Below are 114,327 nucleotides of genomic sequence, written 5' to 3' on the forward strand. Positions count from 1 at the left end.
GAAGAGCGCCGACGGCAAGGGCGTCACCAAGGGCGACGCCATCGTCGACCGCCTCACCCTCTCCCTCCCCGACGCCTCCGCCGCCACCCAGGTCTACGAGGGCGAGTTGGCCTGGCTGGACGGTGGGGCACGGCCCGTCTACAAACTGCCCGAGGACACCGGGGTCCCCGCCACCGGCTCGGGCGCGGTCCGGCTCGCGAAGGACCAGAGCGCCACGTTCTGGGTCTACTCGGCGGCCGACCGTGAGGCCACTCTCGCGGTCGACACCCTCGACGGCGCGGGGGCCCGGCTCTCGGTGAACGGACACGACGTGCTGCGCCTGGCCAAGGGCAGGCGCCAGGTGGCGGTCTCCCTCTCGGGCGGCGTCAACAAGGTGACGGTGACCGGCGGTTCGTACGTGACGCTCGTCGACCGGCTCACGGTCACGCCCACGGAGGGCAACCTCACGGCGCGTACGTACGAGGCGCAGGACGCCACCCTCGCCGGCTCGGCCTCGCTCGCCCCGCTGTCCCTGGCCACCGGCGGCACCGCCGTCACCGGCATCGGCGGCGACCCGGGCAACGGCAACACGGCCACGTTCACCGTCTCCGCCGACCGGGACGGGCTGTACGCGCTGCGGATCCGCTACTCCAACCCCGAGCAGTCCCCGGCCACCCACTACAACCCGGACCCGCTCGCCCGACACGCCGACATCACCGTCAACGGCGGCGACACGCGGCGCGTCGGCTTCCCGCACAGCTTCCACCAGAACAACTTCTGGGAGCTGACCGTCCCGGTCCAGCTGAAGGAGGGGCAGAACACCATCGCCTTCCGCTCCGAGGAACTGCCGAACTTCGACGGCACCACCTACGCCTCGGACACCTTCCCGGGGGTGCTGCTCCGCTCCCGCTCCGCACCGCTGATCGACCGGATCGTCGTAGCGCCGTACGCACGGCCGGTGCGATGAGGTAGCCCGGCACACGAAAACAGGCGCCCGGATCCGTCACAGCCGACGGATCCGGGCGCCATGGTGCGCTACGGGGACTTCACCGGTGCGCGGGCCGCCAAGGCCTCCAGGAGGAGGTCGACCGCCTGCTCGAAGGAGCTGTCCCTCATCGTGTGCAGCTCGTGGCGGACGGTCGTCAGGGCGGGGTACGACGTGTGGTCCAGCCCCTGGTACACCTCGCTCCACGCCCGGAGGTCGGACTCGCGCTGACCGCGCGGGAGTGCCTGGAACGCGGCGTCCATGGCGGCGTGGCTGAGCACGGTGTCGATGAAGGTCAGGTACAGCCGGGTCGCGTCGGCGGGGCCGAAGCCCGCGGAGAGCATGAGGCCGATCCCGGTCTCCACGGCGCGGATCTCGTTCTCGCGCCGGGTCACCCGGTACGAGGCGAAGGCGGCCGCGCGGGGATGGGCGAGGTATCCGGCGCGCACCCGCCGGGCCATCTCGCGCAGCGAGGCCACCCAGTCGTCCGTGGGGACGAAGCCCGCCATGGCGTCTCCGATGATGCGGTCCGCGATGGCGAGCACCAGGTCGTCGGTGTCGTGGAAGTAGCGGTAGAGGGCGGTCGGGTCGCAGCCGAGGGCGGTGCCCAGCCGCCGTACGCTCAGCGCCTCGGGGCCGTGCTCGCCGATCAGCCGCAGCGCGGTCGCCACGATCAGCTCCTCCGACAGCAGGATGCCCGAACGGGTCGGACGGCGGCGCCGGCGCTCTTGCGGGACACGTGTGGTCATTGCTCCGGACTCCTGTCGGTCGGGACCGCGTACCGGAAGTGAAGGGGCCCGCCCGCGTTATGTCAACAGCATTGACGCAATACGAACGCCCGGTGTTCCATCACAGTCCCGCGCGGCTCTTCCCCCGTCTGACTCGCCCCCCTCCCACGAGGAGCCCTCCATGTCCTCCAGGTCCACCACGCCCTTGCGCCGCTCGCTCGGTGTCCTGGACGGCGTCGCCATCGCCGCCTCCAGTACCGCCGCCACCACCAGCATCGGGATCGGCATGGGCACGATCGCCACGATCGTGGGTCTGCAGGCCCCCGCGCTGCTGCTCCTCGCGTTCCTGCCGGTGCTCGGCATCGCCACCGCCTACGCCCGCCTCAACCGCTCCGAACCCAACTGCGGCAACGGCTACACCTGGGTCGGCAAGACGCTCGGCCCGTGGCCCGGCTTCCTGACCGGATGGGTGACGCTGGTCGGTTCGGTCGTCTTCTGCGCCTACACCAGCGCGGTCATGGGCTCGGTCGTCCTGATCTTCGTCAACAAGGCAGGCCTGCACACCCTCGCGGGTGTCGCCCTGGATCCGTCGTCCACCGGCGTCAGTACGGCCGTGGGGCTGCTGCTCCTGGTCGGTCTGACCGCGCTCGCCGTCACCGGGACGCGCACCACGACCCGGTTCCAGTTCGCGCTGCTCGTCTTCGAGTACGCCGTGCTGCTGGGCTTCTGCGGCTGGGCCCTCGTCACCGGTGACCAGGGCTTCTCCCTGTCCTGGTTCAACCCCTTCGCGATCTCCGACGGCACCGCCTTCGCGCAGGGCCTGGTGCTCGCGGTGTTCTTCTTCTGGGGCTGGGACGCGGCGTTCAGCGTCACCGAGGAGACCAGGCGGCCGGACGACGCGGCCCGTGGCGGTCTGATCGCGCTGTTCGCGATGCTCGGTCTGTTCCTCTTCGCCTCGGTCGCCTTCCAGCGGGAGATGAGCCTGACCGAGCTCGTCCGCAACGGGCCGCAGGCGCTGCCGTACCTCGGGCAGAAGCTGGCCGCCGAGCCCTGGGCCACGCTGCCGCTGGTCGCCCTGATGTGCTCGGCCGCGGCCTCCGTGCAGTCCACGCTGATCCCCACCGCGCGCGGGCTGCTCGCGATGGGCCGGGACCGGACCATGGGGCCGGTGTGGACCCGGGTGCACCCGCGGTACGGCACTCCCGCCGCCGGAACGGTCGTGGTGCTGTCCATCGCCACCGTGATAGCCCTGCTGGCCGTCGCCATCCCCCGGCTGAGCGACATGCTGCTGGCCGCCGTCAACGCGATCGGGCTGCTCGTCGCCCTCTACTACGGCCTCACCGCGCTCGCGTGTGCCGTGCGTTTCCGCTCCGCGCTCCGCGAGGGGGCGAGGTCCGCGCTGTTCGCCGTGTGGGTGCCCGCCGTGTCCAGTCTGGTGCTGCTCGGCCTCGGCTGCTATCTCGGATACTCGTATCTGACCATGAGCGACCACTTCGAACTGAGCCCGGACAACGGGTGGTTCATGTTCTCCCTGCCAGCCTTCATCGTCCTCGCCGGCCTCGGTATGGCCGCGGTCGCCAAGTACGTCCGCCGTTCGCCGTACTTCACCACCGGGCGGGGCACCGACGCCGAGGCCCTCACGCTGCCCATGGACGGCGCGGCGGTCTGAGACCCGTCGCCCGTCCCCATCCACCACCTGTCTCCAGGGAGTTCGTCCCCCATGTCGCAGTTCCAGGCCACGGGTCCCGCCGATCTCGTCCTCGCCGGCGGGCCCGTCCACACCGTCGATCCCGCGCGCAGCCGGGCCACCGCCGTGGCCGTGCGCGGCGGGCGGATCACCGCCGTGGGCCATGACGAGGTGCACGCGCTGATCGGTCCCGGTACCGAGGTCGTCGACCTCGCCGGGAAGCTGCTGCTGCCGGGCTTCCAGGACGCCCATGTGCACCCGCAGGGCGCGGGCCTGGAACTCGGCCTGTGCCATCTCGCCGACACCGTCGACCCCGCCGAGTATCTGCGGCGGATCCGGCGGTACGCCGACCGGAACCCGGACGTCGAGTGGATCACCGGCGGCGGCTGGTCCCTGGAGGCCTTCCCCGGTGGCGCCCCGACCGCCGCGGCCCTCGACGCGATCGTCCCCGACCGGCCCGTCTTCCTGCCCAACCGGGACCATCACGGCGCCTGGGTCAACAGCCGGGCGCTGGAGCGGGCCGGCATCGACGCCCGTACCCCCGACCCCGCCGACGGCCGGATCGAACGCGACGCCGACGGCAACCCGACCGGGATGCTCCAGGAGGGCGCCGTCCATCTCGTGGGCCGGCTGGTGCCCGAGCCGAGTCCCGAGGAACAGCTGGCCGCCCTGCTGCGGGCCCAGGCCGTACTGCACTCCCACGGGGTCACCGCCTGGCAGGACGCCATCGTCGGCGCGTACGCCAACATGACCGACCCGGCACCCACGTACCGCGAGGCCCACGACCGGGGGCTCCTCACCGCGCGGGTCGTGGGCGCGCTGTGGTGGGAGCGGGAGCGCGGCGCCGAGCAGATCCCCGAACTCGCCGCGCGCCGCGAGGAGTTGAACTTCGGGCGGTTCCGCGCCGGCACGGTGAAGATCATGCAGGACGGCATCGCGGAGAACCACACCGCCGCGATGCTCGACCCGTATCTCACCGGCTGCGGCTGCGCCTCCGCCACCAGCGGCATCAGTTTCGTCGACCCCGGCGACCTGAAGAAGTACGTCACCGAACTCGACGCACTGGGCTTCCAGGTCCACTTCCACGCCCTCGGGGACCGAGCGGTGCGCGAGGCGCTCGACGCCGTGGAGGCCGCCCGCACCGCGAACGGGCACCGCGACACCCGCCACCACCTGGCGCATCTCCAGGTCGTGCATCCGGACGACGTACGGCGTTTCCGTCCCCTCGGCGCGACCGCGAACCTGCAGATGCTGTGGGCCGCCCACGAGCCGCAGATGGACGAGCTGACCCTGCCGTTCCTGGGCCCCGAACGCGGCGCCCGGCAGTACCCGTTCGGCGATCTGCTGCGCGCGGGGGCGACGCTCGCCGCGGGCAGCGACTGGCCGGTCAGCAGCCCCGACCCGCTGCGGGCCGTCCATGTCGCGGTGAACCGGGTCTCCCCCGACGCCCCCGAGGGCACCCCCGAGTTCCTGCCCGGGCAGCGCCTGGACCTCGGCACCGCCCTCGCCGCGTACACGGCGGGCAGCGCGTACGTGAACCACCTCGACGCCGTCACCGGCAGCATCGCCGTCGGCAAGGCGGCCGACCTGGTCGTCCTCGACCGGGACCCGTTCACGGGCCCGCCCGAGGAGATCGCGCACACCCGGGTCCTGCAGACCTTCGTGGACGGGAAGCGGGTCCACGCGGCCCCCGACGCCTGACCCGGCTCAGACACAGGCTCTCAGGGCACCGGGGCCGGTTCGCGGGACGGGATCCAGCGCAGATGGACGCTCTGGTCGGCGGGGTCGGAGCGCAGCAGCGACAGCCGGGGGCGTACGGCGTCGGTGCGGGAGGTCGGCGGCTTGCGGCGGCCCGCCGCGAACGGCGGCGGCCACTCGGCGCCAGGCCCCCGGTACTCCTGCTCGGCCGCCGCGTGCAGCGTCCAGTGCGGGTCGTAGAGGTGGGTGCGTCCTACGGCGCACAGGTCGGCGCGGCCCGCGAGCAGGATGGAGTTGACGTCGTCGTAGGAGGCGATGGCGCCGACCGCGATGACGGCCGTACCGGTGGCCGCGGCGACCTCGTGCCGGATGCGGTCGGCGAACGGGGTCTGGTAGGAGCGGCCGAAGGCGGGCCGCTCGTCCTTGGTGACCTGGCCGGAGGAGACGTCGATGGCGTCCGCGCCGTGCGCGATGAAGGCGCGGGCGATCTCCACGGCGTCGTGCTCGGTGTTGCCGTCGGGCACCCAGTCGCTGGCGGAGACGCGCACGATCACCGGGCGCCCGGCCGGCCATACGGCGCGCACGGCGTCGAAGACCTCCAGCGGGAAGCGCAGCCGGTTCTCCAGCGGGCCGCCGTAGGCGTCGGTGCGCCGGTTGGCGACCGGGGAGAGGAAGGAGGACAGCAAGTAGCCGTGGGCGCAATGGAGTTCGAGCAGGTCGAAGTCCGCTTGGGCTCCTCGGCGGGCGGCTTCGACGAAGTCCGCGACGATCCGGTCCAGGTCGGTTCGGGTGAGCTCGCGCGGCACCGGGGAGCCCTCGCCGTACGGCAGCGGGGACGGGCCGACGGTCTCCCAGTTGCCCTCGGGCAGCGGGTCGTCCATGCCCTCCCACATCAGCCGGGTCGAGCCCTTGCGGCCGGAGTGGCCGAGCTGGAGGCCGATCCGGGCGGTGCTGCGCTCGTGGACGAACGACACGATCCGCGCCCAGGAGTCGCGCTGTTCGTCGTTCCACAGGCCGGTGCAGCCGGGGGTGATACGGGCCTCGGGCGAGACGCAGACCATCTCCGTCATCACCAGACCGGCCCCGCCCATCGCCTTGGAGCCGAGGTGGACGAGGTGGAAGTCGCCCGGCACGCCGTCCACGGCGGAGTACATGTCCATCGGGGACACGACGACCCGGTTCTTCAGCTCCAACTGCCCGATCCGGTACGGCTGGAACATCGCCGGTGCCGTGCCGTCCAGGCCCTGTGCCCCGGCGAAGGCGGCGTCGACCCGGTCGGCGAACTCCTCGTCGCGGGTGCGGAGGTTGTCGTAGGTGATGCGGCGGGAGCGGGTGAGGAGGTTGAAGCAGAACTGGGTCGGCTCCTGGTGGACGTACATGCCGATGTTCTCGAACCACTCCAGCGAGGCCTGCGCGGCCCGCTGGGTGGACTCGACGACGGGGCGCCGCTCGGTCTCGTACGCCGTCAACGCGGCCTCGGTGTCCGGGTGTTCGTGCAGACATGCGGCGAGGGCGAGGGCGTCCTCCATGGCGAGCTTGGTGCCCGAGCCGATGGAGAAGTGCGCGGTGTGGGCGGCGTCGCCGATCAGCACCAGATTGCCGTCGTGCCAGCGCTCGTTGCGCACGGTCGTGAAGTTCAGCCACTTGGAGTTGTTGGCGAACACCTGGTGGCCGTCGAGCGCGTCGGCGAACAACTCCCGGACGCGGGCGACCGACGCGTCGTCGGAGACGCCCGGCGGGAACACGACGTCCTCGGTGGCGTCGAAGCCGGCCCGCCGCCAGACGTCCTCGTGCATCTCGACGATGAACGTGGAGCCGGTGTCGGAGTAGGGGTAGCCGTGGACCTGCATGACACCCCATTCCGTCTGCTCGACGAAGAACTGGAAGGCCTCGAAGACCCGGTCCGTGCCGAGCCACATGTATCGGTTGGGGCGGCGGTCCAGGGAGGGCCGGAAGACGTCCGCGTGGGCGGCACGTACGGCGGAGTTGACGCCGTCGGCGCCCACCACCAGGTCGTACGAGGCGCGCAGCCGCGCGGTGTCGGGGGCGGGCGTCGAGAAGTGGAGGGTGACGCCGAGGGCGCGGCAGCGCTCCTGGAGGAGGCGGAGGAGCTCCTTGCGGCTCATGGCGGCGAAGCCCTGGCCGCCGACGGTGTGGCTCTCGCCCCGGTAGTGGATGTCGATGTCGGTCCAGCGGGCGAAGCGGCGGGCCATGGCCTCGGCGATGTCAGTGTCGGCGTTCTCGATGCCGCCGAGGGTCTCGTCGGAGAAGACGACGCCGAACCCGAAGGTGTCGTCGGGGGCGTTGCGTTCCCAGACGGTGATGTCGTGGGCGGGGTCGAGCTGTTTCATCAGGGCCGCGAGGTAGAGACCTCCCGGGCCACCGCCGATGATCGCGATTTTCAAGGGAGTTCCTCTCACTGCTCGGCCACCTGCTCGGCCGCCTGCTCGGCCGTCTGTTCGGCTTCGATGATCCTGCGGAGGGCGAACCGCTGGAGTTTGCCGCTGGTGTTGCGCGGCAGCGCGTCATGGAAGCGCACGTCACGGGGGTACTTGTAGGGCGCCAGGACCTGCTTGACGTGGTCCTGGATCTCCTTGGCCTTCGCCGTGTCACCGGCGACGCCGTCCCGCAGCACGACGAACGCGCAGACGACGGAGCCGCGTTCGGGGTCGGGGCGGGGGACGACGGCGGACTCGACGACGTCCGGGTGGGTGTCGATGGCGGCCTCGACCTCGGGGCCGCCGATGTTGTAGCCGGAGGAGACGATCATGCTGTCGCTGCGGGCGTGGTAGTGGAAGTAGCCGTCCTCGTCCCGGTGGAAGATGTCCCCGGTGATGTTCCAGGCCGCCGTCGAGCCGGCCAGGACGTAGTCCCGCTGGCGGAGGTCGTCGAGGTAGCGGCAGCCGACGGGGCCGATGACACCGAGTCTGCCGGGCTCGCCGGGGCCGAGTTCCGTGCCGTCCACGTCCAGGACGGCGGCGCGGTAGCCGGGGACCGGCCGGCCCGTGGCGCCGGGGCGGATGTCGTCGCCGGCGGCGGAGATGAAGATGTGCAGCAGTTCGGTGGCGCCGATGCCGTCGACGACCTTCAGTCCGATGCGGGCGTGCAGGTCGTCCCAGGTGGAGCGGGGGATGTGCTCGCCCGCCGAGACACCGATCCGAAGGCCCGTCAGCCGGGACTCGGCCGCCCCGCGCAGGATGGCCCGGTAGGCGGTGGGCGCCGTCGCGAGGACGGTGACGCCGTGTTCCCGCACGAGGTCGGCGAGTTGGAGCGGGGTGGCGGCCTCGGTGAGCAGGGCGCAGGCGCCGGCCCGCAGCGGGAAGACGACCAGCATGCCGAGGCCGAAGGTGAAGGCCAGGGGCGCGGTGCAGGCGACCAGGTCGTCCGGGACAAGGCCGAGGGTGTGGCGGCCGAAGGTGTTGTCGATGGACAGGATGTCCCGGTGGAAGTGCATGGTGATCTTGGGGACGCCGGTGCTGCCGGACGTCGGTCCGAGCAGCGCCACGTCGTCGGCGGCCGTGTCGATATTCGTGAACTCGCCGGATTTGGCTGCGGCCCGCGCGACCAGGTCCCCGGCGCCGGTGCCGCCGTACTCCACGACGGTCAGCGACGGCAGCACGGAGTCGCGCAGGGTGTGCACGTCCTCGGCGAACCGGTGGTCGACCAGGGCGATCGAGGGCCGGGTGCGTTCGGCGACCGGGGTGAGTTCACGGACGCGCAGGGCGGCCATGGTGGTGACCAGGACCCCGCCGGCCTTGAGGACGGCGAGCCAACACACCACCGTCCAGGGGTTGTTGGGTGAGCGGAGCAGGACGCGTCCGCCCGGTATCAGGCCGAGGTCCTCGGTGAGGACCTGGGCTACCTGGTTGGCGCGGGTACGCAGGTCGCCGTACGTCCACACGTCTCCGGCCGGGGTGCGCAGGGCCGGGCGGTCGGGGCCGTACCGCGCGACGGGGGCGTCGATCAGCTCGGTCGCCGCGTTGAGCCGGTCCGGGTAGTCGAGTTCCGGCGTGGTGAACTCGATCGTCGGCCACAGGTGCGCGGGCGGCAGATGGTCCCGTGTGAAGGTGTCGACGTGCGCCGAGGGCGAGAGACCGGGACGTCCGGAAGAGGGAGGGGGGAAGGGAGAGGGGAAGGGAGGGGGGAAGGGAGGAGTCAACGGGACGTGTCCTTCCGGGATCCCGCCCGGTGAGGGGGCGGGTCAGGCGGGGCGGATCATGCCCTCCTGGACCACGGTGGCCAGGTGGCGGTGGTCGCGCGTGAAGAAGCGGCCCGTGCCGAGGCCGCGGCCCGCGTCGGCGGCGGCCGCTTCCTGGACGTAGAGGAGCCAGTCGCCCATCGGTGCCGGGCGGTGGAACCACATGGCGTGGTCGAGGCTCGCGGTGACCAGCCCGGGCTCGGACCAGGGCAGGTCGAGGACCCGCAGGACGGGTTCGAGGATCGTGTAGTCGCAGACGTAAGCCAGGGCGGCCAGGTCCCGCTGGGCGTCGGTGAGTCCGTCGACGGGGCGGAGCGGGTCGTACGGCTTGATCCAGACGGCCTGGTGCGGCAGCCGGTCGCCTTCGACGGTGAGGTAGACCGGGCCCGGGACGTGCCGCATGTCGAAGCCGCGGCCGCCGGACCAGTAGGCCCTGACCTCCTCGGACAGGGGTGCGTCGGCGTGTTGGGCGAGGTACTCGGCCGAGGTGGGCAGGTCCCCGGGACCGGGCACGTCCTCGGCGAGTGTGGCGTGGAAGGCCGAACCGGCCTCGCCCGCCGCGAAGCCTGCGAGGCAGACGTAGAGCGGTTTGCCGTTCTGGTAGCCGCGCACCTGGCGGGTGCTGTAGCCGCGGCCGTCGCGCAGCAGCTCCACCTCGTAGCGGACCTCGGCGCCGATGTCGGCCGGACGCAGGAAGTAACTGTGCGTCGAGTGCAGGGACTTGCCGTCGGTCACCGAGCGCATGGCGGCCGCCGCCGCCTGGGCGACCAGGTCGCCGCCGTAGGCCTTGGGCCAGGGGCAGGGCTGGGTGACGGCGGTGAAGGCGAGGTCGAAGTGCTCGGGCTCGGCGGGCTTCAGGGTGACGGCGGCGGTGAAGACGGCCGAGGTCGGTGCCGGGCCCGTCATCGGTCCAGCCAGTCGCGCAGTTCGGCGTCGGCGACGTCGGGCAGGTTGACGACGATGTTTTCCGGGGTGCGGGTCGTCATCCAGGTCAGGGGCTTGGTGCGGGAGAGGTTGCACTCGACGTGCGGCATGAAGGGCGGCACGAAGACCCAGTCGCCCTCCTCCATGTCGACGTAGTCCTCGAACTTCTCGCCGAAGTAGATCCGCGCCCGGCCGGACAGGACGTAGCCGCCGGTCTCGGCCTCCCCGTGGTGGTGGGAGACGGAGCGGTAGCCGGGCTCGTTGCTGACCTTTCCGAACCACAGGCGGGTGGCGGGGGTGTGCCGGCTGCTCACGCCCGAGACACGGACGGCGCCGCCCGAGTCGGCGGTGTTCGCGTCCTCCAGGCCACCGCGGGTGACGACGGGGGCGACGATGCCGCTGGGCAGGCGGTACATCGAGTTGTCGCCCTCCAGCCGGTACTTGCTCAGGTCGGGCTCCATGGCTTTCGGCTCCGTTCGGTGGGGGCGGGCGGGGCGGTCGGGCGGTCGGGCGGTCGGGCGGTCGGGTCCGGGATCCAATGTCTCGTATTTTTCACCGCCGTCAATTAAAGTCAATACGTCGGTCCGTTCGTGGACCAGGCAGCACCCCACGCCGGTGTCCCACGCCGGCACGCGACGCTCCGGAGGCCGTATGCCCCCCGTCCCCGTGAACCCGGGCTCCCTGCCGAAGCCCAGCGGCTACTCGCACGGCACGCTGGCGGGAAACACGCTGTACCTGGGCGGACAGACCGCGCTCGACGCCGATATGAAGATCGTTGCGGGCGGTGTCGTGGAACAGTTCCGGCAGGCGTTCGGCAATCTGCTCACCACCCTGCGGGCGGCGGGCGGCGAGCCCGAGGACCTGGTCAGCGTGACGCTGTACCTCACCGACATCCCCGACTACCAGGCGCACGGCAAGGAGATCGGCAAGGTCTGGCGCGAGCTCGCCGGGCCGGTGTACCCGGCGATGGCCGGCATCGGCTGCACCGCGCTGTGGCAGCCCGAGGCCGTGATCGAGATCCTCGGGGTGGCCGTCATCCCGGACGACCGACTCGTGGCTCCGCACGCGTAGGCGGCCGACCGCACTCGGCATGGTGGACGACATCGCCCTGGGGGCAGGGGAACACGAGTCCCGCCGAGCCCCGGCGGGGGAACGCGAGTCCCGTCACGCCCCGCTCATCCTCACGCGGTGAGGTCTCTACGCCCGCGACGGGCACACCTGGCTCTCGGTCGCGTCACTGATCGGCCTGATGTACGGCCCGTCAGAGGGTGAGCAGTTCCTCGTGGAAGCCGCCGAAACCCCGTGCGCGGTCGACGAGATGGATCTCCAGGATCCAGTGGCAGCTGCGGCCCGCCTTGTCGGTGCGGCGCAGTGGGGTGTCGTTGGCGGGGGTGATGTACGACTCGACGTCGGCGCCGTCGATCCACTCGTGCGGGAACTCGCCGACCAGATGCCCGGCGTGCCAGCCGCCCAGCTCCCAGCCGGCCTCGGCGGCGAGCCGCTCGACCTCGGCGTACAGCCGCTTGCCGGTGATGTCGGGGTCGCCCTCGAAGAACCGGCGGCCGGCCGCGAAGACCTTCGGCAGGTCGTCGCGCAGCCGGTGCCTGACCGGGTCGTCGCCGAGGACGAAGGTCCGGCCGAAGTCCGCCTCGTACTCCTCGAAGATCGGCCCGAAGTCGGCGAACACGATGTCGTCCGCGCCGATCACCCGGTCCGGCGGGTTCTCCTTGTACGGCATCAGCGTGTTCGGGCCCGAGCGCACGATCCGCTTGTGCCAGTGCCGGGTCGTGCCGAACAGTTCGTTCGCCAGGTCCCGGATCCGGTCGCTGACCGCCCGCTCCCCCTGGCCCGGCGCGACGAGCCCGCGCTCCTCGATCTCCGCGAACAGCCGAACGGCCTTCGCCTGGGCCTCCAGCAGCCGGGCGGCGCGTGTGACTTCGTCATCCGTCATACCCGGGAGCGTACAAGTCCCGAGATCACGGCACGTACGCTCCCTGGCGCCGGTCGAGGGCGGCTCGGGTCATGAGGCCGGCCAGGGCCGAGCGGGACGGTACGGACGTCTTGCGGTAGATGGCCGACAGATGGGTCTCGACGGTACGGCGGCTGAGGAACAGCTTGGTGGCGATGGCCTGGTTGCTCAGTCCTTCGGCGACGAGTTCGGCTATCTGCCGTTCCCGTGGGGTGAGTTGGTCGAGTTCGGTGGGGGCGGGCGGGGGTTCCTCGGTGTGGGGGCGCACCAGCGAGGCCAGGTCGGACAGGAGGCGGGCGCCGCCGTCGTCGGCGAGGCGGCGGGCCCGTTCCCAGAGCGCGGTGGCGCGCGGACCGTCGCCCGTGGCCTGTGCCTGGGTGGAGGCCAGCAGCAGGGAGTAGGCCTCCCAGAGCGTGGCGCCGGAAGGCGCGTAGGCCTGGGCGGCGCTCTCGAAGAGGCGGGCGGCCGCGCGGGGGTCGCCGTGGTGCTGGGCGAGGGCGGCCCGGGCGCGCAGTGCCGCCCCGCGCTGGCCGTTCAGCCCGATGCGGTCGGCCTCTACGGCGGCCCGGGCGGCCCAGTGCTCGGCCTGTTCGGTGTCGCCGGTGGCGAGGGCGGTGGCGACGAGCGTGTCCAGCTGGCCGGGGCGGGTGGAGGGCTGGAGGCCGAGGAGTTCGGGCCCGCCGGCCCTCAGGATGGCGTCCTGGGCCCGGTGCGGGTCGCCGCTCACCAGGGATGTGTGGCCGAGCACACAGCCGGCCAGGGACGCCCACCAGTGGCGGCTGGTGCCGGCGGCGGTCACGGCCTCCTCGGCGGTCGCGAGGGCCAGGGTGTCGCCCAGCGGGCGGCCGAGGAGGAGGATCAGCGCCTTGAAGCTCAGGGTGAAGGCGAGCAGATCGCTGCTGCCGACGGCGCGTGCGACGGATTCCGCCTCCTCGGCCGCGTCCAGGGCGGAGGGCAGCCGGCACGTGGTGAGGTGCACGAAGCCCCGGGCGGTGAGCAGGTGGGGCAGGACGTGGACCTGGCCGCCGCGCCGGGCGATGTCCAGTCCGCGGTCGGCGTGGCGTTCGGCGTCGGCGTAGCGTTCGAGGAGGCCTTCCGCCCAGGCCAGCCAGACGAGCGCCTCGGACAGTCCGGTGAGGTCGGGGTCGGTCAGTCCGTCCGCGAGTGCGGCGGCGGAGTCGGCGAGCCGGCGTGCCGCGGCCGTTTCCCCTTCGTAGGCCTCGCCCAGCGACGCGAGCGCCAGCGCGCCCAGCTCGCCCATGAGGTCGCCGTGGGAACGGGCCACGGCGCGCGTCCGCTCGATGTCGTCGCGGACGGCCGGGTAGGAGACGGTGTTGAGGGCGGCCATGCCCAGCGCGAGTCCGAGGGAGACCGCCTGGCGGGGCTCGGGGCCGGGGTCACGGGTCAGTTCCCGCTGGAGCAGGGCCGTGGCCTCCGGGGAGTGCCCGAGGTGCCGCTCCATCATGGCGCACAGCGCCGTCGCGTCCCCGCGCAACGCCGCGTCGTCGGGCCCGGACCGGCTGATCAGGGCGTGGAGCAGGTCGCGGCTCTCGCGCAGGCTGCCGCCGACCCCGAGGGCCCGGGCACGGGCCAGGGTCAGCTCGCCCCGCCGGCCGGTGTAGGCGGGTGTGTCCGGCATGAGCCGCAGGACGACGTCCAGCAGCTGGGCGGCGGTCGCGGGTGCCGTGTGGGCGAACTGGGCGGCCGCCTCCGTCAGTACGGCCGCCGACACCGGGTTCCACCCCGTCAGCGAGCGCTCGACGTGGTGGGCGCGCTCGGCGGCGGAGGCGCCGGTGCGCGCCAGTTCCTCCGCCACGGCTCGGTGGAGCCCGGCGCGGCGCGGCGCGGCGGTGTTCTCGTAGACGAGGGCCCGCAGCAGGGGGTGCCGCAGGGTCCAGCGGCCGTCGGTCCCCCTGCGCAGCAGATCGCGCCGCATGGCCGCGCCGGTGTGGGCGTCGAGCTCGTCCGCCGTGGGGTTTCCGGTCGCCAGACGCAGCAGCGAGGGTGTGGCGTGGTCCCCGAGGACCGCCACCGCCTCGACGGTTCGGCGCTCCGCCCCCGTCAGCGCGGTCAGTTCGTCCAGGAGCAGCGAGGCCAGTCCGCTCGGCACCCCGGAGCCGGAGATCCGGTGGGCAGCGGCAGGGGCGGTGGGCGAGGAACCGCCGTGCCGGTGGGCGTGCAGCAGGCATCGCAGGTAGAGCGGGTTGCCCTCGGCGGCCGTGTAGATCTTCCGCGCGTCGTCCGGTGCCAGGTCGGGGGCGAGCGTCTCGATCGCCTCCCGTTCCGGCAGCGGGCCCAGCGCCGTGCGCAGTACCGCTCCGCTGTCGGCGCCCCGGGTCAGGGCGGCGGCGAGCGGGTGCGGGGTCTGTCGTTCCCGGCGGGCGACGGCCAGAACCACCCGGCCGCGCACCGGATGCCGGATCAGCTGGTCGAGCAGTTCCAGGGACGCGGGGTCCGCCCAGTGCAGATCGTCCAGCGCCATCATCAGACCGCCGTGCTCCGCGAGCCCGGTCAGTACGTCCGCGACGGCGCGGTAGAGGCCGAAGCGGTCACGGCCGTGGACGCGCACCCCCGGGTCGGGCACCGCCGGGTCGCGCACCCCGTACAGCACGGGTGCCGCCGCCCCCGGTACGGCGTCGGAGGCGAGGAAGGCGGGATCGGCGTCGGCGAAGGCGTCCGTGAACGGCTGGAACGGGGTGTGCCGTTCGTACTCGGTGGCCCTGCCGCTCAGCACGGTCAGCCCGGACCGCCGTGCCCGTGCGCGCAGTTCGCCCAGCAGCCGGCTCTTGCCCATGCCGGCGTCCGCGGTGATGTCGATCACGGCGGGAACGCCGTCCCGCCCGAGGTCGCCGATCACCGCGTCGAGCAGCGCGAGTTCCCCGGCCCTGCCGATCAGCCGTGTCGCCGTCGCCGTCTCGTCCCACTCCGGCACCGATGTGTCTCCGTCCGTCCGTGTCGTACCTCTTGCGGTCATCATGCCCCGGCTGGGCGTTCGACCAGGTGGAAGCCCGCTGCAACCGTTTTCGCCGTAACTGCCGTCCCCCCTGCGGAGCCCGGGTGATCGTCGCCCGGGCCCACCCGGAAGCGGAGGACTGTGGATGCTCGCCCTGCTCGTGGTGCGACTGACGGGACTGGACGCGGGAACCCGGCTCGCGGTTCCCGCGGTGCTCTTCCCCTACGGCGCCGCGCTGAGCGTCCTGCTGCTGGTGGCCGTGCTCGCCGTGCCCGCGCTGCGCTCACGGTGGACGGTTGCCGTGGTCGCGCTGCTGGCGGTCGCGCAGGTCGCCGTACTGGTGCCACGGTTCCTGCCGGACCAGCGGCAGGTCCCTGCCGGAGCGGCCGAGTTGCGGGTGGCCACGCTCAACGCCCGTGTCGGTGGGGTGGATCCGCGGGCGGTACTGCGGCTGGTGCGGAGCGAGCGGATCGACGTACTGGCCGTGCAGGAGCTGACGCGGGCCGGGATCGCCGCCTTCGCCGAGGCGGGGCTGGGCAGGCTGCTGCCCCATCAGGAACTCCACCCCGAGAACGACTCCTCGATCTACTCGCGGCTCCCGCTGACCCGTGCCGACCCGCTGGACGCCGGCACCACGTGGCCGCAGACCGCGGCGGAGGTGACCGTGGGCGGCCGGGCCGTCCGGCTGGTGGCCGTCCACACGTACTACCCGCTCGGTGACGCCGACCGCTGGACACGGGACTTCACCGCACTCACCTCCGTCGCCCGGGACAGCGGCCCGGACACCGTCTTCCTGGGGGACTTCAACGCCTCCCTCGATCACGCGCCGATGCGCTCCCTGCTCGCGGCGGGGCTCATGGACACGCACGCCGAGCTCGGCCGGGGCTGGGCCCGTACCTGGCCCGCCGGCCGGACCCTCGTGCCGCCCCTGGTCCAGCTCGACCACGTCCTGCACGGCCCGGGCCTGACGGACGTCTCCGTCGGCGAACGGACCCTGCCGCGCACGGACCACCGCGCGGTGGTCGCCGTGCTGGCGGTACGCCCCGGTCCGGTCCTGGCCCGTTGACGCCTCGCGCCGGTCAGAGCCTGTGTCATATCCCCGGCCGGATCAGCGCGCGGCGTCATGGGGGCCCCTCCCGCGCGAGCGAAGCCGAGCGTGGGGGAGGAGCCACGTGGGCGGTTCGGCAACGCGGCTGGGGGCACCTCCCACGCCCTCAAGGCAGTGGGGGTGGGGGTACCCCCTCTGGGGCAGCGTGCCAGGCGTCGCGCGCCCGGCCGGGGATATGACACAGGCTCTCAGGGGTGGTAGGCGTCCCAACCCGGCGAACCACCCGTCGCACCCGTGGGGGTGGGTGAGGGGCTGCCGCCGCCCGTCCTGTCCGCGGCACAGGCGGCGGGGTCGCTCGGCGGAAGCAGTCGGTACGCGCCGATCCGCGCCGTCCGGAACGGTACGTTCGTGTCCGCCGCGTCCGCCCCATCCGCCGTGTCGGTCAAGTCCGGTGCAGTGTCCGGCAGTTCGGCTGTGGTCAGCGGCGCGCCGACGTACGCAGCCACCAGCACCCCGGCGCAGACGCCGTCCTGGTCGGCGGGAAGGCCCGTGGGGAAGCCGACGGTGCGGGTCCTGCCGCCGTCCGTGTCGATCCGGGAGCGCAGGACGGACGACAGCCCGGTTTCCTTCGAGAAGGTCCAGAACTCGATCTGCACCGCGAGCGGTTGGCACAGCGGGCGGGCGTCCCCGGTGCGCGGCGCGCGGACGACGACCGACGCGTCCGCGTACGACGGGCCCGCCCCGTCGGCCGTCCCGCGGAAGGTCACCGCGGTCCTCAGCCACGCGGCCCGTTCCCGTTCCGACCACCGGCCGTCGGCGCGGCAGCCGCCGGTCCGCGCGTCCGCGGACGCCTGGGAGCAGCCGGCCGCGAGCAGCGCGAGTGCCGCGGCGCACGCCGTCCGGGCGGTGGTGTGGCGGAGGCGGGTCGGGGTCGTGTGCATGGTCTCCCTCGATCAGAGAACGGGCGGGCCGCATGGCTCGGGCGGTGTGCAGTCTGGTGGGGTCCCGCCGGACGTCGGGGGTGCCGAAGGCCCGCTGTGTCCGTTGCGTGATCAAGGAGGCGGCCGGGTGAACAGCGGAGGCCACGCAGTCCGTCTCGTACCAAAGGTCCCACAGGGCTCCCTGGGAGACGGTTTGCCGATCTCCCGACCCCTTTTCGGCGATTCGTAGCCGAATTCGCCAAACGGTTGAGCGGTTGTCGTCCGCTCTTCACGATTTCCCTGTCAAGTGCCCGACGGCCAGGCCTCGGGCGCCCCCCGCTGCAGAAGCGAGTCGAGCATGGTGCGTGTCCGTGCGTCTCTGTCCCAGCTGCCCGCCTATGTCCCGGGCCGCAAACTGCCCGGGGCCGTCGTGCTGGCCAGCAACGAGTCCCCGCACGGCCTGCTGCCGGGGGTGGCGGCGACCCTCGCGGAGGCCGCCGGTGGTGTGTCGCGGTATCCGGACCTGCACGCCTCCTCCCTCGTCGAGGCCCTGGCCGCGCACCACGGGGTGGAGCCGGACCGGATCGCGGTGGGCGCGGGGTCCTCCGAGGTGTGCGGGCAGTTGCTGCACACGGTCGTCGGGCCGGGCGACGAGGTCGTCTTCGGCTGGCGGTCGTTCGAGGCGTACCCGATCCTCACCGCCGTCGCGGGCGGCACGGCGGTACGGGTGCCGTTGCGGAAGCACGCCCTCGACCTCGACGCGATGGCCGAGGCGATCACCGCGCGGACCCGGCTGGTGTTCGTGTGCAACCCGAACAACCCGACCTCCACGGCGGTCGGCGCGCGGGCGCTGACCGAGTTCGCGGACCGGGTGCCGGGGGACGTGCTGATCGTCGTCGACGAGGCGTACCGGGAGTACGCCGATCCGGCGCGGGTCCCCGACGGTCTCGCCCTGCTCGGCGACCGGCCGAACGTGGCGGTGCTGCGGACCTTCTCGAAGGCGTACGGCCTGGCGGGCCTGCGTGTCGGTTACTGCGTGGCGCCGCCCGGGATCGCCGCGCACGTACGGCGGACGCAGGTGCCGTTCAGTGTCAGCGCGCTCGCCCAGCAGGCCGCGGTCGTGGCGCTCGGCGAGCGCGCGGAGGTCGCCAGGCGGGCCGCCCTCACGGTCGCCGAACGCGACCGGGTCACCGCCCGGCTGCGGGAGCTGGGCCATGACGTGCCCGACTCCCAGTCCAACTTCGTGTGGCTGCCGCTCGGCGGGGACAGCGGGGACTTCGCCCTGCACTGCGCGGACGGCAAGGTCATCGTCCGCCCGTTCCTCGGCGAGGGCGTGCGGGTGACGATCGGGCTGCCGGAGGAGAACGACGCCCTGCTCGCGCTCGCGGCGAGCTGGAGAGGCTGACGGCCATGCGCCCCGGTCCCTACGAACGGCACCGCGAGCTGCTGCACGGCATGGTCCGCGCGCTCGCCGCCGGTGAGTGCCGTCGCCCCTTCACGGAGGCGACAGGCCAGGACGCGGCCGACGCGGGCATGCGGTCGACCCGCACCGCGGGGAAGGTGTTCCACTCGCTGCTGGGGCGGCCCTTCGAGCTGGGGCAGCCCGGCGAAGCGGGCCGTGTGCGCACGGAGTCGTCTCCGTACGGCGTCGGGCCGGCCGTGTCCTATCCGCGCTGCGAGCCGGCGGAGCTGGTCGCGGCGGCCGGACGGGCGGCGGCCGGCTGGCGGGCCGCCGGGCCGTACCAGCGGGCCGGGCTCGCGGTGGAGATCCTGCGCAGGCTCAACACCCGCAGCCACGAACTGGCCCTCGCGGTGCACCACACGACCGGCCAGACCCTCCAGGCCGCCTTGCGCGCCGGCGGGCCGCGCGCCCAGGACCGGGCCCTGGAGGCGGTGGCCCGGGCCTTCGCCGAGTCGGAGCGCGTCCCGGCGGATCTGCGCTGGGAGAGCGTCGTACGGGGCGGTCGGCCGCGTGCGCTGCGGGGCACCTGCACGCTGGCGCCGCGCGGGGTGTCGCTGCTCGTCGGCTGTCCCGACTTCCCCCTCTGGAACGGCTGGCCGGGCCTGTTCGCGAGCCTGGTGACCGGCAACCCGGTGATCGTGGCCCCGCATCCGCGCTCGGTGCTGCCGCTGGCGATCACGGTGCGGGTGGCCCGGCAGGTGCTGGCGGAGGCCGGGCACTCCCCGGACCTCGTGACACTGGCGGTGGCGGAGCCGGAGCGGCGGGTGCACCGGCGGCTGGCCACGGACCCGGCGGTGCGCATCGTCGACTTCACCGGCTCCGGGCGCTTCGCGGACTGGCTGGAGCAGCACGCCCGCCAGGCGGTGGTGTTCGCCGACCGGACGGGGCTGAACACCGTGCTCGTGGACTCCACCGACGACTACCGGGGCCTGGTGCGGGGGCTCGCCCTGGCCGCGTGCCTGTGTCACGGCTCGGTGCGCACCACACCGCAGAACATCCTCGTCCCGGAGCGGGGCTTCGCCACCGACGAGGGGCACAGGACGCTGCGGGACCTCGGGGCCGACCTCGGTGACGCCGTGGACCGGCTGCTCGGGCACCCCGCCCGGGCGGCACGGGTGCTGGGGGCGATCACCGGCGACGAGGTGCGCGCGGCCGTGGCGGAGGCCGCGCGCTGCGGTCCGGTGCTGCACGCCTCCGCCCCCGTGGCCCACCCGGACCATCCGCGGGCCGAGCTGCGCGGCCCGCTGCTGGTGCGGCTGCGTGCCTCGGACGAGCGGGTCTACACGCGCGAGTGGCCCGGGCCCGTCACCTTCCTGGTGGGCACCGAGTCGACCTCGCACGGTCTGGACCTCCTGCGCCGCACGGTGGGCCGCCACGGGGCGCTGTACGCCTCGGTGCACTCCACCGATCCGCTGGTGCTGGCGGCTGCCGAGACGGCGGCGCTGGACGCGGGGGTGCATCTGGTGGAGAACCTCGACGACCTGCCCGCCGACCCGTCCTCGGCCTTCGCCGACCTGCCGGGCTCGGGCGCCGCCGACTTCGTCACCGGGCGGTTCCGGGTGGTGCGCGCCCGCCGGCACGCACCGCCGCCGGAGCCCGCCCGGACCACGGCCACGGCCCCGGCCCCGGCCCGCCTCGACGTCGCCGCCGAGCTGGTCAACGTATGACAGTGGTCAGTCCGTCCAGGTGGCGCCGCGCCCCCGCACCTCGTCGAAGACCAGCCAGGTGCGGGTGGAGCGCACCCCCGGCACGGCGTGGACGCTCTCCAGCACGACCTTGCGCAGGGCCAGGTTGTCCGGCGCGCGCACCAGCACCAGCACGTCGAAGTCGCCGGTGACCAGGGCGACATGCTCGACGTAGGGGATCGCGCGCAGGGCGCGGGAGATGTCCCGCCAGGCGTTCTGCTCGATGCTCAGCGTGACGTAGGCGCTCGTGCCGAGGCCGGCCCGCTGGGCGTTGAGCTGCGCGGTGAAGCCGGTGATGACGTCCTCGGCGACGAGCCGGCCGATCCGGGTGTAGGCGTTGGCCCGGGAGATGTGCACCTGCTCGGCGAGTGCCCGCACCGAGATCCGGCCGTCCTCCAGAAGGCGGCTCAGGATCTGGCGGTCGATGTCGTCGAGCGGGACGGCAGTTCGTCCGGCGACCGCCACCGGCAGCGAGGTTTCCTCGGACACATTGCCCTCCCAGGCGCTTTCATCCGGCAGTTCATCGCCGGTTCTGCCGAGCCATTGAACACATATTCCGCGATGTCCACCATTCTCCTGTCAAGTGTCCAGAGAAAGCGAGTGCCCTCCATGTCCGTGAAGAGCCTCCGCCAGACGGTCCAGGGCCTTCTGCCGTCGCTGACGCCGGTGCGGTTCGTGACCGAGGACGGCACCCCCGTCGCCAGGCCGCCGGCCGGCTACACCGAGCCGCCGGTCGAGACCCTGCGCGAGGCCTGGCGGCGGATGGTCCTGGGCCGCCGGTTCGACACCCAGGCGACCGCCCTGACCAAGCAGGGCCGCCTCGCCGTCTACCCGTCCAGCCGCGGCCAGGAGGCCTGCCAGGTCGGCGCGGTGCTCGCGCTGCGCCCGGACGACTGGCTGTTCCCGACGTACCGCGACTCGGTCGCCCTGGTGACCCGTGGCATCGACCCCGTCGAGGTGCTGACCCTGCTGCGCGGCGACTGGCACTGCGGCTACGACCCCGCCGCCACCCGGGTCGCCCCGCAGTGCACCCCGCTGGCCACCCAGGTGCTGCACGCGACCGGCATGGCCGAGTCCCTGCGCCGCAAGGGCGAGGACGGGGTGGCGATGGCGCTGATCGGCGACGGCGCCACCAGCGAGGGCGACTTCCACGAGGCGCTCAACTTCGCCGCCGTGTTCCGCGCGCCGGTCGTGTTCTTCGTGCAGAACAACAAGTACGCGATCTCGGTGCCGCTGGCCCGGCAGACCGCGGCGCCCGCCCTGGCGTACAAGGGCATCGGTTACGGGGTGCGCTCCGAGCAGGTCGACGGCAACGACCCGGTAGCGGTCCTCGCGGTGCTGGCCTCGGCCGTCGAGCACGCCCGCGCCGGGAACGGCCCCGTCCTCGTCGAGGCGCACACCTACCGCATGGACGCGCACACCAACGCCGACGACGCCACCCGCTACAGGGCGGACGACGAGGTCGAGCGGTGGCGGGCCGCCGACCCCGTCGAGCGGCTGGAGACGTATCTGCGCTCGCGCGGCGCGCTCACCGACGCCGACGTGGCGGCGCTGCGGGACGAGGCCGAGGAGCTGGCGGCGCGGCTGCGGGACGGCATGAACGCGGACTCCGTGCTCGACCCGCTGGAGCTGTTCGACCACGTCTACGCCGAGCCCACCCCGCAACTTCGAGAGCAGCGCGCCCAGTTGGCGGCGGAGCTCGCCGCAACCACCCAGGCCCAGGAGGACTGACGACGATGGCCAAGGTCACGATGGCGCAGGCGCTCAACACCGCCCTGCGCGACGCGCTGCGCGAGGACGAACGGGTCCTCGTCTTCGGGGAGGACGTCGGCCCGCTCGGCGGTGTCTTCCGCATCACCGACGGGCTGACCCGCGACTTCGGCGAGGAGCGCTGCTTCGACACGCCGCTGGCGGAGGCCGGCATCGTCGGGCTGGCGGTCGGCATGGCGATGGGCGGGTTCCGGCCGGTGGTGGAGATGCAGTTCGACGCCTTCGCGTACCCGGCGTTCGAGCAGATCGCCTCGCATGTCGCGAAGACGCGCAACCGCACCCGGGGCCGGATCGGTCTGCCGATGGTGATCCGGGTGCCCTACGCGGGCGGAATCGGCGGGGTGGAGCACCACTGCGACTCCAGCGAGGCGTACTACGCGCACACGCCCGGCCTGAAGGTGGTCACCCCGGCCACCGCCGAGGACGCGTACTGGCTGCTGCGGGACGCGATCGCCGACCCCGATCCGGTGGTCTTCCTGGAGCCGAAGAAGCTGTACTGGTCGCGCGAGGACACCGATCCGGAGGCGCCTCGCGGGGCGCTGCCGTTCGGGCGGGCGGCGATCCGGCGGGCGGGCCGGGACGCCACGCTCGTCGCCTACGGTCCGTCGGTCCCGGTGGCCCTGGCCGCGGCGGAGGCCGCCGCCGAGGACGGCGTCGAGCTGGAGGTCGTGGACCTGCGCACGCTGGTGCCCTTCGACGACGGGACCGTCGCGGAGTCGGTGCGCAGGACCGGGCGCTGTGTGGTCGTCCAGGAGGCGCAGGGCTTCGCCGGGGTCGGCGCGGAGATCGCCGCTCGCGTGCAGGAGCGCTGCTTCCACTCGCTCGCCGCGCCCGTGCTGCGGGTGGCCGGCTTCGACATCCCGTATCCGCCGCCGAAGCTGGAGCACGCGCATCTGCCGGGCGTCGACCGGATCCTGGACGCGGTCGACCGTCTCCAGTTCACCGACGAGCCCGACATCCGGCACCTGCCGAAGGGAGCGGTCGCATGACCACGGCAACGCCGACCGAGCAGTTGTTCCGGCTGCCCGACCTCGGCGAAGGGCTGACGGACGCGGAGATCGTCGAGTGGAAGGTGGCCGTCGGCGACACCGTCACGATCGACCAGGTCGTGGTCGAGGTGGAGACCGCCAAGGCCGCGGTGGAGGTGCCGGTGCCGTACGCGGGAACGGTGCTGCGGCTGCACGCGGACGCGGGCACCGCGCTGGGGGTGGGGGAACCGCTGATCACGGTGGGAGCGGCGGCACCCGTGGCGGAGCCCGCCGTCGTGGACACCGCCGCCGAGCGGTACCGCGAGGAGGAGCAGGCCGGGTCCGGCAACGTTCTGATCGGTTACGGCACCGGGCACGAACCGGCGCCACGCCGTCGCCGCCGACGGGCCGCGGCCACGCCGGAGACGCCCGCACCCGCACCGGTCGCCGAGCCGCACGCTCCCCGCGTCATCTCGCCCCTCGTGCGGCGGCTGGCCCGCGACCACGGCATTGACCTCACCGCGCTGGCGCCGACGGGTCCCGCCGGGGTCGTCCTGCGGCGGGACGTCGAACGGGCCCTCGCCGAGAGCGTGCCGGAAACCACCCCGGACGCCTCCCCGGACGCCTCCCCGGACGCCTCCCCGGGCATCTCTTCGGACATCTCTTCGGGCGGGCCCGTCCGCATCCCGCTCCGGGGCGTCCGCAAGGCCGTCGCCGACAAGCTCTCGCGCAGCCGTGCCGAGATACCCGACGCCACCACCTGGGTCGACGTGGACGCCACCGGACTGCTCCAGGCCAAGAAGGCGCTGGAGGCCGCCGAACCCGGCCGCCGCGTCGGCCTGTTGGCCCTGCTCGCCCGGATCTGTGTCGCCGGGCTGCGCCGCCATCCCGAGCTCAACTCGGCGGTGGACACCGGACGTCGGGAGATCCTGCGGTACGACGAGGTCCACCTGGGCTTCGCCGCGCAGACGGACCGCGGCCTGGTCGTCCCGGTCGTACGTGACGCCCACCGACTGACGACGGTCCAACTCGCCGCAGAACTGGCCCGGTTGACCGAGCTGGCCCGAACCGGGAGCCTGCCGCCCGACCGGCTGACCGGGGGCACCTTCACGCTCAACAACTACGGCGTGTTCGGCGTCGACGGCTCCACGCCGATCATCAACCACCCGGAGGCGGCGCTCCTCGGCGTGGGCCGGATCGTCGACAAACCCTGGGTGGTGGACGGCGAGTTGACCGTCCGCAAGGTCACGCAGCTGTCGCTCAGCTTCGACCACCGGGTCTGCGACGGCGGCACGGCGGGCGGCTTCCTGCGGTTCGTGGCCGACTGCGTGGAACGCCCGGCGATCCTCCTCGCCGACGTCTGACCCGAACCGTCTCCCCGTCCCGGGGCGCACCGCACCCATCTACCGACCGAACGTTCGGCCTGGAGTTCTCATGTTCCCCGATCAGCATCCCGACTTCTTCGCCCGCCACGCCGACCTGCTCCAGCAGGCGGTGGCGCGCACCACCGACCGCGGCCACTGGACGCCGTACCCGGAGATCCCGAGCGCCTCCGTGTACGGCGCCGGAGCTCCCGAGGCGGGGGAGGCGGCCTTCCGCGCCCTCCTCGACCGGCCCTTCCCGCTCGACGGCCACCCCACCACCGGTACCGTCCCGGCAGCGGAGGAGTCGCCGTACGGCTTCCCTCTCGGTGTCGGCTATCCGCAGCTGGCGCCCGAGGCCGCGGTGGCCACGGCCAAGTCGGCCGCCCGCGCCTGGCGTTCGGCGAGCCCCGACGTCCGGGCCGGTGTGGCGGCCGAGATCCTGGCCCGGCTGAACGCGGCGAGCTTCGAGATCGCGCACGCCGTCCAGCACACCACCGGCCAGCCCTTCGTGATGGCCTTCCAGGCGGGCGGACCGCACGCTCAGGACCGCGGTCTCGAGGCGGTGGCGTACGCGTGGGAGGCGCAGCGCCGCCATCCGGCCGGCGCGCGCTGGAGCAAGCCACGGCGCCGGGGCGGACCGCTCGTGATGGACAAGACGTACACACCGGTCGGGCGCGGGGTGTCCGTGCTCGTCGCCTGCAACACCTTCCCCACCTGGAACGGCTACCCGGGACTCTTCGCGAGCCTGGTCACCGGCAACCCGGTGATCGTCAAGCCGCACCGGCGGGCCGTGCTGCCGCTGGCGATCACCGTGCGGATCGCTCGGGAGGTGCTGGCGGAGGCCGGTTTCGACCCGGACGTGGTGCTGCTGGCCGCCTCACGCGCCGAGGAGCGCACCGCTCCCGCGCTGGCCACCCACCCCGACGTGCGGATCGTGGACTTCACCGGCTCCAGCGACTTCGGCGACTGGCTGGAGGCCAACTGCCGCCAGGCCGTCGTGCACACGGAGAAGGCGGGGCTCAACACGGTCGTCGTGGACTCCACGGACGACTACGCGGGACTGCTGCGCAACCTCGCCTTCTCACTGGCGCTCTACAGCGGGCAGATGTGCACCACCCCGCAGAACATCCTGGTGCCCCGTGACGGCTTCCCGACGGACCGAGGACCGCGTACGGCCGACGAGTTCGCCGCCGATCTGGGCCGTGCGCTGGACGAACTGCTGGGCGACCCGGCCCGGGCCGCCGCCACCCTCGGCGCGATCGTCAACAGCGGGGTCCTCGCACGGCTGACGGAGGCCGCCGCCCTGGGCCGCACCGCCCGTCCCTCGCGCGAAGTGACCCACCCCGACCATCCGGACGCCGTCGTACGCACCCCGCTGATCGCCCGTCTCGACGCGGAGGCCGACGAGAAGACCTACACGAGCGAGTGGTTCGGGCCGGTCTCCTTCGTCATCGCCACCGACGACACCGCGCACTCGCTGCGCGTCCTGCACGACACCGTACGGCACCACGGCGCGCTCACCGCCTGCGTGTACGCGACCGGCGAGGACGTCCTGGCCGCCGCGCGGGAGACCGCCCTGGAGGCGGGAGTGCATCTGTCGGAGAACCTGACCGGGGACGTGTACCCCAACCAGTCGGCCGCCTTCAGCGACTTCCACGGCACGTCGGCCAACCCGGCGGCCAACGCCACCCTGACCGACCCGGCGTTCGTCACCGGCCGTTTCTCGGTCCTCCAGTCCCGCCGGCACGCCCCCGCCGAGGAGCAGGCCCATGCCTGACGTGTATCTGATCGACGGGGCCCGCACCCCGCAGGGCCGCTACGGCGGTGCGCTGGCCGCCGTACGGCCCGACGACCTGGCCGCGCTCGTCGTCGGTGAGGCCGTACGCCGGGCCGGGATCCCGGGCGAGGCCGTGGACGAGGTGATCCTGGGTGCCGCGAACCAGGCCGGCGAGGACAACCGGGACGTGGCGCGGATGGCCGTACTCCTGGCCGGGCTGCCGCACACCGTGCCCGGGTACACCGTCAACCGGCTGTGCGCGTCCGGGCTGACGGCGGTCGCGTCCGCCGCGCAGGCCGTCAGGGCCGGTGAGGCGCAGCTCGTCGTGGCGGGCGGGGTCGAGTCGATGACCCGCGCGCCCTGGGTGATGGCCAAGCCGGGCACACCCTGGGCGCGGCCGGGCGAGGTCCACGACACCTCGCTGGGCTGGAGGTTCACCAACCCGCGCTTCCCCTCCGCGACCACGCTGTCGATGGGCGAGACCGCGGAGGAGGTCGCCGCCCTGGACGGCATCACCCGGCTGGAGGCGGACTCCTTCGCCCTGCGCAGCCACCGGCGCGCGGTCGCCGCCCGGCAGGCGGGCCGCTTCTCGGCGGAGATCGTCCCGGTGCCGGTGGCGGACGGGGAGGTGACCGAGGACGAGGGACCGCGCCCGACGACCACACTGGAGAGGCTGGGCGGGCTGCGCCCGGTCTTCCGCAAGGGAGGGATCGTCACCGCGGGCAACTCCTCACCCCTGTCCGACGGGGCCGCCGCCCTGGTGGTGGCGGGCGCGGCGGCGGTGGAGCGGTACGGGCTGACTCCCCGGGCCCGGGTGGTCACCGCCGCCTCGGCCGGGGTGGAACCGCACCTCATGGGGCTCGGTCCGGTACCGGCCACCGCCCTGGCGTTGGAGCGGGCCGGCTGGACGGTCGACGACCTCGACGCGATCGAGCTCAACGAGGCGTTCGCCGCCCAGGCCCTGGCGGTCGTACGGCGGCTGAAGCTCGACCCGGACCGGGTCAACGCCGACGGCGGCGCCATCGCCCTCGGCCATCCCCTGGGCTGCTCCGGCACCCGCGTCCTGCTCACCCTGCTGGGCCGGCTGGAACGGGAGGGCGGCCGACGGGGCCTGGCGACCCTGTGCGTCGGGGTGGGGCAGGGCGTGGCGATGCTCGTGGAGCGCGTATGAGCCCGTACGAGACGCTCACCGTCGAGGAGCGGGTGGACCGGGTGGTGGTCACCCTGTGCCGGCCCGACGCCCAAAACGCCATCAGCGGCCGCATGGTCGCCGAACTGCACCGGGTGTGCGAGGAGTTGGAGCGCGCCCCGAAGGTGCTGCTGCTCACCGGGCACGGCGGGGTCTTCGCGGGCGGTGCCGACATCGCGGAGCTGCGGCGGCGCGGCCGGGAGGAGGCCCTCCAGGGCATCAACAGCCGGCTGTTCGAGCGGGTGCGCCGGCTGCCCCTGCCGACGGTGGCCGCCGTGCCGGGGTGGGCGCTGGGCGGCGGCGCCGAGCTGGCGTACGCCTGTGACCTCAGGATCGCCGGTCCTGACGCGGTCTTCGGCAACCCCGAGCCGGGCCTCGGCATCCTCGCCGCCGCCGGGGCCTGCTGGCGGCTGCGCGAGCTGGTGGGCGAGTCGGTGGCCAAGCAGGTGCTGCTCGCCGGACGCACCCTCGACGCGCGGGCGGCGCTCGGCTGCGGGCTGGTCCTGGACGTCGTACCGCAGGACCGGCTGCTCGACGAGGCGCACGCGCTGCTCGACCGGATGGCCCGCTCCTCGGCGCTCGCGCTGCGGCTCACCAAACTCGTCACCGACGCCTCGGGGGCGCATCCCGTGGCCGACGACCTCGCTCAGGCGGTGCTCTTCGAGAGCCCGGACAAACAGGAGCGCATGACGCGGTTCCTGGAGAAGAAGGGAGGCCGGGCATGACCTCGGCTCCGACCCCGCCCTCGGTGGTGGGGGTGATCGGCGGCGGCCGGATGGGCGCCGGTGTCGCCCAGTCGTTCGCGGCGGCCGGTGCGCGGGTGGTCGTCGTGGAACGCGACGGCACCACGGCGGCGGCCGCTCTGGAGCGGATCGCGCGGGGCCTGCGGACGGCGGCCGAGCGCGGCACGCTCGGCGACGCGCCGGACCTCGACGTGCCCGACCGGGTCACGGTCGTGTCCTCGGTCGCCGAACTGCCCCACGACTGCGACCTGGTCGTCGAGGCGGTCCCCGAGGACGCCGCCCTGAAGGCGGAGGTGCTGGCCGCCGCCGAGCAGGCGGTGCACGACGGTTGTGTGCTGGCCAGCAACACCAGCTCCCTGTCGGTCACCGAGCTCGCGGCGGTCCTGAAGCACCCCGGGCGTTTCCTGGGGATGCACTTCTTCAACCCCGTTCCCGTCTCGGCCCTCGTCGAACTGGTCCTGGCTCCCGGCACCGGCGCGGACACTCTCGGCGCGGCGATCCGCTGGACGCACGCCCTCGGCAAGCAGGACGTCGTCGTGCAGGACTCCCCCGGGTTCGCCAGCAGCCGGCTGGGGCTCGCCCTCGGTCTGGAGGCGATCCGCATGGTCGAGGAGGGCGTCGCCGACCCGGAGGCCATCGACACGGCCATGCGCCTCGGCTACCGGCATCCGATGGGGCCGCTGCGCCTGACCGACGTGGTGGGCCTCGACGTGCGGCTCGCCATCGCCGAGCACCTGCACGCCACGCTCGGCGAACGCTTCGCGCCGCCCCAGCTGCTCCGGGACAAGGTCGCCCGCGGCGAACTGGGCCGCAAGAGCGGTCAGGGCTTCCACCGCTGGTGAACGACGACCGACCGCCCCCTCCCGATGACGACAGGACACGACTTTCCATGACGGACCCCACCACGGCACCGCCCGGGCCCCACGACCCCGAGGCCGCCTTCGAGGACACCATCGCCCGCGATCAGCGCATCGAGCCCCGCGACTGGATGCCGGACGCCTACCGGGCCACGCTGGTGCGGCAGATCGCCCAGCACGCCCACTCCGAGGTCATCGGCATGCAGCCGGAGGGCGAGTGGATCACCCGGGCGCCCTCGCTGCGCCGCAAGGCGATCCTGTTCGCCAAGGTGCAGGACGAGGCCGGACACGGGCTGTACCTCTACTCGGCGGCCGAGACGCTCGGCGCCGACCGCACCGAGCTCACCGAGCGGCTGGTCGACGGCCGCCAGAAGTACTCCTCGATCTTCAACTACCCGACCCGCAGCTTCGCCGATGTCGGGGTGATCGGCTGGTTCGTGGACGGGGCGGCCATCTGCAACCAGGTGCCGCTGTGCCGGACGTCGTACGGGCCGTACGGGCGCGCGATGGTCCGCGTCTGCAAGGAGGAGTCGTTCCACCAGCGGCAGGGCTACGAGCTGCTGATGACGATGATGCGCGGCACCGGCGAGCAGCGGGCGATGGTGCAGGACGCGGTCGACCGCTGGTGGTGGCCGTCCCTGATGATGTTCGGCCCGCCCGACGACGACTCCCCCAACTCGGCGCGGTCCATGGCCTGGAGGATCAAGCGCCACTCCAACGACGCGCTGCGGCAGCGGTTCGTCGACATGACCGTCCCGCAGGCCGAGCGGCTGGGCGTCACCCTGCCCGACCCGGAGCTGCGGTGGAACGAGGAGCGCGGCCACCACGACTTCGGCACCCCCGACTGGGACGAGCTGAAGCGGGTCGTCGCGGGCGACGGCCCCTGCAACGCCGAGCGGATCGCCCGCCGCCGGGCCGCCCACGAGGAGGGCGCCTGGGTGCGCGAGGCCGCGGCGGCGCACGCCGCGAGACGGGCGTCCAGGGTGCGGGAAGGGGTGGCGGCATGACCTCCGAGCAGCGGGGATGGCCGTTGTACGAGGTGTTCGTGCGCGGCAGGCGCGGGCTGAACCACGTCCATGTCGGCTCGCTGAGGGCCGCCGACGACGAGATGGCCCTGCTCCACGCCCGCGACCTGTACACCCGGCGCAACGAGGGCGTGAGCATCTGGGCCGTGCGCTCGGACACGATCGCCGCGTCCGCGCCCGACGAGAAGGCCCCCTTCTTCGCCCCCAGCGCCGACAAGGTCTACCGGCACCCCACCTTCTACGACATCCCCGACGACGTCCCCCACATCTAGGACCTGGCGACACCGAGGAGCAGTGCATGACCGAAGAGGACCTGTACGTCGACGGGGACAGCGCGCGCTGGGCGTTCGGCACCGGCTTCAGCGACCCTCTGCACGGGGTCGACCAGGCGGTGCCCGACGGGGTCGCGGGCGGTCTGGCGGCCTGCTGTCTGGCGCTCGGCGACGACGCCCTGGTGACCGCGCAGCGGCTGGCCGAGTGGTGCACCCGCGCCCCCGAGCTGGAGGAGGAGCTGGCGCTGGCCAACATCGGCCTCGACCTCCTCGGGCAGGCCCGGCTGCTGTACGCGAGGGCGTCCCGTGCCGACGGCACGGGACGCGGTGAGGACGCGTACGCGTACTTCCGCGACCCGGTGGACTTCCGCAACGTACGCCTCGCCGAACTGCCGGGCGGGGACTTCGCGTTCACCGTCCTACGGCTGCTGGTGCTGTCCGTGTGGCGGCTGGCCGTGTGCGAGGCGCTCACCGCCGCGCCCGATCCGATGCTGGCCGCGATCGCCGCGAAGAGCGTCAAGGAGCTGGCCTACCACCGCCGTTACGCCGCGGAGTGGACGGTACGGCTCGGTGACGGCACCCCCGAGTCCGCCCGCCGGATGCGGGACGCGCTGGACACGCTCGACCCCTGGCTGGAGGAGCTGCTGACGGACCGCACGGCCGAGCGCTTCGGCGCGTCCTCGGCCGCCGTCGCCGAACGGACCCGGCGGGACCTGGGGCAGGTGCTGACCGAGGCCGGGCTGGTCCGGTCCGACGAGCGGCCCAGCGCGGTCCCGGGCTTCGGCAGGAACGGCGAACACACCCCCCACCTGGCACCGCTGCTCACCGAACTGCAGAGCGTGGCCCGCGCCCATCCGGACGCGCGGTGGTGACCCATCGGAGCCCATCTCCACCTCAAGGACCTGCCATGACCCTCCCCGCCTCCCCACCGCCCTCCGTGCGGCCCCGCCGTCGGCCGGCCTTCCACGCCCTGCGGGTGTCCGCCGTGGAGCCGCTGTGCGCCGACGCCGCCGCGCTCACCCTGGACGTCCCCGACCGGCTGGCCGAGGAGTTCGCGTTCCGGCCCGGTCAGTGCCTCACCGTGCGCCGCGAGATCGACGGGCGTGACGAGCGGCGCTCGTACTCGATCTGCTCCCCGGCCGGGACGGCACCGCGCATCGGTGTGCGGGTCGTACCGGGCGGGCTGTTCTCCTCCTGGCTCGTGCACGGCGTGCGCCCCGGGGACACCCTCCAGGTGATGGCCCCGGCCGGTGCCTTCACCCCGGACCCGGACCCGACCGGCGGCTTCGGCCACCAGGTGCTGGTCGCCGCCGGCTCCGGCATCACCCCGATGCTGTCCATCGCCGCGTCCGTCCTCGCCGCCGACGAGGAGGCGCGCGTGACACTCCTCTACGGCAACCGGCGCACCGGCACGGTGATGTTCGCCGACGAACTCGCCGACCTGAAGGACCGGTACCCGGCGCGTTTCCACCTCGCGCACATCCTGTCCCGGGAGCCGCGCGAGGCCGAGCTCCTGTCGGGCCGCCTGGACACCGGACGGCTCACCGCCCTGCTGGACGCCCTCCTCGACGTCCGCGAGGTCTCCGACTGGTGGCTGTGCGGCCCGCACGGCATGGTGCGCGACGCCCGGGCTCTCCTCGCCGGCCTCGGCGTCGACGCGGACCGTGTCCACCAGGAACTGTTCCACGCGGAGGAGGAGTTGCCCACCACTCCCGTCCCCGATCGCGCCGACTCCCTCGGCAAAGGCCCGTCGAGTCGGGTCACCGTCCTCCTCGACGGCCGCGCCACCACCTTCACCGCCCCACGCCATCGCACCGTCCTCGACGCGGCCCAACAAGCGCGTCCCGACCTCCCGTTCGCCTGCAAGGGCGGCGTCTGCGGCACCTGCCGCGCCCGTGTCACCACCGGCACCGCCGACATGCGCCGCAACTACGCCCTGGAACCCCAGGAGGTCGAGGCGGGCTACGTCCTGACCTGCCAGACCTACGCCACGTCCGCCGACCTCACCGTCGACTTCGACAGTTGAGGCCCGGGCCCCGCGGCGCGGTCACAGGCCGAGGTGCTGGAGGGTGCGGGCGGTGTGGCCCCGCAGGGACCGGGACCAGCCCGGGACGCTGCCGGGGACTTCGGTGGCGTCGGCGTGGACGAGGATCGTCAGGGCCTCGTCCGGCAGGGCCGTCGGGGGGCGGCGGGCCATCGCCACGGCCGCCGTCAGACGGACCGTCGGGTCCGGGGACTCCAGGCACGCGGTCAGGGCGGCGAGTTCGCCGGGCGTGAGGGGGCCGGGGAGGTGGGCCAGGGCGAGGTTGGCGGACGCCCTGGCGGCTCTGAGGTCGTGGGGGACGGTGGTGAGCGCCTCCGGCAGGCCGGCCAGGTGCGGGTACCAGACGGCCAGGGCGGCGGCGCGGGCCGCCACGGCGGGATCGGGGTCGTGCAGCCGGCGGAGGACGGACGCGGTGTGGCGTTCCACCGCGTGGTAGGCGTCGGCGGCCCAGCGCAGGGCCACGGCGTCGGCCACGTCGGCGATGGACTCGGTGTCCGGGTCGTCCTCCTCGAACAGGACGCGGATCACGGCCTGTTCGTCCGCCGGGCCGATCCGGTCGGCCTCGGCGAAGGCCCGTGCGGGGTCGAAGGGGAGCAGGTCGTCGGTCAGGTCGCCGACGGCCACGGAGTGCAGGAGGTGGAGGACGGTGGCACGGTCCGGTGTTCCGGGAGTGTCGAGGAGGGTGACCAGGGGTGCGACGACGTGTGCGCTCGCGGGCCAGCGGGTGCCCTGGTGGTACACGTTGCCGGTGAGGGCCGACACGGCCGCGTGGCGGACCGCCGGATCGGGGTCGGCCAGCGCGGTCAGCTGCCCGGGTACTTCCGTCGCCCGGCCGTAGGCGTGATGGAGGCGGCTCCAGTCGGTCGGGGGCGGGATGCTCACGAGGCCGGAGCCTACGCGACGCCTCAGGTGACGGGCAGTCCGTAGGCGCGGTCGAAGTGCTGGGCCACGAGGTGTCCGGCCCCGTCGCAGGAGAGCTGCCAGTCGTTCACGCCGGTCTCGCGGCCGTCGGTGAAGTTCCACAGCAGACGGCCGGTCGCGGTGTCGATGGCGTAGAAGCCGTCCTTGTTCTCGTAGGCCGGGACGTAGACGGCGTGGGCGCCGACCGCGATGGGGCTGTCGACGTTGAGGCGGGGCGTCTCGCAGAACCAGCGCCGCTTGCCGTTCGCCGCGTTGAACGCGTGGACGCCGTACGGTTCGGTGCCGGTGGCGTAGACCGTGTTGCCGCCCGCTCCGAGGGAGGCGAACATGCCTCGCTCGGCCTTGGCCTGCCAGCGCAGCTTTCCGTCGGCCAGGTTCAGGGCGATGAACTCGGAGCCGATGGCGAACACGGTCTGGCCGAGCGCCGCCAGCCCCGGCCGCAGGTCGTAGCCGACCGGGTGGCGCCAGACCAGGCTGCCGCCGTCGCGGGTGTCACGGGCCGCGATGTTGCGCAGTCCGTCGGCGTAGACGAAGTGGCGGGAGGTGATGACGGGCTGCAGAGGTACGCCGACGTCCTCCGGGTCGATCGGGATGACGAGGGCCTGGCGTGCCCTGAGGTCGACGCCGAAGACCGTGCTGGTGGAGGTCGCCACGCCCTGCTCCCCCGACCGGCGCTGGAGGCTGGCGCCGAGCACCGAGACGGCGTATCCGTCGTAGCTGCCGAGCAGTTGGTCGAACTGGTAGTCCTCGCCGAAGTCGAGCGTGAACTTCTCGGCGCCGGTCGCGGGGTCGACGCCGATCAGGGTCGCCCCCGTGCCGCCGAGCGCGACGGCCGCGCCGTACGTCAGCATGACGGGCGTGGGCGAGAGGCTGATGCCCTGGTAGACCCACTTGGGCTGGGAGCCGTTCGCGAGGTCGAGGCAGATCATCGTGCCGGGGCGGGTCTTGAGCAGGGCCGTGCCGTTCTGGAAGACGGCCGGGGCCTGCAGCAGCGGGCCGCCCCGGTAGACCCAGGTCGGTTCGGGGGCCGGACCGGCGGGGCCCACCCCCTGTCCTCCCGTCTTTCTCCGAGCGGCCACGACGGCCGCGCCCCCGATGAGCGTCGTGCCGGTGGCCGCCGCCGCGGTGAGGACCGTGCGCCGGGAGAGCCGGGAGCGTGCGCGGGCGCCTCGGGAACCTCGGGCACGGTGGTGGGCGGGCGCGGCGGAACGTTCCAGCACTGGGCCGTCCGCTCCGCCTCGTGGCCCCGCCTGCACCGAGTCGAACGCCGTTCCCCGCCTCGGCGACTCCAGCGTTTCCTGCGGTTCGTGTGCGAGGACGCAGGGTTCCGCTTCGGGCGGCTCGGTGGCGAGCCCTCCGACACCGGAGCCCTCGGCCCCACGCGCGTCGCGGACACCGTCCAGGTCCGCCCCGGCAGCCCCGGAGGCCCCGGCGCCGTAGGCACCGGCCGCGCCGCTCCCGCGCGGGCACCCGGTGACGCCCGTCCCCCCGGCTCCGCCCTGCTCACCGGTGACTGCGGTCTCGTAGGCCGACCACCCCACCGTCGCATAGGCCGACCGGCCCCGACCGGCCGCGTACGACTGCGGCTCGGATACGTCGGCGGAGCCGGTCGGTGCCGTGTCCGGCAGGCCGTCGGGCCTTCCCCTGCCCCGCGCGAGGTCCGTCGCGGCGGCCCGGCGCTCCGCGAGCGCGGCGGCCGCCCGGCGCGCGGCGATCATGTCGGCCACGGTCCCCGGCAGCCACCCCTCGGTCAGCACCTGTTCGGCGCCGCCGGGCGCGCAGGCGGCGGAGAGCCGGTCGGGGTCGATCCGCAGGGTCGGGTCCTTGGCGTGACAGAGACTGATGATCTTGTCCAGCGGCTCGGGCACCAGGGCCAGATCGGCCGAGCCGTGGACCACCTGGTAGAGCAGCGCGGCTCCGGCGGCCCCACCGAACGGCGGGTGCCCGGACGCGGCGAACGCGAGCACCGAGCCGAGACAGAAGACGTCTCCCTCGGGCCCCATCTGCTCCCCGGTGGCCTGTTCGGGGCACATGTAGTCGAGGGAGCCGAACAGCGAGCCGTCGCCGGTGAGTTCATAGCCGTCGCGGGCGCGGACGATGCCGAAGTCGATGACGCGCGGGCCGTCGGCGGCCAGCAGCACGTTGGAGGGTTTGAGGTCGCGGTGCACCAGCCCTTCGGCGTGCACCGCGATGAGCGCCTCGGCGATCCCCGCGCCCAGTGCGAGGACGGTCTCCACGGGCAGCGGGCCGTGCTCGGCGACCGCCTCGGCCACGGTGGGGCCGGCCACGTACGCGGTGGCGAGCCAGGGCGTCTCGTCGTCCGGCGCCGCGTCCACCACGGGAGCCGTGTAGACCCCGCCGACCGCCGCCGCTGCCGCCACCTCGCGGCGGAAGCGGATGCGGAAGCTCTTGTCCTCGGCCATCTCGGGCCGGATGACCTTGACGGCGACGGTACGGCCGTCCGAGGACCGCGCCAGATAGACCCGGCCCATGCCGCCTGCTCCGAGTCGGGCGAGGAGCCGGTAGGGCCCTAGCTGCTCGGGGTCTTCTGGGCGCAGTGGTTTCATGCCCTCGGCCGCCAGTTCTCTGTGGGGGGTCTGGCACCAGCCTAGGGGCAGGAGTGACGAACGGGAGCGCTCCGTGAACACCCTCGCCGCTTACCTGAAAGTAGGTGCGAGTTCCGCCTTCCGCTTCCCGAAAGCAATATGACGCAACGTCAGAGATCGGGTGACACGTGCTCGCCCTGCGGGAACAGTGCGCGATGAGCAACAAGTGCAGGATGAATCCACCTGTGCGATCAGAGACGTCCGATGTGTTGAACGTCACCCCGCCACCCACCCCGCCACCCCCGGCAGGGTCACCGCCCCACAGGGGTCTTCGACGCCCCGTGCGGGCCTCCGCAACATCCCGTTAATGGACCGCACGTTCACGACAGAGTTCCCGCTGGTGGATTGCGTATCGTCCTTGCTGGCCACAGCAAGCGCACGGTCCCGGATCCGGACTTCGCAAACTCACCTTCTCTCCCCAGGAGCTGAAACGTGTCCAATGTCGTGAAGTCCATCAAAGCCATGAAGAGCGCCACCCGGCGCTCCCTGACGGTCGGCGCAGTTGCCGGCGCCATCGCCGCCACGACCGCGTTGGGCGCCTCCCCCGCCTCCGCCGCGACCGCGACCTGGCACTACGGAAGCATCACCTGGTACAACCCGAGCGTCGGTGTCGGGGCGTGCGGCGAGTGGCACGGTGACAACGAGCTGGTGGCGGCGGTCTCCTCGCAGCTGTACGGCAGCTACCCCAACCCCAACAACTCCCCTGTGTGCGGCAAGTACGTGATCGTCTACGGCCCGTCGGGGACGGCCACGTGGGCAAAGATCGTCGACAAGTGCCCGACTTGCGGGCCGTACGACGTGGACCTGAGCCCCGCCGCGTTCGACGTGATCTCCGACCTCGGCGTCGGCAGGTTCAGCACCTACTGGGCTGATTACATCAACTGATCCATTCCATCTGCAGGCCCGGCCGGGTGTCTTCTCGGCCGGGCCTGTCCCGTCCCGTCATCCGTGTCCGCGCCGAAGCCGCCGGTAGTCCGTGGGCGTGTGACCGACATGCCGGCGGAACACCGTGGTGAAGTGGCTGGCCGTGGTGAACCCGCACAACTGGCCGATCCTGCCCACCGGTTCGTCGCCCGCCTCCAGCATCCGGCGCGCGGTCTCGATCCGCAGACCGGTGAGGAACTGATGGGGTGTCCGCCCGGTCGTCGCGGAGAACAGCCGCAGGAAGTGGAACCTGCTCAGCGCGACCTCACGGGCCAGGTCGTCCAGGCCGATACGGTCGGCGAGATGGGCCCGCATGTACGCGATGACCGTGTCCAGCTGGCGCCGGCCGAGCGCACCGCACTCGGCGGGGAGGCTGCGCAGGGGCGCGAGGAGGTGTGCCGCCAGGTACTCCGCGGCGGAGTCGGCGTAGAGCTGCCCCGCCCCGGCCTCACGGGCCCGGACCAGAGCGGCGGCCATGGTGACGATCAGCGGATCCGGCTCCGGCAGTGGCTCCAGCGACCGGAGATCCACGGGCCGGCCGTCCGGGTCCTCGGCCAGGTGGCGCTCGAGGACCTCCGCGGGCAGGAGGATGTGCACCATCTCCAGAGGGCCCGGTCCGAGCAACCGCCAGCGCACCGAGATCCGGCGCCCGGGCGGAATCCGGCAGACGTCACCGGGCGCACACGTCGCCGAACGCCGGCGGCCGTCACCGGTGTCCGCCTCGAACCGGGCGGCACCCCGCAGATGCGCGACGATCCGGAACCCGTCCGAGGGCGGCGGCTCCCACTCGGCCACCTCCGCCGTCACCGTCTCCCGTGTCACGCTCAACGCCCGCCACGGAACCTGGAGTTCGGGCATGCGGGGCAGCGCCGATGGGGCCGGGCGGGCAGTCGTCATCGTGTGCGTCTCCTGGGACCGGGAACTCCCGCACGCAGTCACATGGCGCGGAGTTCGATCGACGGGCGGCACGACGGTAAGGGCCGTATCGCGGGCCGAGTTGCCCGTCCGCGCCACAGAACATGCCCCGCGGCGACGCCTCCTCGGTCACAACCCGTGTTCCTCCCCGCCCGTCTAGGAACGGCAGGGATCACAGCAGGGAGGAACCGTCATGAGAGTCACCACCCACCGGCTGGGTCCCCTGCGGGTCACCACCACCGAGGCCGGACCCCAGCGGGTCCACGCGTCCGCGTACGCGACGGCCCGCTTCACGGCCGACGACCACGTCACGGTGCTGCTGCAGGACAGCGGCTGCGTGATCATCGGCCAGAGCGACCGGCGGACCCTGCTCCAGCCCGGGAGCCTCGCCTTCACCGACACGACCCGGCCCTACACCCTCACCTGCCCGGACCTCTCCCGTACGCACGCCTTCCGGTTACCGCCGCAGTCGCTGGGGTTGCGCGAGGCCGACCGGCGGCGTATCGCCGGGACGCCGGTCCAGCCCGACACCGAGACCGCCGCCCTGGTCATCCCGTTCCTCTCCCGGCTCGCCGACCAGGCCGGCACCTACGCTCCGCACCTGCGCCCCCTGCTCGCCCGCAACGCCGCCGATCTGCTGGCCACCCTCGCCGCCGAGCGCCTGGCCCACGACGCGCCCCACCCCGACGGCGACGCCGCCGGCACGCTGTTGCGGCTGCGCATCAAGGGCTTCATCGAGGACCATCTCACCGATCCGGACCTCACCCCCCGGACGATCGCCGCCGCCCACCACCTCTCCGTCCGTCACGTGCACCGCCTCTTCCAGCAGGAGGGCACCACCGTCAGCGGCTGGATCCGGCACCGCCGGCTGGAAGCCTGCCGCCGCGCACTCGGCCGCCCCGCGCGCGACGCCCCGGCGCTGACGGCCGTCGCCCACCGTTTCGGCTTCACCAGCTACTCCCACTTCAGCCGGGCCTTCCGCGCCGCCTACGGCATGTCGCCCCGCGAGTGGCGCGGGAGGCTCGGCACCTGAGCCGACCGGGGACATGACACAGGCTCCTACGCGTCGAGTCCCCCTCGCCTCACCAGCTGGCTCGCGATGACGTTGCGCTGGATCTCGTTGGTGCCCTCGCCGACGATCATCAACGGGGCGTCGCGGAAGTAGCGTTCGACGTCGAACTCGGTCGAGTAGCCGTAACCCCCGTGGATGCGGACGGCGTTGAGGGCGATCTGCATGGCCGTCTCGGAGGCGAACAGCTTCGCCATGCCCGCCTCCATGTCGACCCGGCGGCCGGCCTCTGCCTCCCGGGCCGCGTACAGGGTGAGCTGACGGGCGGCGGTCAGCGAAGTCGCCATGTCCGCCAGGTAGTTGCCGATCGACTGGTGCCGCCAGATCGGCCTGCCGAACGACTCGCGTTCCTGGGCGTAGGCGAGCGCGTCCTCCAGCGCCGCCCGGCCGACGCCCAGGGCGCGGGCGGCGACCTGGAGGCGCCCGGTCTCCAGGCCCTTCATCATCTGCGCGAAGCCCCTGCCCTCGACGCCGCCGAGCAGGGCGTCGGCCGGGGCCCGGTACTCCTCGAAGGACAGCTCGCAGCTCTCCACGCCCTTGTAGCCGAGCTTGGGCAGGTCGCGGGAGACGGTGAGTCCCGGGCCGTGTTCGGCGAGCAGGACGGAGATGCCCCGATGGGCGGGGGCGGCGTCGGGGTCGGTCTTGCACAGCAGGGCGATCAGGCCGGAGCGCCGGGAGTTGGTGATCCAGGTCTTCGCCCCGTTGACCACGTACCCGTGCGGGTCCCTGCGGGCGACGGTGCTCATCGCCTGGAGGTCCGAACCGCCCCCGGGCTCGGTCAGCGCCATCGTCGCGCGGAGCTCACCGGTGGCCATCCTCGGCAGATACCGCCGCTTCTGTTCCTCCGTGCCGAAGTGCAGCAGCAGCTTGGCGACGACCGTGTGGCCGCCCACGGCACCGGCCAGACTCATCCAGCCGCGCGCCAACTCCTCGGTGACCAGCACATAACAGGGCACGGAGACAGGGGTGCCGCCGTACTCCTCGGGGACGGCGAGGCCGAAGACGCCGAGGTGCTTCATCCGCTCGATGAGGGCCTCGGGGTAGGTGTTCGTGTGCTCCAGCTCCCGGACGACGGGTTTCACGTCCTTGTCCACGAAGTCGCGGACCGTGCGGACGACGAACCGCTCGTCCTCGGACAGGATGTCCAGGGTGCTCATGCCGTGACACTCCTTACCGGTGGGAGGCCGAGTTCGGCCAGGATGCGGTCGGTGTGCTCACCCGCGGCCGGGACGGCGTCCATCCGGGGAGTCACGCCTGCCAGGTCCACGGGCGGGACGAGGGCCGGTACGGCGGCTCCCCCGGGGACGGGCACCTGCCGCCAGCGTTCCCGGGCGCCGAGCACGGGGTGGGCGAGGAAGTCCTGGACGTCGTTGACGTCGGCGTTGGCGATGCCCGCCGCGTCCAGCAGTTCCCGCACCTCGCGGCTGTCCGACGCGGCGAACCGCTCGGCCACGATCGCGTTCAGCTCCTCGCGATGGGCGACGCGGGCCGGGCCGGTGGCGAAGCGGGGGTCGTCCGCCAGGCCGGGGTCCCCGAGGAACCGCTCACAGAGGGCGGCCCATTCGCGTTCGTTCTGGATCGAGAACAGGACGTCCTTGCCGTCGGCCGCCGTGTACGCGCCGTAGGGGGCGATGGTGGCGTGCTGGGTGCCGAGGCGCGGGGGCTGGGTGCCGCCGAAGCGGGTGTAGTAGGCGGGCTGGCCCATCCACTCCGCGAGCGCCTCGAACAGCGAGACCTCGACGGCCCGGGCGACACCGGTGGTGGCCCGGGTGAACAGGGCGGTGAGGATGCCCGAGTAGGCGTACATACCGGCGGCGATGTCGGCGACGGAGATACCCACCCGGGCGGGTTCCCCCGGGCCTCCGGTGAGCGAGACCAGGCCGGTCTGGCACTGCACCAGCAGGTCGTACGCCTTGCGGTCGGCCCATGGGCCGGTGGAGCCGTAGCCCGTGATCGTGCAGGGGATCAGCGAGGGGAAGCGGGTGCGCAGCGCCTGCGCCCCGAGGCCCATCCGCGCGGCCGCACCCGGAGCCAGGTTCTGTACGAACACGTCGGCCCGGCCGAGGAGTCGCTCCAGCACCTCCCGGCCGTCCTCCGTCTTGAGGTCGAGGGTCAGGGATTCCTTGGAGCGGTTGAGCCACACGAAATAGCTGGACTCGCCGTGCACGGTCGTGTCGTAGCGGCGGGCGAAGTCACCGCCTCCGGGGCGCTCCACCTTGATCACCCGGGCGCCGAGGTCGGCCAGCTGACGGGTGGCGTAGGGAGCGGCCACCGCCTGTTCGACGCTGACGACGGTGATACCGGCGAGCGGGAGCGGGGCTTCGGGCGGCTCGGTCATTGCGCTGACCTCCGGGGCTTCTTCGACGCGATGTCGACATCGCGATATCGACATCATGGGTGGTCATGGGAAGAGCGGTGAAATAGTAAGTTCTGATGGCACCATAAGAATGATGGATCTCAAACAGCTCAAGGCGCTCGTCACGGTCGCCGAGGTGGGCAGCGTCACCCGCGCCGCCGAACTGCTGCATCTGGTGCAGCCGGCCGTGACCCGGCAGATCCGCACCCTGGAGGAGGAACTCGGCGTCGCGCTCTTCGATCGGACCCGGCAGGGCATGCGGCCCACCGAGGCCGGGACGGCCATGGTCGAGCGGGCCCGGCGGGCGCTGAACGAACTGGAGCGGGCCCGCGCCGAGGTGCAGCCCGCGCCGGGCGCGGTGACCGGGATCGTCACCGCCGGTCTGCTGGAGAGCACGTCCGACCTGCTCGCCGAGCCCCTCGTGTCGACCCTGGCGAAGGAGCATCCCGGCGTCGACCTGCGGCTCATGACGGGTTACTCCGGGCATCTGCAGCGCTGGCTGGACGACGGCGACCTGGATCTGACGCTGCTCTACGACCTGGACAGCACACCCTCGCTCAACGCCCGTCCGCTGGTGCGGGAGCGGCTGTGGGTGGTCGCTCCCCCGGCGGCGGGGCTGCGGGCCGACCGTCCGGTGCCGTTCACCGAGGCGGCGGCCCGTCCGCTCGTCATGCCCGCCTCCGGTCATGGCCTGCGGGCGCTGATCGACGGCGCGGCGGGGCGTGCGCGGGCCGCGATGGAGGTGTCCGCGCAGACCAACTCCATGCGGGTGCAGAAACAGCTCGTCCTGGGCGGACACGGCTGGACCGTCCTGCCGGGCGTCGGCATCGCCGAGGACGTCGCACGCGGCACGCTGAGCGCGGCACCGCTGTGCGAGCCGGAGGTGTGGCGCTCGATCGTCCTCGCCACGCCCCGGGCCGGGCGGACTCCGCCCGCCGTCCAGGTCGTCGCCCGCGAACTGGTCCGGCAGATCGAGTCGGCGGTGGGACGCGGCAGCTGGCCGTCCGCCCGGCCGGCGCATACGGGCTGAGCATGGAGGGATCACACCTTTCTATTGTCCAACCGCTGTCATCACCGCTCATGATGAGCGCCGTGAGCCGCCCTCAGACGTGAGCCGCCCCCGGAAGGAAAGGCACCGCATGTCCCTCGCCTCCCATGTGGAGTCCTGGCATCCCGAGCCGGTCACGGACGAGGACGCCCTGCCGCCCGGTCCGGCGGCGGCACTGTCGGCGCTGCTGGACCTTCCCGAGTCCGCCGCGGCCACCGGCGAGCCACTGCCGCCGCTGTGGCAGTGGCTGTACTTCCTGCACTGGCCGCCGCAGCGGGCCCTCGGCCCGGACGGGCATCTGCGCGACGCGCGCTTCCTGCCGCCGATCCCCGGCCGCCGGCGCATGTTCGCCGGGGGCCGCTGCGAGATCGGCGAGCCGCTGCGGCTCGGGGAACCGGCCGAGCGCGTCAGCAGCCTGGGCGCGGTGACACCCAAGCAGGGCCGCAGCGGCGAGCTGCTGTTCGTCACCGAACGCCAGGAGTTCCGCCAGCACGGGCGGATCTGCCTGGTCGAGGAACAGGACATCGTCTACCGGTCGGGTGACTACCGGTCGGGCGACGGCGACCGGGCGAAGGGCGGCCCGGCGCCGAGCCACCCGGCCCCGGTCGACGACACGGCCGTACCGGAGCCGGAGGGCCCGTGGCGGTCGCGGCTGCGGCCGGACGAGACCCTCCTGTTCCGGTTCAGCGCACTGACCGCCAACGCCCATCGCATCCACTACGACACCCCGTACTGCCGTGACGTCGAGGGCTACCCCGGCCTTGTCGTACACGGGCCGCTGCTGGCGCTGCTCATGCTGGAACTCGTCCGCCGAGGCGCCCCGGAGCGGCGGGTGCGGTCGCTGTCGTACCGGCTGCACCGGCCGGCGTTCGCGGGCGAACACCTCCTCGCCGACGGCACACCCGGCGCCGACCGTGCCCGCCTGCACATCGCGACCCACCGCGAGCCCCGCCACGCCACAGCCGAGGTGACCTTCGCCCAGCCGCGGAGCGCGCCGAGCGCGCCGCTCAGCCCAGTTCGGTGAGGAACCGTGCCAGGGTGCGGGTGAGTGTGTTGTGCGGTTCCGCGGCGAACAGCGGGTCGAGGTGGTTCATCCCCGCGTCGGTCTCGTAAGTGGCGTACGGGACACGGGAGTCGGCCACCACCCGGCGGGCGGCCGGCACGATCGTGCCCTTGGCGTAGCTCGTCTCCCCCACTGCCTTAAGGGCGTGGGAGGTGCCCCCAGCAGGCACTGCACCGCAGAGATGTGCAGGGGGCGGGAACGTCCTCGACCCGGCCGGGGGCCTTGTGCCCGGTGCGCCGACGTAGCAGGCCCCAGCCCTGGGCGAGGATCGACCGGTTGAGGCCGGACTTCTGCGCCACGTTCGTGCCGGGCTGCTCCACCGTTCCCTTCGCGGAGCGGGTCATGTTCTTGATGTTCAGCTTCTCGAACCGGATCAGGTCGAAGCCACGGGCCAGCATGGTGCTGGTCCTCTCGCACCAGTCCTTGCGCCGGTTCGCCTCCCGCGCCCTCAGCCGGGCGGCCTTCGCGTACCCGGCCGCCTTCTCGGGGCTGCCCTTCTTCGCCCGGGCCGCCCGCCGCTCGTGCTTGCGGATCCGGGCGCGTTCCCTGACGGTGAGCTGCGGGCAGTTCAGCTTCCGGCCGTCCGAAAGGGCGGCCGTGATGGTCACGCCCCGGTCGATACCGATCACCTCGCCTGTGCCGGGCGCCGCGATCGGCTCGGGGACGACCGCGAACGCCGCGTGCCACTGACCGTTGCGGTAGGTGACCCGGAACGTCTTCGCGTCGGGCAACCTGGCGCCCCTGCCCCTGACACTGAGGCGCAAGCGCACCCAGCCGCAGCCGGGGACCTTGGCCTGCGCCCACCGGCGGTTCAACCGCTGGACGACCACCGAGCGGCGCATGACCTGCCCGCCGGTCTTCGTGTTCAGCTTCGGCGACCCGTCCGCCTCGTCCTCCGGTAGGCGGTCGGTGCCGATGACACGGAATCCCTCATGCACGTGCTTCCTGCGCCAGGTCGGCTCACCAAACCCGGACGTGAAGCGGGCGTTCTAGGCCTTGCCGAAGTCCTTCAGCGCCTGCTGCTGCACGTCCGCGTTCCCAGCGTCCAGCCATTCACTCTCGCGCCGGGCCTGCGTGAGCTGACGGCACTGTTCCGCAAAGCCGGGCGCGGACCTGCGGCCGGGCCTCCAGTGCGCGTGTTGCTCCACGGCGAGGTTCCACACGTACCGCGCGTGCGCGCAGTGCAGCAGCATCTGCGGCTCTTGTGCGGGCGTCGGATACAGCCGGAAACGTGACATGCCACGAAACTAGCCTCACTGCCGTACCTCCCGAGACGCTGAATCGCCCCGGCGGCGATTCGAACAGCGCGGCTGCGAATCTCCTCATGCGTATCATGCACCCAGTCCGCAACACCCGTCACAGCGGCCACACAGCAGGTGCCCCCGCAGGTCACACCCTCTGGTCGCCCAACAGCAGTCCCCCGCAAGCCGGTTGGGGAACACCCGCGTCGACGGTGGCCGGTTTGCGGATGAGGAGCAGTGCGGCGTCGTCGTGGAGCCGGCCGCCGACGTGGGCGAGCAGCTCGTCGTGGAGGGCGTCGAGGGTGCGGGCGGGTTCGTCGGTCACATGGCGGGCCAGTCCCTCGACGAGCGGATAGAACTCCCGCCCGTGGTCGCGGGCCTCCGTGACGCCGTCGGTGTAGAGCAGCAGCTGGTCGCCGTCGGCGAAGGGCAGCACCTGGAGGGTGGGGGTCTCACCGGTGAGGGCGCGCAGGCCCAGGGGCGGTGCGGGGTGCGTGGGCTCGACCGGGGTGACGGTTCCGGCGGCGCCCACCAGCAGCGGCGGGGCGTGTCCGCAGTTCACCACGTGCAGCTCGCCGTCGCGCGGATGGCCGGCGACCACGGCGGTCACGAAGTCGTCGGGGCCGAGGTTGCGCGCCAGGCTCCGCTCGATCCGGTCGACGACGGCGAGGAGGTCGGGTTCGTCGTGGGCGGCCTCGCGGAAGACGCCGAGCACCAGCGCGGCGGTCCCGACGGCCGGGAGTCCCTTGCCGCGCACGTCGCCGACGAGCAGCCGTACCCCGTACGGCGTGGAGACCAGGGCGTAGAGGTCCCCGCCGATCCGGGCCTCGGCGGCGGCGGCGCTGTAGCGGACGGCCACCTGGAACGGGCCGACGGTCTCCGGTACGGGCAGGAGCAGCGCGTGCTGGGCGGCCTCCGCGACCGAACGCACGGCCGCGAGGACCCGCTCCCGGCGGCCGCGCAGGGCGCTGGCCAGACCGCTCGCCAGGGTGACCGCCGCCAGGGCGGACAGGATGGCGGCCAGCTCCCGGACCGGGACACCGTCCCGGATGCCGAGCACCCCGCCCAGCACGGCCGCGAGCAGGCCGACGTACAGGACACCGCGCGGCCCGTTGGTGGTGGCGGCCAGCGCGGGGCCGGCGGCGAGCAGGGGCAGCCAGATCATGCCGGCGCCGCCGACGAGGTCGACCAGGATCACGCCGAGAACGATCAGCACCGGCAGGAGCGGTCCCGCCACCACGTGCCTGAACAGGTACGTCGGCCCGTGGTCGGCGCCACGGTGTCGGGCCTGGTTCATGTCGCGTCCGCAGTCCTAGTCTGTAGTCGTCTTGAGGCGTCTTTTGTCGTATGTCCGTTTGATACAGGAAAGCGGGTTCGGGCGCGCTACGACAAGGAGCCGGATTTCAGATAGTGAGCGACAGGCCCCTGGTCACGCGGTTCGCGGTCGGGATCAGCCGATCCCGGATCTCCTGGAGCCTCGGGAGCCGGTCCGCCGGCAGGGAGACGCCGAGCGAGCCGAGGGTGTCGCCGCTGTAGACGGGCACGGCGACGCAGACCGTACCGAGAGAGTACTCCTCCAGGTCCGTGACGGCCGGGGCCACGGGTGAGGCGTCCAGCTGCCGCAGCAGCTCCGGGGTGCTGGTGATCGTCCTCGGGGTGAGGTCGGCGAGCTGGTGGCGGGAGAGGTAGTCGTTGCGGGCCTCCTCGTCCAGTTCCCGCAGCACCGACTTGCCCAGCGCGGTCGCGTGTCCGGCGTCCTCGAAGCCCACCCAGAGGTCGACGCGGGGCGTGCGGGGGCTGTCGACGATCTCGGCGACGCGGATCTCGCCCTCCTCGTAGAAGGTGAGGTAGGCGGCGGTCGCGAGCTCGTCGCGCAGCGCGGCGAGGGTGGGCCGGACCCGGCTGAGCAGGGCCTGTCCCCGGCCCGTGGTGTGCAGCGTGCGCAGCTTGTCCCCCAGGATGAAGCCGCCGTCCTGCAGCTTGCGCACGTATCCGTCGTGGACCAGCGTCCGCAGCAGGTGGTAGGCGGTGGCCAGCGGCAGCCCCGTCTCACGCGCCAGCTGTTTCGCCGGTGCGCCGTTGTCGTGCGCGCTCACCGCCTCCAGCAGCCTGAAGGCCCGCTGCACGGACGTGATGAGCGTGGGGCCGTCCTGCCCAGCCATAGGACCAGCGTGCGCCGGGCGCGGTCAGCAGGCAAGGCGTGCGCCCCAGCCCGTTTCGGCCGCACGTCCTGCCTGCCCCGCGCACGTCCGGCCCTAGGCCCTGTCGTCAAATTCCCGCCTGCCCCGCGACGCCATGCACGCCCTCTCGCCGCACCGGGCCCAGACCCGAGTACGTCCAGTACGAGGGTCAGGGCCCGGCACACCGAGAGCACGCACCTGACGCCGCGTGGCCGCCCTCCGGGCGACGACGGGAATTTGACGACAGGGCCTAGGTCACGATGGTGCGGCGCCCGGCCCGGGCCGTCTCCAGTTCGGCCGCCGCCCGCTCCGCGTCGGCGGTGAGGTGCGGCGAGCCCCAGGCCCTCGCGGTGCGGGCGGCGAGGGCGTAGTGCTCGGCGGCGGACCGGTCCTCGCCGAGCAGCCGGTACAGGTCGCCGAGGGCGTGGGCGACGGGACGGCTCGCGTACGCCGTGCCGGCCGCGCCCGCGAGCTGCTCCCGGAAGGGCAGCATCCGCTCGATCAGCGCGGCGGCGGTGGTGTGGTCGTCCTGAAGGACTGCAAGCTGGGAGCGGAAGTCGAGCTCGATGCCGTAGAGGTGGTCGCTCACCGGTTCCGTCGGGAAACGCACCTCGCTCGCCTCGTCGGGTCTGCCGAGGCGGGTCAGGACGAGGGCGAGCAGGACCCCGACCGAGGGGCCCGCGAAGTCGTACACCGCGCGGATCATCCGTTCGACCTCGGTGATACGTCCCTGGGCGACCCGGACGGTGATCAGACCGAGGGTGCGCAGGCCCGTGGCGTGGTGCGCGCCGACCCGCTGGAGCAGGCCGTCGGCCTCGGCGTATCCGGCCTCGGCGGCGTCGAAGCGGCCACCGACGTTCGCCAGCATGGCCGAGGCCGCGGCGCCCAGGCCCTGCGCCCAGAGCATGCGGTAGCGGCGGGCGAGGGCCAGCCCGTCGGCGGTGCGGCGGCGGACCGTCTCGGGATCGTTGAGGGCGGCGGCGGTCATGCCGTCGAGGTGCTCGCAGATCCAGCGGTAGGCGGGCAGGTCGTGGGCGCGGGCGAGTTCGCGCAGCTCGGCGACGAGCGGGGTGCGGGCGGTGCCCTGGACCTCGTTCGGGAGCAGCCGGGCGGAGGTCATCAGCGCGGCGGCGAGGAGCCGGGGGTCCCCGCCCGCGCGGGCGAGCCGCAGCTGGGTGCGGGCCGCGTCCCGGGCCCGTGGCGCGTCCTCGGCGGCCACCGCGTCGACGAGGACGTGCAGCACGCGACCACGGGTGGCGTCGTCCAGGCCGGGATCGGCAGCGAGCCGTTCCAGGCGGGCCAGCGAGGTGCGGTCGTAGGGGCCCTCCAGTCTGCTGCGCCACCCGGTGGGCTCGGTCCAGGCGCCGTAGACCGCCGCGACCAGGTCGCCCCGGTCGGCCTGCTCGGCCAGCTCGACGGCCTGTTGCCGGGTACGGCGTGCCGCGTCCGTGGAACCGGCCCGGATCTGCGCGCCGAGCAGCCGCACCAGCAGGCCCACGGTGCGTTCGAGCCGCCCGTGGGGGTCGTGCACGGCGGTCGTGTGCACGTCGATCGCCTGCTGGAGCAGGTCGACGGCGATGTCGTGGGCGTAGCGCCGCTCGGCGACCTCGGCGGCGCGCAGCGCGTAGTCGACGGCGAGGGGCGCGTCGGCGGGGCTGCCGGAGCGGGCGAAGTGGTGGGCCAGTGCGGCGAGGTCGTCGGGGCGGTGGTGGCGCAGGGCGCGGGCGATACGGCCGTGCAGTCGCGACCGTCGTACGCCGGACAGGTCGGTGTAGACGGTGTCGCGGACCAGCGCGTGCACGAACCGCACCCGTCCGGGCCCCGGCTCGGTGAGCAGGTCTGCGGCGAGGGCGGCGTCGAGCCCCTCCAGCACCTCGTCCTCGTCGGCGTCGGCCGCGTCGACCAGCAGCGCGACCTCCGCCTCCAGCCCGACGGCCGCGGTGAGCCGTACGGCGGCCCGGGCGCCCTCGGGCAGCAGGGCCAACCGTCGGCGCAGCACGTCCCGGACTCCCTGCGGCACCTCCGACACGGCGACCAGGGCGCCCTCGCCGGCGAGCAGCCGGGCGCTCTCCAGCACGTAGAACGGGTTGCCGCCGGTGCGCTCGGCGAGGGCGGCCACGGTCGTCGCGTCGACGGGTTCGCCGCAGACGGCGTGGACCACGGTGGCGACGTCCGCCGGGGGCAGGCCGCGCAGCGCGATCCGGTGCGGGGCGCCGGGGGCGAGCTGGGCGAGGGTCTTGACCAGGTGTTCGCCCACCTCGGCCGGGCGGTAGCTGGCGACGGTGAGCAGCGCGACTCCGGTGACGGCGGCGGCCGCTTCCAGCAGGGCGAGGGTCTCGCCGTCGGCGCGGTGCAGGTCCTCCAGGACGACGGCGAGCGGGGCGGCGGTGGCGGCGGCCCGCAGCCAGGCGGCGAACGCGCGGTGCATGCGGAAGCGTCCGGCGGTGGCCTCGTCGCGGGTCGCGGCGGCCGTGTTCGCGGGCTCGCGCAGCAGTACGTCGAGTTCGCCGGGCCGGGCCGGGGGCAGGTCCCGGGCCAGCGCGCCCAGCGCCTCCACCCAGGCCCAGGCGGGCGGCGCGCCCTCGTACTCGGGGCACCGCCCTACGACCACCTTCCACCCGTCGCCCCGCAGCACCCCGACGAGCCGCTCCAGCAACGCCGACTTCCCGGCCCCGGCCTCCCCGCTGACCAGCACCACCCCTCCCCCGCACCGGGCCTCCCGCGCGACGGCTCCAAGAGCCCGCAGTTCGCCGGCACGGCCGACGAAGGGGGCACTTCCGGGGCGCGGCTCGGGGGAGTTCGGGGCTGGGAGGTGGGTGGCGGACTCCGGGCCGCCGGGAACGGCCGGGCGTGAGTCGGCGGGCCCGCCGACTCCGGGGCCGGCCATGTCCGGCCCCGGAGCGGAGGCCACGGAGCCGTGGGCGGACGCGACAGAGTCGGGGACGGACGAGACGGAGCCGACCACCGACGCAGCCATGCCAGGAGCGGGCACAGCAGAGCCCAGGACGGACGCGGCCGAGCCGGAGGCGACCGCGACGGAACCGACCGGGAGCGCAGCCAAGCCAGAGACGGGCGCGACCGAACCGGGAGCGGACGCGACCGAACCAGAGGCGGGCGCGGCGGAGCCGACCGCAGGCGTGGCCGAGCCAGGGGCGGGCGGGGCTGAGGCGGGCACGGCGGAGCCGACCGCAGGCGTGGCCGAGCCAGGGACGGGCGCGACCGAGCCGGGAGCGGACGCGACCGAACCGACCGGGAGCGCAGCCGAACCGGGGACGGACGCGACCGAACCGGGAGCGGGCGCGACCGAACCAGAGGCGGGCACGGCGGAGCCGACCGCAGGCGTGGCCGAGCCGGGGACGGGCGCGACCGAGCCGGGAGCGGACGCGACCGAACCGACCGGGAGCGCAGCCGAGCCGAGGACGGACGCGACCGAACCGGGAGCGGGCGCGACCGAACCAGAGGCGGGCACGGCGGAGCCGACCGCAGGCGTGGCCGAGCCAGGGACGGGCGCGACCGAACCGGGAGCGGACGCGACCGAACCGACCGGGGGCGCGACCGAACCAGAGGCGGGCGCGGCGGAGCCGACCGCGGGCGGGGCCGAGCCAGGGGCGGGCGGGGCTGAGGCGGGGGCGGGCGGGGGCTGTGTGGGTTTGGCTGTTGGAGGAGCGGCTGGCGCGGGGGTGGGGACGGGTGGTGGTGTCGGGAGGGGTACGGCCGTGTGCAGTAGGTCCAGCCGTTGGGTGAGTACGGCTCGTTCCAGTTCTGTCAGGGCCGGGCCCGGGTCGCAGCCCAGTTCCTCGCGGAGGATGTGCGCCGCGCGGCGCAGGCTGGAGAGGGCGTCGGACTGGCGGCCGCAGGCCCAGTGGGCGAGGGCGAGGAGTCGCCAGCCCTCCTCGCGCAACGGGCTCTCCCGGACGAGGACCTCGGCCGCCGGAACCGCCTCGGGGGCGCGGCCGGTGCGCAGGTCGGCCGCGGCGGCGAGCTCGCGGGCCTCGGCGCGCAGTTCCGTCAGCCGGGCGACCTCGGACGCGGCCCAGCTCTCGTGCGCGTGCTCCGCGTAGGCGGGCCCCTGCCACCACCCGAGGGCCTCGGCGAGCAGGGCGCGGGCCTCCTCGGCCGGCGCCCGGCGGGCCCGGCCCACCGACGCCTCGAAGCGCCAGGCGTCCACGGCGTCCTGCGGCAGCCGCAGGACGTAGCCGGGCGGGGCGGTGACGAGGACGGTCGCCGGGGTGCGGGGCGGCCGCCCTGGCTCCAGGGTGCGGCGCAGGTGGGAGACGTAGGTGTGCAGGGACACGGTGGCCTTGGCGGGCGGTTCGCCGCGCCACAGCGCGTCCGTCATCCGGTCCACCGGTACGACGCTGCCCCGGGCCGCCGTCAGCAGCGCCAGCACGGCCCGCTGCCGGGGCGCGCCCAGTCCGACCGGTGTGCCCCCGACCTCGGCACCCAGCGAACCCAGGACTCGAATACGCAGCACGCCGCGGGAATCTACCCGAGCCGTGGGCCGATCCCGTCAACAGACGATAAACGCGCCAAGCGGACGCCAAGCAGACACCAAGCGGCGGTCGGACCCTGGGAGGCTGTTGCCGGTACCTGAGTGTTGGAGCCTCCGAGCGTGTCCCCCAGCAGTACGACTGACGAACTTCCCCCGGCCGAACGGCCGTACACCCACGAGATGGTCGTGGTCCACCGTGTCTTCCGCCGCGAGTCCGCGCTTCTCCCCCGCCTGGTGCGGGCCGTTCCCGACGGCGGGACGGCCCGCGCGGCGCAGGTCGCCGGGCATCTGCGCGAGTACGTGGACGGCCTGCACCATCATCACGCGCTGGAGGACGAGCTGGTCTGGCCGCTGCTGCACGCCCGTGCCGCGCGGGACGGCGAGCTGGTCGACCGGATGGAGGAGCAGCACCAGCGGATCGACAGCACGCTCAAGGCGGTTGGCGAGTGGGCGCCGGTCTGGGAGCGGGCGGCGGACCGCATCGCGGGCGAGGAACTCGCCCTGGCGCTGGACGCGCACCGCACCGTCCTGCTCGAACACCTCGACGACGAGGAGAAGTTGGTGCTCCCGCTGGTCGCCGAGCAGCTGACCGTCGCCGAGTGGGACCTGGTCGGCACGCGCGGGCTGGAGCGGATACCGAAGAACAAGCTGTTCATCGCCCTCGGCGCGCTGCTGGAGGAAGCGACGCCGGACGAGCGGGCGTTCTTCCTCGGCAAGGCCCCGCTGCTCGGCCGGTTGCTCTGGGCTGCCGTCGGCCGACGCCAGTACGCCGCCGCCGTCCGGGCGATCCGTGGCCCGCTGGAAGGGCGGTAGGGACATGGCCGTGCTCGATTCCGCGCCGCTCGACGTCCTGGACGCCTACCGCACCTGCGAGTTCGTCACGCTCGGCAAGGACGGCACCCCGCTGGTCTGGCCGACGGCGGTGCGGCGGCGCCCGGACGGGACGCTGCTGCTGTCCACGTCGCTGGCGTTCGCGCAGAAGGCGCTGAACATCCGCCGCGACGGCCGGGTCGCCCTGCTCTTCTCCGACCCGACCGGCAGTGGACTGGCCTCCGCCCCGGAGGTGTTCGTGGGCGGCCGGGCCGAGTGCCCGGACGAGATCATGACGGGTCCGCAGGGCGCCGAGGACTACTGGCGGATGCTCTTCGTACGGCAGCCGCACAGCCGCGCGTACGTCTCCCTGCCGATGCGCCGGATGATGGCCTGGTACTACCTGCGCCTTCTGATCACGGTCACGCCGGAACAGGTGGTCGTACGGGAGCAGTTCGTCCCGCCGGTCACCCCACCCGCGCCCAGCGGCCTTCCGGGCGCCGACCGGCTCGCCCGCCACACCAGCGCCGTACTGGCCGCGCGGGACGTATCCGGAGCACCCGTGCTGGCCCGGACCCGCCCCGTCCCGGCGGACGATGGCTTCGCCGTCACGGTCCCCGCCGACTGCGCGGCCGCCCCGGGCCCCGCTTCCCTGCTCGTGCACCGGCACGACGAGAAGCTCAACAACATGCACAACGCGTTGGTGCGCGGCGAGTTGAGGCGAACGGGAGACTCCTGGCTGCTGGTCCCCGAACGCGTCGTGGAGCCGATGGGTACCGGACGCCCCACCGACGCCTTCAAGGTCCTCCGCAGCACCAAGCGCGCCACCGCCCGCTATCTGGAGCGCCGTGGGCTGTCCCAACCGCCCGTCCAGTGGGCGGAGTTCAAGGCGCTGGTGGCGGAGGTCAAGGCCCGCTGACACCCACCAGCCCGGCGACGTGCGCGGTGACGGTGTCCAGGATGTCGGTCCAGGCGGCCGCGTCGCCGAGGACCAGGTAGTTGAGGGTCAGCCCGTCGGTCATGGCGGCCAGATAGCGGGCCAGGACGGGGACGGGCACGCCGAGCCGGAGGTCCATGCTCCGGCACAGCTCCCCGATGAGCTCGGCATACGCCTCCTCGTACAGCTCGTACTGGCGGCGCGCCAGCTGCTCGAAGCCGGGCTCGCGCAGGGCGTACTGGGTGAGCTCGTAGGTCAGCATGTGCTCGTCGGGATGGGCGCGGACATGGTCCCAGTACGCCTGGAACCCGGCCCGGACCGTCTCCTCCAGGGTGGCTCTGGGCAGCAGCGCCTCCTTCACGACGCTCACCGAGTGGTCGGTGAGCGTCGTGATGACGGACTCGACGAGGGCCTGCTTGGAGTCGAAGCAGTAGTGGAAGACGCTCAGGGACACGCCGGCCTCGGCGGCGATGGACCGGGTGGTCGTCCTGGGGACGCCGTCCCGGGCCATCGCCCTGATCGCCGCTTCCGTCAGCTGTCTGCGCCGCTGCGCCGACGGCATCCGTGCCATGCCTGTCCCCCGTTGTCGTACGTCAGGCGCTGTGGACGCCCACCTCGTACAACGAGTATCCCCAGTCGGTGCCCCGGTCCAGGCCGTGGACCCGGACGTAACGGGCCGGTGTTCCCGTGAACTTCGCCGTGTCCAGGCCTCCGTCGCCGGAGGTGGTGGACCAGGCGGTCGTCCAGGTCGTGCCGTCCGTGGAGAGCTCGATGCGGTACGACTCGCCGTAGGCGCGCTCCCAGTCGAGGGTGACGCGGGAGACCAGGTTCGTGGAGCCCAGGTCGACCTGCCAGTACTGGTCGTCGCTCCAGTCACTGGCCCAGCGGCTGGAGTCGTCGCCGTCCACGGCCCGGCCGGGCTGGTAGCTGGTGAACGGGTTGGACTCGGACGAACTGGCCGTGGCCGTCTGCTCCTTGGCGAGGTTGACGGAGGCCTGGTGCTGCTCGGTCGACCCCCAGGTGCCGAGGTAGGACTCGGCGCCCCGGAAGAGGTCGTCGACCACCTCCTGCCCGCCGACCTTGCGGATGTCCTCGATCCAGTCGGGGATCATGCCGACGTGGGCGGCGCCGTCGGTGTTGAAGTCGAAGGTGCGCGAGCCGCTGGTCTGCTTGTCGATGACCGAGCCCCCGTCGACGCTCTTGAAGGGGTACGTCACCTTGTTCGTGACGTCGGCGCCGCGCGGGGCGGGGTGGTCGCCGATGCCGTTGAAGTCGGTGCCGATGCCGTAGCCGACGCCGTACTCGTCGCGCAGCGCCTCGGTGCGCTCGGCCTCGGTGACGAAGTCCTCGGAGCCGTGCATGTACTGGGCGACGAACCCGCCGAGGGAGTAGACCCGCTCGGTCCAGTTGAGATCCATCCAGCTGTGCGAGGAGAGGACGCCGGGGTAGTCGGCGGCCTCGAAGATGTCGAGGGCCTGGCCGGTGGCCTTGACGCTCATGTGGTCGATCTCGAGCATCATCTTGCGTTTCATCATGCCGCGCACGGCGTACTCACCGAGGTCGGTGAGCCCGCGGGTGTTGCACTGGGCGTCCTCGTCGTACTCCGGGACCTCGGTGCCCGCCGGCAGGTCGGCCTCGGCGTCGGAGGCGGCGGTGCCGATCGGGTTGTCGTGCATCGCGGTGGTGCACGTCTCGGTCTGCCAGAAGGTGCCGGTGGACAGGAACTGGCCGACGTTGATGGCCGTGCCGAGACCGCCCTCGTCGAAGCGGACGCCGCACAGCGCGTTGTCGAACTTGTGGCACAGGAACATGCTGCGCACGCCCAGCGCGTACAGCTCGTCCAGGCCCTTGTCGATGTCGGACTCGCTGCACTGCGCGATGTCGAAGATCTGCTTGCAGCCGAACGGCTCGGAGGTCTCGACGCCCAGGATCACGGCCAGCTTGCCCGCCTTGATCACCTCGCGGGCCTGCGCACTGTCGGTGACGATCCGGAACCAGCCCTTGCCGGTGCCGCCGTACATCGTGTCGATGTAGGCCTGGAGGTCGTACGTCAGCTTCGCCTGCAGCCGGATCGAGGTCATCTCGTCACAACTGCGGTCCTTGAAGGGGTAGATGGAGCAGATCATGCCGTTGGTGACGAGGTCGTTGACCAGCACCCGCTGGCCGCCGCGCCAGGCGCGCTCCACCCAGGCGTAGTAGTTCGCCTGGTGGGTCATGGAGTCGTACGCCGGCCAGTCGGCGAACGTCGGCCAGCCGACCGGGTCGTGCTGCCCGTCGCCGCCGTGGGTGATGTAGTCGAAGAGCGCGAGCGTGCCGTCGGGGTAATGCTCGGGACAGTCCTTGAGCGCGTCGGCGACCCCGGACTCGGAGAACACCTTGCCGCAGATCAGTCGGCCGCCGAAGGCCTCGTTGGAGAACAGGTGGTTGTGCGCGTCGACGAAACCGCGCACATCCCCGGCCGCGTCGGTACCGGTGAAGGGCTCACCGGTCACGTTGATCTGGGCGTCGGGGGACGGCCGGGAGACCGGCGTCCACCAGTCGGTGCCGGCCGCCGAACTCTGCGCGGGGCCGAGGATCGAGGCCAGCACGAGAAGGAGCAGCGAGACGAGCGTGACGTCTCGGCGTCTGCGGTACAGGCGTCTGGTCATGGTCACAGCCCACGTCCCTCCGTCGGCGGGTCGCGCGGTCGACGAGGACGCTTCGAACGCCCTTGGGGTTGTCATGACCGACGCAAGATAGTGCGACGAGAATGCGGACTGACGCCTTTCCGAGTCAAGAGTCCGGGACGCTTGACCTGATAACTGGGGTGACCCGAGTAAACCACCTGGCCGCGTGGGGCAGTTGCACACCCGGGACGGCCGGCCTGCCGGAGGTTTTTGAACGCGTTCAAACTGGAGTAGTCTCCCCTCGTACACGACGAGGGGAGCTGTTCGTGAAGTTCGTGTTGCCCGGGGGGACCGGGCAGGTCGGGAGTGTGTTGCGGCGGGCGCTGGCGGCGCAGGGGCACGAGGTCGTCGTGCTCGGCCGGCGGCCGGCCGGGGCCGGTGAGGTCGGGTGGGACGGGCGGACCCTCGGGGCCTGGGCCGAGGAGGTCGACGGCAGTGATGTGGTGATCAACCTGGCGGGCCGGAGCGTGAGTTGCCGTTACACGCCGGAGAACCTCAAGGCCATGATGGACTCGCGGGTGGACTCGGCGCGGGTCGTCGGCGAGGCGATCGGTGCCGCCGTACGGCCGCCGAAGGTGTGGCTGCAGATGAGCACCGCGACCGTCTACGCCCATCGGTTCGACGCGGCGAACGACGAGGAGACCGGGGTGGTCGGCGGCAACGAGCCCGACGTGCCGGGCTACTGGGGCTTCAGCGTCGACATCGCCACCGCCTGGGAGCGGGAGTTGGAGAAGGCCGACACTCCGCACACCCGCAAGGTGGCCCTGCGTTCGGCGATGGTGATGAGCCCGGACCGGGGCGGGGTGTTCGACGTGCTGTCGTGGCTGGCCCGGCTGGGTCTCGGCGGACCGGTGGCGGGCGGCGCGCAGTACGTGTCGTGGATCCACGACCGGGACTTCGTGCGCGCCGTGGAGTTCCTCGTCGAGCGGGACGACCTCGCCGGGCCGGTGAACCTGGCCGCCCCCGCTCCCCTGCCGCAACGCGGCTTCATGCGGGCGCTGCGCTCCGCGTGGGGCGTCCCGGTGGGCCTGCCGGCGACCAGGTGGATGGCGGAGCTGGGCGCGTTCGCCCTGCGCTCGGACACCGAACTGCTCCTGAAGAGCCGCCGTGTCGTCCCCGGCCGGCTCCTCGCCGCGGGCTTCACCTTCGACCACCCGCACTGGCCGGGGGCCGCCGACGATCTCGTACGACGCCACCGCCGACAGAGGTGACATGGGTCACGTACAGGTGAACGTCAGGCTTCTGACGGCGAGTTGTCAGGTGGCTGCGGTTGCATGACCGCGGACGTTCCCCCCACCAGGAGTGCCATGACCCCCAGCCTCGCGCACGCCCCGTCCGAGTCCGTCCCCGACTTCCCGATGCCGAGGGACCCGGCCTGTCCGTTCGCGCCGCCCCCGGAGATGATGCGTCTGCACGACGAGCGGCCGGTCTCCAAGGTCCGTCTCTGGGACGGCAGTACGCACTGGCTCGTCACCCGCTACGACGACCAGCGCGCCCTGTACGGCGACCAGCGGCTCAGCGTCGACGTCACCCGGCCCGGCTTCCCCTACCTCAGCGCCGGGTTCAAGGAGACCGCCGGGAAGACCCCGCCGTCGTTCCTGAACATGGACGACCCCGACCACGCCCGAATCCGCCGGATGGTCACCGCGCCGTTCACGATCAAGCGGATGGAGGCCCTGCGGCCGGCCGTCCAGCGCATCACCGACGAGCTGGTCGACGCGATGCTGGCCGGGCCGAACCAGGTCGATCTGGTCGACGCCCTCGCGCTGCCGCTGCCGTCCCTGGTGATCTGTGAACTGCTGGGCGTGCCCTACGAGGACCATGACTTCTTCCAGCGGCACAGCAAGGTCGGGGTCAGCCGCGACTCCACGGCGGAGGAGTCGCGGGCGGCCAACCTCGCCCTCTACCAGTACCTGGAGCGGCTGCTCGACGTGAAGCTCGCCGACCCGGCGGACGACATGCTCTCGGACCTCGCCGCCCGCACCGCCTCCGGCGACCTGACCCGGCACGAGGCCGCGATGCTGGGCGTGCTGCTGCTCGGCGCCGGGCACGAGACCACCGCCAACATGATCTCCCTGGGTGTGCTGGCGCTTCTGGAGCATCCCGAGCAGCTGGCGGTCGTCCGCGACGCCGGCGACCCGAAGGTCCTGACGGGCGCGGTGGAGGAGCTGCTGCGCTATCTGACCGTCGTGCACAGCGGCCAGCGGCGGCTCGCCCTCGAAGACCTCGAGGTCGGCGGGCAGCACATTCGCGCCGGGGAGGGTGTCATCATCCCGGGCGCCACCGGCAACTGGAGCCCGGACCGCTTCCCCGACCCCGCCCGCCTCGACGTACGCCGCGACGCCCGTCGGCACATGGCGTTCGGCTTCGGCATCCACCAGTGCCTGGGCCAGCCCCTGGCCCGTATCGAACTCCAGGTGGTGTACGGCACGTTGTTCCGTCGCGTGCCTCAACTGCGGGTCGCGGCAGGGCTGGAGGACATCCCGTTCAAGAACGACGGGATCGTGTACGGCGTCCATGAGCTGCCGGTGAGCTGGTAGGGAGCCGGACACCGCGCGGACGTGCCCAAGGGCGAGCCGTCCGCGCGGCGTTCGGGATGTCGTCAGCTCGTCGCGCGCACCGCGTCGCGGATCAGGTCGGCGACCTCCTTCGGGCGCGAGACGGCGACGGCGTGCGAGGCGCCCTCCAGCTCCACGACGGTGGCCCCGGCCCGCTTGGCGCCGAACCGCTCCACCTCGGGGTTGATCGCCTCGTCCGCGGCGGCGATCAGCGCCCACGACGGCTTGGTCTGCCAGGCGGCCGCGGCGGCCTTCTCCTCGAACGCGGTGGCGGCCAGCGGTCGTTGGGCCGCGGCAAGGACCTTGGTGACGTCCGCGGGGACGTCGGCGGCGAAGACCGACGGGAAGGCGTCCTCGGCGATGGTGACCTCGACGGCCGACTCCCCGCCCGGGGTCGGGTACGTCCACTCCTTGAGGTTGCTCACCAGCGGCGACAGCGGGTAGCGGCCCTGGAGTTCGCCGAGGCTCTCGCCCTCCTCCAGGGCGTAGGCGGCGACGTAGACGAGGCCGACGACGTTGTCCGTGACACCGGCGACCGTGATGAGGGCGCCGCCGTAGGAGTGGCCGACGAGGATCACCGGCCCGTCGATCTGGGCGGCGACCGAGGCGACGTAGGCCGCGTCGGAGGCGAGGCCGCGCAGAGGGTTGGGCGGGGCGATCACGGGGATGCCATGGCCCTGGAGTTCGGCGATGACGCCGGACCAGCTGGTGGCGTCGGCGAACGCGCCGTGGATGAGGACGACGGTGGGCGTGGTGGTCATGGTGCTGCTCTCTCCCGAAGGTCAGACGTGCAGGGCGTCGCGCAGGGTGCCGACGGCGAGGGTGATGGCCGCCTCGGCGGCGTGGGTCGGGCGCAGGGCGTTGAGCATCACGAAGTCGTGGATGATCCCCTGGAACCGAACGGCGGTGACCGGGACCCCGGCCTCGCGCAGCTTGTTGGCGTACGCCTCGCCCTCGTCCCGCAGGACGTCCGCCTCACCCGTGATGACCAGGGCCGGGGGCAGGTCCTTGAGCTGCTCAAGGGTCGCCCGCAACGGGGACGCGGTGATCTGCGCCCGCTCACCCTCGTCGGTCGTGTACTGGTCCCAGAACCACTGCATCCCGTCGCGCCGCAGGAAGTAGCCCTCGGCGAACCGGTGATACGACGCCGTGTCGAACGAGGCGTCCGTCACCGGGTAGAAGAGCACCTGCTGCACCAGCGGAACACCACCGCGCTCCTTCGCCATCAACGTCAGCGCGGCGGCCATGTTCCCGCCGACCGAGTCGCCGGCGACCGCGATCCGCGCCCCGTCCAGCCCCTTCGAGGCGCCCTCCTCGACGACCCACCGCGCGACCGCGAAGTTCTGCTCGATCGCCACCGGGTACCGCACCTCGGGCGACAGGTCGTACTCGGGAAAGACGACCGCGGCCCCGGCACCGACGGCCAGCTCACGCACCAGCCGGTCATGGGTGTGCGCGTTGCCGAACACCCACCCGGCACCATGAATGTAGAAGACCACCGGCAGCACACCCCGGGCACCCGCGGGCCGCACGATCCGCGCCCGCACACTCCCCGTCGGACCACCCTCGACGGTGACCCACTCCTCCTCCACCACCGGCTTGGCGATCTCACCGGACTGCACCTCGTCGACCGCCTTACGCCCCTCGGCCGGGGGCAGGTCGAAGAGGTAGGGCGGGTTGGCGGTCGCCTCGGCGAACGCCGCGGCCTCGGGCTCGAGCACCGGCACGACCGGCTCTACGACGTCGGACATGGCATCTCCTGCTGTTGTCGATGTGCGTTGTCTCGCTCTCGCACGCTAATTCCGCCGGATGGCGGGCAATTGCCCGCGAGTGCACCGGTGATGGCCGCACAGCGCACGGCGACCCGACCGGATCACCCGCACGGTGTCGGCGACGGCGATCAGTCCCGACCGGCCCTCGTCGTGCGCCCGGCGGTGTCGCGCCATTCGCGGGGCGACATGCCGTAGGCGGCCCGGAAGACCCGGCTGAAGTGGGTGGCGCTGAGGAAGCCCCAGCGGGCGGCCACCGCCGCGATGGTGCGGCTGCCGCGGCCGTGGCGCATCAGGTCGCGCCGGCACTCGTCGAGGCGGCGGCGCAGGATCCAGCGGCCTACGGTGGTGCCCTCGTCCTTGAACAGTTTGTGCAGGTACCGCACGGAGACGTGGTGGGCCCGGGCGATGACCTCCGGTGACAGGTCCGGGTCGGTCAGCTGGAGTTCGACGTACTCCAGGATCCGCGCCAGCACCGGCGAACGCGTGCTCGCGGGGTTCGGTGTCCGTTCGCCGAGCTGCTCGGTGGCGAGGGTGGACAGCAGGTTCACCGCGTTCCAGGCGAGCATCTCGCCGACCTGGGGGCGGGCCTCGGCCGCCGTACGGGCGAGGTCGGACAGCAACGGCGAGAGCAGTGTGCCCAGCCGGGAGGCGCGGGTGACCGGCGTACGGACGATCCGCCGCGCCTCGGCCTCGGAGAGGCCCAGCAGGTCGCTCGGGACGAGGAACACCGTCGCCCGGAACCGCTCGGGGAAGTCCAGGACGGGGGTGTGCCGGACGTCGTAGAAACAGATGTCGCCCGGAGTGAGGTGGAGTGTTCCTCCCTCCGCGAGGTACCGGGGGGCGGGCGCGGCCGTGGCGCCCCTCAGGCCCACGAAGAGGTACTCGCCGCTCGCCCGGGCCAGGAGCCGGTGCGCGGGGTGCGGGCGGCTCTCGGCGGGCGGCAGCCGGGGATTCTCCTCGCCGTGCTCGTCGGTGAGGATCTCGACGCCCAGAGGCGTTCGGACGGAGCTTGTGGTGGTCACGAGCCCGGACGGTAGGTCGGCGGATGTGCAAAAAGAGTGACAGCGAAGTGAGGGCGCCTTCAAAGACTGTGGTTCGGCTGTCGGTTCCCCGTGCGTCCTTCGCCGGTTTCCGTGGGTCGCTCGCCCGTCTCCGTGTGTCGCTCGCCCGTCTCCGTGAGTTCGGTGGCCAGGGCCCGCAGCAGGTCGTGGAGGGTATAGCGGCCGGGGGCGGGTTCGGCGAGGAGGTGGGATTCCGCGAGGTGGCCGAGGAGGAGACGGGTCCGGCGCGCCGGAAGTCCGGTGAGGGCCGCGGCCGTCGTCGGGGTGATGTGGGGGCCGGGATGCCGGGACAGCTGCCGGAACAGGTGTGCGCTGTCGGACGGCAGGCGGTGGTAGGAGGCGAGGAGGTCCGGGCGCAGGGCGGACAGGGCGTCGAGGCCGCCGTGGGCGGCGCGCAGTTCGGCTGCCACGTCCGCGAGGGGGACGTGGGGGTGAGCGGCGACGACCGCCAGGGCCAGCGGCAGCCGGCCGCAGAGGGCGACGATCTCGTCAACCGCCTTGGGTTCGGCGGCCGTCCGTGCGGGGCCGATCCGGTCGGCGAGGATCGCGTGCGCCTCCTCGGCGGACGGCGGTTCCAGACGCAGCGGCCGAGCGCCCGCGGCGACCAGTCCCGGCAGGGCGTTGCGGCTGGTGACGAGTGTGAGGCAGCCCGGCGCGGCGGGCAGCAGCGGGCGCAACTGCTCGGTGCCGAGGGCGTCGTCGAGCACCACGAGCGTGCGGCGCTCCGCCAGCAGCGTGCGGTACAGCCCGGCCCGGGCGGCCGTCCCCTCCGGCATGCGCCGGGCGGACACCCCGAGCGCGGTGAGCAGCTCGCGCAGCGCGTCGACGGACTCCAGGGCGGGCCGTCGCGGCTCGGACCCGCGCAGGTTCACGTACAGCCGCCCGTCGGGGAACCGGGGCGCCTCCCGCCGCGCCCAGCTCAGCGCGAGCGCGCTCTTCCCCACCCCCGGCATCCCGCCGACGAGCACCACACCGGAGGCTCTCGCCAGGTCCGACAGCCGGTCCGACTCGGCCTCCCGTCCCACGAAACGGCCCTGCCCGGAGACCGGCCGTGCCTCGCCGGCGGCTCTCGCGCCGCGCACCTCCTGCCGTAGGACCCGCGTATGAGCGGCCGTCAGTTCCGGGCCGGGGGTGAGGGAGAGGTCGGTGAGGAGGCGGCGTCGGATGTCCTCGTACGCTCTGAGCGCCTCCGCCTGGTGGCCGCAGGCGGCGAGGGCGAGGACGAGGCGGGCGTTCAGGGGCTCGTCGAGGGGCTCGTGGGCGGTGGCGTGGCGCAGGGCGGGGAGGACCTGCTCGGCGTGGCCGGACAGGAGGGCGGCGTCGGCCGCGAGGCGGGCGGTGTCCAGGAGTTCACGCTGTACGGCGGTGAACTGGACGTGGGCGCGGACGGTTTCCGGGATGCCCATCACCAGCGGGCCGCGCCACTCCCCCAGTGCCCGGGTGAGCTGCCGGGCCGCCGTACCGGCCCGTCCGGTGGCCGCCGCCCGCCTGCCCTGCCGGGTGAGTTCACGGAACCGGAGGAGATCGACCTCGTCCGTCTCCGCCGCGAGGAGGTAGCCGCCGGTGCGGCGCTGCAGGCGGAGGCCGGGGGCGCGGGGCGGCAGTCCGGGTTCCAGCAGGCGGCGCAGGGCGGCGACGTAACGCCGTACGACGTTCGGCGCGCTGGCGGGCGGCCGGTCGGCCCACAGCGCGTCGAGGACCTCGCCGGTCGGCACGGTCCGGCCCGCGTGCACCACCAGCAGGGCGAGGAGGGCACGCTGCTGGGGGAAGCCGAGGTCGAGTTCGCGTCCCCCGCGCCACACGCGCACGGGCCCGAGCACCTCGAACCGGGTGGCCTCACTCCCGCCCGCGGCGTCAGCAGGCACCGGCGTGTCAGCACGCACCGGCGCGTCCCTCCCCGCCGTTCAGCCGGGCCGCGACCCGCGCGGCGTCGGGATGGTCGAGCGTCCTCAGGAGGGCCAGTGCCTCCTCCCAGGCGGCGCGGGCGGACGGGTCGTCGCCCATGGCGAGGTGGGTGTCCCCCGCCCGGGTCAGGATGTCGGCCTCCACATACGGCACGCCCAGGTCCCGCAGCAGGGCGAGGGCGTTGCGGTAGCCGAGGAGGGCCTGCGGGTGGCGGCCGAGGTGGTGGTGGGCGTAGGCGATGCTGTCCCAGGTGGCGGCCTGGCCGTACCGGTCGCCGAGTTCCTGGAGCATTTCCAGCGCCTCGTGGCAGTGTGTCAGGGCCTGCCGGTACTCGCCGAGGAGTGCGTGGTACCAGCCGACGGAGTTCAGGACGCTGGCCTGGGCCGCCCGGTCGCCGAGACCGCGGAACAGGGCGAGGGCGAGCTGGTTGTGGCGCAGGGCGCCGGGCAGGTCGCCCCGCTGGTCGCACTCCCAGCCGAGGCTGCGGTGGGTGTTGGCGCGGCCGGTGTCGTCGCCGAGTGCGGTGAAGAGGTCCAGGGCCTGTTCGAGGCGGGGGACGGAGTGGGTGTGCCGCCCGAGGCGGCCCTCGATGCGGGCGAGTCCGCGCAGGCCGCGGGCGAGGAGGACGGGGTCGTCGAGCCGCCGGGCCGTGTCGAGGGCGGTGCTTTGCGCGGTGAGCGCGTCGTGCCAGTGGCCGCGCCGGTCGAAGAACGGCTCCAGGGACCAGGCCAGTTGGCAGGCGACCCGTTCCCGCGCGGGCCGGCCGGAGGCGGCTGCGGTGGCGACGACGGCGAGCAGTACGGCGTGTTCGGCGGTGAGCCAGGCCAGGGCGCGGTGGTCGTCGGCCAGCGGTTCCGGCCGGGCGCCCTCGGGTGCGGGCGGCGGGGGCAGCGGGTCGGAGTTGGGGGCGAGGAGGCGGTCGGCGGTGTGCGCGGTGTGCAGATAGTGGTGGTGGAGCCGGTCGAGCGCGGTCTGCCGGTCGGTCTCGGTCTCGTGGTCGTCGACGAGTTCGCCGGCGTGGGCGCGCAGAAGGTCGTGGAAGGAGTGGCGGCCGGGGCTGTGCTCGGCGATCAGGTGAAGGCCGGCCAGCTCGGTCAGCAGCCGGCGGGTGCGGCGCTCCGGGAGGCCCGCGAGGGCGGTCGCGGCCCGGAGGGAGAAGTCGGGGCCCGGGTGGAGGGCCAGCAGCCGGAAGAGGCGGGCCGCGTCGGGGGACACGGCGTTGGTGGACCAGGAGAAGACCGTGCTCACGTCGACGGAGGCGTCGGCGCGGGCGAAGGCGTCGAGGCTGCCGTCCGCCTCGCGCAGTTCGGCGGCCACGTCCGCGAGACGGAAGTGGGGGTGGGCGGCGGCGCGGGCGGCGACACAGGCGAGGGCGAGGGGCAGCCCGGCGCACAGGGCGCCGATCTCGTCGGCGGCCCGGGGCTCGGCGTCCACCCGTGCCGCACCGAGCCGGCGGACGAGGAAGGCGCGCGTCTGGTCCGTGTCGAAGGGGCTCAGGGTCAGTGAGCGCGCCCCGTGCGCGGCGACCAGGCCGGGCAGTTCGTCGCGGCTGGTGACGATGGTCAGGCAGCCGGGCGAACCGGGAAGGAGCGGCCTGACCTGCTCGGCGTCCCTGGCGTTGTCGAGGACTACGAGGACGCGGCGCCCGGCCAGTGCGCTCCGGTAGAGCGCGGTCTGCGCGTCCAGCCCGTGCGGGACACGTTCGGGCGGTACGCCGAGCGCGTCCAGGAAGCCCCGGACGGCCTCTCCCGGTTCCATCACCGCGCCGGACGGGTCGAAACCGCGCAGGTTCACATACAGCTGTCCGTCGGGGAACCGGTCGGCGACCCGGTGCGCCCAGTGCACGGCGAGGGTGGTCTTGCCGACGCCCGCCATGCCGCCGACGGCGCCGATCACGACGGTCCCGGGACACGGCAGCTCCGCGTCGAACAGTGCGAGCATCTCGTCCAGTTCAGCCTGCCGACCGGTGAACAGGGGGAGGTCGTACGGCAGTTGGGACGGGGTGACGTGAGGGAGGGCGTCGTGGACCTCCTGGACCTCCTGGACCTCCTGGACGTGGTGGGCGTCCCTGAGTTCCGGCCCGGGGTCGATCCCCAACTCCTCGGCGAGCCGGGCCCGTACGGCCTCGTACACGGTGAGCGCCTCGGTGCGGTGGCCGGCCGCGGCGAGCAGGCGGAGCAGGCCGGTGTGGAGGGGTTCGTCCAGCGGATGGTCGGCGGCGGTCCGGCGCAGCGGGGGCAGGGCCTGCTCCGGCAGCCCGGCACGCAGGGCGGCGTCGGCCAGCTCCCGTGCGGCCGTGAGCCGTTCGCGCTCCACCCCTTCGAACGCCGGATGCCTGCGGGCGGGCGCGGGGATGCCTTCGCCGATCGGGCCGCGCCACAACGAGAGCGCCTCGGTGAGGAGTTGCACCGCTCGGGCCGGTGCGGTGTCCGCGCTGTGGTGGGCCGCCTCGCCCAGGGCGCGGAACCGCAGGAGGTCCGCACCGTCACCGTCGGTGACGAGCCGGTACCCTCCGGCGTCCCGTACCAGCCGACTGCCCTCGGCGCGGGCGGGGAGCCCGGGTTCCAGCAGCCGACGCAGCGAACCCACGTGCCGCCGGACGACGTTGACCGCGCTGCGCGGCGGCTCCGCGCCCCACAGGACGTCCACGATCTCGCTCACGGCGACCGGCTGCCCCGCCCTGGCCAGCAGCAGCGCCAGAAAGGCGCGCTCCTGCGGCCCCCCGACGTCCAGCTCCGTCTCCCCCCGGCACACCCGTAGGGTGCCCAGCACCATGAACCGCACCGGCTCCGGCGGCACGCGATCCCCTCCCCGTTTCGCTCCACCCCGTTCGTCCACCCCGTCTCGACCTTACGTCACGGACGGGGTTACCCAGAGTTACGAATGAGACATCCGCGCTGTTCACGAGGGGGCGCGGTCGGCCGGGACTGCGCCGTGTGCCTGACTTCCGGGTGTCGTCCGGCACGGCGGCTCGGTGTGCGCGGCCGGGGCGGTGACAGTGGGCGTCTCCCCCGCCGTGCGCTCCGCCGGCCATCCGCGACGCAAGGAGATCTCATTGCGCCTGTCACCTCTCGGGGCCGCCGTGGCGGCGGTCGTGCTGCTGGCCCCGCCCGCGTGGGCCGACGTCACGTCCGGGTCGTCCGTCGCCGACCCGGCCCGTTACGTCAACCCCTTCGTCGGCACCAAGCCGGGCGGGGTGGACTGGGGCCATGGAGGCGGTGGCGGGAACACGTTCCCCGGGGCCTCGGCGCCGCTGGGCGGCATCCAGTGGAGCCCGGACACGGTCACGCGCCAGTTCGGCGGCTATGCCCACGCCGACAACCGCATCCGCGGCTTCAGCCTCACCCATCTGTCCGGTGCGGGCTGCGGCGACTACGGGAACGTACCGTTCATGCCGCTGACGGGCCGGCCGGCGGCGGATCCGGAGGCCCGGTACGCGACCTTCTCCCACGCCAACGAGCAGGCGGCGCCCGGCAGTTACCGGGTGGACTTCGACAACGGGATCCGTACCGAGATCGCCGCCACCCAGCGGTCCGGCGTGGCCCGCCTCACCTTCCCGGTAAGCGCGGACGAACCCGCCGGGCTGACCGTGGACGCCGGGCGGGCCTGGAACAAGGCCACCGGCACGGTCACCGTCGGCGCCCGGTCCCTGTCCGGCTTCACGGAGAGCGGCGGTTTCTGCGGTACGTCCGTCCGCTACCGCCTCTACTTCCACGCGGAGTTCGACCGGCCCCTCGCCCACAGCGAGCCGCTGGACGGGAGGACGTCCGGGGCGTACGTGTCGTTCGCGCCCGGCACCCGTGAGGTGACCGTGCGGGTCGGCATCTCCTTCGTGAGCGAGGACGCCGCCCGCCGCAACGCGCTCGTGGAGCAGCGCGGCCGCTCGCTCGACGAGGTACGGCGGGCCGCGCGCCGGCAGTGGAACGGCTGGCTCGGCCGGATCACCGTCACCGGCGGCACCGAGGCACGGCGCCGGATGTTCTACACCGCCCTCTACCACTCCCTGCTGCACCCCGGCGCCTTCAGCGACGCCGACGGCCGTTACCGGGGCTTCGACGGCCTGATCCACCGCACCCGGCCCGGGCATGTGCAGTACGCGAACTTCTCCGGCTGGGACGTCTACCGCTCCCAGATCCAGCTGCTGGCACTCCTCGCCCCGCGCGAGGCCTCGGACGTCGCCCAGTCCATCCTCGAACAGGGCCGCCAGGCGGGCTACTTCGACCGCTGGACGCTCGCCAACGGCGGCACCGGGGTGATGGTCGGCGACCCGCTGCCCGCGATGGCCGCCTCCGTGCACGCCTTCGGCGGCACCGGCTTCGAGGCCCGGGAGCTGCTGCGCACGGCCGTCGCCGGACGCCAGGACGACCGACAGCGCCCCGGACACACCTTCTACGACACCCTGGGCTACATCCCCGCCGGAACGAAGGGGGTCTGGGGCGCGGCGGCCACCACCCTGGAGTACGCAGTCGCCGACGCCGCCCTCGCCCACCTGGCCGGCCGACTGGGTGACACGGGGACACAGGCGGCGCTGCTGCACGCGTCGGGCAACTGGCGCAACCTGCTCCACCCCGACAGCCGCTACCTCCAGCCCCGCCGCGCCGACGGCACCTGGCCCGCCTTCAAGCCGACGCAGCGCCGGGACTTCGTCGAGGGCAACGCGGCCCAGTACACCTGGATGGTCCCGCACGACCTGCCCGGCCTGTTCACGGCGATGGGCGGCGACGCGGCGGTCACCGCCCGCCTGGACACCTTCTTCACCGAGTACAACGGCGGCGCCGACCAGCCGTACGCGTATGTCGGCAACGAGCCGTCCTTCAACACTCCTTGGGCGTACGACTACCTGGGCCGCCCCGACCGCACCCAGGACACCGTACGGGGCATCCTCACCACGCTCTTCGGGGACGGCCCGGACGGCCTGGTCGGCAACGACGACCTGGGCGCCATGTCCTCCTGGGCCGTCTGGGCCGCCCTCGGCATGTACCCCCAGATCCCCGGCAGCCCCCAACTCGCCCTGGCCAGCCCGCTGTTCCCCGCGACCGTGATCCGCCGAGGCAACGGCGTGAACATCACCGTCCTCGCCCCACAGGCCTCGGACACGGCCTCCCGCGTCCGCGACGTCCGCCTCAACGGCCGCCGCACGGACCCCCGTTGGCTGCCCGACTCCTTCCCCGCCGAGGGCGGCGTACTGAGCTTCAGCCTTTCGACCCCATAACCGTCCGGCTTTCCCCCTCGCCCTGTCGGTGCCTCTTCCTCCCCCGATAGACTGACAAATCAGAGCCACGCGGGCGCAGTCGACGGGGGAGGCCGCCATGTCCGGGGACCAGTACGGCAGATATGACCAGGGCTTCGTCATGCCGCCGATGCCGGTGGCGCCGCCGCCCGCGCCTGCGGACGGGGTGCGGGCGGTCGCCGTGGCGGTGCTCAATCTCAGTGGCCTCGGGCTCGGTTACGCGCTGGTGCGGCGCTGGGTGCTGATGCTGATGTGCCTGGCCGCGACCGCCGTGCTGCTGTTCGTGGCGCTGCCGGCCGACCCGGACGGGGTGCCGGTGTTCGCGCTGGTGCTGTACGCCCTGTTCCTGGTCGCCGTGGCCGCGCACGGGGCCGTCGTGGGGCTGCGGACACGGCTGGCGTGGCCGCCGTCCGCGCCGCTGGCGCTCGCGCTGGGGCTGGTGCTGCTCGTCGCGCCGGCCGGGGGTGTCGTGGCGTACGACAGCGCGCGGGACGAGGCGACGCAGCAGATGCTCCTCGACCGGCTCGACAAGGCCGACCAACTGGTGGAGGCGGCCGGCGAGCGGGCGTTCTCCTCGGCGCAGTCCGACTACCGCGAGGCACTGGAGGCCTACGAGAACCTGAGCGCCGACCACCCGGACTCACGGGCGGCCGCGAAGGTGCCGGCCCGGATGAAGACGTACTACGCCACCGTCGGAGCCGTCTACGAGAAGGGCGACTACTGCGAGGCGATCGCCCCGCTCGACTATCTGCGGACGGTTCCGAAGAAGATGCCGGAGACCGACCTCAGCGATCTGAAGACCTGGCCCGACGACCGGCTGGCCACCTCGCTCTACGAGTGCGCCTCGGACGGTCTCACGAGCGGGCAGTCGACCTGGGCCGCGCAGTTCGGTGAGCTGCTCACCACGTTCCCCGACTCGGCGCAGGCCGCGAAGGTCGAGCCGGCCGTGGGCTCGGCCGTCTCCGCCACGGTCAAGGGGCTGAGCGGCAGCGACCCGTGCACGGCGGTCGAGCAGCTCAAGACCCTCAGCGGCCAGATCGAGAACATCACGGCCGAGGACGCGAGCGTCTCCGACGCGCTGACCCAGGACGCCGGGCGGGCTTCGAACAGCGCCAGGTCGGGCGCGTACAACTGCGGTGTGGCCCAGTACAAGGACGGCGACTTCGACGAGGCGCAGACGACCATGGAGGAGTACGTCTCCGCGAACAAGAGCGCCAAGAACGCCGCCCGGGCGAAGAAGATCGCGATCGCGGCGGAGATCGCCCAGACGGTTCCGGCCGCCGGCAAGAAGCTGCCCACGACCCGCTCCGGCGGCAGCATCTCGGTGACCGTGCAGAACGACAGCCCCGACGACATCACCGTCATGTACACGGGCCCGGTGACCGGCAGCTTCAAGCTCAAGGGCTGCGGCAGCTGCAGGACGTACTCCTTCACCGAGACGCTCTCGATCGGCTTCAAGCCCTGCAACGCCAACAGGAACTATCCGGAGCGCACCATCAGCCTGCCCGTCGGCACCACGTACTTCCTGCACAAGCCGAACGGCGACAGCCTCGCCACGCCGGCCTCGGACACGGCCAAGCTGCAGTCCGGGTACATCTACACGGAGTGCGCCTACACCACCACGAGCCTGTCGTAGGGCAGAAAGCAGAATTCCCCCACTTTCGGGTAAAGCGGGTGCAACCTTCGGGCCAAACTGAATGTCTCCCCTAATACCAGACACTCACACTCTTGGGGGAACAAGATGGTACGAAGCAAGACCGTCTGGGCGACCGCAGTCCTGCTGACCGCGACGCTGGGCGCGGCCGCGGTTCCCGCCGTGGCCGCACCGGCCGCCGCTCCTCGGGCGGCGGCCGCCTGCCCGACCGGCTGGGGCAGCCTCGACAAGACGAGCTGGGCCGGCACGGCGGGCGAGTACGTCACCAACGTCAGGACCGGCCGCCACGACTGCTACGACCGGTTCGTCGTCGACGTCCCGGACGCCTCCGCCGACCAGCTCGGCTACTTCGTGCACTATGTCGACGAGCTCATCCAGGACGGGTCGGGCAAGCCCATCCCGGTGGGCGGCGGCGCCATCCTGGAGGTCATCGTGCGGGCGCCCGCCTACGACCCGGAGACCGGCACGTCCACCTACCCCGCCGTGGCCGGACAGCCCCTGCCGGGCGTGGACCTCACCGGTTACAGCACCTTCCGGGACACCCGGTTCGCCGGCAGCTTCGAGGGCCAGACCCAGTTCGGCCTCGGGGTGCGGGCCCGGCTGCCCTTCCGGGTGCTCCAGCTCGACGGCCGTCTCGTGGTGGACGTCGCCCACACCTGGTAGGCCGACCGCGCCCCCGCCCTTCCCATGACCCTTCCCTTGACGCCCCCGGTGTGACCGGTAACAATCCCGTCATGCATGTGACCGGTCACACCAGGCGTCCCGCGAGCATCCGGGATGTCGCCACCGCCGCCGGAGTCTCGTACCAGACCGTCTCCCGGGTGATCAACGGTCATCCACGGGTCAGCCCGGCCACCCGGGAGCGGGTGCTGGCCGCCGTCGACGCGCTCGGCTTCCGGCGCAACCCCACCGCGTTCGCGCTGGCCAGCGGACGCCGCAGGGCGGTCACCGTGCTCACCGCGAACACCACCCACTACGGGTACGCCTCCGTGCTGCGGGGTGTCGAGGAGGCCGCACGCGCCGCCTCCTACTCGGTCGGGATCGGTGTCCTGGAGTCGGCCGGGGAAGCCGCTGTCGCCGCAGAGGTGCAGCGGGCGGCGGACAACGGCGGCGGGCTCATCGTGATCGCCTACGATCCGGCCGGGGTGCGGGCGCTGGACTGCGTCCCGCCCGGTCTGCCGGTCGTCGGTGTGGTCGAGACGCCCACGAGTGAGCCGCGTGACGGCCGCCCCTGGGTGTGGACGGACGACCACCGGGCGGCCTACGAGGCGACCCGGCATCTGCTCTCCCTCGGCCATGAGACCGTGCACTACGTCGCGCTCCCCTCCGGCACCCGCCGCACCGGTCCCCGCACCAGCGGCTGGCGGCAGGCGCTCCGGGACGCGGGCGCGCCGAGGCCCCGTCCCCTGCAAGGGGGCTGGGGACCGCAGGGCGGTCATGCGGCGGGGCTGAGGCTGGCCCGCGACCCGGCCGTCACCGCGGTCCTGTGCGGCAACGACGACCTCGCGCTCGGGGTGATGCGCGCCCTGCACGAGTGCGGCCGGGCGGTCCCCGGCGAGATCAGCGTGGCCGGGTTCGACGACGCCCCGCACGCGGCGTTCCTGACCCCGCGGCTGACCACCGTACGGCTGGACTTCGCCGGTCTGGGGCGGGCGGCGTTCGCGCTGTTGCACTCGGCGCTGGAGGAGTCGGCACCGCGGCCGCAGGAGCCGGCGCCGCCGCACTCGTACCCCGTCGCCGAGCCGGAGCTGCTGGTGCGGGAGAGCTCGGGACCGCCGCCCGCGCCCCTCACGGTCCCGCACCGTCTGACCGTCGACCTCGCCGACTCCGAGGGCCCGGTGCTGCACGGCGCCAACGGGGCGCTGTACGGGCTCAGCGACGACGGGGTCCCCGGCGACGCCGTGCTCGCGCCCCTGAAGATCACCGGCATCTCCCAGAAACCGGAGGGCGGCGCCCAGCACCCCAACGGGGACGCGCTCACCGTCGCCCGGTCCTTCTTCCGCAACGGCGGCGACATCAACGTGCTGCTGCAGGACGTCTACGCCCAGTGGCCGTACGAGGACCTGGGCATCGACGATCATCTGGCCCGGGTGGGCACGATCGTCGAGGAGATCTCCGCCCGGCCGGACCGCGACCGGTTCGTCTACGTCCCCTTCAACGAGCCCGACCAGATCTGGTACCACCTGGACGCCGCCGACCCGGCGGAGTACGAGGCCAACCGGGACCGGTTCCTGCGGGACTGGAGGACGGTGTACCGGCGCATCCGGGCGATCCACCCGGACGCTCGGATCGCCGGGCCCAACGAAGCCGCCTACCACGCCCGCCTGTTGAGCGACTTCCTCGCCTTCGCCCGGCGCGAGGACGTCCTGCCGCAGGTGATGACCTGGCACGAGCTGGACTCCTCCTCGCTGCGGGACTTCCAGGCCCACTACGACGAATACCGTTCGATCGAGCGGGAGTCGGGCCTCCCGCCGCTGACGGTGAACATCGACGAGTACGCCAACCGCCGTGACCTGTCCGTGCCGGGCCAGCTCGTGCAGTGGGTCGCGATGTTCGAGCGGAACAAGGTGTACGCCCACCAGGCCTACTGGGACGCCGCCGGTAATCTCAGCGGCAATGTGGTGCGCGTGAACATCCCCAACGGCGGCTGGTGGTTCTTCCGTTGGTACGCGGGCCTGACCGGCGACACGGTCCGCGTCACACCGCCCGAGCCGCACACCGTCGACACCCTCCAGGGTCTCGCCTCCCTCGACACCGGGCGCCGCCAGGCCCAGGTGCTGCTCGGCGGTTCGACGGGGGACGCCGACGTCGTCGTACAGAACGTCTCCCCCGCCCTGTTCGGCCGTACGGTCGTCGCGACCGTCGCCGAGGCCGCCTGGTCCGGGTACGAAGGGCCGCACGCGGCACCGCGTGTACTCGCGCGGACGAAGGTGCGGGTGGCCGGGGACGGCTCGGTGACCGTGCCGCTGCGCGGCCTGCGCCGGATGTCCGCCTACCGGATCGTCCTCACCCCGGCCGGCCGGGGCACCCCGGACCCCGCCCGCGTCCCCTGGTCGGCGTCGTACGAGGCCCAGGACGCGGCCGTCACCGGCGGGAGGATCCGCACCCACGGCACGGTGGGCGACGCCAACGGCTACGCGGCCTCCGGTTCGCGGAACGTCGAGTCGCTCGACTCCCCCACCAGCAAGGTGGACTTCACGGTGACGGTGCCCGCCGACGGCATCTACGACCTGGCGATCCTCTACGGCAACCAGTCCGGCGGCCCCGCCACCCAACGGCTGTCGGTCGACGGCGGCGACCCGGTCGTCGTCACCTACCCGTCCACCCAGAACTGGGCCCACGGCGGCAGGAAGGACGTCCGTGTGGAACTGCGGGCCGGCACGCGTGTCCTCACGCTCGCCAAGGGCGAGGCCGAGGTCGCCCTCGACCGCGTCGATCTGACCGCCCGCACCGGTGCCCCGTCCGCCGTGTACGAGGCGACGCTGGCGGACGTCGGCGGCGAGCCGTCGTACGACTACTCCTCGTCGGCCGGGGCCGGCACGGGTGCGCTCGTGCTGGGCGGCGGCGACCGGGCGGTCTTCGACGTGTACGCCCCGCGCGACGGCTACTTCACGCTCGTGACGCGGGCCTCGGCGGAGGTGGAACTCGCCCTGCACGGGGAGACGGTGACCGCCGCGCCCGGCACACCGCTGCGGTTGTTCCTCGCGGCGGGCAACAACCGGGTCACCGCCACGGCCGGGCGGGCCGAGCTGCGCTCCCTGGAGGTCTCCGGCGACGGCTCGGACACCGGGGTCCTGGCCTTCGGGGCCGCCACCGCCGTGCTCTCGGGCAGGGCCCGGCTGGTCACGTGCGCCCATGCCCCCGGCGGGCACCGCGTCACCGGGCTCGGCGGTGCCCCCGCCGGTACGGCCCGGTTCACCGTGGACGCGCCGAGGCCGGGCCGCCATCTGCTGGTCGTCCACTACGCGCACGACGACCGGCGCGACAACGGCCACGCCTACAACACGGACATCGTCTCGCGCACTGCGGACATCACGGTGGGCGGCGGCGCCCCGCTGCGGGCGACCTTCAAGAACACCTGGAGCCCTGACGACTTCTGGACGCTGGCCGTCCCCGTCGACCTGGCGGAGGGCACCAACACGGTGACATTCGGGAACGCGAACGGCCCGGCCCCGGACATCGCACGGATCGACCTCGGCCGGATCGTCGGCTGAGGCCGGCCCCGACCGGTGTCCTCCCGCTCAGCCCGCGTATCTGCCGACCGCTTCCAGCAGACCGTCCACATCCGCCGCCGTCGTCGCGAAGGAGGTGACGAAGCGGGCCACGCCCGGCTCCCAGCGGTCGTGGTAGAAGACATAGCCCTCGGCCAGGAGACCCTCGGTAACCTGCTGGGGCAGCCGGCAGAAGACCACGTTCGCGTCGGCGGCGCCGAGCAGGCCGACCTCGGGCAGCGCCTTCAGGCCGTCCTGGAGGCGGGCCGCCATGGCGCCTGCGTGAGCCGCGTTGCGCAGCCACAGGCCGTCGGTGAGGTAGGCGTCCAACTGGGCGGCGTGGAACCGCATCTTGGCGGCGAGCTGACCGGCCCGCTTGGCGCGGAAGGAGAGTTCGGGCGTGAGGGAGCGGTCGAAGACGACGATCGCGTCGGCGGTCATCGTGCCGTTCTTGGTCGCGCCGAACGACAGCAGGTCCACGCCTGCCCGCCAGGTCAGCTCGGCGGGGGTGCGCCCGAGCGCGGCGACGGCTCCGGCGAACCGGGCCCCGTCCATGTGCAGCCGCAGCCCCGCCTCCTTGGTGAGGGAGCCCAGGGTCTCGATCTGGTCGAGGGTGTACACGGCGCCGGTCTCGGTCGCCTGGGTCAGGCTCACCACCGAGGGCTCCACGCTGTGCACGTCCCCCGCCTTGTGCCGTACGGCCGCCCGCAGTTCGTCGGGGTCGATCTTCGCGTCCTCTCCGCCGAGCGGGACCAGCTTCGCACCCGCCGTGTAGAACTCGGGCGCCCCGCACTCGTCGTTGTTGATGTGGCTGTCCCGGTGGCAGAGCACGCTGCCCCAGGGCGGGGTCAGGGCGGCGAGGGAGAGGGCGTTGGCGGCGGAGCCGGTGGAGACGATCAGCACGTCCACGTCACGTTCGAATATCTCGCACAGCCGGCGCCGGACGTCGGCGGTGACGTCGTCCGCGCCGTACGGCCTGGCCTGCCCGGCGGCGGCCCGGGTCACGGCCTCGACGATCTCCGGGGAGGCGCCGGCGGTGTTGTCGCTGCTGAAAATGCGTGCGGGGGTGGTCATGGAAGTCCTCAGGGGGTGTCGGCGGCGGCCGGGTTCGGGTCGGCGGCCCGGATCAGCTGGCGCAGTGCGCCGTAGTAGACGTCGTGCCCGGTCACGGCCGGCACGATCGCGGTCAGCTGGCCCGTCAGCGCCGGGAACTCCTCGGGGTCGAGGGCGGCCAGCGCGGTGCGGGTGAGCGCGCGGGCGGAGCCGGGGTCGCGGTGGTCCACGAAGCTCGCGCTGCCGAGGGTCAGCAGATACATCCGGCGGTACGCGACGATCGCCTCCTCGGCGGTCATCCCGGCGGCGAGGCTGTCGGCGAGCTGCGGCTCCACCAGCCGGGCCAGCAGGTTCACCCCGAGCCAGGGGCGGGCTCCGCGCAGCACGAGCAGGCCCGGGTGGGCCACCAGCAGCCGGTACAGCGCGGTGAACCGGGCCTCGGTGGCCGTGGCCCAGTCGTCGCCCGGCGCGGGTTCGGGCAGGTGGGCGGCGAGGTGGTCGAGGCACAGGTCGAGCAGCCCGGCCAGGTCGGTGCAGCGGCGCTGCAGGGAGGCCAGGGAGATGTCGAGCCGCGCGGCGAGGGCACGGAACGTGAGTGCTTCGGGGCCGTCCTCGTCGATCAGTCGGAGGGCGGTCCGGGCGATCCGGTCCGGTGTCGCGCGGTCCAGGGCGGGGGTGCGACGGGGCATGCGGGTCATCGTACGGTACAGCGTATCGATCGGGAAGGGCATCCGCCCGCACCCCCGGCGGGTGACCACCGGGGCAGGTGCGGGCACCCCCTCGGGCAGCCCCGACCCGGCCGCACGGCGGGACGATCAATTCCGGTATGGTGCGCCGGAGTTCGCTGACAGGGCCCCCACAGAAAGCCTGGACCCCCATGAGTGTCATGACCACGGAGACCTCCGCCGCCTCTTTCGAGCCCGGCGGCCGGCGCCGGCACCGCAAGCCCCGGCAGAACGGCACCGGGATGCGGCGGGCCCTGGTGCTCGCCATGGCCGTGCCCGTCGCCTCGGTGGCGCTGTCGGGCCCCTCGGCCTTCGCGGCCGGCAAGGGCATCGGCGCCACGGCGAAGACCACGACCCTCGACGCCGACGACCAGCAGATGGTCACGAACCTGGAGACCCGCGTCCTCGACACGCGCCTGGGCTCCAACGTCAGCGGGGTGGTCCTGGACGCCGAGTCGGACGCCACCCTGTGGGACCACAACGCCGCCACCGCGCTGATGCCCGCGTCCAACACCAAGCTCGCCACCGCGACCGGCGCCCTCACGGTCCTCGGCCCGAACCACCGCTTCACCACGAAGGTCGTCTACGGCGACGGCACGCTGACCCTCGTCGGCGGCGGCGACCGGACCCTGACCAGCGCCGACCTCGCCGAGCTGGCGACTACGGCGGTGGCCGGACTCAAGGCCGCGGGCCTGACCTCCGTGAAGGTCGCCGTGGACGACAGCCTCTTTCCCGAGCCGAGCCTGGCCAACGGCTGGAACACCGGCTACTACCCCGACTCGGTCGCCCCGGTGCGCGCGCTGGTCGTCGACGGGGCCGGCGTGGACGACACCTCGCTGGACGCCGGGCAGGTCTTCGCCCAGCAGCTCGCCGCGAACGGCGTCACCGTCGACGGGGACGTCACCCGCGCCACCGCGAGCAAGCACGACGTGCCGGTGGCCCGGCACAAGTCGGCGCCGCTGTCGGACATCGTCCACACGATGATCAAGAAGAGCGACAACAACATCGCCGAAACGCTCCTGCGGATGACCGCCCTCGGCGCGGGCCGGTCGGCCACCTTCGAGGACGGCACGGAGGTCGTGCGCCAGGTGCTGAGCAAGCGCTACGGCGTGTCCCTCGCCAACTTCGAGATGTACGACGGCAGCGGCCTCTCCCGCGCCAACCGCATCCCGGCGGCCACCCTCGCCGAGATCCTCGAACTGCTGACGCAGGACCGTTACGCGCACACCCTGGGCTCCATCCTGGACGGTCTGCCCGTCTCCGGCGAGGCCGGCAGCACCCTCGGCCCGGAGTGGGGCCGCTTCGACGACGTGAACTCCTCGTGCGCCGTCGGCAAGGTGCACGCCAAGACCGGCACCCTCACCGGGGCCATCGCGCTGAGCGGGCTCACCCAGGGCAAGGACGGCAAGTGGAAGGTGTTCTCCTTCATCGAGAACGGCTCCACCGCCAACGCGAGCGACATCAAGGACGCCATGGACGGCCTCGCCGCGACGGTGAACGGCTGCTGGGCCTGAACCACGCGTAGCCGGATCCACACGTAGCCGGATCCGGGCGTGACCCGGGCGGCACACGGCCCCGCCGGGACCCGCCCCGGCCACGACACCCTGCGATGCTGTCGCGAGCACCCCGCCCGGGGGCTCAAGGCGTCGACACAAGGGAGATCCATGTCGCAGGCCCCGCCGAGGTTCCGCCCGCTGCCCGGGCTCACGGTACTGGCCGGCTACCGCCGTACGTGGCTGCGCGGCGACCTGCTCGCCGGGCTGACCGTCGCGGCGTACCTGGTGCCGCAGGTGATGGCGTACGCGGGTGTGGCCGGACTGCCGCCGGTGGCCGGGCTGTGGGCGATCCTGCCCGCGCTCGGCCTGTACGCGCTGTTCGGCTCCTCCCGACTGCTGTCGGTGGGGCCGGAGTCGACGACCGCGCTGATGACGGCCACGGTGGTGGCGCCGCTCGCGGCAGGTGATCCGGGGCGCTACGCCGTGCTGGCCGCCGCACTGGCCGTCACGGTGGGGCTGCTGTGTCTGGCGGCGTGGGCGCTGCGGCTGGGCTTCGTCGCGGACCTGCTGTCCCGGCCGGTCCTGATCGGGTATCTGGCGGGCGTGGCGCTGATCATGATCGTGGACCAACTGCCCAAGCTGACCGGGGTGGAGACCACGGGGACGGAGTTCTTCCCCCAGGTGTGGTCGTTCATCCGGAACCTGCCGGACCTCCATCTCGCCACGCTGTCGTTCTCGGTCGCGATCCTCGTCCTGCTGTTCGTGGTGGCCCGATGGTTCCCCCGGGTCCCGGGCCCGCTGCTGGCGGTGGTCCTCGCCACCTCCGCGGTCGCCCTGTTCGACCTGGACGAGCGCTACGGCCTGAAGGTGATCGGCGAGATCCCCACGGGCCTGCCGAGCCTGTCCGTTCCGGACCTGTCGGACCTGCCGCAGCTCGTCCTGCCCGCGGTGGGCGTGCTCCTGGTGGCCTACACCGACTTCGTGCTGACCGCCCGCGCGTTCGCCGACCCCGACGCCGAGGGCCCGGCGCTCGACGCCGACCAGGAGTTCCTGGCGCTGGGCACGGCCAACCTGGGTGCGGGGGTGCTGCACGGCTTCCCGGTCAGCAGCAGCGCGAGCCGCACCGCGCTCGCCTCCTCGGCGGGCGGCCGCAGCCAGGCGTACTCCCTGGTCGCGGGGGCGGTCGTGCTCGCGGTGCTGCTCTTCCTGGGGCCGCTGCTGACGGACACCCCGTCGGCGGTCCTCGGCGCGCTCGTCGTCTACGCGGCGGTCCGGATGATCGACCTGGCGGGCTTCCGCCGGCTGGCCTCCTTCCGCCGCCGTGAACTGCTGCTCGCCGTCGGCTGCCTGGCCGGTGTGCTGGCCCTGGACATCCTCTACGGCGTGCTGGTCGCCGTGGGTCTTTCGGTGGCGGAGCTGCTGACCCGGGTGGCCCGTCCGCACGACGCGGTGCAGGGCCTGGTGCCCGGACTGGCCGGGATGCACGACGTCGACGACTACCCGCAGGCCACCACGATCCCGGGACTGCTGGTGTACCGGTACGACTCCCCGCTGTTCTTCGCCAACGCGGAGGACTTCCGGCGCCGGGCGCTGGCCGCGGTCGACGAACAGGAGGACCCGGTGCGGTGGTTCGTGCTGAACGCCGAGGCCAATGTGGAGGTCGACATCACCGCGCTCGACGCCGTCGACGAGCTGCGCCGCGAACTCGCCCGGCGGGACGTGGTGTTCGCGCTGGCGCGGGTCAAGCAGGACCTGCGCAACGACCTGGACGCGTACAGACTGACGGAGTCCGTCGGCGAGGAGCTGATCTTCCCGACGCTGCCCACCGCGGTGGCCGCCTACAAGGAGTGGCAGGCCGGCCGCGCCGATTCGTCCTGACCGATCTCACCCGAAGGGCGACAACTTCCCTCGGGCCCTCGCAACTTGACGCTTCATCATATAGTGGCCGACTACGCGTGGTGATCCGTTGTCCCCGCCGCGCGGCCGTCACACCGGAAAGGCACGACCCTGCTGAACGACCCGCACAGCAGCGGCTCCGACTCACCCGACCCCCTGTCCTCGCCCCGGCGGTCGATGTTCTCCCCCGCGGCCGACGTCATCGGCTCGGAACTCGATCTGCGGCTGACCGGCAGCCATGTCGTGCACGCGCTGACGCCCGGATTCTGCGAAGCGGCCTCGCTGTTCGTCCTGGAGCGCTGGCGCCGCGAGGAGGACACGCACCCCGCCGCGCCCCCGGCCTCGGACGCGCCGCGCGTGGAGGCGCGCCGGCTGGCGCTGCGGGTGGGGCCCGGGAGCGCCGAGGACTGGGAGGAGGCGCTGCCGGTCGGGGAGATGGTGTCCTTCCCGCGCGACACTCCGTACGCGCAGGCCCTCTTGGCCGGGCACGCCCAGGTGCTGGAGAGGGTGGACCCGTACATGGCCGAGCGGCTCATGGCCGCCGGGGACGGCGATGCGCGCCGGGGCGACCTGCGGCGCGTGGGCTCCTTCCTCGTCGTCCCGCTGCGGCTGCGGGGCGTCCCGATCGGCTTCATGACATGCACCCGCAGGGAGGGGCGGACGCCGTTCCGGCCCGCCGACGTGGCCGCCGTGGAGGCGCTGGCCGCCCGGGCCTGTGTGGCCCTGGACAACGCGCGCCGTTACGAGCGCGAGCGGCGCACCGCCCTGGCCATCCGGGACAGCCTGCCGCCGGGTCCGGCGCAGAAGCTCGAAGGGTGCCGGATAGCGCACGGCTGTCTGCCCGCCGGGAAGGGCAGTGTGGTCGGCGGCGACTGGTACGACGTGCTGCGGCGGCCGGGCGACCGGGTCGGGCTGATCGTCGGGGACGCCATGGGGCACGGCCCGGAGTCGGCCGTCGCGATGATCCAGCTGCGCACGGCCCTGCGGACGCTGGCGGGCCTCGACATCCCGGCGGCCGAGCTCATACGACGGCTCGACGCGCTCGCCAGCGAGACGCCCGGGGCCTCGTTCGCGACCTGTGTGTACGCCGAGTGGGACGCGCGGGAGCGCACCTGCTCGCTGGTGGGGGCGGGTCATCCCCCGCCGCTGCTGCGCGGCCCGGACGGGCGCACCGCCCCGGTGGCCCTGACCGGTGCGGGCCTGCCGCTCGGCCTCGGCGCGGGCAGCTACGAGCCGACGGTGCTGACCCTGCCGGAACCGGCGCTGCTCGCGCTGTACAGCGACGGTCTGGTCGAGTCCCGGGAGGCCGACATAGACCAGGAGATAGGCCGGCTGGCGCGCGCTCTGGACGAGGCCGTCGCCGAGCAGCCCGCCGACACCGGCGACCCGGCCGCGCTGCCCGCCCTGTGCGAACGGCTCCTGCACCGCCCGTCGGGCACGCCCGGTGCCGACGACCGCACCCTGCTGCTGGCCGAACTGACCCCGGCCGCGGGCTGATCCGACCGGGGATACGACACAGGCTCTCAGCGCCGCAGGTTCGCCCGGACCTGTCGCGGCCACCACGGCGTCCCGCTCGGCCCGCGTGAACCGGCCCTCGGCCGGCCAGCCGTCGGCGAGCGCCCGCACCGCGTCCACGAACCGGGCCTGCGACGCGAAGGGCGCCCCCGCCCAGAGGACCTGGAACGCCGACGGCACACCGAACTTCGGCAACCCGGTGGGCCCGGTGTCTCCCTGCCGTCGCCCTCGGGCGAGTGGACCGGCTCAGGGCTCCGAGGTCTCGGACTCCAGGGCGGCCCTGGTCGCCGTCCCGTAGACGCCCGACTCGTCCGCGAGGACGAGCCGGGCGAGCTGGTAGCGGCGGACGGCGCTCTCGACCTCGCCGCCGTACTCGCCGTCGGCGTCACCGTCGTAGAAACCGGCCTGTTTCAGGCGGAGTTGGAGTTCGGTGACCTCCGGTCCGCTGTCACCGGGGCGGAGCACCGGCGCCTGTCCGCCGGACGGGCTGGGCGCGGGGGCCGCGGTGGAGGTGGCGTCGGAGCCGGTCGGGGACACGGTCGGCTCGGCGGATCCGCTGGGGGTGCCGGCGCTCTCGGAGGGGCTGTCGCTCGGCGACGGGCTCGGACTCGCGGAGGTCTGGGTGGGGGACGCCGTGGCGGACGGGCCGGCGGTCGCCGTGCGGGTCCCGGTGGCTCCGGCGGGCACGCTCGCCCGTACGTCGTCGGGTCCCGCGTCGTCCCGGGAGGGGCTCTGGTAGGTGAACAGGGCGGCGATCGTGCCACCGGTCACCAGCACCGCCACGGCCGCTCCCACGCCGGCGAGCAGGACGAGTCGGCGGGGCCGGCGACGGCCACCGGTCGCTTCGGCCTCTCCGGCTTCTCCGGCATGTCCGGCCTCTTCGGCTCTCTCCGGCGCTTCCGGGGTGCCATCGGGACCCTGTCCCGAGATCGGCTCGGATTCGCCGTCGCGGTCCTGTTCGGAGGCCGGACCGGATAACTCGCCGGAGGCCGGACCGGATAAGTCCCCGGAGGCCGGATCGGAGAAGTCGCCGGTGGTCTCGGCGGCGACCGCCGGTTCCGCGAAGGGGCGTATGCGCAGGGGGTCGAAGTCCTCCGCGGCCGCCGCCTCCGCCGCGCGGGTCTCCAGGTGGGCGTCGGCCGCGCGGCGGGCGCAGGAGCAGGCCGGGCTGCCGTCCGCCGCCCTGGGGACACCGCATTCCGGGCAGACCAGACCAGTCGGTTCACTCACGCGCCGTTCCTCTCCCTGCGAACTACGAAATTCAACCAAACTTTCCGCACCGAACCCCCAGCACACCCTGGAATCCGGAATCACAGCGTCCAGAAACAGCCACCGCCGCCACCGCGCCCACTACGCCCACTACGCCCACCGCAGATAAATGTTCTGTATGTGCGGTAAGTGCTTGATCGTCCTATTCTGATCCGGTGAGACTCGGGGCAATCTACGGCCGGTCCTGAGCCGGCGGGAATCGAGCTGCGATGGCTGAGCGGCTGAAAAGATCGGCGCTGGTCGGCGAACTGTCGGCCGAGTTCGCCGGAACCATGGTTCTCATCCTCTTCGGCTGCGGCGTGGTGGCCCAGGTCGTGGCCGGCGGAGGACTCACCACACCCCCGGGCGGGCTGGGCAACCACGACAGCATCGCCTGGGGATGGGGCATCGGCGTCACTCTGGGCGTCTATGTCTCGGCACGCCTGAGCGGTGCGCACATCAACCCCGCGGTGACGCTCGCCCTCGCGGCGTTCAAGGGCTTCCCGTGGAAGAAGGTCGCGCCGTACATGGTGGCCCAGACGGCCGGCGCCTTCGTGGCGGCCCTCATCGTCCGGTGGAACTACACCGAGGCGCTCGGGACGTACGACCCCGGACACACCATCAAGTCGCAGGGCGTGTTCTCCACACTCCCCGCGAACGGCAACACCAACCTGCCGGTCCACGAGTGGGGTGCGTTCCGTGACCAGGTCATCGGCACCGCCATCCTCCTGCTGCTCGTCCTGGCCGTCACGGACCTGCTGAACAACCCGCCCGGCGCGAATCTGGCCCCCTGGATCGTCGGCCTGATCGTGGTGGGCATCGGCATGGCCTGGGGCACCGACGCGGGGTACGCGATCAACCCGGCACGTGACTTCGGTCCGCGGCTGGCCAGCTACATCACGGGCTACAGCACAGCCTGGAGAGATCAGTACGACAACTTGTACTTCTGGGTGCCCATTGTCGGCCCGCTGATCGGCGGCCTGCTCGGCGCGTTCCTGTACAAGTTCTTCGTCGGCCGGTTCCTGCCGACGGCGGAGCCGGAGCCCCCCGGGCGCGTTCCCACCCCCGAGAGTTGAGGCGGCATCCCCATGGCGGACTTCGTGGGCGCGGTGGACCAAGGCACCACCAGTACCCGTTTCATGATCTTCGACCACAACGGCAACGAGGTGGCGAAGCATCAGCTGGAGCACGAACAGATCCTCCCGAAGGCGGGATGGGTCGAGCACGACCCGGTGGAGATCTGGGAGCGCACCAACTCCGTGATCCAGAACGCCCTGCGGCACGGGAACCTCTCCCCCACCGACCTGGCGGCGATCGGCATCACCAACCAGCGCGAGACCACCGTGGTGTGGGACCCGCGCAACGGCCGGCCGTACTACAACGCCGTCGTCTGGCAGGACACCCGCACCGACTCCATCGCCGCGGCCCTGGAACGCGAGGGCAAGGGCGACGTCATCCGCCGCAAGGCGGGGCTGCCGCCGGCGACGTACTTCTCCGGCGGGAAGATCCAGTGGATCCTGGAGAACGTCGACGGGGTGCGTGAGGCGGCCGAGCAGGGCAACGCCCTCTTCGGCAACACCGACTGCTGGGTCCTGTGGAACCTGACCGGCGGCCCCGACGGCGGCATCCACGCCACCGACGTGACCAACGCCAGCCGCACCATGCTGATGGACCTCGAAACCCTCGACTGGGACGACGAGTTGCTGGGGTTCTTCGGCATCCCCCGGGCGATGCTCCCGAAGATCAACCCCTCCTCGCACGCCGAGGCGTACGGGACCACCCGGACCTCCCGGCCGCTGCGCGAGGCCATCCCCATCGCCGGTGTGCTCGGCGACCAGCAGGCGGCCACCGTCGGCCAGGTCTGCTACGCGCCGGGCGAGGCGAAGAACACCTACGGCACCGGCAACTTCCTGGTGCTCAACACCGGTACGGAGCTGGTGCGTTCGCAGAACGGACTGCTGACCACCGTGGCGTACCAGTTCCAGGACAGCCCCGCGATCTACGCCCTGGAGGGCTCGATCGCGGTCACCGGGTCCGCGGTGCAGTGGCTGCGCGACCAGATGAAGATCATCAGCAGTGCGCCCGAGAGCGAGACGCTGGCCCGGAGCGTCGAGGACAACGGCGGTGTGTACTTCGTGCCCGCCTTCTCCGGTCTGTTCGCACCGTACTGGCGTTCCGACGCCCGGGGCGCGATCGTCGGGCTCGCCCGCTACAACACCAACGCGCACCTGGCGCGGGCGGCCCTGGAGGCGATCTGCTACCAGAGCCGCGATGTCGTCGAGGCCATGGAGCAGGACTCCGGGGTCCGTCTCGACGTGCTCAAGGTGGACGGCGGGGTCACGTCGAACGACCTGTGCATGCAGATCCAGGCCGATGTTCTCGGCGTGCCCGTGAGCCGGCCGGTCGTCGCCGAGACCACCGCGCTCGGCGCCGCCTACGCGGCGGGCCTCGCCACCGGTTTCTGGGAGAGCCAGGACGAACTGCGCACCCACTGGCAGGAGTCCAAGCGCTGGGAGCCGCAGTGGTCCGAGGAGAAGCGCGCGGAGGGCTACGACGGCTGGAAGAAGGCGGTGGAGCGCACGCTCGACTGGGTCAAGGTCGAGTAGCCGCCCGCCTGTTGTCCGCACGGCTCCCGGCCACCTCGGCCGGGAGCCGTCTTCCTGCCCGTCAGCGCACGTACTCGACGATCTGCATCATGCCCTCGTCCTCGTGCTGGGACTGGTGGCAGTGCACCATCGCGCGGCCGGTGAAGTCCTCGGCGCGCAACCGGAGGGTGAGCGACCCGTGGGGCGGCAGGCCCACGGTGTCGCGCCAGACGGGGGTGGCCAGCGGGCGGTTGTTGATCGCGGTGACGAGGAAGGCGTTGGTGTGCAGATGGAGGGGGTGGTGGGCGTGGCGGCGGGAGTCGTTGGTGACGGTCCACTCCTCGACCTGGCCGAGGCGGACGCGGTGGTTGACGTAGTCGGGCCGGAAGCGGCCCCATTCCACGTCGCTGCGCCCGGCCTCGCGGTCGGCGTGCGGGGTCTCGCCGTCGCCCAGGATGCGGTAGGCGTTGGTGAAGTCACCCGGGAAGACGTTCTCGTAGCTGCGGAAGATCAGCGAACGCCTGCGGGTGGGCTCCGGCAGGGTGGTGGGCCGGCCCGGGAGCCGGGTGGGCAGTGACATCGTGCGGGGGGTACCGGTGACCTTGAGCGTCATCAGGGGCGGGCGCACTCCGCCCGCGGTCAGCCGGTAGACACCGGGCTCGCCGCCGCGGACCAGCAGGTCGGCCCGGCCGCCCACCGGGAGCTGGAAGGCGGTGACGGCGGCGGGTTTCATGAACGTGATGCCGTCGTAGGCGATCTGGTGCATCTTCTGCCCGCCCAGGGTCAGATAGAGCGTGGTGAGCGCCCCGGCGTTGACGACCCGCCAGCGCTGGACCTCCCCCGGGGCGATGGTGAGGACGGGGCTCACCGCGCCGTTGACCAGGAAGGTCGAGGGGATGCGGTCGTAGACGGATTCCGAGGTCAGGTCGGGGACCTTGCCGTCGGACACCTTCAGTTCGTTGATGCAGACGACGATGTCCTCGGCCGCGGCGACCTCGGGCACCGCGTCGACGTCGCCCTCCACGATGATCACGCCGGTCAGGCCGTTCAGCAGATGCGTGGCGGTGGAGCCGTGGTGGTGCGGGTGGTACCAGAACGTGCCGGCCGGGTGGTTGACCGGGATATCGACGACACTGCGCCAGGTCGTGGTCCGGCGGGAGGTGCCGGCGGGCTCGAAGGAGCGGAAGACGTTGTCCGCCTCGCCCGTGGGGTCGACGTGCATGCCGTGCAGATGCAGGTTGAAGGTGTTGAAGCCGTGCGGGACGTTCATGCCGAGGTCGTGGTGAGACGGTGCGGTGTTCGGCGGGAGCGCGTTGACCTGCGTGATCTGCAGGGAGTCCCCGGGACGTACCCGTAGGGTCGGGCCCGGCAGGGACCCGTCGTAGGTGCGGGTGAGCACGGTGCCGACCCCCGGCACCCGCTGCTCGGTGAACCCGACCGTCAGCCGGGTCTCCAGCCGGCGCGGGCGGGGCCGGACGGTCCGGGTCGCGGGCTGCGGGAAGGTGGCGCCGGTGGTCGCGCGCGCCGTGGCGTGCGGGCTTGCGGCATTGACGTCTGTCGCGTGTGCGTTCGTCGCCCTCCCGGCGATGGCCGCCCCGGCCGCGAGCGGCAGGCCCTTCAGTACTCCACGACGCGGCACAGATGCCATGAATCGCCTCCAGGGCAACAGCGGGCAGACCATCGATGCGGACACAGCACACCCCTGACATTACGGAGTGTGATCATAGTGTACTCGGAGTAGTCGTCGGCGCATGTGCGGCAGGCCGATCGGGGGGATCGCGCCCTGGGAGGTAACGGGCCAACCGGACCGGATCCCGCCGCTGCCCGCCGAGTTGTCCGCGAACTCCCCCGGAATTGTCCGTGATCCGTAACGAACGGATCCCATGGCCTCCTCTCCTCGTCCTGCCAGGTGATCGAAAGACGACCAAGGGTCGACGCGGAACTGCGGGAAAGTAGGACGGACATGGCGCGGCACGGCGACGGGCGGGGCTGGTACGGCAAGATGGCCGCGGCGGCGATCGGGGTGACGGTGCTGGCCGCCGGTGCCTCGGTGTGGACCGCGCAGGCCGGTTCCACGGGCGCCGGGTCCCCCCGGGCGACGAGCTCCGCCAAGCCGGGCGCCGACATCAAGCCGGTGGACGTGACCATCGCGCACGCCTCGGACAAGGGCGCGCGGGGGGTCAACATCACCATCGACGACGGCCCCGACCCCGAGTGGACCCCGCAGATGCTCGACCTACTGCGGGAGTACGGGGTGAAGGCCACGTTCTGCATGGTGGGGACGCAGGCGCAGGCCCACCCGGACCTCGTGAAGCAGGTGGTCGCGGAAGGGCACCGGCTGTGCGACCACTCGGTGTCGCACGACACCACCATGGACAAGAAGTCCGAGGCCTACCAGAAGCAGCAGATACTCGACGCCGAACGCATGATCACCGAGGCGTCCGGGGGCGTCCGGCCGATGTACTACCGGGCCCCCGGCGGCGCCTTCACCCCGTACAGCCGGGGGCTCGCCGCCTCCCGGGGCATGCGCCCGCTGGGCTGGAACGTGGACTCCAAGGACTTCGAGCGGCCGGGCGCCGACGCCATCGTCGCCACCGTCGAGCAGGAGCTGTCCAACGGGCCGACGATCCTCTTCCACGACGCGGGCGGCGACCGCTCCCAGACCGTCGAGGCCCTGCGCCAGGTCCTGCCCTGGCTCAAGGAGCAGGGCTATTCGTGCGGTTTCCCGGTGCGTTGACTGCGGGTGCGTTGATTCCGGGTGCGCCGATCGCCGGCGCGTTGGTTCCGGGGACGGACGCCAGGTAGACACGCAGTACGCCTGCCCGGGCCGGTGTCCACGAGCGGGCGTAGCCGGGTGGCGCGCCGCCCGGCCGTACGAGCACGGCGACGGGCTGACGCCGGGCCGTGGCGGCGATACCGGCCGCCGTGGTGTTGGCGTCGTGGCCGCCGGTCGCCGCGGACGCGCACCCCGCGTAGGAGGCGATCGGGACGTAGTTGTACCCGGTCACCAGGCAGGGCGGGCGTACGCCCAGGCGGTGCAGCGCGGCGGCGGTGCGGGCCCACTCGCGGTGGGCGGCGGTGGTGCGCCGCACGGTGTGTTCCAGCACCGCGAACTGCACGGCCAGGTGGACGGTCAGGGCGACCGTCACCAGGGCCACGGTCAGCCGCCGCCGGAACCGCCCCGGCGCCCTGACGGCATGCACCAGGAGATCGGCGACCGGCACCGCGAGCAGCGCGTAGGCGGGCAGCAGGAAGCGGGGTGCCGCGTAGCCGATCAGGAAGAGGTAGGGGAAGGCCGCCGAGGCCGCGCACGCCAGTGGTACCAGCGTGAGAGCCGGGCGCCGGGCGCGGACGGCGACGACGGCCGCGCAGACGGCGAGCAGCGGCAGGGCCCACCACCACAGGGTGACCACGACGGGCGGCGGGTCACCGGTGCACGGACGGCACAGCGTACGTCCGGACAGGCCGCGCAGCTGGTCCATGACGGCGATGTTCCAGCCGAGGCCGCCCTGGATGCGGGAGGCGTCGGACAGGCGCTGTGCCAGGCCGCCGTAGGAGACGTACGCCTCGATCACCCACTCGGCAGCCCCGAAAGCAAGTCCGCCGGCCAGCACCAGCAGCGGAGCGGGGCGCCGCCATCGCCGTACACCCACCAGAAGGACCAGCAGGGGCAGGGTCGCCCAGAGGGCGTCCGTGGGCCGCATCCAGGCCATGAGCGCGGCGCTCAGAGCCAGGCCCCACAGGGCGCGCGGGGTCCGGGCGCGCAGGAAGTACCCCGTGGCGGCCAGGGCGCCGACGGCGACCCAGTAGTTGGGCATGGCCTGCGGGCCGTAGAACAGCGTCACCCACAGGGTGGCGAACAGGGCGCCCGCGGTCGTGAGCACCCGGGCGGGGAAGACGCCCCGCCAGGCGCGCAGGGCGAACAAGAGCCCGAGCCCGGAGAGGACGGCTAGGTAGATCCGCAGCAGTGCGGTGGACGACGACCAGGCCACGACCGGCGCCACCAGCAGCGGGACGCCACGGGCGCGCGGGGCGCTGAAGAAGGCGGCCGGGGCGTGCGAGGAGACCTGGCTGACGTAGACCGACTCGTCCCAGCCGAGGCCCATCCAGGGCCGTACGAGGAGGAGTTGGGCCAGGGTGAAGGCGGCGGCCACGGCCAGGAGTCCCGCGTCGCCCCGGGACCGCCACGGGGAGCGGCCCGCCACCGGACCACGGGGTCCGCGCACACCGGTCAACATGGCCTGCGGGCTGTCCTTCACGACTCCCCCTGGTCCCTACGTCGGGCAGGTCATGGCGATCGCCCGGACGGGAGATCCCCTACGGGCCAACGTCCCAGGCACGAGGGGGACGGGCCTGCGGGGCAGGGCCGAACGGGCTAAAAGCGGCGGAAGAAAGGGCTCCGGGAGGCCGGTGAACGGGGTCACATTCTCGGGGAGGGCAAGGTCACAGCCGCGCGCTCTGCTGTGCCTTGAGGCCTCTGGCCTAACATCCGAGCATGACGGTCCTGCCTGACGACGGGCTTGAGCTGGCCGCCGAGTTCCCTGACTCCACCCACGAGCAGTGGCAGCGCCTCGTCGCGGGCGTGCTGCGCAAGTCGGGCAAGGACGTCGAGGGCGCTCAGGCCGAGGAAGCCCTGTCCACCGCGCTCGAGGACGGGCTGCGCACCCGTCCGCTGTACACCGCGCACGACACCGCGCCCGAGCCGGGTTTCCCCGGGTTCGCCCCCTTCGTGCGGTCCGGCCGGCCGGAGGGGAACACGCTCGGAGGGTGGGACGTACGGCAGCGGCACTCGGCGGCCGACAACGGTGCCGTGCTCGCGGACCTGGAGAACGGCGTCACCTCCCTGTGGCTGGTCGTCGGCGAGGCGGGCATCCCGGTGCCGTCGCTCGGTACCGTCCTCGACGGGGTCTATCTCGACCTGGCGCCGGTCGTCCTCGACGCCGGGCGTGAAGTCGAGCCGGCCGCACGGGAGCTGCTGCGGCTGTACGAGGAGCGCGGCGTCGCCAGGGACGCGGTGCGCGGCGGTCTGGGTGCGGACCCGCTCGGGTACGAGGCCCGTACCGGGCAGGCGTCGGACGTCGCGCCGGCCGCCGCTCTGGCGCGGCTGTGCGCCGAGGAGTACCCGGGGCTGCGGGCCCTGACGGTGGACGCGCTGCCGTACCACGAGGCGGGCGGCACGGCCGCCCAGGAGCTCGGTGCCTCCCTCGCGACCGGTGTCGCGTATCTGCGCGCGCTGACCGAGGCGGGGCTGAGCGTCGAACAGGCCTGCGCCCAGCTGGAGTTCCGCTACGCGGCCACCGCCGACCAGTTCCTGACGATCGCCAAGCTGCGGGCCGCGCGCCGGCTGTGGGCCCGGGTGGCCGAGGTGTGCGGAGCGCCCGGCGCGGGCGCCCAGGTGCAGCACGTGGTGACCTCGCCGGTGATGATGTCGCGCCGCGACCCGTGGGTGAACATGCTGCGCGCGACCGTCGCCACGCTGGCCGCCGGGGCGGGCGGCGCCGACTCGGTCACCGTGCTGCCGTTCGACGACGCGCTCGGGCTGCCGGACGCGTTCGCGCGCCGTATCGCCCGCAACACCTCGACGATCCTCATCGAGGAGTCGCATCTCGCCCGGGTGATCGACCCGGCGGGCGGCTCCTGGTACGTGGAGCGGCTCACGGACGAACTCGCTCGCGCGGGCTGGGAGTTCTTCCGTACGGTCGAGCGCGACGGCGGCATGGCGGCCGTCCTGCGCTCGGGCCGGATCCGCACCGACCTGGCGACGACGTGGGCGGAGCGTTCCAAGAGGCTCGCCAAGCGGCGCGAACCCATCACCGGCGTCAGCGAGTTCCCGTTCCTCGCCGAGAAGCCGGTCGTCCGGGAGAGCGCGCCCTCCCCCCGCTCCGGCGGTCTGCCGCGGGTGCGCCGGGACGAGGCGTTCGAGGAGCTGCGGGCGCGCTCGGACGCCCATCTCGCCGCGACGGGCTCCCGGCCGCGCGTGTTCCTGGCGGCGCTCGGCCCGGCCGCCGCGCACACCGCGCGGCTGACCTTCGCCGCGAACCTCTTCCAGGCGGGCGGCATCGAGCCCGTCACCGAGGGCACGTTCGAGGAGAGCGGCGCCACGGAGGTCTGCCTGTGCTCCAGCGACGCGCTGTACGAAGAGCAGGCCGGGGCGGAGGCCGGGCGGCTGAAGGCGGCCGGTGCCGCGCGGGTGTTCCTCGCCGGGCGTCCGGGGCAGTACCCGGATGTCGACGCGTACGTCTTCGCGGGCTGTGACGCGGTCGCCGTCCTGTCCGCCACCCTCGACCGCATGGGAGTGTCCTGATGACCGCCCCTTCTGGCCCCTCCATCCCCGACTTCTCCGGGATCGAGCTGGGGACCCCGGCCGTCGACGGCGGCGCCGACGAGTGGCGTACGGCCGTGAAGAAGGCGGCCGGCGGGGACGATCTGCTCTGGGACACCCCGGAGGGCATCGCGGTCAAGCCGCTGTACACCGGGCAGGACCTGGAGGGCCTGGACTTCCTGGGCACCCACCCGGGGATCGCCCCGTATCTGCGCGGCCCCTACCCGACGATGTACGTCAACCAGCCCTGGACGATCCGTCAGTACGCCGGCTTCTCCACGGCCGAGGAGTCCAACGCCTTCTACCGCCGCAACCTCGCGGCCGGTCAGAAGGGCCTGTCGGTCGCCTTCGACCTGCCCACGCACCGCGGCTACGACAGCGACCACCCGCGGGTGACCGGTGACGTCGGCATGGCGGGCGTGGCGATCGACTCGATTCTCGACATGCGGCAGCTGTTCGACGGGATCCCGCTGGACAGGATGACGGTGTCGATGACGATGAACGGCGCCGTGCTGCCGGTCCTGGCGCTGTACATCGTGGCGGCGGAGGAGCAGGGCGTACCGCCCGAGAAGCTGGCCGGGACCATCCAGAACGACATCCTCAAGGAGTTCATGGTCCGCAACACCTACATCTATCCGCCGAAGCCGTCGATGCGGATCATCTCCGACATCTTCGCGTACACCTCGCAGCGGATGCCCCGCTACAACTCCATCTCCATCTCCGGCTACCACATCCAGGAGGCGGGCGCGACGGCCGATCTGGAGCTGGCGTACACGCTCGCGGACGGGGTGGAGTACATCCGGGCGGGCCGGGAGGCGGGCCTGGACGTGGACGCGTTCGCGCCCCGGCTGTCGTTCTTCTGGGCGATCGGCATGAACTTCTTCATGGAGGTCGCCAAGCTGCGGGCGGCGCGCCTGCTGTGGGCGAAGCTGGTCGGGCAGTTCGACCCGAAGAACACCAAGTCGCTGTCCCTGCGCACCCATTCACAGACCTCGGGCTGGTCGCTGACCGCGCAGGACGTCTTCAACAACGTCACGCGGACGTGTGTGGAGGCGATGGCGGCGACCCAGGGCCACACCCAGTCGCTGCACACCAACGCCCTCGACGAGGCGCTCGCGCTGCCCACCGACTTCTCGGCGCGCATCGCCCGCAACACCCAGCTGCTGATCCAGCAGGAGTCCGGCACCACCCGGGTGATCGACCCGTGGGGCGGCAGCGCGTACGTGGAGAAGCTGACGTACGACCTCGCCCGCCGGGCCTGGCAGCACATCCAGGAGGTGGAGGCGGCGGGCGGCATGGCCAAGGCGATCGACGCCGGCATCCCCAAGCTGCGCATCGAGGAGGCCGCGGCCCGCACCCAGGCCCGGATCGACTCCGGCCGGCAGCCCGTCATCGGAGTCAACAAGTACCGTGTGGACAGCGACGAGGCGATCGAGGTCCTCAAGGTCGACAACTCCTCCGTACGCGCCCAGCAGATCGAGAAGCTGCGGCGGCTGCGGGCGGAGCGGGACGAGCGGGCCTGCCAGGACGCGCTCGACGCGCTGACGCGGGCCGCCGGCGGCGAGGGCAACCTGCTGGAGCTGGCGGTGAACGCGGCCCGCGCCAAGGCGACCGTCGGGGAGATCTCCGACGCCCTGGAGAAGGTGTACGGGCGGCACGCGAGCCAGATCCGTACGATCTCCGGCGTGTACCGCAACGAAGCAGGCGAGTCCCCGTCCGTGGACCGCACCCGCGCCCTGGTGGACGCGTTCGCGGAGGCCGAGGGCCGTCGTCCGCGCATCCTGGTCGCCAAGATGGGCCAGGACGGCCACGACCGCGGCCAGAAGGTGATCGCCACCGCGTTCGCCGACCTCGGCTTCGACGTCGACGTCGGCCCGCTGTTCCAGACCCCGGCCGAGGTGGCCCGGCAGGCGGTCGAGGCGGACGTGCACATCGTGGGGGTGTCCTCCCTGGCCGCCGGACACCTCACCCTCGTACCGGCGCTGCGCGAGGCGCTCGCCGAAGAGGGGCGCGAGGACATCGTGATCGTGGTCGGCGGGGTCATCCCGCCGCAGGACGTGCCGACGCTCCTTCAGATGGGCGCGGCGGCCGTCTTCCCGCCGGGCACGGTCATCCCGGACGCGGCGCACGACCTGGTGGCGAGGCTGGGTGCCGACCTCGGGCACGAGCTGTGATCGATGTCGACGCGTATGTGAAGGGTGTGCTCGACGGGAAGCGGGCGCTGATCGCCCGTGCCATCACCCTAGTCGAGTCCACCCGCCCCCAGCACCGGGCGCCGGCCCAGGAGTTGCTGACCGCGCTGCTGCCGCACAGCGGCCGGGCGCGGCGGATCGGGATCAGCGGGGTGCCGGGGGTCGGCAAGTCGACGTTCATCGACGCCTTCGGCACCCTGCTGACCTCGCTGGGCCACCGGGTGGCGGTGCTGGCCGTCGACCCCTCGTCAACCCGTACGGGCGGATCGATCCTGGGCGACAAGACCCGGATGGAGCGCCTCGCCGTGGACCCTGCGGCGTTCGTACGGCCCTCCCCCAGCGCGGGCACCCTCGGCGGGGTCGCCAAGGCGACGCGGGAGTCGATGGTGGTGATGGAGGCGGCCGGGTACGACGTGATCCTCGTGGAGACGGTCGGCGTCGGCCAGTCCGAGACCGCGGTGGCCGACATGGTCGACTCCTTTCTGCTGCTCACCCTCGCCCGCACCGGCGACCAGCTCCAGGGCATCAAGAAGGGCGTCCTGGAGCTGGCGGACGTGATCGCCGTGAACAAGGCGGACGGCCCGCACGAGCGCGACGCGAAGGCCGCGGCGCGTGAACTCTCCGGCGCCCTGCGGCTGATGCACGGCCCCGACCCGGCCTGGACCCCGCCGGTGCTCAGCTGCAGCGCCCGGGAGTCGACCGGCCTGGACACCGTCTGGGAGCGCCTCGAACAGCATCGCGCGCTGCTGGACTCGACCGGCCGGCTCACCGCCAAGCGGCGGGACCAGCAGGTCGGCTGGACCTGGAGCATGGTCCGCGACGAACTCCTCGGCCGGCTGCACGCCGATCCGGCGGTACGGGCCCTGGCGCCGGCCCTCGAACAGCGGGTCAGGGACGGCGAGTTGACGGCCACGCTGGCGGCGGAGCGGATCCTGGAGGCGTTCGGGGGGCCCGTGCGGGAGCCGCCGCCGGTCGACGGCTGACACAGGCCCTGAGCTCAGTCCACGGGCGAGCGCACCGCCATCAGCAGCCCGCTCGCCCAGGCCAGACGGACGCACCGGAAGTCCTTCCGCTCCTCCAGCTCGCCCAACAGCCGTTCCACGGAGGCCCCGTGGCCCTCGGGCCAGCCGGGCTGCGGGTCGAGGTCGTCGATCAGATAGGTACCGCCGGGGGCGACCAGGTCCAGTGCCCGGTCGAGGTGGGTGAACTTGCCCGGCCAGGTGTCCGCGAACACCAGGTCGAAGGGCGCGCCGTCGTACTCCTCCAGCCACGCGCCGCCGTCCCCCTGGACGAAGGTCACCCGTTCGTCGGAGCCCAACTCCTCCCGGGCGACGGCCTGGTGGGCGGGTTCGAGTTCCACGGTGACCAGGCGGGCGGCGGCGCTCATGCCATCGAGGAGCCAGGCGGTCCCCTCGCCCGTCCCGGTGCCGAGTTCGAGGATGCGCCCCTCGGGACGCGCGCCCGCGAGGACGGTCAGAAGGCTTCCGGTGCGGTCCTCGCAGGACATGATGAAGCCGGCGGCGCGGGTCCTGGCGCGCAGGGCGGGCAGGGCGGCGGGGAAACGGCGCGGTGTGTCGTCCATCCGGAGATGGTGCGGGTGTCGTGTCCTCACGGGCAAGCGAAAAGCCTCGCGGCGGTTCGGAGCCTGGCTCTCAGCACTGGACCGGGATCGGCGCACCCCGCAGAATGTGAGCGCTCTCAAGCACCCCGTGCCGACGACACCGGAAGTGAGCCGCCGCATGCAGAGCCTGACCAAGCGCCGTCTGTCCGCCGAGGAGCTGGACGGCCTGATGCGCGAGGCGACGGGTGTCGGGTGCCGGCTGGAGGCGGAGTTGACCGACGGCTGGTTCAACACCGCCTACCGGGTGCGGTTCGACGACGGCCGTGCGGCGGTGGTGAAGGTCGCGCCGGCCGCCGACGCCCCCGTCCTGCGTTACGAGCGGGGGATCATGGGGACCGAGGCGCTGATGTACCGGCGGCTCGCGTCCCTGGCCGACGGCCGGGTGCCGACCCCGGAGCTGCTGTACGCGGGGGACGACTTCCTCGCCGTGTCCGTGCTGGAGGGCACTCCGTGGGACAAGGTGGCCGACCGGCTGCCCGCCGGTACCGGGAGCGCTCTGCGGCGCGAGCTGGGCGCGATCACCGCCCGGTTGCACACCCTGGTCTCCGAGGACGGGCGGTTCGGCTATCCGGCCCCCGAGTCCGGACTGTCCGCCCCCGACTGGCGGACGGCCTTCACCCTCATGGTGGACGCGCTGCTGGACGACGCCGCGCACTGGCGGTCCGACCTCGGTGTGACGGCCGCGGAGGTCCGGGCACTGGTGGCGGCGGGCGCGGACGCCCTGGACGAGGTCACCACGCCCTGTCTGGTCCACTTCGACCTGTGGCCGGGGAACATCTTCGTCAGCGTCTCCGACGAGGACGTGGAAGGGGACGGGGACGGGGACGGGGACGGGGACGCCGGCTCGGACGTCCGGATCACCGGTCTCATCGACCACGAGCGGGCCTTCTGGGGCGATCCGGCCGCCGAACTGATCTCCCTGGAGTTCGGCGGGGACGTCGGTCCGGACAGTGATCTCGTCGCCGGATACCGCGAGGCCGGGGGCCGACTGGACTTCACCCCCGCCCTGCGTCACCGGCTGGCGCTCTACGGCCTCTATCTGGGGCTGCTGCTGGTGGCGGAGTGCGGACCGCGCGGTTACGAGGGGGACCGCGTCACCTGGTCCCGGGGATACCTGTCCGAGCGCGTGGCCGCACTCCGCGCGCTCGGATAGGCGATCGCTCAGGGAGTCGGTGCCGGAGTCGGCGTCGGCGCCGGCGCTGACTCGGCGGGGCGGGCGTTGTCGGTGGGGCGAGGCTGCCGTGTCCGGCGTTCGACGGCCTGCCCCCAGTACGTCCCGGTGACGATCAGCGCGGCTCCGAGCGCGGAGAGCACGGTGATCCGTTCGCCGCCGAAGCCGATGCCGACCAGGAGGGCCCAGACCGGTTCGGTGCCCAGCAGCAGGCTGGCGCGGGTCGGTGAGGTGCGCTGCACCGCCCAGGTCTGGGCCAGGAAGGCGAACAGTCCGCAGAACAGGGCCAGATAGGCGAGTTGGGCCCAGGTGGCGGCGTCGATGCGGGCGAGCTCCGGCAGCCCGGCCGCCGCGAAGGGCAGGAACAGGACCGTGCCGACGACGACCTGAACGGTCGTCAGCTGCAGCGGACGTATCGCACGGCCCGCGGTGAGCCGTCCGACGAGGACCACATGGCCCGCCCGGACCACCGCCGCCGCGAGTATCAGCAGATCACCGGCGCCGGGAGCGCGCAGACCGGTACCCGACACGAGCAGGCCCACGCCCGCGACGCAGAGACCGGCCGCGAGGAAGAACGTCGGCGGCGGTCCGCCGGGGCGTCCCGCGCGGTCCAGCAGGGGGGTGAGGACGAGGGTGAGGCTGATGATCAGGCCCGCGTTGGCGGCACTCGTGTGGGCGACGCCGTACGTCTCCAGGACGAGGACGGCGGCCTGGGTGACACCGAGCAGGGAGCCCCGTAGCACCTCGTCCCGGGTGAGGGGACCGGTGCTCCCGCGCAGGGCGGTGACCACGGCGACGCTGGCGAGGGCGGAGATGGCGTAGCGCAGGAAGAGGACGAGGAGCACCGGTGTGGTGGCCGTGGCCGTCTTGGCCGACAGGTAACTGGAGCCCCAGACCACGGCGACGGCCAGGAGCACCACATCCGTACGACGGGTGGTTGCCATGGGATCCACCCTCCCGGACCAGCATTTTGAAGTAAACGACGAGTTGCTCAAGCAACCCTTAAGCGAAGCTACACTGGCGGCGTGGACGAGAGGCAGCTGCGCGTGCTGCGGGAACTGGGCGAGCTGGGCAGTGTCACCGCGGTCGCCGAGGCGATGCGGGTGACGCCCTCGGCGATCTCGCAGCAGCTGCGGCTGCTCCAGCGGTCGATCGCGGTGCCGCTCACCGAGCGCGACGGGCGGCGGCTGGTCCTCACGGCCGCCGGGCAGGCGCTGGCCGACGCGGCGATCGGGGTGGAGACGGCGCTGGCCCGCGCGCGCCACGCCGTGGACGAGTTCGTCGAACGGCCCGACGGGGCGGTGTCGGTGGCGGCCTTCCACAGCGGGGCCGCCGCGTTCTTCCCGCTGCTGCTGCGCGGCCTGAGCGCCCCGGGATCACCGCTCGTCTCGCTGCACGACGAGGACGTGGCGCAGGACGGCTTCCCGCCCCTGACCCGCCACTACGACCTCGTCCTCGCCCACCGGCTCGACCACGCTCCGCCGTGGCCCAGGACCGCGACGGCCACCGCGCTGCTGCGGGAGCCGCTCGACATCGCCCTGCCCGCCGGCCATCCGCTGGCCGCCCGGGCCGAGCTGACCCCGCAGGACGTCGCCGGTCTGCCCTGGATCACCGTGCACGACGGCTTTCCGCTCATGGCGACCATCGACGCCGTCTCCGCCGCCGCCGGACGCAGGGTGGGGATCGTCCATCGCATCAACGAGATCGCGGTGGTCGCGGAGGTGGTGGCCGCCGGCGGTGGAGTCGCCCTGATGCCCCGCTGGACCTCCCGCCCGCACCCGGACGTGGTCCTGCGCCCCCTCAGCGGCATCCACGCCCGCCGCCACATCGACGTGCTCCACCGCCCCGAACGCGCGGCCCGCAGAGCCGTACGCACGGTCCTCACCGAACTCCGCCGAGCGGCGGAGACGGTACGCGGCAGGGGCGGCGACGCCCCGGACCCACCCGAGTAGCCGGGAAGCCAACCGGGCTCGCCTTGTCAAAACGTCATGACATCGACGCTGACATCGACGTTGACATCACCGTCGGACGGCTCCATAGTCTGGGCACTAGAGCGCGCTAATCTCGCGCGCTAGCAGGCGCGCCGCCTCAGCCATCCACACCCACCCCGACAGCACAGCGAGGTGCGAGGGACATGCGCAGACATCATCGAGCCGCCGCTCTGACCGCGACCGTCCTGGCGGGCACCCTGTTCGCGGCCGGCTGTTCCAGCGGCTCCGGCGGGAAGAAGGCCGAGGAGAGCGCGAACGACGCCTCCGCGGGCAAGGCCGACACTCCCCGGATGACGGTCGCCATGGTCACCCACGCCTCCCCCGGCGACACGTTCTGGGACCTGATCCGCAAGGGCGCCCAGGCCGCGGCCGCCAAGGACAACATCAAACTCGTCCACTCCAGTGACCCCAACGCCGGCAACCAGGCCAACCTGGTGCAGAACGCGATCGACCAGAAGGTCGACGGCATCGCGCTGACCGCCGCCAAGCCGGAGGCGATGAAGGACGTGGTCGCCAAGGCCACGGCGGCCGGTATCCCGGTGGTCGGCTTCAATTCCGGTGTCGACGACTGGAAGTCGCTGGGCATGCTGGAGTACTTCGGTCAGGACGAGAACATCGCGGGTCAGGCCTTCGGTGAGCGGCTCGGCCAACTCGGTGCCCAGCACGCCCTGTGCGTGATCCAGGAGCAGGGGCAGGTCGCCCTCGAGGCCCGCTGCGCCGGTCTGAAGAAGGGCTTCAGCGGCAAGACCGACATCCTCTACGTCAACGGCACCGACATGCCGTCGGTGAAGTCGACGATCACCGCCAAGCTCAAGCAGGACAGTTCGATCGACCAGGTGGTCACACTCGGCGCGCCGATCGCGCTGACCGCGGTGCAGTCGCTGTCCGACGCGGGCACGAAGGCCAAGGTCGCCACCTTCGACCTCAACGAGTCGCTGGTGAAGGCCGTCCAGGACGGCACGGTCGAGTTCGCCGTCGACCAACAGCCCTATCTGCAGGGCTACTTGGCCGTGGACGCCCTGTGGCTGTACAAGACCAACGGCAACTTCAGCGGAGGCGGCACCGCGCCCGTCCTGACCGGGCCGGCCTTCATCACCAAGGACAACGTGGACTCGGTGGCCGGGTTCGCGGCGAACGGGACCCGCTGACGGGGCGGTCGGCGTCCGAGCGGTCGGCGTCCGGGCACCGTACGTCTCAGGCCGTGTCCTTCGGCGCCGGCCCGCTCGTCCCCCGGATCACCAGCTTCGGCTCCAACACCGCTTCCCTCGGCTGGAGTTCGGGGTTCTCCAGCCGTTCCACCGCGTAGCGCACGGCGTGTTCCGCCATCAGTACCGAGTCCTGGCGGACGGTGGTCAGGCCGATCGGCATCAGATGGGAGAGGTGGCTGTCGTCGTAGCCGACGACGGACAGATCGCGGGGCACCTCCACGCCGGCCCGGGTCAGGGACATCAACAGGCCCATGGCGCACCGGTCGTTGCCGGCGAGGACCGCCGTCGGCAGCGGCCGGCCCTGGTCGCGTTCGGCGAGGAGGACGCGGCCTGCCTCGATGCCCGACGCCTCGGTGTGGTCGCCTGGAATGACCCGGACCTCGGCCTCCAGTCCGTGCCGGCGCATCGCGGCCCGGTAGGCACGCCGCCGCTCGACGGAACCGGGCCCCCGGCCGCCGTCGATGTGCACGATCCGGCGGTGCCCCAGTTCGACGAGGTGGTCCGTGGCCTGCCGTACGCCCTTGCCCTCCGCGGTGTGGACGAAGTCCACGTGGGCGTGGGGGATCCGGCGGCCGACGGAGACGGCGACCGTACGGCGCCCCACGTCGTGGAGGAACGCGGGCTCGGCGAAGGAGCCGAGCAGGATCAGCGCCTCGCAGCGGTGGCTGAGCAGCGCCTCGACCGCCTTCTCCTCGCTGCGGCTGCGGGTGGAGCCCGACAGCAGGACCTCGTAGCCGAGGCGTTCGGCCTCGGGGTAGATGGCCTCGATGAGGTTGGTGTGGAAGGTCTGCTGCACGGTGAACATCACGCCGAGGGTGCGGCTGCGGCCGCGTGCCAGCAGCCGGGCCGCGCTGTCGGGCCGGTAGCCGATCTCGTCGGCGACCTTCAGCACCCGCTCCCGGGTCTCCTCGCTCGCGCCCGGCTGGTTGCGGAACACGATGGAGACCAGCGCCCGTGAGACGCCCGCCTTCGCGGCGACGTCCGCCATCGTGGGCCGCTGCCTGCCCGAAGCACTCACCTGAACCGACCCTTCCACGCACCCGCCCCGGCGGCGTGGCGGGGGCTCCCGGCCATCACCCCGCGAGCTCCCGGCCATCGCCGTTGACCTGCCCTGTAGACCGTGGTCATCGTACTCGGCGCCAGTCAGGGCACCGCGGGGCCGGTGATCTCGTTGCCGTCGGCGTCGTAGGGCCAGACGTTGGGGACGCAGCCGTTCATGCCCTTGATCTGCTGCATCATCGCGGGGGCGGGCTTTCCGGCGCCGGGGCAGCCGACGTGGTTGTGGCCGAGGAAGTGGCCGACCTCGTGGTTGATGATCAGCGCCCGGTAGGAGCGGACGTCATCGGCGTAGACGGGGGTGGCCAGTTCCCAGCGTTCCAGGTTGACCATGACGTTCCCGAAGACGCTGCAGTTGTAGTCGCCGTGGGTGTCCAGCCCGCCCTGCAGGCAGATCTTGTCGACGGTGCCGGGGGTGGCCACCTTGACGACGAAGTCGGTGCTCCCGCTCGCGACCCGCCGGAAGGTGGACACGCCGTCGGCGGTCCAGCCGCGCGGGTCGGCCAGGATGTCCTCCACCTGCTGGGCGACGTCCGCGGTGGAGAGATCGAGCCCGGTTTCCACCTCGACCCGGTAGGTCAGCGTCTTCCCCTTGCCGGTCCCGACTCGGTCGCTGCGGCCGGACGCGATGACGAAGGTGCCCGGACCGGTCCTGGGGATGGTGACGGCGGTCCGGGAGGGGCTCGGGGACGAGCCTGCCGACGCCGAACCGCGCGAGCCGGATGAACCGGATGAATCAGCTGAACCGGTCGAGCCGGACGAGGAGTTGCCCGGGCGCGGGGTGGTCCGGCCGGGGGTCGGGTCGGCCGACCCGGAGGCGCTCGGCCCGGCCGACCCCGAGGCGCTCGGTTCGGCGCTCTCGGAGCCGCCCGCCTTCGCCGGTACGTCCTTGTCGCCCGGCAGCGCCCACCCCACTGCGGCGAAACCGGCGATCCCGAGGACGGTCGTCGCCGCGAGCCCTGCCCACAGCGGCCCTTTCCCGCGGCGCCGCCCGGAGGCGTGCACGGGGCCGCGCCGACGGCGGCGGATGGTGGACGGCTCTGCTGTGTGGTCGCTCATGTTCAGCCAGACTGTGATGTCATGCGATCGGATCCGACTGAGACAGTAACGGAACCGTAACGAATGATCATCCGATCTATGTGATCATCCGGTAACAGTGGTCCGGTCGGAGGCGGACGGTCCGGATACTGAGCCCATGCCACGTGTTCTGCTGATCGAAGACGACCGCGCCGTCCGGGAAGGGGTCGTACTGGGGCTGCGCCGCCAGAGCCATGAGGTCGCCGCCGTCGCGACCGGGGAGGACGGCATGGAACGGCTGCGGTCCTTCCGTCCCGACGTCATCGTGCTCGATCTGATGCTGCCCGGCATGAGCGGCCTGGACGTGTGCCGCGGGATCCGCTCCGTCGACCAGACCCTGCCGATCATCATGGCGACCGCGCGCGGGGACGACGTGGATATCGTTGTCGGTCTCGAGGCGGGCGCGGACGACTACGTCGTCAAACCGGTGCAGGCCCGGGTGCTGGACGCCCGGATCCGCGCCGTGCTGCGCCGGGCGGGCGGGGCGGCACCGGGCGGCGGCGGGCTGCCGAAGATCGACACGCACGGGGAGCTGGCCATCGACCGGGCCGGGCTGACCGTCACCGTGCGGGGCGCCCCGGTCCAGCTCGCCCCGTCCGAGCTCCGGCTGCTGCTGACCCTCTCCGCCTCGCCGGGGCAGGTGTTCAGCCGGCAGCAGCTGCTGGAGGCGGTCTGGGAGCACAGCTATCACGGCGATGCCCGGCTGGTGGACGCCTGCGTCAAACGGCTGCGCGCCAAGATGGGCGACCCACCGCGCGAGCCCCGCTACATCCAGACCGTGCGCGGCTTCGGCTACCGGTTCGCGTCCCGGTGAGACGCGGCGTGCGGGCGGGAGCCCACAGGAACAAGAACAGGGTGAGCGCTCCGGCCAAGGGGGCGCGCACTCCGGCGCGGGTGGTGATGCGTGGGCTGCGCGTACGGCTCGTGGTGGCGTTCGGGCTGGTCGCCGCCCTGGCCACCACCACGACCGGCGCGCTGACCTTCCGGGAGGCCCGCAACGGGTTCCTCCAGCAGAGCCAGGACACCGTGATCCGTCAGCTGCGCACCCAGGTCAGCCGACTCGCCACCGGCATCCCCTACCCGCCGACCGAGGAGGCCATCGCGCGGTACGCGGCCGAGGTGGCCGGCGCCGAACCGTCGGGCACCTGGCGCGCCCTCGTCACCTACAAGGAGCTCAGCGCGACCTCGGTGCCCGGCGACGCGTTCGAAGAGGTGACGCCCGCCGTGCGCGAGGCCGTCGACTCCAGTCTGGCCACCGTGTTCCAGCGGGTCAGCACCGGTGGACGGACCTCCCTGGTCGTCGGCATGTCGGTCGTCTTCAAGTCCGACGAGGGCAATCGGATACGCACCGGGGTCCAGGTCTTCCTGATCGTGCCCCAGACCGACGAGCAGCGCTCCGTCGACGCTCTCGTCACGGCCATCGAGCGGGCGACCGCGTCGGCCCTCGGCGTCGCCGTGCTGCTCGCCCTGTTCGCGGCGCGCGGGGTACTGCGGCCGGTGCGGGCGCTGCGCCGGGCGACCCGCAGCATCGCCGAGGGCCGGCTCGACACCCGGCTGGACGTCAACGGCTCCGACGAACTCGCCGATCTCTCCCACACGTTCAACGAGACCGCGTCGGCGCTGGAGAAGTCCGTCGCCGAGCTGCGCGGCATGGAGGCGCGGGCCCGCCGCTTCGCCTCGGACGTCTCCCACGAGTTGCGCACCCCGCTGGCCGCCATGTCGGCGGTCACCGACGTGCTGGACGAGGAGGCCGCCCGACTCGATCCGGACACGGCCACCGCGGTACGGCTGATCAGCGAGGAGACCGTGAAGCTGGCCCGGCTGGTGGAGGACCTGATGGAGATCTCCCGCTTCGACGCGGGGGCGGCGGAACTGCACCTGGACGAGATCGACCTCGCCGAGTCGGTGCGGCGCACGCTCTCCTCCCGTGGCTGGTCGGACCTGGTGGAGACCCGGCTGCCGGGGCCCGACGAGCTCCGCGGCCGGGTCGACCCGCGCCGGCTGGACGTGATCGTGGCCAACCTGGTCGGCAACGCCATGCGGCACGGCACCCCGCCCATCCGCCTGACGCTGTCCGAGGGCGGACCGCACGCCACCCTGCGGCACATGGTCGTCGAGGTGGCCGACAGCGGGCCCGGCATCCCCGAGGACGTACTGCCGTATGTTTTCGACCGTTTCTACAAGTCCGACAGCGCGCGCACCCGCACCGAGGGCAGCGGGCTGGGCCTGGCGATCACCGAGGAGAACGTACGGATGCACGGCGGCACCGTCCGCGCGGCCAACCACCCCGGCGGCGGCGCCGTCTTCACGGTGGAACTCCCGCTGCGGCGGGACGAGTCGGCCTGGGAGAGCATATGACGAGCCCGCCCCGCCGAGCCCCCTGCCGAGCCGCTCTGCTGGTCGTCGGCGCGGTCCTCGCGCTCTCCGCCTGCGGCATTCCCTCGACCGGCGTGGTCGAGGCGGGCGATCCGGCGAGCGGGATCACGGCGACGACCCCGCTCTACTTCGTCCAGGACGGCACCCTGGTCGTCGTGATCCGCGCGGTCCCCGAGGCCGGGGACCCCGCGGCGGCCATCCAGGAACTGCTCGCGGGCCCGGACGTGGTGGAGCGGTCCAAGGGGTGGACCACGCGTGTGGCGCGCGCGTCGGAGCAGGCCTCCGTCTTCCCGACCGCCGAGCCCGCGCAGCCCCAGGAGGACATCGTCGAATCGGACGCCACGGCGGGCCCCTCCGCGTCCGAGGCCGCCTCACAGGAGCCGATACGGGCCACGACGGAGAACAACCGGGTGTCGGTCGTACTGCCTCGGGACGTGGACACGGACTTCTCCGCCCTGGCGCAGCGGCAGCTGATCTGCACGGCGGGCCGGGCCCTTCGCCTCAACCGGCCGGACCCGGTGACGGTGACCGTGACGGTGACCGCCTCCGGCGGCCGGCGCGCCGAGGGCTCCGACGAGGACTGCCCCGAACCGTAGGGCGGCGCGAACAGGGAGCCGGAACGCGGTGAGGCCAGTGGTACCGGGGTACCACTGGCCCGCCGAAGATTCCCCCGGGGGCCCAGGCTTCGGGCCTCGCGTGCTCCTACCTTCGAACTCGGAAACCGCGAGTGCGAGGCAGGAAGGGCCCATTCCCATGATCGAGGCGCGTGAGCTGACGAAGCGGTACGGCGACAAGACGGTGGTCGACCATCTGAGCTTCACCGTGAAGGCGGGCGAGGTGACCGGCTTCCTCGGTCCCAACGGGGCGGGCAAGTCCACCACCATGCGCATGATCATCGGGTTGGACTCCCCCACCGCCGGTTCGGTCACGGTGGGCGGCAGGGCGTACGCGAGGCACGCGGCCCCGCTGCACGAGATCGGCAGCCTGCTGGAGGCCAAGTCCGTCCATCCCGGGCGCAGCGCGCGCAACCATCTGATGGCGCTGGCGCACACCCACGGCATTGCGCGCAGCCGGGTGGACGAGGTCATCGAACTGGCGGGACTGACCAGTGTGGCGGGCAAGCGGGTGGGCGCGTTCTCACTCGGCATGGGCCAGCGGCTCGGTATCGCCTCGGCGCTCCTCGGGGATCCGGCGATCGTGATGCTCGACGAACCGGTCAACGGCCTCGACCCCGAGGGTGTGCTGTGGGTGCGCAACCTGCTGCGCTCGCTGGCCGACGAGGGCCGGGCCGTGATGCTCTCCTCGCACCTGATGAGCGAGACCGCGCTGATCGCCGACCATCTGGTGATCATCGGCCGCGGACGGCTGCTCGCCGACACCACGGTCGAGGACTTCACAAGGGAGGCCGGCGGCAGCGGGGTGAAGGTCGCGAGCACCGAGGCGGTGCGGCTGCGCTCGCTGCTGGCCGGGCCGGACGTCACGATCACCTCCTCCTCGGCCGAGGAACTCCTGGTCAACGGGCGGGACGCCCGGGAGATCGGGGCGATCGCCGCGCAGCACGGGGTGCCGCTGTACGAGCTCACCCCGCAGTCCGTCTCGCTGGAGGCGGCGTTCATGGAACTCACCCGCGATGTCGTCGAGTACCAGAGTGCTCCGGCCGACACCGAGCGAAAGGCCGCCTGATGCCCACCACCGCACCGCCCCGCCCCCGGCGCTCCGGCCTGTCCGTGGCGCCCGACCCCGAGCGCGGCTCCGCCGCGCGGTACAAGGTGACCTTCGTCCGCGTGCTGCGCTCGGAGTGGGCCAAGTTCTGGTCGCTGCGCTCCAGTTGGATCACCCTGGGGGTCGCCGTCGTGCTGCTGGTGCTCTTCGGGGCGATCGCCAGCTACACCTACAGCCCGGACGCCGTCGCGGCCGGCGGACCGCCCGGTCAGGGGAGCGGCGACAGCGACGCGGTGAGTCTGGCACTGACGGGCGTGACCTTCGCGTCGCTGGCCATCGGTGTCCTCGGGGTGCTGCTGTCCGCGGGCGAGTACAGCACGGGCATGATCCGCTCCACGCTCGCCGCGGTGCCGCGCCGGCTGCCCGTGCTGCTCTCCAAGGCGGCCGTGATCGGTCCGGTCGCGCTGGTCCTCGCCACGGTCGGCGCGCTGGCCGCGTTCCTGCTGGGCGGCCCGGGTCTGGACGGTGAGCAGATCGCGCTCTCGCTGGGCGACGACGGTGTCCTGCGCAGCCTGGCGGGCGCCGGGGTCTACCTCGGCCTGGTCGCCGTGCTCGGTGTGGCGCTGGGCGTGTTGCTGCGCTCCTCCGCCGGCGCCATCGCGGTGCTGGTCGGCGTCCTGCTGATCCTGCCCGGGCTGGCCTCGCTGCTGCCGGACTCCTGGTACGACACCCTCAGCCCCTACTTCCCCAGCAACGCGGGCTCGGCCGTCTACGCCCTGCAGCAGTCCTCGGACGCCCTGTCGCCCGGGGCGGGGCTCGCGGTGTTCGCCGGCTGGGTGACCCTGGCGCTGGCCGGTGCGGCGTACCGGCTCGTCAGGTCCGACGTCTGATCCGGGCCCGGGGACAATGGTGTCCATGAGCGCGCAGCGCGCGGCGGACTCCGCCGACACCGCCCGGGGGTCGGCCCTCCCGCCGTCCCCCGGGTTCGACGCGGCGTGGGCGCATCCGCTGCTCGGGCGGCTGCTGCGCGACCAGAGCCGCAGACAGCGGCTGGACCGCCGGCATCCGTGGCTGCTGGACACCGCGGTCGTGCTGTTCGTCGTGGCGATCACCCTGCCCGATCTGCTGCGGGGCGAGGGGACCTCGCCGTTCGGCGAGCCGGACGCCCGCGACCAGGTGCCGTCCGCCGTCCTGTACGCCCTGTTCGCCGGTTTCGTCGTACCGCTGTGGTGGCGGCGCAGGGCCCCCGCCGTCACCTACTTCGTGATCGCGTCGGTGTCGCTGGTCCAGTGGTCGCTGGAGCTCTGGCTGCCGACCGGCATGGCCGCGCTGATCGCCCTGTACACCCTGGCCCGCCGGGGCTCTCTGCGGGTTCTGGGCTGGGCCGTCGCGGTGACGGTGGTGGAGCTGCTGCTGGCGGCCTTCGTCCTGATGCCGACGGAGCATCCGGTGCTGGGGGCCTTCCTCCTGCTGGGCACGGTGACCGCGGCCGTCACGGTCGGGCTGACCCTGCGGATCCGGCGGATGTACCTGGAGGCGCTGGAGGACCGGGCCCGGCGGCTGGAGATCGAGCAGGAGCAGCGCATGCGGCTCACGGCCGCCGCCGAACGCTCCCGGGTGGCGCGCGAGATGCACGACATCGTCGGCCACAACCTGTCCGTCATGGTGAGCGTGGCCGACGGCGCCGCGACCCTCGCCGGCAACCGGGGCGAGCGGTCGGCCGAAGCACTGCGCATCCTCGGCGACACCGGCCGCCAGGCGATGAGCGAACTGCGCCGGGTGCTGGGTGTCCTGCGCGAGGAGCAGCGGGACGAGGCGCGGATGCTCGGGCCGCAGCCCGGCGTCGGGGACCTGGACCCGCTGCTGGGCCGGGTCCGCGCGGCGGGCGTGGGCGTGACCTACCGGACCGTGGGCGACCTCGGCTCCCTGGGCAGCGGTGTCCAGCTGACCGTGTACCGGATCGTGCAGGAGGCGCTGACCAACACGCTCAAGCACGCGGGGGCCGGATCCTCCGCCGAGGTCACCGTCACGGCGGAGGCCGGGGAGGTGCGGATCAGGGTCGCCGACACCGGCGTACCGTCCGGGGCGCCGCCGCGTGCGCGGCGGGGCGGGGACGACGACGGGCCCGGGCACGGCCTTGTCGGCATCCGGCAGCGGGCCGCCATGTACGGCGGCACCGTCATCGTGGGTCCGCGCGACACCGGGCACGGCTGGCTCGTGGACGTCGTGCTCGACGTACCCACCGCATCCACGGCATCCACCGCCTCCACTCCGTCCACTCCGTCCACCCCGTCGGCTCCGGGAGAGCAGCTGTCATGACCACCGTGCTGATCGCCGACGACCAGCCCCTGCAGCGCATGGGCTTCCGCATGCTGATCGAGGGCACCCCGGGCCTGGACTCGGTCGGCGAGGCGGCGCACGGCGCCGAGGCCGTCCGCCTGGCGGCGGAACTGCGCCCCGACGTCGTCCTCATGGACGTCCGGATGCCCGGCATGGACGGTCTGGAGGCCACCCGCCGGATCGTCGCCGCCGGCGGCCGCACCCGCGTCCTCATCGTCACCACGTTCGACCTCGACGAGTACGCCTACGAAGGGCTGCGCGCCGGTGCCAGCGGCTTCCTGCTCAAGGACGCCCGGCCCGAGGAACTCGTCGCGGGCATCCACGCCGTGGCGACCGGTGACGCGGTCGTCGCCCCGAGCCTGACGCGGCGACTGCTGGACGCGTACGCCCATCAGGTCCTCGCGCCCAGCGAGGCGCCCGTGGCCGAGGATCCCCGGCTGCGGACGCTCACCGACCGCGAACGCGAGGTCCTCGTCGCCATCGGGCAGGGCTGGACCAACACCGAGATCGCCGAACGGCTCGTCCTCACCGAGTCCACCGTGAAGAAGCACGTCGGCCGTGTCCTCGCCAAGATCGGCGCCCGGGACCGCATCCAGGCGGTGATCACGGCGTACGACGCGGGGCTGGTCCGGGCGAGGCCATGACCAGGGGCGTCCCGGCGTCAAGCCCGGGACCGACTGCCGGCGGCGGTCGGGGAAGCCCTGTCAGAGGCCCGAGCCCAGGATGAGGCGTGGCAGGGCGGACGTACCCCGAAGCCCGGCCCTAGGCTGGGCGGATGTGCTGGAGTGCGACGGCCGATCTGGTGGCGGGGGCCGGGATCGCGGTCGTCGGGGTGGCCTCGGTGGGGCGGGTGCGGGAGAGGCGGGATCTGCCGCTGGCCGCGCTGCCGCTGCTGCTCGGGGCCCATCAGATCGTCGAGTCGGTCGTCTGGCACCGGGGCGGGGGTGGCGGGCCCGCCACCTACGTCTGGGCCGTCATCGCCCTGCCGCTGCTGGCGGTGTGGGTGCCCTTCGGCGTGTGGTGCGCCGCCGCGCCGACCGCCCGTCGCCGGCTGGTGCTGCCGCTCGCGGTGGGGGTCGCGACCGCCGCGGTCCTCGCGTACGGGCTGGCCGACGGCCCGGTGACGGCCGAGATCCACGGTCGTACGGTCGGTTACGCGTTCGGCCTTCCGAACCCCGCTGTCCTCGTCGTGGGGTATCTGATGGCCACGGTGGGGTCCCTGCTCCTGTCCGGCGACCGGCGGCTGTGGCTGCTGGGCGCGCTCGTCGGCGTCGGGGCGCCGGCGTGCTGGGCGCTGTGGCGGCTGGAGTTCGTCTCGACCTGGTGCGCGCTGGCGGCCGTGTGCTCGATGCTGCTGTTCGACTGGGCACGCACCCGGCCCGCCGCCTCCAAGTCCCCCGGAAATCTGGTCACTTGAGTCCCAAAGTGGCCGTGTTCCTTGGTGACCGGGACCGCGTCCCGGCGTGCGCGGTCCGGCGGGCCGGTGAAGGCTGTTGACCATGGCGGGCAAGCGACGGCGCGGTGGCGGGACGTACGAGGTGGAGGCGGTGCTCGACGGCCTCTACACCACCCCGCCGTCCGGTTTCGTCGCGCGCAGAGAGGAACTGGCGGTGGCCGCCAGGGCGGCGGGCCGGCCGCAGGACGCCCGCCGGATCCACGAGTCCCGCCGGCCCACCCTCGCCGCCTGGGCCGCCAACCTGCTCCTGCGGTCGCGCCCTGAGGAGAGCCACCGGTTCCTGGAGCTGGGGCAGGCGCTGCGCAAGGCCCACGAGGACCTGGACCCGGCCGGGATCAGGGAGCTGTCCGCCCAGCGCCGCCGGGTCGTCGCCGCCCTGACCCGCCAGGCGGCCGAGCTCGCGCTCGACGCCGGGCAGCGGCTCTCGGACGCCGTGCTGAACGAGGTCTCGGCCACCCTGCGGGCCGTGCTCACCGACCCGGACGCGGCGGACCGGTGGGCCGGCGGCCGACTGGACAGCGCCCTCGTCCCACCGTCGGGCTTTCCGTCGGCGCCCGCACCGGAGGGCGCCGTCCGGAGCAGGCCACCGCGTCCTCCTCGATCGGACGAACTCGCCCAGCGGCGCCGGAAACGTCTCACCCGGGCCCGCCAGGAGGCCGAGGCCGCCACACGCAAGCTCGACGACCGGCGCGCGGAACACACCGACGCCGAGACGGCCGTACAGCGGGCCCGGGACCACCACAGCCGGGCACAGCACGAGGTGGACGAGACGCAGGAGCGCCTGCGGCGGGCTCAGGAGGCACTCCGTACGGCCGCCGGGGAGGAGCAGCGGGCCGAGGACCGGTACCGCACGGCCGCCGACGCGCTCGCCCGCGCGGAGCGGGAGGCGCGGCAGGCCGTCCGGGAGCTGGAACGGCTGGAACCGCCTCCCCCGGAGGAACCTCCCGCCCAGGAGTAGGGGGCGGTCCACTCCCCCGGTCGCCCCGGGAGGCAGGATGGGGGCATGAGCGTAGTCAAGATCAACGTACTGACCGTCCCGGCCGAGCAGCGGGAGACCCTTGAGAAGCGGTTCGCCGCGCGAGCGCACGCCGTGGAGAACTCCGACGGGTTCGAGTGGTTCGAGCTGCTCCGCCCGGTCGAGGGCACCGACACCTACCTCGTGTACACGCGCTGGCGTGACGAGGAGTCGTTCCAGGCGTGGATGGAGGGCCCGATGAAGTCCGCGCACCGGGGCGGCGCGGAGGGCGAGCAGGCCAAGCCCGCCGCCTCCGCCGCCACCCTCTGGTCCTTCGAGGTGGTGCAGCAGGCGGCGCCGAAGGGCGAGTAGCCGGTCGCGCCGGTGGGTGGACGGGGGAGATGCGGGTGATGTGCACCCGTCCCATCGTCCGTCCACCCAACGGGCGCGGTCATCCGTCGTATACGGCGATCTCGGTCATCGTCGGTGTGTACTGCTCCGTGGCGATCTTCCCGGTGAGCGCCACCCGCAGCCGGGACGTCGTGACACTGCCGAAGCCGGTCACGGTGAGGTCATGGCCGATGCCGGTGTCCCGGCTCGCGAAGGTCACCCACGTGCCCGTCCCGGTGTCCCAGCGCTGCAGCTCGAAGGTCCGCACCCGCGGGTTGGTGCCGGAGTCGGTGTACTCGTCCAGGAAGACCTGGTCGAAGGTGGTGTCCGCGCCGAAGTCGATGTCGAGGGTGACCGGGTAGGCCGCGTCGTCGGCCGCCGCCCAGCGGGTGGTGAGGCTGCCGTCGGTGAGCTTGTCGGCGGTGAGGGTGCCGTTCGCCCCTGGGTGCGTGGAGCTGGCGGTGACCGGTCTGCCGAGCGCGAGGTCGACGCGGTTGTCGGTCTCCTCCTCGACGGGGTCGTCGTCGACGGGGTTCTCCACGCGGGTGCCGACGGGGCTCTCGGCGATGCCGATGTCCGGGGCGGCGCCGTAGTAGAGGTGGGTGCCGAGGAAGTCCTCGGTGCCGAGGTGCGGGTTGTACCGGCCGGCGTCGATGAGGGGTGAGTCGGCGCGGAGCGCGAAGTGCGCCGCCGCCTCCCGGATCCGGTTCACGCCCAGTCCGGTGAGGTAGTCGTCGGGGTCGCCGACGAATCGTGGGTCGGCCCGCAGGCCCCGGGGATCCGCGGGCTCCTGCGTGGAATGGGTGCCGCTCGCCTCGTAGTAGTCGTTGTTCGAGAACACCGCCTGCCGTAGCGCGCCGGTGCGGCGGTACCAGGGTGTCGCGGTCGTCGTCGAGGTGTTGTGGAAGACGTTGTTGAGGAAGTAGACCCGGCTGAGGAACGTCTCGTCGTGGACGTGGTCGAGGTCCGCTCCGTCGTAGACGAAGGTGTTGTTGGTGAAGTACGTCGGCGAGTAGTTCGTCGACAGCATGTTCTTCACCAGGACGCCGTTGTCGTTGACGCTGAGGTTGTAACGGGCCACGGAGTTCGCGCTGTTGCCCATGTAGGCCATCCAGCCGGCCGCGTTGTCGTGCGAGTAGTTGAACTGGTACGTGACGTTGAAGTTGGTGTACTCCAGGTCCCAGGGGGTGCCGTCGTACTCGTTGTCGGGGCCGCCGTAGACCTCGTTGTACTGCATGACCGAGTCGGCGCCGGCCCACAGGTAGAGCGCGCAGGACACCGCGTCGTAGCGCTTGAGGAAGCCGTTGACCTCGTTGTACTCGACCGTCATGTTCTTGGTGTCGGCGAGCTGGATCGCGCCCTGGCCGATGCTCTCGGCGTAGTTGTGGCCGATGTGGACATCGCGGCTGTAGAGGTCGCGGGTGCGGACCCACAACTGCTCCCAGCCCTCGTGCCACTTGCCGTTCTCGTCGTACTGCCCGGCGTCCGTGCCGTCGGCCGCGAACCAGTTGAACGCGAACTGGACGGCGTGCAGTTCGACGTTCTCGAAGGTGTTGTTCTCGATCCGGACGTCCTTGAAGTAGTGGCCGCCGGTGCCGTACTCCTTGTAGCTCTTGCTGCCGAAGACCTGGAAGTCGACCGCGCCGTAGTGGATCTTCTGCCAGTAGCTGGGCCCGTCCAGGTTGTGGACGTGGACGTTCGAGATGCGGAAGTGGTCCATGACGCTGTCCGCGCCGCTCGCCAGCAGGTCGGCGTTGATGGAGATCATGATGCCGTCGCGGACGTACGTCCCCGAGGTGATGTTCGTGGCGAAGTCGTCGTCGTTGGACAGCTCGACGTTGTCGATGTCCCAGTACTGCTGGTTGCGCAGCACGATGGCGCCGGTCAGTCCGACGGTGGCCGGGTTCTTGGTGCCGTCCGACCTGAAGGGGCTGGGCACCTTGCCGTTCGTCGCGATGTAGGGGCGGCGGGCGTTGGGGTCGCCGTACGCCGAGATGGTGATCGGCCTGCCCGCGCTGCCGGAGCCCTTGGGCCACAGCTGCTGGTCCTGCCACTGCTCTCCGGCCTTGAGCAGGATGCGGTCGCCGGGGGCGAACGTCGTCGCCGTGGCCTTGGCGAGGGTGCGCCAGGCGGTCGCCGGGGAGGTGCCGGCGGCGGTGTCCCGGCCGAGCGTGGCGTCGAGGTAGTAGTCCTTGCCGCCGGTGGTGTTCGGCGAGTTGCCCGGCCAGGCCGCCTTGATCGCGGCGCGGGCTGGGGTGTGGTGCCGGGTGGTGGTGGCATGGGCCGCCGGGACGAGCGCACCTACGAGCAGGGCGGCGACCAGGGCGGCGAGCAGGGCGACGAAGCTCGCGTACGGCGTCCGCGGGCGGGGTGGTCCGGTGTCGACGGGTCTCATTGCTGCACTTCCTCCGCGTTGATGGCGTCCACCGCCGAGGTGTCGACATCGATGTCGCTCCGGTCGACACGGCGCTGGAGGTACTGGTCGAACTTCTCCTCGACGAGCGAGAGCCGGATCCGCCGGGCGTACGCGGCGAACGCCTTGTCCTCGTCGACCTTCTTGCCGTGGAGCTCGTAGTAGGTGAGCTGACCGGTGCCCTGGACGGGGGCCGAGATCGCGCCCGGCGTGAGCTTGCCGAGCACGGCCGCCAGGTCCTGGTCGTGGGCGTTCAGCCCGCCCGAGGCGCCCACGTCGTACGTCCCCCTCGTCAGCCGCGCGCCGGGTTCCGCGTCGGCGACGGCCGCGAGGGTCCTGGCCTCGCGCACCCTCCGCCGCACCTGGTCGGCGGAGGTCCCGTTCCGCACCGGCACGACGAGCCGGGAGTACGTGTACGTGGTCGCGTTGGCGCTCCAGTCGTCGCGGTCGGCGTCGAAGGTGCGGCGGACCTCGGCGTCGGTGACCTTCAGCGGCGCGTCGGTGCCCTTGCCGAGCCGCTGTTCGAGGGCTGTGGTGACTTCGGTGAGGCGGTGCGTGTAGTACTCCTCGGCGGAGAACCGCGCGACGCCGTACACGGTCCGTCCCGTCGCCATGGCCTGGGCGCGGGAGTCGTTCTCATCATCCAGGTCGGCGAGGAAGGCCTTGTGGTCGACGGAGTCGACGAGCCCCTGTTCCTTGGCGAGGACCAGGATCGTCTTGTCGTGCCGGATCTCCTTCAGGGCCCTGTCCTCCAGCCGCTGGAGCGCGGTCCTGCCGCCGACCTCGGCGCTCCAGTTGGGGGTGCCCACCAGGCTGTAGCGGGTGCGCAGCTCGTTCTGTACGGTCGGGGCCAACCGGCGCATGTGGAAGAGGAGTTCGGCGCGGGTCACCGGGTGTCCGTCGATGGTGGCCACGTCGTCGGAGGAGTCGTGGCCGCCGTGGACGGCGACCAGAGTGGCGACCAGCGCGGCGAGGGTGACGCAGGCGCCGGTGACGTAGAGGATCAGGCGCTTCATGAGGATCAGACGCTTCATGACGCCGCTCCGATCGCCGCGACGCGGTCGACGACGGGGGTGTCACGCGTCTCCCGTATCTCCACGACCACCGCGTCCACCTCCACCGGCGCGAACGTGAGGATGCGGCGGTGGCCGACCGCATGCGCCTCGGCGAGCGTGGTCCAGTGGCCGTCCCGGTGCCGGCCCCGGACGACGACGTGCTCGATGCGCTGGCCCTGCGCGATGTCCTCGCCGACGACGACCGCTTCGACGTACCGGGGCCCTGCGAACGACAGGGTGACGGCCGGCAGCGGATCCGACGCGTCGGGCCGCCAGCCGGTCGGGAGTTCACCTGCCTCGCCGGACGACACGGTCACGGTCGTCGCCTCCAACCCTCGGGCCTTGAAGTCCTCGATGCGCCGCCCGAGTTGCTCCAGCGCGGTCACGTCGGGGTCCGGGAGCCGCCCGTCCCGGGCGGGCGGAACATTGAGCAGGAAGCAGGAGTTGCCACCGACCGCACGCAGATGGATGGCGAACAGCTCGTCCACGGAACGGACTTGGGCGTCCTCGGCCGGGTGGTGGAACCAGCCGGGGCGGATGGAGGTGTTGACCTCGGCCGGGTACCAGACCAGGTCGTCCTCGTGTCCGGCGAGCGCGGTGCGGCTGCCGAGGTCGCGGTCGTCGCTGCGGACCAGCCGGGCGAAGGCGCCGTCGTCGGCG

The 114,327-nt window shown here is 72.7% G+C and carries 90 protein-coding genes and 2 pseudogenes (1 of these 92 only partly in view); 53 read left to right on the top strand and 39 right to left on the bottom strand.

What is annotated here, in order from left to right; genetic code table 11:
- Window positions 1–946: pseudogene (locus ACLZN2_RS29855) on the top strand (cellulosome enzyme); the annotation flags it as partial.
- Window positions 947–1,014: 68 nt separating this feature from the next.
- On the opposite strand, the gene ACLZN2_RS29860 reads toward ACLZN2_RS29855, so the two are convergent.
- Window positions 1,015–1,713 (bottom strand): TetR/AcrR family transcriptional regulator, encoded by a 699-nt coding sequence (locus tag ACLZN2_RS29860; protein ID WP_416982441.1) that lies wholly within the window; start codon window positions 1,711–1,713, stop codon window positions 1,015–1,017.
- 160 nt (window positions 1,714–1,873) lie between these two features.
- On the opposite strand from ACLZN2_RS29860, the gene ACLZN2_RS29865 reads away from it, so the two are divergent.
- Window positions 1,874–3,361 carry an APC family permease gene (locus tag ACLZN2_RS29865; RefSeq protein ID WP_416982442.1) on the top strand — a complete coding sequence of 496 codons (1,488 nt, stop codon included), beginning with the start codon at window positions 1,874–1,876 and terminating at the stop codon, window positions 3,359–3,361.
- Window positions 3,362–3,412: 51 nt separating this feature from the next.
- A complete protein-coding gene (locus tag ACLZN2_RS29870) occupies window positions 3,413–5,080 on the top strand; it encodes an amidohydrolase (RefSeq protein ID WP_416982444.1) in 1,668 nt (555 codons plus the stop codon).
- Window positions 5,081–5,100: 20 nt separating this feature from the next.
- Here ACLZN2_RS29870 and ACLZN2_RS29875 read toward each other — a convergent pair whose 3' ends face one another.
- The 4 genes from ACLZN2_RS29875 to ACLZN2_RS29890 form a co-directional block, all read right to left on the bottom strand.
- On the bottom strand, window positions 5,101–7,482 hold the full coding sequence (locus tag ACLZN2_RS29875; protein WP_416982445.1) for a bifunctional salicylyl-CoA 5-hydroxylase/oxidoreductase: 2,382 nt from the start codon (window positions 7,480–7,482) through the stop codon (window positions 5,101–5,103).
- An 11-nt stretch (window positions 7,483–7,493) separates the two neighbouring features.
- The gene (locus ACLZN2_RS29880) at window positions 7,494–9,128 is read right to left on the bottom strand and encodes an AMP-binding protein (RefSeq protein WP_416982623.1); all 1,635 of its coding nucleotides are present in this window, start codon (window positions 9,126–9,128) and stop codon (window positions 7,494–7,496) included.
- Window positions 9,129–9,278: 150 nt separating this feature from the next.
- Window positions 9,279–10,181: an acyl-CoA thioesterase gene (locus ACLZN2_RS29885; RefSeq protein ID WP_416982446.1), complete on the bottom strand. Its 903-nt coding sequence runs from the start codon at window positions 10,179–10,181 to the stop codon at window positions 9,279–9,281.
- On the bottom strand, window positions 10,178–10,660 hold the full coding sequence (locus tag ACLZN2_RS29890; RefSeq protein WP_416982447.1) for a cupin domain-containing protein: 483 nt from the start codon (window positions 10,658–10,660) through the stop codon (window positions 10,178–10,180). The genes ACLZN2_RS29885 and ACLZN2_RS29890 overlap by 4 nt, the downstream gene beginning before the upstream one ends.
- A gap of 190 nt (window positions 10,661–10,850) precedes the next feature.
- Between ACLZN2_RS29890 and ACLZN2_RS29895 the strand changes: the two genes are divergently transcribed.
- Complete coding sequence (locus ACLZN2_RS29895; protein WP_416982448.1) at window positions 10,851–11,270, top strand: RidA family protein; 420 nt, start codon at window positions 10,851–10,853, stop codon at window positions 11,268–11,270.
- A gap of 190 nt (window positions 11,271–11,460) precedes the next feature.
- Here the strand turns inward: ACLZN2_RS29895 and ACLZN2_RS29900 are convergent, their stop codons facing one another.
- Both ACLZN2_RS29900 and ACLZN2_RS29905 read right to left on the bottom strand, forming a co-directional pair.
- Window positions 11,461–12,150, bottom strand: coding sequence for a M24 family metallopeptidase (locus tag ACLZN2_RS29900; RefSeq protein WP_416982449.1), 690 nt, complete (start codon window positions 12,148–12,150; stop codon window positions 11,461–11,463).
- 25 nt (window positions 12,151–12,175) lie between these two features.
- On the bottom strand, window positions 12,176–15,100 hold the full coding sequence (locus ACLZN2_RS29905; protein ID WP_416982450.1) for a helix-turn-helix transcriptional regulator: 2,925 nt from the start codon (window positions 15,098–15,100) through the stop codon (window positions 12,176–12,178).
- 166 nt (window positions 15,101–15,266) lie between these two features.
- On the opposite strand from ACLZN2_RS29905, the gene ACLZN2_RS29910 reads away from it, so the two are divergent.
- Window positions 15,267–16,187, top strand: a complete 921-nt coding sequence (locus ACLZN2_RS29910; protein WP_416982451.1) for an endonuclease/exonuclease/phosphatase family protein — start codon at window positions 15,267–15,269, stop codon at window positions 16,185–16,187.
- A 230-nt stretch (window positions 16,188–16,417) separates the two neighbouring features.
- On the opposite strand, the gene ACLZN2_RS29915 is transcribed toward ACLZN2_RS29910, so the two are convergent.
- Entirely contained in the window at window positions 16,418–17,110 is a 693-nt protein-coding gene (locus ACLZN2_RS29915) for a hypothetical protein (RefSeq protein ID WP_416982453.1), read from the bottom strand.
- Window positions 17,111–17,447: 337 nt separating this feature from the next.
- Between ACLZN2_RS29915 and hisC the strand changes: the two genes are divergently transcribed.
- Together hisC and ACLZN2_RS29925 are read left to right on the top strand one after the other, a co-directional pair.
- A complete protein-coding gene (gene hisC, locus ACLZN2_RS29920) occupies window positions 17,448–18,494 on the top strand; it encodes a histidinol-phosphate transaminase (RefSeq protein ID WP_416982455.1) in 1,047 nt (348 codons plus the stop codon).
- Between the two features lie 5 nt (window positions 18,495–18,499).
- Window positions 18,500–20,218, top strand: a complete 1,719-nt coding sequence (locus tag ACLZN2_RS29925) for an aldehyde dehydrogenase family protein (protein WP_416982457.1) — start codon at window positions 18,500–18,502, stop codon at window positions 20,216–20,218.
- A 6-nt stretch (window positions 20,219–20,224) separates the two neighbouring features.
- Here ACLZN2_RS29925 and ACLZN2_RS29930 read toward each other — a convergent pair whose 3' ends face one another.
- Window positions 20,225–20,725, bottom strand: coding sequence for an Lrp/AsnC family transcriptional regulator (locus ACLZN2_RS29930; RefSeq protein ID WP_416982458.1), 501 nt, complete (start codon window positions 20,723–20,725; stop codon window positions 20,225–20,227).
- A gap of 120 nt (window positions 20,726–20,845) precedes the next feature.
- Between ACLZN2_RS29930 and pdhA the strand changes: the two genes are divergently transcribed.
- From pdhA to paaE, 11 genes are all read left to right on the top strand, one after another.
- A complete protein-coding gene (pdhA, locus tag ACLZN2_RS29935; protein ID WP_416982460.1) occupies window positions 20,846–21,967 on the top strand; it encodes a pyruvate dehydrogenase (acetyl-transferring) E1 component subunit alpha in 1,122 nt (373 codons plus the stop codon).
- 5 nt (window positions 21,968–21,972) lie between these two features.
- Window positions 21,973–22,995: an alpha-ketoacid dehydrogenase subunit beta gene (locus ACLZN2_RS29940; protein ID WP_416982462.1), complete on the top strand. Its 1,023-nt coding sequence runs from the start codon at window positions 21,973–21,975 to the stop codon at window positions 22,993–22,995.
- A complete protein-coding gene (locus tag ACLZN2_RS29945; protein ID WP_416982463.1) occupies window positions 22,992–24,338 on the top strand; it encodes a dihydrolipoamide acetyltransferase family protein in 1,347 nt (448 codons plus the stop codon). Before ACLZN2_RS29940 ends, ACLZN2_RS29945 begins: the two co-directional genes overlap by 4 nt.
- Before the next feature lie 70 nt (window positions 24,339–24,408).
- The gene (gene paaN, locus ACLZN2_RS29950) at window positions 24,409–26,115 is read left to right on the top strand and encodes a phenylacetic acid degradation protein PaaN (protein WP_416982465.1); all 1,707 of its coding nucleotides are present in this window, start codon (window positions 24,409–24,411) and stop codon (window positions 26,113–26,115) included.
- On the top strand, window positions 26,108–27,286 hold the full coding sequence (locus tag ACLZN2_RS29955; protein WP_416982466.1) for a thiolase family protein: 1,179 nt from the start codon (window positions 26,108–26,110) through the stop codon (window positions 27,284–27,286). The genes paaN and ACLZN2_RS29955 overlap by 8 nt, the downstream gene beginning before the upstream one ends.
- Window positions 27,283–28,029: an enoyl-CoA hydratase/isomerase family protein gene (locus ACLZN2_RS29960; RefSeq protein WP_416982467.1), complete on the top strand. Its 747-nt coding sequence runs from the start codon at window positions 27,283–27,285 to the stop codon at window positions 28,027–28,029. Before ACLZN2_RS29955 ends, ACLZN2_RS29960 begins: the two co-directional genes overlap by 4 nt.
- Window positions 28,026–28,889 (top strand): 3-hydroxyacyl-CoA dehydrogenase family protein, encoded by an 864-nt coding sequence (locus tag ACLZN2_RS29965; protein ID WP_416982468.1) that lies wholly within the window; start codon window positions 28,026–28,028, stop codon window positions 28,887–28,889. The genes ACLZN2_RS29960 and ACLZN2_RS29965 overlap by 4 nt, the downstream gene beginning before the upstream one ends.
- 47 nt (window positions 28,890–28,936) lie before the next feature.
- Window positions 28,937–29,911 (top strand): 1,2-phenylacetyl-CoA epoxidase subunit PaaA, encoded by a 975-nt coding sequence (paaA, locus tag ACLZN2_RS29970; protein ID WP_416982469.1) that lies wholly within the window; start codon window positions 28,937–28,939, stop codon window positions 29,909–29,911.
- Window positions 29,908–30,201, top strand: a complete 294-nt coding sequence (gene paaB, locus ACLZN2_RS29975; RefSeq protein WP_416982470.1) for a 1,2-phenylacetyl-CoA epoxidase subunit PaaB — start codon at window positions 29,908–29,910, stop codon at window positions 30,199–30,201. The genes paaA and paaB overlap by 4 nt, the downstream gene beginning before the upstream one ends.
- A 26-nt stretch (window positions 30,202–30,227) precedes the next feature.
- The gene (gene paaC / locus ACLZN2_RS29980) at window positions 30,228–31,073 is read left to right on the top strand and encodes a 1,2-phenylacetyl-CoA epoxidase subunit PaaC (RefSeq protein WP_416982471.1); all 846 of its coding nucleotides are present in this window, start codon (window positions 30,228–30,230) and stop codon (window positions 31,071–31,073) included.
- Between the two features lie 35 nt (window positions 31,074–31,108).
- Window positions 31,109–32,227 (top strand): 1,2-phenylacetyl-CoA epoxidase subunit PaaE, encoded by a 1,119-nt coding sequence (gene paaE, locus ACLZN2_RS29985; RefSeq protein ID WP_416982472.1) that lies wholly within the window; start codon window positions 31,109–31,111, stop codon window positions 32,225–32,227.
- Window positions 32,228–32,248: 21 nt separating this feature from the next.
- Here paaE and ACLZN2_RS29990 read toward each other — a convergent pair whose 3' ends face one another.
- A complete protein-coding gene (locus ACLZN2_RS29990; protein WP_416982474.1) occupies window positions 32,249–33,127 on the bottom strand; it encodes a hypothetical protein in 879 nt (292 codons plus the stop codon).
- 23 nt (window positions 33,128–33,150) lie between these two features.
- Window positions 33,151–35,733 (bottom strand): protein kinase domain-containing protein, encoded by a 2,583-nt coding sequence (locus tag ACLZN2_RS29995; RefSeq protein ID WP_416982475.1) that lies wholly within the window; start codon window positions 35,731–35,733, stop codon window positions 33,151–33,153.
- A gap of 471 nt (window positions 35,734–36,204) precedes the next feature.
- On the opposite strand from ACLZN2_RS29995, the gene ACLZN2_RS30000 reads away from it, so the two are divergent.
- The gene (locus ACLZN2_RS30000) at window positions 36,205–36,657 is read left to right on the top strand and encodes an RlpA-like double-psi beta-barrel domain-containing protein (protein WP_416982476.1); all 453 of its coding nucleotides are present in this window, start codon (window positions 36,205–36,207) and stop codon (window positions 36,655–36,657) included.
- 57 nt (window positions 36,658–36,714) lie between these two features.
- Here the strand turns inward: ACLZN2_RS30000 and ACLZN2_RS30005 are convergent, their stop codons facing one another.
- Window positions 36,715–37,593, bottom strand: coding sequence for a helix-turn-helix domain-containing protein (locus ACLZN2_RS30005; RefSeq protein WP_416982478.1), 879 nt, complete (start codon window positions 37,591–37,593; stop codon window positions 36,715–36,717).
- A 211-nt stretch (window positions 37,594–37,804) separates the two neighbouring features.
- On the opposite strand from ACLZN2_RS30005, the gene ACLZN2_RS30010 reads away from it, so the two are divergent.
- Window positions 37,805–38,644 carry a helix-turn-helix domain-containing protein gene (locus ACLZN2_RS30010; protein WP_416982479.1) on the top strand — a complete coding sequence of 280 codons (840 nt, stop codon included), beginning with the start codon at window positions 37,805–37,807 and terminating at the stop codon, window positions 38,642–38,644.
- Between the two features lie 26 nt (window positions 38,645–38,670).
- On the opposite strand, the gene ACLZN2_RS30015 is transcribed toward ACLZN2_RS30010, so the two are convergent.
- Entirely contained in the window at window positions 38,671–39,837 is a 1,167-nt protein-coding gene (locus ACLZN2_RS30015; protein WP_416982480.1) for an acyl-CoA dehydrogenase family protein, read from the bottom strand.
- Window positions 39,834–41,018 (bottom strand): CaiB/BaiF CoA transferase family protein, encoded by a 1,185-nt coding sequence (locus tag ACLZN2_RS30020; RefSeq protein ID WP_416982482.1) that lies wholly within the window; start codon window positions 41,016–41,018, stop codon window positions 39,834–39,836. The genes ACLZN2_RS30015 and ACLZN2_RS30020 overlap by 4 nt, the downstream gene beginning before the upstream one ends.
- 112 nt (window positions 41,019–41,130) lie before the next feature.
- Here ACLZN2_RS30020 and ACLZN2_RS30025 point away from each other — a divergent pair, with 112 nt between their 5' ends.
- Together ACLZN2_RS30025 and ACLZN2_RS30030 are read left to right on the top strand one after the other, a co-directional pair.
- Window positions 41,131–42,066: a LysR family transcriptional regulator gene (locus ACLZN2_RS30025; protein ID WP_416982483.1), complete on the top strand. Its 936-nt coding sequence runs from the start codon at window positions 41,131–41,133 to the stop codon at window positions 42,064–42,066.
- 109 nt (window positions 42,067–42,175) lie between these two features.
- Window positions 42,176–43,108: a hypothetical protein gene (locus ACLZN2_RS30030; protein WP_416982485.1), complete on the top strand. Its 933-nt coding sequence runs from the start codon at window positions 42,176–42,178 to the stop codon at window positions 43,106–43,108.
- On the opposite strand, the gene ACLZN2_RS30035 is transcribed toward ACLZN2_RS30030, so the two are convergent.
- The 6 genes from ACLZN2_RS30035 to ACLZN2_RS30060 all read right to left on the bottom strand — a co-directional run bounded on the left by ACLZN2_RS30035 (window position 43,092) and on the right by ACLZN2_RS30060 (window position 51,033).
- Window positions 43,092–43,280, bottom strand: a complete 189-nt coding sequence (locus ACLZN2_RS30035) for a hypothetical protein (RefSeq protein WP_416982486.1) — start codon at window positions 43,278–43,280, stop codon at window positions 43,092–43,094. The two genes, ACLZN2_RS30030 and ACLZN2_RS30035, sit on opposite strands and share 17 nt — an antisense overlap.
- Window positions 43,281–43,284: 4 nt before the next feature.
- Window positions 43,285–44,085 carry an RNA-guided endonuclease InsQ/TnpB family protein gene (locus tag ACLZN2_RS30040; RefSeq protein ID WP_416982487.1) on the bottom strand — a complete coding sequence of 267 codons (801 nt, stop codon included), beginning with the start codon at window positions 44,083–44,085 and terminating at the stop codon, window positions 43,285–43,287.
- A gap of 51 nt (window positions 44,086–44,136) precedes the next feature.
- Window positions 44,137–44,385 carry a helix-turn-helix domain-containing protein gene (locus ACLZN2_RS30045; RefSeq protein WP_416982488.1) on the bottom strand — a complete coding sequence of 83 codons (249 nt, stop codon included), beginning with the start codon at window positions 44,383–44,385 and terminating at the stop codon, window positions 44,137–44,139.
- A 151-nt stretch (window positions 44,386–44,536) separates the two neighbouring features.
- Window positions 44,537–45,685, bottom strand: coding sequence for a PP2C family protein-serine/threonine phosphatase (locus tag ACLZN2_RS30050; RefSeq protein ID WP_416982490.1), 1,149 nt, complete (start codon window positions 45,683–45,685; stop codon window positions 44,537–44,539).
- A 106-nt stretch (window positions 45,686–45,791) separates the two neighbouring features.
- Complete coding sequence (locus tag ACLZN2_RS30055) at window positions 45,792–46,550, bottom strand: IclR family transcriptional regulator (protein ID WP_416982492.1); 759 nt, start codon at window positions 46,548–46,550, stop codon at window positions 45,792–45,794.
- A 268-nt stretch (window positions 46,551–46,818) separates the two neighbouring features.
- A complete protein-coding gene (locus tag ACLZN2_RS30060; protein WP_416982624.1) occupies window positions 46,819–51,033 on the bottom strand; it encodes a BTAD domain-containing putative transcriptional regulator in 4,215 nt (1,404 codons plus the stop codon).
- A 147-nt stretch (window positions 51,034–51,180) separates the two neighbouring features.
- Here ACLZN2_RS30060 and ACLZN2_RS30065 point away from each other — a divergent pair, with 147 nt between their 5' ends.
- Window positions 51,181–51,873 carry a hemerythrin domain-containing protein gene (locus ACLZN2_RS30065; protein ID WP_416982493.1) on the top strand — a complete coding sequence of 231 codons (693 nt, stop codon included), beginning with the start codon at window positions 51,181–51,183 and terminating at the stop codon, window positions 51,871–51,873.
- 4 nt (window positions 51,874–51,877) lie between these two features.
- Window positions 51,878–52,789, top strand: a complete 912-nt coding sequence (locus tag ACLZN2_RS30070) for a pyridoxamine 5'-phosphate oxidase family protein (RefSeq protein WP_416982495.1) — start codon at window positions 51,878–51,880, stop codon at window positions 52,787–52,789.
- On the opposite strand, the gene ACLZN2_RS30075 is transcribed toward ACLZN2_RS30070, so the two are convergent.
- On the bottom strand, window positions 52,776–53,378 hold the full coding sequence (locus ACLZN2_RS30075; protein WP_416982496.1) for a TetR/AcrR family transcriptional regulator: 603 nt from the start codon (window positions 53,376–53,378) through the stop codon (window positions 52,776–52,778). The two genes, ACLZN2_RS30070 and ACLZN2_RS30075, sit on opposite strands and share 14 nt — an antisense overlap.
- A gap of 22 nt (window positions 53,379–53,400) precedes the next feature.
- On the bottom strand, window positions 53,401–55,455 hold the full coding sequence (locus tag ACLZN2_RS30080; RefSeq protein ID WP_416982498.1) for a discoidin domain-containing protein: 2,055 nt from the start codon (window positions 55,453–55,455) through the stop codon (window positions 53,401–53,403).
- Between the two features lie 284 nt (window positions 55,456–55,739).
- Between ACLZN2_RS30080 and ACLZN2_RS30085 the strand changes: the two genes are divergently transcribed.
- Together ACLZN2_RS30085 and ACLZN2_RS30090 are read left to right on the top strand one after the other, a co-directional pair.
- The gene (locus tag ACLZN2_RS30085; RefSeq protein WP_416982499.1) at window positions 55,740–56,684 is read left to right on the top strand and encodes an epimerase; all 945 of its coding nucleotides are present in this window, start codon (window positions 55,740–55,742) and stop codon (window positions 56,682–56,684) included.
- A gap of 96 nt (window positions 56,685–56,780) precedes the next feature.
- Window positions 56,781–58,013, top strand: a complete 1,233-nt coding sequence (locus tag ACLZN2_RS30090; protein ID WP_416982500.1) for a cytochrome P450 — start codon at window positions 56,781–56,783, stop codon at window positions 58,011–58,013.
- Window positions 58,014–58,075: 62 nt separating this feature from the next.
- On the opposite strand, the gene ACLZN2_RS30095 is transcribed toward ACLZN2_RS30090, so the two are convergent.
- From ACLZN2_RS30095 to ACLZN2_RS30115, 5 genes are all read right to left on the bottom strand, one after another.
- Window positions 58,076–58,792: an alpha/beta fold hydrolase gene (locus tag ACLZN2_RS30095; RefSeq protein WP_416982501.1), complete on the bottom strand. Its 717-nt coding sequence runs from the start codon at window positions 58,790–58,792 to the stop codon at window positions 58,076–58,078.
- Between the two features lie 21 nt (window positions 58,793–58,813).
- Window positions 58,814–59,782, bottom strand: a complete 969-nt coding sequence (locus ACLZN2_RS30100) for an alpha/beta hydrolase (RefSeq protein ID WP_416982502.1) — start codon at window positions 59,780–59,782, stop codon at window positions 58,814–58,816.
- A 149-nt stretch (window positions 59,783–59,931) separates the two neighbouring features.
- On the bottom strand, window positions 59,932–60,825 hold the full coding sequence (locus ACLZN2_RS30105) for a helix-turn-helix domain-containing protein (protein ID WP_416982503.1): 894 nt from the start codon (window positions 60,823–60,825) through the stop codon (window positions 59,932–59,934).
- A 59-nt stretch (window positions 60,826–60,884) separates the two neighbouring features.
- Entirely contained in the window at window positions 60,885–62,747 is a 1,863-nt protein-coding gene (locus ACLZN2_RS30110) for a BTAD domain-containing putative transcriptional regulator (protein ID WP_416982504.1), read from the bottom strand.
- The gene (locus tag ACLZN2_RS30115; protein ID WP_416982505.1) at window positions 62,737–65,568 is read right to left on the bottom strand and encodes an AfsR/SARP family transcriptional regulator; all 2,832 of its coding nucleotides are present in this window, start codon (window positions 65,566–65,568) and stop codon (window positions 62,737–62,739) included. The genes ACLZN2_RS30110 and ACLZN2_RS30115 overlap by 11 nt, the downstream gene beginning before the upstream one ends.
- 256 nt (window positions 65,569–65,824) lie before the next feature.
- On the opposite strand from ACLZN2_RS30115, the gene ACLZN2_RS30120 reads away from it, so the two are divergent.
- The 5 genes and pseudogenes from ACLZN2_RS30120 to ACLZN2_RS30140 all read left to right on the top strand — a co-directional run bounded on the left by ACLZN2_RS30120 (window position 65,825) and on the right by ACLZN2_RS30140 (window position 73,867).
- A complete protein-coding gene (locus tag ACLZN2_RS30120) occupies window positions 65,825–67,981 on the top strand; it encodes a GH92 family glycosyl hydrolase (RefSeq protein ID WP_416982506.1) in 2,157 nt (718 codons plus the stop codon).
- Between the two features lie 97 nt (window positions 67,982–68,078).
- Window positions 68,079–69,635, top strand: a complete 1,557-nt coding sequence (locus ACLZN2_RS30125) for a hypothetical protein (protein WP_416982508.1) — start codon at window positions 68,079–68,081, stop codon at window positions 69,633–69,635.
- Between the two features lie 105 nt (window positions 69,636–69,740).
- On the top strand, window positions 69,741–70,316 hold the full coding sequence (locus ACLZN2_RS30130) for a hypothetical protein (protein ID WP_416982509.1): 576 nt from the start codon (window positions 69,741–69,743) through the stop codon (window positions 70,314–70,316).
- A 71-nt stretch (window positions 70,317–70,387) separates the two neighbouring features.
- A pseudogene (locus ACLZN2_RS30135) lies at window positions 70,388–71,437 on the top strand (LacI family DNA-binding transcriptional regulator); the annotation flags it as partial.
- A 54-nt stretch (window positions 71,438–71,491) separates the two neighbouring features.
- On the top strand, window positions 71,492–73,867 hold the full coding sequence (locus ACLZN2_RS30140; RefSeq protein WP_416982625.1) for a cellulosome protein: 2,376 nt from the start codon (window positions 71,492–71,494) through the stop codon (window positions 73,865–73,867).
- 27 nt (window positions 73,868–73,894) lie between these two features.
- Here the strand turns inward: ACLZN2_RS30140 and ACLZN2_RS30145 are convergent, their stop codons facing one another.
- Together ACLZN2_RS30145 and ACLZN2_RS30150 are read right to left on the bottom strand one after the other, a co-directional pair.
- Entirely contained in the window at window positions 73,895–74,938 is a 1,044-nt protein-coding gene (locus tag ACLZN2_RS30145; RefSeq protein WP_416982510.1) for a threonine aldolase family protein, read from the bottom strand.
- Between the two features lie 8 nt (window positions 74,939–74,946).
- A complete protein-coding gene (locus tag ACLZN2_RS30150) occupies window positions 74,947–75,606 on the bottom strand; it encodes a TetR/AcrR family transcriptional regulator (RefSeq protein WP_416982511.1) in 660 nt (219 codons plus the stop codon).
- Window positions 75,607–75,794: 188 nt separating this feature from the next.
- Between ACLZN2_RS30150 and dacB the strand changes: the two genes are divergently transcribed.
- From dacB to ACLZN2_RS30165, 3 genes are all read left to right on the top strand, one after another.
- Window positions 75,795–77,156 carry a D-alanyl-D-alanine carboxypeptidase/D-alanyl-D-alanine-endopeptidase gene (gene dacB, locus ACLZN2_RS30155; RefSeq protein ID WP_416982513.1) on the top strand — a complete coding sequence of 454 codons (1,362 nt, stop codon included), beginning with the start codon at window positions 75,795–75,797 and terminating at the stop codon, window positions 77,154–77,156.
- 150 nt (window positions 77,157–77,306) lie between these two features.
- Window positions 77,307–79,016 (top strand): SulP family inorganic anion transporter, encoded by a 1,710-nt coding sequence (locus tag ACLZN2_RS30160; protein WP_416982514.1) that lies wholly within the window; start codon window positions 77,307–77,309, stop codon window positions 79,014–79,016.
- Between the two features lie 195 nt (window positions 79,017–79,211).
- On the top strand, window positions 79,212–80,531 hold the full coding sequence (locus tag ACLZN2_RS30165) for a PP2C family protein-serine/threonine phosphatase (RefSeq protein WP_416982515.1): 1,320 nt from the start codon (window positions 79,212–79,214) through the stop codon (window positions 80,529–80,531).
- Between the two features lie 264 nt (window positions 80,532–80,795).
- Here the strand turns inward: ACLZN2_RS30165 and ACLZN2_RS30170 are convergent, their stop codons facing one another.
- Window positions 80,796–81,779 (bottom strand): peptidoglycan-binding protein, encoded by a 984-nt coding sequence (locus ACLZN2_RS30170; RefSeq protein ID WP_416982517.1) that lies wholly within the window; start codon window positions 81,777–81,779, stop codon window positions 80,796–80,798.
- 248 nt (window positions 81,780–82,027) lie between these two features.
- Between ACLZN2_RS30170 and ACLZN2_RS30175 the strand changes: the two genes are divergently transcribed.
- Both ACLZN2_RS30175 and glpK read left to right on the top strand, forming a co-directional pair.
- Entirely contained in the window at window positions 82,028–82,873 is an 846-nt protein-coding gene (locus ACLZN2_RS30175; RefSeq protein ID WP_416982518.1) for an MIP/aquaporin family protein, read from the top strand.
- A gap of 12 nt (window positions 82,874–82,885) precedes the next feature.
- Window positions 82,886–84,403, top strand: a complete 1,518-nt coding sequence (gene glpK / locus ACLZN2_RS30180; protein WP_416982519.1) for a glycerol kinase GlpK — start codon at window positions 82,886–82,888, stop codon at window positions 84,401–84,403.
- A gap of 61 nt (window positions 84,404–84,464) precedes the next feature.
- Here the strand turns inward: glpK and ACLZN2_RS30185 are convergent, their stop codons facing one another.
- On the bottom strand, window positions 84,465–86,030 hold the full coding sequence (locus ACLZN2_RS30185; protein WP_416982520.1) for a multicopper oxidase family protein: 1,566 nt from the start codon (window positions 86,028–86,030) through the stop codon (window positions 84,465–84,467).
- Between the two features lie 315 nt (window positions 86,031–86,345).
- Between ACLZN2_RS30185 and ACLZN2_RS30190 the strand changes: the two genes are divergently transcribed.
- On the top strand, window positions 86,346–87,119 hold the full coding sequence (locus ACLZN2_RS30190; protein WP_416982522.1) for a polysaccharide deacetylase family protein: 774 nt from the start codon (window positions 86,346–86,348) through the stop codon (window positions 87,117–87,119).
- Here the strand turns inward: ACLZN2_RS30190 and ACLZN2_RS30195 are convergent.
- On the bottom strand, window positions 87,079–88,620 hold the full coding sequence (locus tag ACLZN2_RS30195) for a hypothetical protein (protein WP_416982626.1): 1,542 nt from the start codon (window positions 88,618–88,620) through the stop codon (window positions 87,079–87,081). The two genes, ACLZN2_RS30190 and ACLZN2_RS30195, sit on opposite strands and share 41 nt — an antisense overlap.
- A gap of 257 nt (window positions 88,621–88,877) precedes the next feature.
- Between ACLZN2_RS30195 and ACLZN2_RS30200 the strand changes: the two genes are divergently transcribed.
- The 3 genes from ACLZN2_RS30200 to meaB are packed head-to-tail and all read left to right on the top strand — an operon-like array spanning window position 88,878 to window position 93,879.
- Window positions 88,878–90,686: a methylmalonyl-CoA mutase family protein gene (locus ACLZN2_RS30200; protein WP_416982523.1), complete on the top strand. Its 1,809-nt coding sequence runs from the start codon at window positions 88,878–88,880 to the stop codon at window positions 90,684–90,686.
- The gene (gene scpA / locus ACLZN2_RS30205; RefSeq protein WP_416982524.1) at window positions 90,686–92,878 is read left to right on the top strand and encodes a methylmalonyl-CoA mutase; all 2,193 of its coding nucleotides are present in this window, start codon (window positions 90,686–90,688) and stop codon (window positions 92,876–92,878) included. Before ACLZN2_RS30200 ends, scpA begins: the two co-directional genes overlap by 1 nt.
- Window positions 92,875–93,879 (top strand): methylmalonyl Co-A mutase-associated GTPase MeaB, encoded by a 1,005-nt coding sequence (gene meaB / locus ACLZN2_RS30210; protein ID WP_416982525.1) that lies wholly within the window; start codon window positions 92,875–92,877, stop codon window positions 93,877–93,879. Before scpA ends, meaB begins: the two co-directional genes overlap by 4 nt.
- Before the next feature lie 14 nt (window positions 93,880–93,893).
- Here meaB and ACLZN2_RS30215 read toward each other — a convergent pair whose 3' ends face one another.
- Window positions 93,894–94,478, bottom strand: a complete 585-nt coding sequence (locus ACLZN2_RS30215; protein WP_416982526.1) for an O-methyltransferase — start codon at window positions 94,476–94,478, stop codon at window positions 93,894–93,896.
- Between the two features lie 106 nt (window positions 94,479–94,584).
- Here ACLZN2_RS30215 and ACLZN2_RS30220 point away from each other — a divergent pair, with 106 nt between their 5' ends.
- Window positions 94,585–95,670 carry a phosphotransferase family protein gene (locus ACLZN2_RS30220; protein WP_416982527.1) on the top strand — a complete coding sequence of 362 codons (1,086 nt, stop codon included), beginning with the start codon at window positions 94,585–94,587 and terminating at the stop codon, window positions 95,668–95,670.
- Between the two features lie 8 nt (window positions 95,671–95,678).
- Here the strand turns inward: ACLZN2_RS30220 and ACLZN2_RS30225 are convergent, their stop codons facing one another.
- Window positions 95,679–96,632 carry a DMT family transporter gene (locus ACLZN2_RS30225; RefSeq protein WP_416982528.1) on the bottom strand — a complete coding sequence of 318 codons (954 nt, stop codon included), beginning with the start codon at window positions 96,630–96,632 and terminating at the stop codon, window positions 95,679–95,681.
- An 81-nt stretch (window positions 96,633–96,713) separates the two neighbouring features.
- On the opposite strand from ACLZN2_RS30225, the gene ACLZN2_RS30230 reads away from it, so the two are divergent.
- Both ACLZN2_RS30230 and ACLZN2_RS30235 read left to right on the top strand, forming a co-directional pair.
- Complete coding sequence (locus ACLZN2_RS30230; protein ID WP_416982529.1) at window positions 96,714–97,640, top strand: LysR family transcriptional regulator; 927 nt, start codon at window positions 96,714–96,716, stop codon at window positions 97,638–97,640.
- Between the two features lie 182 nt (window positions 97,641–97,822).
- Complete coding sequence (locus tag ACLZN2_RS30235) at window positions 97,823–98,827, top strand: sugar ABC transporter substrate-binding protein (RefSeq protein ID WP_416982531.1); 1,005 nt, start codon at window positions 97,823–97,825, stop codon at window positions 98,825–98,827.
- A 46-nt stretch (window positions 98,828–98,873) separates the two neighbouring features.
- Here the strand turns inward: ACLZN2_RS30235 and ACLZN2_RS30240 are convergent, their stop codons facing one another.
- Both ACLZN2_RS30240 and ACLZN2_RS30245 read right to left on the bottom strand, forming a co-directional pair.
- Window positions 98,874–99,875, bottom strand: a complete 1,002-nt coding sequence (locus tag ACLZN2_RS30240) for a LacI family DNA-binding transcriptional regulator (protein ID WP_416982533.1) — start codon at window positions 99,873–99,875, stop codon at window positions 98,874–98,876.
- A gap of 155 nt (window positions 99,876–100,030) precedes the next feature.
- Window positions 100,031–101,002, bottom strand: coding sequence for a DUF3152 domain-containing protein (locus ACLZN2_RS30245; protein WP_416982534.1), 972 nt, complete (start codon window positions 101,000–101,002; stop codon window positions 100,031–100,033).
- A gap of 136 nt (window positions 101,003–101,138) precedes the next feature.
- Between ACLZN2_RS30245 and ACLZN2_RS30250 the strand changes: the two genes are divergently transcribed.
- From ACLZN2_RS30250 to ACLZN2_RS30295, 10 genes are all read left to right on the top strand, one after another.
- On the top strand, window positions 101,139–101,834 hold the full coding sequence (locus tag ACLZN2_RS30250) for a response regulator (protein WP_416982536.1): 696 nt from the start codon (window positions 101,139–101,141) through the stop codon (window positions 101,832–101,834).
- Window positions 101,831–103,378: an ATP-binding protein gene (locus ACLZN2_RS30255; RefSeq protein ID WP_416982537.1), complete on the top strand. Its 1,548-nt coding sequence runs from the start codon at window positions 101,831–101,833 to the stop codon at window positions 103,376–103,378. Before ACLZN2_RS30250 ends, ACLZN2_RS30255 begins: the two co-directional genes overlap by 4 nt.
- Window positions 103,375–103,992 (top strand): hypothetical protein, encoded by a 618-nt coding sequence (locus ACLZN2_RS30260; protein ID WP_416982539.1) that lies wholly within the window; start codon window positions 103,375–103,377, stop codon window positions 103,990–103,992. The genes ACLZN2_RS30255 and ACLZN2_RS30260 overlap by 4 nt, the downstream gene beginning before the upstream one ends.
- A gap of 157 nt (window positions 103,993–104,149) precedes the next feature.
- Complete coding sequence (locus ACLZN2_RS30265; RefSeq protein ID WP_416982541.1) at window positions 104,150–105,079, top strand: ABC transporter ATP-binding protein; 930 nt, start codon at window positions 104,150–104,152, stop codon at window positions 105,077–105,079.
- Entirely contained in the window at window positions 105,079–105,948 is an 870-nt protein-coding gene (locus ACLZN2_RS30270; protein ID WP_416982542.1) for an ABC transporter permease, read from the top strand. Before ACLZN2_RS30265 ends, ACLZN2_RS30270 begins: the two co-directional genes overlap by 1 nt.
- Window positions 105,949–105,973: 25 nt before the next feature.
- A complete protein-coding gene (locus ACLZN2_RS30275) occupies window positions 105,974–107,377 on the top strand; it encodes a sensor histidine kinase (RefSeq protein WP_416982543.1) in 1,404 nt (467 codons plus the stop codon).
- On the top strand, window positions 107,374–108,042 hold the full coding sequence (locus ACLZN2_RS30280; RefSeq protein WP_416982545.1) for a response regulator: 669 nt from the start codon (window positions 107,374–107,376) through the stop codon (window positions 108,040–108,042). The genes ACLZN2_RS30275 and ACLZN2_RS30280 overlap by 4 nt, the downstream gene beginning before the upstream one ends.
- A 131-nt stretch (window positions 108,043–108,173) precedes the next feature.
- A complete protein-coding gene (locus ACLZN2_RS30285; RefSeq protein WP_416982547.1) occupies window positions 108,174–108,815 on the top strand; it encodes a DUF6629 family protein in 642 nt (213 codons plus the stop codon).
- Window positions 108,816–108,897: 82 nt separating this feature from the next.
- Complete coding sequence (locus tag ACLZN2_RS30290) at window positions 108,898–109,812, top strand: hypothetical protein (protein WP_416982549.1); 915 nt, start codon at window positions 108,898–108,900, stop codon at window positions 109,810–109,812.
- A 45-nt stretch (window positions 109,813–109,857) separates the two neighbouring features.
- Window positions 109,858–110,181 (top strand): antibiotic biosynthesis monooxygenase family protein, encoded by a 324-nt coding sequence (locus tag ACLZN2_RS30295; protein WP_416982551.1) that lies wholly within the window; start codon window positions 109,858–109,860, stop codon window positions 110,179–110,181.
- 79 nt (window positions 110,182–110,260) lie between these two features.
- Here ACLZN2_RS30295 and ACLZN2_RS30300 read toward each other — a convergent pair whose 3' ends face one another.
- The 3 genes in view from ACLZN2_RS30300 to ACLZN2_RS30310 are tightly spaced (each overlapping or abutting the next) and all read right to left on the bottom strand, a layout consistent with a single transcriptional unit that may run on beyond the window.
- On the bottom strand, window positions 110,261–112,594 hold the full coding sequence (locus ACLZN2_RS30300) for a discoidin domain-containing protein (RefSeq protein ID WP_416982552.1): 2,334 nt from the start codon (window positions 112,592–112,594) through the stop codon (window positions 110,261–110,263).
- Window positions 112,591–113,646, bottom strand: a complete 1,056-nt coding sequence (locus ACLZN2_RS30305) for a hypothetical protein (protein WP_416982554.1) — start codon at window positions 113,644–113,646, stop codon at window positions 112,591–112,593. Before ACLZN2_RS30305 ends, ACLZN2_RS30300 begins: the two co-directional genes overlap by 4 nt.
- Window positions 113,643–114,327, bottom strand: the final stretch of a protein-coding gene (locus ACLZN2_RS30310; protein WP_416982556.1) for an alpha-L-fucosidase. Its footprint extends 719 nt past the window's final position; 685 of the gene's 1,404 nt are visible here — the last part of the coding sequence; the start codon falls outside the window, past its right edge; the stop codon is at window positions 113,643–113,645. Before ACLZN2_RS30310 ends, ACLZN2_RS30305 begins: the two co-directional genes overlap by 4 nt.

Source organism: Streptomyces sp. T028, from assembly GCF_048159505.1.
Lineage (GTDB): Bacteria > Actinomycetota > Actinomycetes > Streptomycetales > Streptomycetaceae > Streptomyces.

Bases quoted from the DNA above. Each gene is read 5' to 3' on its own strand.
- ACLZN2_RS30300 (WP_416982552.1), bottom strand. From the start codon at position 112,594: ATGAGACCCGTCGACACCGGACCACCCCGCCCGCGGACGCCGTACGCG.
- ACLZN2_RS30100 (WP_416982502.1), bottom strand. From the start codon at position 59,782: ATGTCCGACGTCGTAGAGCCGGTCGTGCCGGTGCTCGAGCCCGAGGCC.
- ACLZN2_RS30165 (WP_416982515.1), top strand. From the start codon at position 79,212: ATGTTCTCCCCCGCGGCCGACGTCATCGGCTCGGAACTCGATCTGCGG.
- glpK (WP_416982519.1), top strand. From the start codon at position 82,886: ATGGCGGACTTCGTGGGCGCGGTGGACCAAGGCACCACCAGTACCCGT.
- ACLZN2_RS29910 (WP_416982451.1), top strand. From the start codon at position 15,267: ATGCTCGCCCTGCTCGTGGTGCGACTGACGGGACTGGACGCGGGAACC.
- ACLZN2_RS30010 (WP_416982479.1), top strand. From the start codon at position 37,805: ATGAGAGTCACCACCCACCGGCTGGGTCCCCTGCGGGTCACCACCACC.
- ACLZN2_RS30295 (WP_416982551.1), top strand. From the start codon at position 109,858: ATGAGCGTAGTCAAGATCAACGTACTGACCGTCCCGGCCGAGCAGCGG.
- ACLZN2_RS30090 (WP_416982500.1), top strand. From the start codon at position 56,781: ATGACCCCCAGCCTCGCGCACGCCCCGTCCGAGTCCGTCCCCGACTTC.
- ACLZN2_RS30185 (WP_416982520.1), bottom strand. From the start codon at position 86,030: ATGGCATCTGTGCCGCGTCGTGGAGTACTGAAGGGCCTGCCGCTCGCG.
- ACLZN2_RS30270 (WP_416982542.1), top strand. From the start codon at position 105,079: ATGCCCACCACCGCACCGCCCCGCCCCCGGCGCTCCGGCCTGTCCGTG.
- ACLZN2_RS30070 (WP_416982495.1), top strand. From the start codon at position 51,878: ATGGCCGTGCTCGATTCCGCGCCGCTCGACGTCCTGGACGCCTACCGC.
- ACLZN2_RS30225 (WP_416982528.1), bottom strand. From the start codon at position 96,632: ATGGCAACCACCCGTCGTACGGATGTGGTGCTCCTGGCCGTCGCCGTG.
- ACLZN2_RS29865 (WP_416982442.1), top strand. From the start codon at position 1,874: ATGTCCTCCAGGTCCACCACGCCCTTGCGCCGCTCGCTCGGTGTCCTG.
- ACLZN2_RS30305 (WP_416982554.1), bottom strand. From the start codon at position 113,646: ATGAAGCGTCTGATCCTCATGAAGCGCCTGATCCTCTACGTCACCGGC.
- ACLZN2_RS29885 (WP_416982446.1), bottom strand. From the start codon at position 10,181: ATGACGGGCCCGGCACCGACCTCGGCCGTCTTCACCGCCGCCGTCACC.
- hisC (WP_416982455.1), top strand. From the start codon at position 17,448: ATGGTGCGTGTCCGTGCGTCTCTGTCCCAGCTGCCCGCCTATGTCCCG.
- ACLZN2_RS30150 (WP_416982511.1), bottom strand. From the start codon at position 75,606: ATGCCCCGTCGCACCCCCGCCCTGGACCGCGCGACACCGGACCGGATC.
- ACLZN2_RS30280 (WP_416982545.1), top strand. From the start codon at position 107,374: ATGACCACCGTGCTGATCGCCGACGACCAGCCCCTGCAGCGCATGGGC.
- ACLZN2_RS30130 (WP_416982509.1), top strand. From the start codon at position 69,741: ATGGTACGAAGCAAGACCGTCTGGGCGACCGCAGTCCTGCTGACCGCG.
- ACLZN2_RS29995 (WP_416982475.1), bottom strand. From the start codon at position 35,733: ATGAAACCACTGCGCCCAGAAGACCCCGAGCAGCTAGGGCCCTACCGG.
- ACLZN2_RS30080 (WP_416982498.1), bottom strand. From the start codon at position 55,455: ATGACCAGACGCCTGTACCGCAGACGCCGAGACGTCACGCTCGTCTCG.
- ACLZN2_RS30030 (WP_416982485.1), top strand. From the start codon at position 42,176: ATGTCCCTCGCCTCCCATGTGGAGTCCTGGCATCCCGAGCCGGTCACG.
- ACLZN2_RS30200 (WP_416982523.1), top strand. From the start codon at position 88,878: ATGACGGTCCTGCCTGACGACGGGCTTGAGCTGGCCGCCGAGTTCCCT.
- ACLZN2_RS30260 (WP_416982539.1), top strand. From the start codon at position 103,375: ATGACGAGCCCGCCCCGCCGAGCCCCCTGCCGAGCCGCTCTGCTGGTC.
- ACLZN2_RS29960 (WP_416982467.1), top strand. From the start codon at position 27,283: ATGAGCCCGTACGAGACGCTCACCGTCGAGGAGCGGGTGGACCGGGTG.
- ACLZN2_RS30005 (WP_416982478.1), bottom strand. From the start codon at position 37,593: ATGACGACTGCCCGCCCGGCCCCATCGGCGCTGCCCCGCATGCCCGAA.
- ACLZN2_RS30215 (WP_416982526.1), bottom strand. From the start codon at position 94,478: ATGGACGACACACCGCGCCGTTTCCCCGCCGCCCTGCCCGCCCTGCGC.
- paaA (WP_416982469.1), top strand. From the start codon at position 28,937: ATGACGGACCCCACCACGGCACCGCCCGGGCCCCACGACCCCGAGGCC.
- ACLZN2_RS30020 (WP_416982482.1), bottom strand. From the start codon at position 41,018: ATGACCGAGCCGCCCGAAGCCCCGCTCCCGCTCGCCGGTATCACCGTC.
- ACLZN2_RS30045 (WP_416982488.1), bottom strand. From the start codon at position 44,385: ATGTCACGTTTCCGGCTGTATCCGACGCCCGCACAAGAGCCGCAGATG.
- ACLZN2_RS30235 (WP_416982531.1), top strand. From the start codon at position 97,823: ATGCGCAGACATCATCGAGCCGCCGCTCTGACCGCGACCGTCCTGGCG.
- ACLZN2_RS30265 (WP_416982541.1), top strand. From the start codon at position 104,150: ATGATCGAGGCGCGTGAGCTGACGAAGCGGTACGGCGACAAGACGGTG.
- ACLZN2_RS29925 (WP_416982457.1), top strand. From the start codon at position 18,500: ATGCGCCCCGGTCCCTACGAACGGCACCGCGAGCTGCTGCACGGCATG.
- ACLZN2_RS29860 (WP_416982441.1), bottom strand. From the start codon at position 1,713: ATGACCACACGTGTCCCGCAAGAGCGCCGGCGCCGCCGTCCGACCCGT.
- paaB (WP_416982470.1), top strand. From the start codon at position 29,908: ATGACCTCCGAGCAGCGGGGATGGCCGTTGTACGAGGTGTTCGTGCGC.
- ACLZN2_RS30195 (WP_416982626.1), bottom strand. From the start codon at position 88,620: ATGTTGACCGGTGTGCGCGGACCCCGTGGTCCGGTGGCGGGCCGCTCC.
- ACLZN2_RS30050 (WP_416982490.1), bottom strand. From the start codon at position 45,685: ATGAACCAGGCCCGACACCGTGGCGCCGACCACGGGCCGACGTACCTG.
- ACLZN2_RS29890 (WP_416982447.1), bottom strand. From the start codon at position 10,660: ATGGAGCCCGACCTGAGCAAGTACCGGCTGGAGGGCGACAACTCGATG.
- ACLZN2_RS30290 (WP_416982549.1), top strand. From the start codon at position 108,898: ATGGCGGGCAAGCGACGGCGCGGTGGCGGGACGTACGAGGTGGAGGCG.
- dacB (WP_416982513.1), top strand. From the start codon at position 75,795: ATGAGTGTCATGACCACGGAGACCTCCGCCGCCTCTTTCGAGCCCGGC.
- ACLZN2_RS30250 (WP_416982536.1), top strand. From the start codon at position 101,139: ATGCCACGTGTTCTGCTGATCGAAGACGACCGCGCCGTCCGGGAAGGG.
- ACLZN2_RS30285 (WP_416982547.1), top strand. From the start codon at position 108,174: ATGTGCTGGAGTGCGACGGCCGATCTGGTGGCGGGGGCCGGGATCGCG.
- ACLZN2_RS29945 (WP_416982463.1), top strand. From the start codon at position 22,992: ATGACCACGGCAACGCCGACCGAGCAGTTGTTCCGGCTGCCCGACCTC.
- ACLZN2_RS30160 (WP_416982514.1), top strand. From the start codon at position 77,307: ATGTCGCAGGCCCCGCCGAGGTTCCGCCCGCTGCCCGGGCTCACGGTA.
- ACLZN2_RS29870 (WP_416982444.1), top strand. From the start codon at position 3,413: ATGTCGCAGTTCCAGGCCACGGGTCCCGCCGATCTCGTCCTCGCCGGC.
- ACLZN2_RS30240 (WP_416982533.1), bottom strand. From the start codon at position 99,875: ATGGCGGACGTCGCCGCGAAGGCGGGCGTCTCACGGGCGCTGGTCTCC.
- ACLZN2_RS30190 (WP_416982522.1), top strand. From the start codon at position 86,346: ATGGCGCGGCACGGCGACGGGCGGGGCTGGTACGGCAAGATGGCCGCG.
- ACLZN2_RS29940 (WP_416982462.1), top strand. From the start codon at position 21,973: ATGGCCAAGGTCACGATGGCGCAGGCGCTCAACACCGCCCTGCGCGAC.
- ACLZN2_RS30025 (WP_416982483.1), top strand. From the start codon at position 41,131: ATGGATCTCAAACAGCTCAAGGCGCTCGTCACGGTCGCCGAGGTGGGC.
- ACLZN2_RS29900 (WP_416982449.1), bottom strand. From the start codon at position 12,150: ATGACGGATGACGAAGTCACACGCGCCGCCCGGCTGCTGGAGGCCCAG.
- paaC (WP_416982471.1), top strand. From the start codon at position 30,228: ATGACCGAAGAGGACCTGTACGTCGACGGGGACAGCGCGCGCTGGGCG.
- ACLZN2_RS29965 (WP_416982468.1), top strand. From the start codon at position 28,026: ATGACCTCGGCTCCGACCCCGCCCTCGGTGGTGGGGGTGATCGGCGGC.
- ACLZN2_RS30125 (WP_416982508.1), top strand. From the start codon at position 68,079: ATGTCCGGGGACCAGTACGGCAGATATGACCAGGGCTTCGTCATGCCG.
- ACLZN2_RS30145 (WP_416982510.1), bottom strand. From the start codon at position 74,938: ATGACCACCCCCGCACGCATTTTCAGCAGCGACAACACCGCCGGCGCC.
- ACLZN2_RS29915 (WP_416982453.1), bottom strand. From the start codon at position 17,110: ATGCACACGACCCCGACCCGCCTCCGCCACACCACCGCCCGGACGGCG.
- paaN (WP_416982465.1), top strand. From the start codon at position 24,409: ATGTTCCCCGATCAGCATCCCGACTTCTTCGCCCGCCACGCCGACCTG.
- ACLZN2_RS30075 (WP_416982496.1), bottom strand. From the start codon at position 53,378: ATGGCACGGATGCCGTCGGCGCAGCGGCGCAGACAGCTGACGGAAGCG.
- pdhA (WP_416982460.1), top strand. From the start codon at position 20,846: ATGTCCGTGAAGAGCCTCCGCCAGACGGTCCAGGGCCTTCTGCCGTCG.
- scpA (WP_416982524.1), top strand. From the start codon at position 90,686: ATGACCGCCCCTTCTGGCCCCTCCATCCCCGACTTCTCCGGGATCGAG.
- ACLZN2_RS30245 (WP_416982534.1), bottom strand. From the start codon at position 101,002: ATGAGCGACCACACAGCAGAGCCGTCCACCATCCGCCGCCGTCGGCGC.
- ACLZN2_RS30175 (WP_416982518.1), top strand. From the start codon at position 82,028: ATGGCTGAGCGGCTGAAAAGATCGGCGCTGGTCGGCGAACTGTCGGCC.
- ACLZN2_RS29955 (WP_416982466.1), top strand. From the start codon at position 26,108: ATGCCTGACGTGTATCTGATCGACGGGGCCCGCACCCCGCAGGGCCGC.
- ACLZN2_RS30015 (WP_416982480.1), bottom strand. From the start codon at position 39,837: ATGAGCACCCTGGACATCCTGTCCGAGGACGAGCGGTTCGTCGTCCGC.
- ACLZN2_RS29895 (WP_416982448.1), top strand. From the start codon at position 10,851: ATGCCCCCCGTCCCCGTGAACCCGGGCTCCCTGCCGAAGCCCAGCGGC.
- ACLZN2_RS30275 (WP_416982543.1), top strand. From the start codon at position 105,974: ATGAGCGCGCAGCGCGCGGCGGACTCCGCCGACACCGCCCGGGGGTCG.
- paaE (WP_416982472.1), top strand. From the start codon at position 31,109: ATGACCCTCCCCGCCTCCCCACCGCCCTCCGTGCGGCCCCGCCGTCGG.
- ACLZN2_RS30055 (WP_416982492.1), bottom strand. From the start codon at position 46,550: ATGGCTGGGCAGGACGGCCCCACGCTCATCACGTCCGTGCAGCGGGCC.
- ACLZN2_RS30095 (WP_416982501.1), bottom strand. From the start codon at position 58,792: ATGACCACCACGCCCACCGTCGTCCTCATCCACGGCGCGTTCGCCGAC.